Genomic DNA, 108,571 nt, shown 5'->3' on the forward strand with positions numbered 1-108,571 from the left:
AGGTCCGTTCGCTCATCCCCATGTCACGGGCCAGGCTGGCCGCGCGGGGAATCCCGGTGCTGAGCGCTGTGGACAGGCGGCGGCACAGGTCCGCGCGCAGTGGCGGTTCCGGTTCGGTCGGACCCAACTCCTTGTCCAGGTGGCTGGTCAGGAAATCCGACAGAGCCTTGTCGCCCAGTCGATTGGGCAGGTCCAGCGAATGCGCCGAGAGGGCGATGGAATCGCGGTCGGCGCCAAAGAGGACGGGGCAGCCGAAATGCGCCTCGTAGCGCGCGGGATCATCGGAACATCTGTGTCTGAAGGTGACGAACTCCAGCCGCAGCCCGTCGCGGACGAAGTCCCGCGCGTTGCGGGCAAACCCGGCCAGCGCGCATTCGTTGCGCAGGGTGAGCGCCGGATGATCCGGCGTCCGACCTTCGAGCACCAGCCGCGCAGGCGTTGCGCTGCTGTCCAGCCGGTAGACAGCCGTATCCGTCAGCAGGCGAAAATAGCGTTCCAACCGCACCAGAGAGGCGCGCAGGGTCGGCGCCGTCTTGAGCGCGAGGCCCAGAACGCCGAGGTCATCCATTCGGATCGCCTCGGCATAGGCGGCCATCAGGCTGACGCGGTCGGGATGGCGCCGCGCGATCCAGCAGATGAGATCGAAAAAGCTCTGGTCGTCCAATTGCCCGTCCTTGAGGGGGGCAACCTGATAAACCACGACCCCGCCGGAGAGGATTTCTCCGTCCGGGGTCAGGGCAAGGTTGGCGGCTGCGGTGAGGGCGTGGACAAAGGCTGCAGTGACGGTGGGCATGGCAGGCTCCAATTCTTTGCAGGTAAATGAAAACCGCCCCCGGAAAGCATCCGGGGGCGGTGTCGGGGCCGGGTCAGACCCCGGCGAAACGCTGTTGTTCCAGTTCGGCGATGCGCTTGCGCAACCGGCGGATTTCCTCGCCGTATTCGGCATCGGTGCGACGCACCGGGATGTGTTGCGGGCAGTTCCAGTCAAAGGCGGCCACGCGGATCACGATGGCGCGTTCTGCAACCGGCGCATCCGGACCGTTCAGATGGGAAATCACCGACGGATCCTCGGTGATCTGGGCATTCCCCAGCAGCTTGAGCCGCTTGCGCCGTGCGAAATCTACCGCAAGGATCGAGATGCGATCATTCCGGCGCAGGTTGCCGGTGCTGATGTACTGCTTGTTCCCGCTGTAATCCGCATAGGCGATGGTCTGCGGGTCGATCACCTTGAGAAATCCGGGCGTGCCGCCACGAAACTGGACATAGGGCCATCCGGTCTCGGACACTGTCGCCTGGAACACGCCGTCGCGGGCCTGGATGAAGGCGGCTTCGCGTTCGGTCAGTTCGGCGCCATCGGTCCGCTCGGGCGAGAGGACGCGCGCGTAGATCTCTGCCGATCCGTGCTGGTGCTGTTCGGCGCGCACGGTGGGCGTAAAGGCGATCCGGGCATAGGCATTGGCCATGATTTCTCTCCTTATAGTCCGAGGTCGGTCAGGCCGGGGTGATCCTGCGGGCGCGGGCCCTGCGGCCAGTGCATCAGGCGTTCGTCCTCGCGGATGGGCAGATCATTGATCGAGGCAATGCGGCGCTGCATCCGGCCGTCGGGTGCGAACTCCCAGTTCTCGTTGCCGTAGGCGCGGAACCACGCGCCGCTGTCGTCGCGGTATTCATAGGCAAAGCGCACGGCGATCCGATTGCCCTCATGGGCCCAGAGCTCCTTGATCAGGCGATAGTCATGCTCGCGCGTCCATTTGCGCGTGAGGAAGTCGACGATGTTGTCGCGGCCAGCGAAACGTTCGGCCCGGTTGCGCCATTGGCTGTCAGGCGTATAGGCCAGCGCGACCTTTTCGGGCTGTCGCCTGTTCCAGGCGTCCTCGGCCATGCGGACCTTCTGCGCGGCGGTTTCACTGTCGAAAGGGGGGATCGGCGGTCGGGTCATCTTGGGTTCCTCGGGCAAAGGCGGGCGCCCCGGCGGGGGAGAAGGGACAGGGAGTGTGCCGGGACGCCCTGGGGGGACCTGGGGGATCAGGCGGCGTCAGAGCTTACGACCGGAAAGTCGATCGGGGTTCCGAAGGCCTCGTTGAGGTAGTTGGTCAGCGTGTTCAGCGCGACATGGGCCACGATCTCGACGATCTGGGCGTCGCTGTAGCCGGCCAGTTTGACGGCAGAGACTTCGGCCTCGGTCACGTTGCCGCGTGCCTTGACCAGCGACACGGCAAAGCGGACGGCGGCATCTGCCTTGGGGTCGGTCGAACCGCCGCGCCGGTTGGCCGCGATCTCGGCGTCGTCCAGCTTGGCCATGTTTTTGCCGATGAAGGCATGAGCCGACAGGCAATAGTCGCAGCCGTTCACCTGCGCGACGGCCAGGGCGATGCCTTCGCGCGTTGCGGCGGGCAGGTCGCCCTTCGACAAGGCGCCGCTAAGTTCGAGGTAGCCGCCCAGGGCGGCGGGGCTGTTGGCTGTCAAGCGAAAGAGGTTGGGCACCGAGCCGAGCGAGGTCTTGACCGCCTCGAGCAGCGGACGCGAGGCGATGGGGGCGTCGTCAATGGTGGCCGGAAGGGGAATGCGGGTCATGGGATCTCTCTTGGTGTGGTTCATGTGAACGCGCTTTGTGCGCCCCTTATAAAACAGACAGGTCTGTATATTTGTCAAACCCCTATCACCAGGCTGTGAAAACCTGCGATCACGCTTTCGCATTGAAAGGTCGCTGAAAAAACGGGATAAGTATACAGAACTGTCTGATAACAGGAGGGAAGGTCTTGAAGTCGCGTCGTGACGACCTTGTCGAAACTGCACTGAAACTTTTCTACATCCACGGCTTCAACGCGACCGGTATCGACCGGATCCTGGCCGAATCGGGCGTGGCCAAGATGACCCTCTACAAGCACTTCCGTTCAAAGGACGAACTGATCCTAGCCGCCTTGCAATTGCGCGACGAAAGGTTTCGCAACTGGCTTATGGCCGAGATGGAGAAGTCTTCGACTGATCCCGAAGAACGGCTGCTATCCATGTTCCCGGCGCTGGAAACATGGTTCCTGGGGAAGGCGTTCAAGGGGTTGGGATTTTCGGGGTGCGCCTTCATCAATGCGGCGGGCGAGTTTGGGGACCAGGCCCATCCCGCGCACCGTCTGGCGGCTGAGCACAAGCGGCGGATCGTCGACTACCTGTCAGAGCTGTGCCGCGACGCCGGGCTGCCCGATCCGGAAGATCTGGCCGAACAGCTAGCCCTTCTCAAGGAAGGGGCCATTGCCACGGCGCATGTCCGCAACATGCCCGAGGCGGCCCGCACCGCCGAAAAGATGGCGCGCATCCTGATCGAAGCGGCCAAGGCAAGGGGTGGCCAGCCGAAGGCTTGAGCCGTGCCTCTGGACATTTCCATCGGAATTCTGGATCGAAAGCGTGGTCTGCAATAGGAAAGCGGGATCATGCTCGACAAGTTGGAAATGTTCATCGCCCTTGCCCGTGAGGGCCATTTCGGGCGGGCCGCAGAGCGCATGAACATTGCGCAACCCACATTGTCGGCCGGGATCAAGCAGCTTGAAGAGCAGCTTGGCGTTCAGCTGGTCTATCGCGGTTCCCGATTCGGGGGGCTGACCCCGGAAGGCCAGACCGCGCTGACATGGGCCAAGCGGATCACCGGCGATGCCCGCCAGCTGCGTGACGAGATGCGGATGAGCCGGACGGGACTCGCAGGTGAGGTGCGGCTTGCCGTGATCCCCACGGCCCAGTCCTGGGCAGGGCACCTCTGCACGGTTTTCGCGGCCCGCCATCCCAATGTCCGTTTCCGAATCCTGTCCCGCAACTCGCGCGAGATCCTGCAACTGATGGATGATTTCGAGGCGGACGCCGGGATCTCCTATCTCGACAACGAGCCGCTGGGGCGAGTCGATACAGCCGAACTGTACGAAGAAAGCTACATGCTCGTCTGCGCAAAGTCGTCTGAATTCGCCGGGCGGGACAGCGTCGACTGGTCGGCTCTCAGCGGGGTGCAACTGGCGCTTCTGACTCCCGACATGCAGAACAGGAGGATCATCAATCGCCTGTTCATCAAGAACGGCGTCAGGCCCAGTACCTGCATCGAATCGAACTCGGTCATCGCGCTGGTGGCCAGCGTGATCCAGGCGCAATGCGTCACGGTTCTTCCCGGAGATCTCGCGCGCTTCCTTGCCGCGGGCAAAGAGATTGCATTGGTCCCGCTGCAGGGGGCAGGGCGTTATCACAAGGTCGGTTTGATCCTGCCTCACCGGGATCCGCGCACGCCGGTTCTGGAGGCGCTATTGAAAGAGGCGCGCAAGCTGCCCCCGATTTGATCGAAAATTCCTATCGACTGACGGAACAGCGTTATTGAAGGGACCCCCTCCGAATGTGCCAGTTGGCGCCAATTCAGGAGGACCACGACATGCCTGCCAGCGCCGATTTCGACGCAGCCGAGCTGAAACTCATCATCGACGCACACCGGTCTCTGGAAGGGCCGTTGCTGCCTATGTTGCACGCCATCCAGGACAGCTTTGGTCATATTCCGGCCGAGTCGCACGCGCCGATCTGCGACGCGCTGAACATCACCCGGGCCGAACTGCACGGGGTCATCAGCTTTTACCATGACTTCCGCGAAGCTCCGGCAGGCCGCCATGTGCTGAAGATCTGCCGTGCCGAGGCCTGCCAATCCGTAGGTGGGAGCGAGCTGGCCGAGAGCCTGCTGTCGAAACTGGGACTGAACTGGCATGGGACGACGCCGAACGGCGCTGTCACGATCGAGCCGGTCTACTGCCTGGGCCTGTGTGCCTGTGCGCCGGCGGCAATGGTGGATGACCGTGTGGTCGGCCGCATCGACGCGGCCAGGCTGGACACACTGCTGGCGGAGGCGGGCGCATGAAGATCTATGTTCCGATGGACAGCGCCGCCAAGGCGCTTGGGGCCGAGGATGTGGTTGCGGCCTTGCGCGCGGAAGCACCTGATGCGGACATCATCCGCACTGGCACGCGCGGGATGATCTGGCTGGAACCCCTGGTCGAGGTGGAAATCGACGGGGTACGCCACGGGTTTGGCCCGGCAGAACCGTCCGATGCGGCCGCGATCCTCGACGGCACCAGTGCCAAGGCGCTTGGCCCTGTCGAGGATCTGGAGTGGATGAAGCGCCAGACCCGACTGACCTTTGCCCGCGTCGGCGTGATCGACCCTCTGTCGCTTGACGACTACGAGGCGCACGGCGGGCTGAAGGGGCTGCGCGTCGCGCTTGACCTCTCGGCCCAGCAGATCGTCGACGAGGTCAAGACCTCCGGCCTGCGCGGTCGCGGTGGGGCGGGTTTCCCGACCGGCATCAAGTGGCAGACCGTGCATGACGCCGAAGCGCCGCAGAAATACATCGTCTGCAACGCCGACGAGGGCGACAGCGGCACCTTCGCCGACCGCATGGTGATGGAGGGCGACCCCTTTACTCTGATCGAGGGCATGGCCATCGCGGGGCTGGGTGTCGGTGCGACCAGGGGCTACGTCTACCTGCGGTCCGAGTATCCGGATGCCATCGCCGTCATGACGCGCGCGGTGGAACTGGCCCGCGCCGCTGGCGTATTGGGCAGTGACATCCTGGGGTCCGGCCGTGCCTTCGACATGGAGATCCGCAAGGGCGCGGGCGCCTATGTTTGCGGTGAGGAAACCTCCCTGCTCAACTCGCTCGAAGGCAAGCGCGGCGTGGTGCGGGCCAAGCCGCCCTTGCCGGCGCTGGAGGGCTTCCTGGGGCGTCCGACGGTGGTGAACAACGTCATCAGCCTGGCGACCGTTCCGGTGATTTTCGAGAAGGGCGCACAGCATTACGCGGACTTCGGTCTTGGCCGGTCGCGCGGGACCGTGACCCTGCAGATCGCGGGCAACGTGGCCCGTGGCGGGTTGTTCGAAACCGCCTTTGGCATCTCGCTGGGCGAGGTGGTCAATGACCTTGGCGGCGGCACGGCCTCTGGCCGTCCGGTCAAGGCGGTGCAGGTGGGCGGGCCCCTGGGGGCCTACATGCCGGTGTCGAAATTCGACACGCCGCTGGGCTACGAGGAATTCGACCAGGCGGGCGGGTTGATCGGCCACGCGGGCCTGACCGTCTTCGACGACCGGACCGACATGCTGGGCATGGCGCGCTTCGCGATGGAGTTCTGCGCCGTGGAAAGCTGTGGCAAGTGCACGCCCTGCCGGATCGGCGCCGTCCGCGGTGTCGAAACGCTGGACCGGATCGCAGAGGGCGACGCCGCCGCGCTGCCCCTGTTGACCGACCTCTGCGAGACGATGACGGACGGGTCGCTTTGCGCGCTGGGGGGCTTCACGCCGTTCCCGGTCATGTCCGCCGTCACCCATTTCCCCGATGATTTCGCCCGCCAGAAGGAGGCCGCCGAATGAAGGATTTCATCCTGCCGACCGACGACCGTGACATGGGCACCCCCGCCCGCCAGGGCGCGCCCGTCACCCTGACCATCGACGGCTTCGAAGTCACCGTCCCCGAAGGCACCAGCGTCATGCGCGCCGCCGCCGAGATCGGCATCTCGGTGCCCAAGCTCTGCGCGTCGGACAACCTGGAGGCGTTCGGTTCCTGCCGTCTTTGCGCGGTCGAGATCGAGGGGCGTCGCGGCACCCCCGCTTCCTGCACGACGCCGGTGGCGCCGGGCATGGTCGTGGACACGCAGTCGCAGAAGGTGCGCAAGATCCGCAAGGGCGTGATGGAGCTCTATATTTCGGATCACCCGCTGGACTGCCTGACCTGTGCGGCCAACGGCGATTGCGAGTTGCAGGACATGGCCGGGGCCGTCGGCCTGCGCGACGTGCGTTACAAGGCGCCGGAACAGGGCGGGCTGGCCAACCATTTCGAGGCCCGCAATACGTCCGGCGAGGCCAACCCCGAATGGCTGCCCAAGGACGACAGCAACCCCTATTTCACCTACGACCCTTCAAAGTGCATCGTCTGCAACCGCTGCGTCCGCGCCTGCGAAGAGGTGCAGGGCACCTTTGCGCTGACGATCTCGGGGCGCGGGTTCGACAGCCGCGTGTCGGCGGGCGGCGTCGGGGACGATTTCCTGGCCTCGGACTGCGTGTCCTGCGGCGCCTGCGTGCAGGCCTGCCCCACCGCGACCCTGCAGGAAAAATCCGTGATCGAGATGGGCACGCCGGACCGGTCCGTCGTGACCACCTGCGCCTATTGCGGCGTCGGCTGTTCCTTCAAGGCGGAAATGCAGGGCGATGAACTGGTTCGCATGGTGCCCTACAAGCACGGCAAGGCAAACCGCGGCCACAGCTGCGTCAAGGGACGCTTTGCCTATGGCTATGCCAACCACAAGGACCGCATCCTGAACCCGATGATCCGCGACTCGATCGACGAGCCCTGGCGCGAGGTCAGCTGGGACGAGGCGCTGGTCTTTGCCGCGGGCCGCATGCGCGGCCTGCAGGAAAAGCACGGCAAGAAGAGCATCGGTGTCATCACTTCCAGCCGCTGCACCAACGAGGAAACCTACCTCGTGCAGAAACTGACCCGCGCGGTATTCGGAAACAACAATACCGACACCTGCGCCCGCGTCTGCCATTCGCCCACTGGATATGGCCTTGGCCAGACCTTCGGCACCAGCGCCGGCACGCAGGATTTCGACAGTGTCGAACAGACCGACGTGGTCATCGTCATCGGTGCCAACCCGACCGATGGCCACCCGGTTTTTGCCAGCCGCCTGAAAAAGCGTCTGCGGGCAGGGGCCAAGCTGATCGTCATCGACCCGCGTCGCATCGACCTGGTGAAATCCGCCCATATAGAGGCCGCGCATCATCTGGCGCTGAAGCCCGGCACCAATGTCGCCGTGGTCACGGCGCTGGCACATGTGATCGTGACCGAGGGACTGATGGACGAGGCGTTCATCCGTACCCGCTGCGACTGGGACGAATTCCAGGTCTATGCAGAATTCGTCAGCGATCCGCGCCACTCGCCCGAGGCGACCGCCCTGCTGACCGGCGTCGACGCGCAGGAGCTGCGGGCCGCCGCACGGACCTTTGCCCGGGGCGGCAACGGCGCGATCTACTATGGCCTTGGCGTGACCGAGCACAGCCAGGGGTCGACCACCGTCATGGGGATCGCCAATCTTGCCATGCTGACCGGGAACGTCGGGCGGCCCGGCGTCGGCGTGAACCCGCTGCGCGGCCAGAACAACGTGCAGGGGTCTTGCGACATGGGGTCCTTCCCGCATGAACTGCCGGGCTACCGCCACGTGAAACTGCCTGAGGTGCGGGAAATTTTCGAAACGACCTGGGGTGTCGAGATCGACCCGGAACCGGGTTTGCGCATTCCCAACATGCTGGACGCGGCGGTCGAGGGCACCTTCAAGGGGCTCTACTGTCAGGGCGAGGACATCCTGCAATCGGATCCGGACACGAAACATGTCGCGGCGGGCCTTGCGGCGATGGAATGCGTCATTGTGCATGACCTCTTCCTGAACGAGACCGCGAATTATGCCCATGTCTTCCTGCCCGGGTCGACCTTCCTGGAAAAGGACGGCACATTCACCAATGCCGAACGCCGCATCAACCGCGTGCGCCGCGTCATGGCGCCCAAGAACGGCTATGCCGACTGGGAGGTGACGCAGCTGCTGGCCAATGCGATGGGGGCGGGCTGGTCCTATACCCATCCCAGCCAGATCATGGAGGAAATCGCCGCCACGACACCCTCTTTCGCCGGGGTGGACTATGCCCTGTTGGAGGAAAAGGGATCTGTGCAATGGCCCTGCAACGAGGCGCATCCCGCAGGCACGCCGCTGATGCATGTCGATGAGTTCGTGCGCGGCAAGGGGCGGTTCATCGTCACCGAATACGTCGCCACCGACGAAAAGACCGGCCCGCGTTTCCCGCTCTTGCTGACCACCGGGCGCATCCTGTCCCAATACAACGTGGGCGCGCAGACCCGGCGCACGGAAAACGTGGTCTGGCACCAGGCCGACGTTCTGGAAATCCATCCGCATGACGCCGAGAATCGCGGCCTAAACGATGGCGACTGGGTGCGGCTGGCCTCGCGGTCGGGTGAAACGACGCTGAGGGCGCAGGTGACGGATCGGGTCAGCCCCGGCGTGGTCTACACCACCTTCCACCACCCGGACACCCAGGCCAACGTCATCACCACGGATTACTCCGACTGGGCCACGAACTGCCCGGAATACAAGGTGACGGCGGTGCAGGTCGCGCCCTCGAACGGGCCGACCGACTGGCAGGAGGACTACGCCGCACAGGCCGAACGGTCGCGCCGTATCCTTCCGGCAGCGGAATGAACGCGCGCGCCGCAACCGTCAGCGCCTCGGGCCGGTCGCACCAGTCCGAGGGCACGCTGGCGATCCATCGTACCCTGCCCGAAGAGGTGCCGGTGGCGCTGGTCTTCAATGGCACCACGCAGGCGGTCATGATGGCCAGTCCCGCTGACCTGGCGGATTTCGCCCTCGGCTTTGCCCTGACAGAGGGCATCGTCACCGACCCATCGCAGGTCGACGACTTCGAGATCGTCGAACATGCGCAGGGCATCGAGGCGCGTTTTCTGCTGGAGGACGGTCGTGCCAAGGCCCTGTCCGCGCGTCGGCGCTTCATGGCTGGGCCGGTGGGCTGCGGGCTGTGCGGGATCGACAGCCTGGACCAGGCCTTGCGCCGCGTGCCGCGCGTGACCTCTGACCTGCGGCTGAAGGTGGCCGAGGTCGCCCGCGCCACCGACGCGCTGCGCCGGCACCAGCGCCTGCACGACATGACACGCGCCACCCATGCGGCGGGTTTCATGACCTCGGGGCGCAGCGTTTTCATGGCGCGCGAGGACGTGGGCCGGCACAACGCGCTGGACAAGCTCATCGGCGCGCTGGCGCATGAGGGTCTCGACGCGTCGCAGGGCGCGGCTGTCATGACCTCTCGGCTGTCGATCGAGCTGGTCCAGAAATGTGCCCTGGCCGGTATCCCGGTCCTCGTTGCCGTGTCCGCCCCCACCGGCGCCGCCGTGCGTCTGGCGCAAGAGGCTGGCATCACCCTGGCCGCCTTTGCCCGGAGCGGCGGTTTCGACATCTATTCCCATCCTCACCGCATCACCGACGAGGCACCGCATGTCGCCTGACAAGATGATCCGCATGGCGAACCAGATCGCCACTTTCTTCAAGACCCAGCCAAACGAGGATGCCCCCGCGCGGGTCGCGGCGCATATCTCGGACTTCTGGGAGCCGCGTATGCGCGACCAGTTGCGCAGCCATGTTGCCCAGGGCGGTGACGGGCTGGACGAGGTGGTTGTCCGGGCCGTTGCGCAGATATGACCGCGGTCCGGCCCGGCACGGGCGGGTTTGATCTCTGCACCGCCCTGTCGGACAGTCGCGCCGACGGAAAGGGCGCGGCATGACGGACACCACCCTTCGCGCAGGAGAGCGCGCGCTTGATCTCGGCCCGGCGGGGGATGCCGCGTTGCGCTTCATCGGCACGATCCACACGCCTTGGCCCGATCGCGATGCCTGCCCGCGACAGGGGCAGCTGGACGGGCCGGAGTGTCGCATCCGCCTGGACCCGGAATGGCAGCCCGCGCTTGCCGGGCTCGACGCCTATGCCAGTATCGAGGTTCTCTACTGGTTGGGTTTGGCGCGGCGTGATCTGCTGACCCAGAGCCCGAAGAAGGATGGGCAGGTCTTTGGCACTTTCGCCCTGCGCTCTCCGGTGCGGCCCAATCCCATCGGTACGTCGATGGTGAAACTGTTGCGGATCGAAGGGGCGGACCTCATCGTGCGCGGGCTGGATTGCGTCGATGGCACGCCACTGATCGACCTCAAGCCGGACCGCTGCCTGTTCACGCCCAAGGCGCCGCCAAAGCCGGGCGACATTTGACGATCACGCTCTACCAAGGAGGGCATTTTGCGATTTCTGTTCCTGTTCCTCGCGCTGCTGGCCACCCCGCTTGCCGCGCGCACCATCACCGACAGCGCGGGCCGCGTGGTCGAGGTGCCCGATGATGTGATCACCGTCTTTGCCGCCGGGCCGCCCGCCTCTGTCCTGGTCTACGTGCTGAAACCCGAGGCCCTGGCCGGCTGGCCGCGAGCGCTGCGGGCAGAAGAGCGGGACTATATCGCCGAACCTTACCGCGACCTGCCTGAAACAGGGCGGCTGACCGGGCGCGGCGGCGAAGCCAACCTGGAACGCGTGCTGGAAATCAAGCCGGACCTGATCGTCGATTTCGGCTCTGTCCGCGATACTTACATCGACCTGGCGGACCGGGTGCAGGCGCAGACGGGCATTCCCTATATTCTGACCGACGGCAGGTTCGAGAACACGCCGGAGGCCCTGCGCATCCTGGGCGAGGCGCTGGGGGTGCCTGACCGGGGCAAGGCGCTGGCGGTAGATGCCGAGGCGCGCTTTGCCAGCATCGACGCGCTGCTGGATGAGGTGCCGGAGGAGGCGCGCCCCCGCGTCTACCTGGCGCGTGGGCCGGATGGGCTGGAGACCGGCATGAAAGGTTCGATCAACACCGAGATCATCGAACGCGCGGGCGGGCGCAACGTGGCCGATGACGGCGGTACGACGCGCGGGCTGGTCCGGGCCTCGATGGAGCAGGTCATCGTCGCCAACCCCGACCTGGTAGTGACCTGGGACCGCACCTTCTTTGACCGGGTCTGGGACGATCCCCTGTGGCAGGGGGTCGATGCAGTGCAACAGCGGCGTGTCTACCTGTCGCCCACGGCCCCCTTTGGCTGGATCGACCGCCCGCCTTCGCTGAACCGGATGATGGGGCTCAACTGGATGGCGGGGCTGATGTATCCCGACCGCTGGCAGGGAGACCTGCGCGAGGAGGCGCGGGAGTTCTACGCGCAATGGTATCACGTCGACCTCTCCGATGATGCGCTTGACCGCCTGCTGGAGTGGGCCAAAGAGCGTCCGCCAGAGTGATCCGGCCCGCGCTGCCCCTGCTGCTGGCGCTTGCGTTGGTGCTCATGGCTTTCGGGGCCGTGATGGTGGGGCCTTTCGGCCTGTCACCGGGCGATGTCCTGCGGACGCTTGTCGGGCAGGGCGATCCGCAAGCGACAATCGTGATCTGGAACATCCGCCTGCCGCGCGTCGCCGCCGCCCTGCTGGTGGGCGCGGCGCTGGCCGCCGCCGGGGCCAGCTACCAGGCGCTGTTTCGCAATCCGCTGGTCTCGCCGGACATCCTGGGCGTATCGGCGGGCGCGGGACTGGGGGCCGTGGCGGGGATTTTCCTGTCCCTGCCGGTGGCGGCAATCCAGGCCTCTGCCTTTGTCGGGGGCATGGCCGCAGTGGGTGTGGTGACGCTGGTCGCGGCAGCGGTGAGGGGCGCGGACCGGACGTTGACGCTGGTCCTTGTGGGGGTGGTGATCGGGGCGCTGGCCGGGGCGGCGACCTCGCTGCTCAAGGTGCTGGCCGATCCCTACGATCAGCTCCCGGCGATCACCTTCTGGCTGCTTGGGTCCTTGGCCTCTGTCACCTCTGCCGACATTCTGCCTGCCTTGCCCGCCGTACTTGTCGGGCTTGTACCCCTGGCCCTGTTGCGCTGGCGGATCAACGTGCTGTCGATGGGCGACGAAGAAGCCCGCGCCCTGGGGGTCGAGGCCGGGCGCACCCGGTTCCTGGTGATCGCCGCCGCGACGCTGGTCACCGCCAGCGTGACCGCGCTGGCCGGTGTCGTCGGCTGGGTCGGGCTGGTGATCCCGCATGTGGCGCGGATGCTGGTCGGGCCGGGCTTCGGACGTCTGTTGCCGGTTTCGGCCCTGATCGGGGCGGGCTACCTGTTGGCGGTGGACACGCTGGCGCGAACCATCGCCCCGGTCGAGGTGCCGCTGGGCATCCTGACGGCGGTGATCGGCGCGCCCTTCTTCGTGGTGCTTCTGTCCCGCGGACGCCGGGGATGGGCATGATGCTGGAGGCCCGCAACCTGTCCATCGGCCACGGAAAGACCCTTGTCGGTCGCGGTCTGACGCTCAGCGTGGCGCCGGGCGAGGTTCTGTGCCTGCTGGGCCCGAACGGGTGCGGCAAGACCACGCTGTTCCGGACCCTGATGGGCCTGTTGCCACCGCTTGCCGGGCAGGTTTTCCTAGGAGACCGACCGATCTCGACCCGGACCCGGGCCGAGATCGCCCGCCGTATCGCCTACGTGCCGCAGGCCCACGCACCCCCCTTTCCCTTCGAGGCGCTGGAGGTGGTCCTGATGGGCCGCACCGCGCGGCTGGGCGCCTTTGGCCAACCGGGCCGGACCGACAGGGCGACGGCGCTGGATGCGATGGATCACCTTGGGATTGCCGACCTGGCGGGGCGCAACTATGCGCAACTGTCCGGCGGGCAGCGCCAGTTGGTCCTGATCGCCCGCGCCCTGGCGCAGGAGGCGCCGCTGATCGTCATGGATGAACCCACCGCCAGCCTCGATTTCGGCAACCAGGCGCAGGTCCTGTCGCGGATCGCCGCGCTGGTGTCAGGCGCGGTAGAGGACGGGCGCAGTGTCGTCCTGTCGACTCATGACCCCGACCAGGCCTTTGCGCTGGATGCCCGGGTCGTGCTGATGCACCGGGGTGGTATCCTGGCTCAGGGCGCGGCCTCGGACATTCTGGACGGCCCGCGACTGAGTGCTGTCTACGACATGCCGATCACGGTCGAGACCACGACCAGCGGGCGAAGGGTCTGCCTGCCCGCCGTATCCTAGGGGCACTCAGCGGCGCTGGAACAGGATCACCACCAGCGCCAGCAGCGACGAGCCCAGCATCAGCAGCAGGGACACCGCGTTCAGCAACGGCGTCGATCCCTCTTTCAGGCGGTCGAACATGGCGATGGTCAGTGGCGCGTCAGAGCCGACCAGCATCAGTGTGGTGTTGAAATTCTCGAAGCTCATGAGGAAGGCCACGACCACCGCGCCGATCATTGCCGGCATCAGGAAGGGAATGGTGATCGTCCGCACCGCCACCAGCCGCGTGGCCCCCAGATTCAGCGCCGCCTCTTCCAGAGTGCGGTCGAATTTTTGCAAGCGCGCGGTGATGACCAGCGTGGCGATGGTGGTGATGAAGGAAAACTGCCCAAGGATCACCAGCAACAAGCCGGGCCGCAGCGCCTGGATATCCATCTGTGCCAGGTCCCAGATGCCATTCGCCAGGGTCGACGAAAAGACGAGGATGGAAATGCCCAGCACGATGCCGGGAATGACCAGCGGCAACAGCATCAGAACGTAAAGCAGCCCCTTGCCCCGGAACTCGTACCGATTGAACAGGAAGGCATTCGTGGTGCCGACACAGACCGACAGCAGCGCGACGCAGGCGGCAACAAAGGCCGAGGTGCCCACGGCCCGCAGGATACCGCGTTCGTGGAACACGCCGATCTGTGGGCGGTCCTCGCCAAAGAACCAGTTCCAGGTGAACCCCTCCCAGGGAAGCGAGGGGAACTGGCTGTCGTTGAAGGCGAAGACCGCGACAACGGTCAGCGGCAGCGCGAGGTAGAGGAAGAACAGCAGCACGTAGCCGCCGTAGATCAGGCGAAAGCCGCGGGATTGGGGGATCGTGGGGATCATCGGCTTATCCCATCGTTTCCTGCAGGGTGCGGCCGGTCAGGCGCAGCATCCCCCAGACGATCACCGAGGACAGCACCAGCAGCATAAAGCCGAAGGCGGCGCCCAGCTCCCAGTTCGAGCGGACGATGAACTGGTTGTAGATCATCTCGGTGAACCAGAGGCTGTCCTTGCCGCCCAGCATCGTCGGCGTCAGGTAGTTGCCCAGCGACAGCATGAAGACGACGATACAGCCCGAGACGATGCCTGGCATGGCGTGGGGGACGATGATTTCGCGCAGCACCGACAGCCCGCTGCCGCCAAGGTCATAACCGGCCTCGATCACGCTGTCGTCTAGGCTTTCCAATGTCGTGACCAGCGGCACCACCATGAACAGCATCGAGGTATAGACAAGTCCCACCATCATGGCGGCGTCGTTGTACAGCATCTCGACCGGCTGATCGGCCAGACCCGCCCATTGCAGCAGGTTTGACACCAGCCCGGTTTCGCGCAGCAGGATCATCCAGCCGAATGTCCGCACCAGCTCCGAAACGTAGAAGGGAATGAGGCACAGCATGAACAGCACCTGTTGCAGGCGCCCCTTGGCCATCTTGGCGATGTAGTAGGAGACCGGAAAGGCGATCACCAGCGTGATCGCCGTGGCCAGCACCGACATCACCGCCGTGCGCCAGAAGGTCCGCAGGTAGAGCGGTTCTGTCAGGGCCTTTTCGTATTGCGCAAGGCTGGTTTCGTAGACGCCAAAGCTGATGCGTTCGCGGATCGAGATGAGGAACATGTCGATATGCGGAATGATGATCAGCAGGCCCAGCCACAGCACCAGGGGTGTCAGCAGCAGGATGAAACCGATCCGGGTATGCGCGCGCATCAGGCCGCCCCCTTGAAACAGGTCGCTTGCGCCGCGCCCCAGCCGATATGCACCGCATCCCCCCGTTTCAGCGCGGCGAATTCGCCGGATTGGGGCAGGGTGACTTCCAGAGTTTCGCCCGCGTCGTCCTGCACCAGCACGCGCGAGGCCGCGCCGTTGAACAGGATGCTTGTCACCTTGCCCTGCAGCTGGTTGTCGAAACCGGAGAGCGCCTCGGCGCTGGCGGCCAGGCGAATGGATTCCGGGCGGACAAAGATTTCTGCGGTGTCACCGGCGGCCAAGGGACCCGCAGCCGTTGCCCGCATGGCCAGGCCGCTGTCGGTGCGCATCTGCAGGGCCTCGCCCTCGATGCGGTCGATGCGGCCCTTCCAGCGGTTCGATTCCCCGATGAACCCGGCGACAAAAGGCGTGTCGGGGCGGTAATACAGATCCTGCCCGGTGCCGACCTGCTCGAACCGCCCGGCATTCATGACGGCGATCTGGTCGGACATGACCAGCGCCTCGGACTGGTCGTGGGTGATGTAGACAAAGGTGGTGTCAAAGGCCGCCTGCAGCGCCTTCAGCTCGACCTTCATATGTTCGCGAAGTTTCAGGTCCAGCGCGCCCAGCGGCTCGTCCAGCAACAGAACGTCCGGCTCAAGCACCATGCAGCGGGCGATGGCGACGCGCTGTTTCTGACCGCCCGAAAGCTCATCGACCTTGCGCCCGCCGATCCCCGGCAGGCCGATGCGGTCCAACGCCTCGTCCACCTTGCGGGCGATCTGGTCCCTGGGCATCTTCTGGCGCCGCAGCCCGTAGCCGATGTTTTCGGCGATACTCATCATGGGGAACAGGGCCAGGTGCTGGAACACCATGTTCACCGGACGCTTGTTCGGCGGCGTGTCCAGAACCGATTTGCCCTTGATCCGGATATCCCCGGAGGTCGGGTCGAGAAACCCGGCGATCATCCGCATGATCGTCGTCTTGCCGCAGCCCGACGGCCCCAGGATCGAAAAGAAACTGCCCGGAGGCACCGAGAAGGAGACGTTGTCGACGGCGGTTGTCTCACCGAACCGTTTGACGAGATCGGCGCATTCGAGATCAGGGGTCATGCGGGAAGTCCGTTCATATGGCGGCACCCGGAGAACCGGGTGCCGCCCGTGTCAGATCAGTTGGCGGCCTGGACCCGGTCCAGAACTTCGCCCTCGATGGTTTCCAGGCCGGCGGGAACCGGCGGATACCACTTGATGTTGTCGATGGCTTCCTGCGGGAAGCTGTTCTGGTACTTGGCCTTCAACCCGTCCTCGACGTATTCGTCGGCCCCGGCGGAGGCGGTGAAGTTGCCGGCTGCCGCGGTGATCATGGCCGCGATTTCCGGCTGCATGACAAAGTTGATCCACTCATAGGCGACGTCGTCGGCCTGGCCCTTGGCAGGCAGGACAAAGGTGTCGATCCAGCCCAGTGCGCCCGATGCCGGGGCGACAAAGGTGATGTCGGCGTTGTCGTCGTTCAGCTTCCAGCCGCCGGTGTCCCAGGCCATCGAGGCGGTGACTTCGCCCGAACGGACCAGGTTCATCAACTCGTCGCCGCCACCCCAGTAGGTTTTGACGTTGGCCTTGCACTCGGTCAGCTTGGCTTCGACCTTGCCCATGATCTCCTTGTACTTTTCCTCGTCGCCGTAGGCGGCAAAGGGATCTTCGCCCATTGCGAAGGCAAAGCCGATCAGCGTCGGGCGCTTCAGGCGGTAGGTCACCTTGCCTGCGACGGCCGGGTCGCAGAGGTCGGTGTAATCCTTGACGGTGTCCCCCGCCTCGGCGGTGTTCAGCACCAGGCCCGAGGTGCCCCAGACGTGCGGCACGCCGTAGACTTCGTCGTTCACGGTGGTGTTGGCCATCGTCGCCATCAGCATCGAGGGGATGAAGAGCGACTCGTCGATTTTCGACATGTCGATCGGCTTGTAGATGCCGAATTCCATCTGCGGGCCCATGACGCGGTCCTGGCTGGGCTGGACCAGGTCAAAGCCGCCGCCGCCGGTGGCGCGCAGCTTGGCGATCATTTCCTCGTTGTTGGACTTGGTCACTTCGACGGTGTGGCCGGTCTTCTGCTCGAACAGTTCGATGACCTCATCGGGCGCGTAGCCGCCCCAGGTCAGCAGGCGCAGGGTGTCGGCGGAGGCCGTGGTGGCCATCCCCGCGATCAATGTGGTGGTCAAAAGGATGGTTCTGGACATGGGTCTCTCCTCTGTCGGGTCGTGGTTCTGTCCCGGGCTCTGCCGAAAAAAGGGCAGGGTGTGCCCGGGACGATTTGAGCCTTATGGGCCTCTTGTTTGACGTTTACATGAAATCAGCGTGATTCCAGAAGGTTGCCCCGGCGGAAATCCCGCCGGGACAGGGGGCAGAGCGCAGCCTTGAACAGCGCTGTCAGGTTCTGCTCGGTCAGTTCGATCGGGTTGCCGCCGCAAGACGGGTCGATGATCGCGCCCTTGACCAGCGTCGGGATCGCCTCTGCGGTCACGCCCAGATCGGACAGGGCGCGCGGGATATTCAGGCTGTCGTTGAGATCCTGCACGAAGGCGCGGAACCCGTCAAAGCCGCCGTCGATCCCCAGGTAGGCCGCCGCCGTGTCGAAACGGTCGCGGATGGCGTCCGCGTTGAAGGCCAGCACCGTCGGCATGCAGACCGCGTTGGTCGTGCCGTGGTGGGTGTTGAAATGCGCGCCGATGGGATGGCTCATGGCATGGATCGCGCCAAGGCCCTTCTGAAAGGCGGTTGCCCCCATCATGGCGGCGCTCATCATCTGGGCGCGGGCCTCGATGTCCTGGCCGTTGGCAAAGGCGCGGGGCAGGTACTCCTTGACCAGCCGCATGCCTTCCAGCGCGATGCCTTGGCTCATCGGGTGGTAATGCGGGCTGCTATAGGCCTCGACACAATGGGCAAAGGCATCAAGGCCGGTGCCCGCGGTGATAAAGCCCGGCATCCCCACAGTCAGTTCCGGGTCGCATATCACGACCTGCGGCAAAACCTTGGGGTGAAAGATGATCTTCTTTTCATGTGTGTCGGAATTGGTGATGACGCTGGCGCGCCCCACCTCCGAGCCCGTCCCGGCGGTGGTCGGCACGGCGACGATGGGGGCGATCACATCCGCATCCGCACGGGTCCACCAGTCGCCGATGTCCTCGAAATCCCAGACCGGGCGCGTCTGACCGGCCATGAAGGCGACCATCTTGCCCAGGTCCAGGCCGGAACCGCCGCCAAAGGCGATCACGCCGTCGTGGCCGCCGTCGTTATAGGCCTTCACCCCGGCGGCGAGGTTCTTTTCGTTGGGGTTCGGGTCCACATCGGCGAACAGCGCGCGGCCAAGGCCCGCCTGTTCCAGCACGTCCAATGTCTGCGACGTGATCGGCAGGTCGGCCAGTCCGCGATCCGTGACCAGCAGCGGGCGAGAGATGCCCGCCTGCGCGCAGGCACCCGGAAGTTCAGAGATGCGGCCCGCGCCGAACTTGATGGCGGTGGGGTAGGACCAGTTTCCGGTCAGGCTCATTTCGTCACCTTCTTCAAGTGATAGGATTTGGGGCGTGTGAGGTTGTGATAGCCGATGATCGACAGGCCGCCGCCGCGCCCGGTCTGCTTGCAGCCGGTCCAGCACAGGCCAGGGTCGAGGTAGTCGGCCCGGTTCATGAAAACGGTGCCCGTCTCGATCCGGTCACCGACCCGTTCCGCGCGCGCCAGGTCATTGGTCCAGAGCGAGGCGGTCAGGCCGAAATCGCTGTCGTTCATCAGGGCGATGGCCTCTTCATCGTCCTTGACCTTCATGATGCCCACCACGGGGCCAAAGCTCTCGTCGCGCATCACGCGCATGTCGTGGGTCACATCGGTCAGGATCTGCGGCGTCAGATAGGTGCCGCCGTCATCCTCGGGGAAAGTGTCGATATGGGCGGTGGCGCCGGCCTCGACGGCCTCGCTGATCTGGGCGCGGACCTCGGCGGCGAAACGGGCGTTGGCCATCGGACCGATGGTCGTCTCCGCCTCCAGCGGGTTGCCCAGCTTGTAGCCCCGGACCACGGTCAGCGCCTTTTCAAGGAAGCTGTCGTAGAGCGATTCATGCACGTAGATCCGTTCGATCCCGCAGCAGCACTGGCCGGAATTGAACATCGCGCCGTCGATCAGCGTGTCGACGGCCGCATCCACGTCGGCGTCCTCCATGACATAGCCCGGGTCCTTGCCGCCCAGTTCCAGCCCGATGCCGGTGAAGGTGCCCGCCGCCGCGCGCTCCATCGCCTTGCCGCCACCGACAGAGCCGGTGAAGTTCACGAAGTCAAATGCCTTGGCGGCGATCAGGTCAGAGGTCGTGTCGTGGCTCAGAAAGACGTTCTGGAACACGTCCTCGGGCACGCCCGCCTCGTGGAAGGCCCGGGCCATGCGTTCGCCCACCAGCAGGGTCTGCGTGGCATGTTTCAGCATCACCGTGTTGCCCGCGATCAGCGCCGGGGCCACCGTGTTGATGGCGGTCATGTAGGGATAGTTCCAGGGCGCCACGACCAGCACCAGACCCAGCGGCACGCGCTTGATGTAGCGCTTGAACGTCGCGTCCTCGCCGACCTGGATCGGGGCCAGAGCGGTTTCCGCGATCCCTGCCATGTAGGATGCGCGTTCGTTGAAGCCGCCGAATTCGCCGCCAAAGCGCACCGGGCGGCCCATCATATGCGCCAGTTCCGGCACGATCTCGTCGTTCATTGCGCCCACGGCGGCGACACCGGCCATGACCAGGTCCACCCGTTCCTGCAAGGGGCGGGCGGCCCAGGCCGCCTGCGCGGCACGGCCCCTGGCGGCGGCGGTCTTCGCCTCGTCCAGCGACAGCGTGGGGCGTTCGGCAAAGACCGAGCCGTCGATGGGGGAGATGCATTTCAAAGTATTGCTCATTCTGTCCTCTATGGATCGGGCCGGTCGGCCCCTAGGCAAGCTCGAACCCGCGCGCGATCTCGTAGTCGGTCACGACGCGGTTGAAGTCCTCGATTTCCACCTCTGCCGCGCGGGCGTAGTGGGCCACGACCTCTTCGCCAAAGGCCTCGCGCAGCAGGTCGGATTGCATCAGCGCCTCCCGCGCGGCGGGCAGGGTGGTCGGCAGTTCCTGCGCGTCGCCCGCGTAGGCGTCGCCGGAAAAGGCCGGGGCCAGTTCCAGCCCCTCTTCGATGCCCTTGAGGCCCGCCGCCAGCATGGCCGCCATCGCCAGATAGGGGTTCATGTCCGACCCGCCGACCCGGCATTCGATGCGCACCGCCTTGGACCCGTCGCCGCAGAGGCGGAACCCGGCGGTGCGGTTGTCGATGGACCAGATGATGCGCGTGGGGGCAAAGGTGCCGACTTGGAAGCGTTTGTAGCTGTTGATGTAGGGGGCGAGGAAAACCATGTAGTCCGGCGCGTATTTCAGCAATCCCGCGACATAGGTCTTCATCAGTGCCGACATGCCCAGGGCGTCCTCCTCGTCAAAGAAGACGGGCTTGCCATCTTTCCACAGCGACTGGTGCACATGGCTGGACGAGCCGACCTTGTCCTGGTGCCATTTCGGCAGGAAGCTGGCGGCGTGGCCCTGCTGGTGGGCGATCTCCTTGACCGCGTGCTTGGCAATCGTGTGGTACTCGGCGGTGTCGAGGGCGGGGGCGTACTTGATGTTCAGCTCTTCCTGCCCGGTCTCCGCCTCGCCCTTGGAATTCTCGATCGGCAGGCCGGCGGCGTAGAGATGGTTGCGCACCGGGCGCATCACATGCTCTTCGCGGCTGGTCAGCTGGATGTTGTAATCCTCGTTGTAGCCCGACAGCGTCGCCAGCTCGCGGAACCCGGATTTGCGGATCTCGTCAAAGCTCTTCTCGAAGAGAAAGAACTCCAGTTCCGTCGCCATCATCGGGGTGAATCCCATCGCTTCGGCGCGGGCGACCATCTTTTTCAGCATGGCACGGGGCGAATGCGGCACGTCCTCATGTGTGTGGTGGTCCAGCACGTCGCAAAGCACCATGACCGTGCCTTCGAGCCAGGGCATCGGGCGCAGGGTGCCCAGGTCCGGCTTCATCACGTAGTCGCCATAGCCCTTTTCCCAGGAGGTGGCGGCATAGCCCTCGGGGGTTGCCATCATCAGGTCTGTCGCCAGCAGGTAGTTGCAGCAGTGGGTTTCTTCCCAGGCGCTGTTGACGAAATGGGCGGCGTGAAACCGTTTGCCCATCAGGCGGCCCTGCATGTCCACGATGCAGGCCAGGACGGTGTCCACCTCGCCGGAGGAGACCTGCGCCTTGAGGTCATCGAATGTCATGGGGCCGGGCATCGGGCAGTCCTTTTGTTGTCTCTCAAAGGGGTGACCCCGGCGCAGGTTGGCGCCGGGGCTTTGGCAATGTCCCCGGCTCGGCCCGGGGAGGACGGCGATCAGCCGTAACGGTAGGGGCGGCCGGCCTTGGCCATGTCCGCGTTGTACTGCTTGAAGATCTCGACGACCTTGGCCTTGGTCTCGGACTCTGCCGCGATCTCGTCCCAGAAGGTGCGCGCGGCCTCTTCGACCGTGTCCCATTCGGCATCGGGGATCGAGGTCAGCTGCATTTTCTCGCCGTTGACGCGCAGTCGCGCCTCGCCGCCCCAGTACCACCACTGGCGGTAGTAGTGCGACTGCTCCATGCAGGTGGCCAGCAGCAGTTTCAGATCCTCGGGCAACTCTTCCCAGCGGCCCATGTTGGCAAAGAAATGCCCGATCCAGGCGCCGGAAATGTTGTTGGTCAGGAAGTAGTTGGTCACGTCAGCCCAACCCACCGTGTAGTCCTCGGTGATGCCCGACCATGCGATGCCGTCCAGCTCGCCGGTCTGCACGGCGACCTCGATGTCCTCCCAGGGCAGGGTGACGGGCACGACGCCGAACTGGCTGAGGAAGCGGCCCGCGGTGGGGAAGGTAAAGACGCGCTTGCCCTGCAGGTCGGCCAGGCTGTTGATCGGGTCCTTGGTGGCGAAGTGGCAAGGGTCCCAGCTGCCCGCGCTGATGTGCTTGACCCCGACCTTGGCGTATTCCTCGGCCCAGATCTCGTTCAGGCCGTACTGGTTGAACAGCACCGGCACGTCGAGCGAATAGCGCGAGGCGAAGGGGAAATAACCACCGAAGACCGTTACCTCTGTCGGCGAGGCCATCGAGTCGTCATCCGATTGCACTGCGTCGATGGTGCCCCGCTGCATGGCGCGGAACAGCTCACCCGTGGGCACCAGTTGGTCGGCGTAGAACAGCTCGATCTGCATCCGGTCGCCGGCGATGGCGTTGAAACGGTCGATGGCCGGTTTCACGACGTGTTCCGCAAGCGCGGCGCCCGCGTAGGTCTGCATCCGCCAGGTGATGGTGGACTGCGCCAGGGCCGGAGCGGCCAAGGGTGCGGCGGCAACGCCCACACCGGCGGTTTTCAGAAACTTTCTTCTCGAAGTCGTCATATCCGTTCTCCTTGTTGAAAATCTGTCCTCTTTTCGAGGCTTCTGAGGGGTTATTTTCCGTAAACGAGGTCCGGCAGCCAAAGCGCGATCTGCGGGAAGATCATGACCAGCGACAGGGCCAGAACCATCACCAGCGCAAAGGGGATGATCGAGCGGTAGATGTCCCTGAGGCCGATTTCCGGAGGCGCCATCGCGCGCATCAGGAAGAGGTTATAGCCGAAGGGCGGGGTCATGTAGGCGATCTGCGTGGTGATCGTGTACAGCACACCATACCAGATCAGGTCGAACCCCAGCGCGCCCACCAGCGGCACGTACAGCGGTGCGACGATGACAAGCATGGCGGTGTCATCCAGGAAGGTGCCCATGATGATGAAGGACAGCTGCATCAGGATCAGGATCATCCAGGGGCTGAGCCCCAGCTGCTCGGTGAACAGCGACTCGATGGCCCGCACGGCTCCCAGCCCGTCGAAGATCGCGCCAAAGCCCAGGGCGGCCAGGATGATCCACATGAACATGCAGGAAATGGCCAGCGTCTGGCGCACCGAGGTCTCGAAGACCTCGCGGGTCATGCGGCCCTTCAGGATCGCCGCGACGAAAGCCGCCATCGCGCCGATGGCAGAGCTTTCGACCAGGCTGGTCCAGCCCTTGACGAAAGGCACCATCATCACGGCAAAGATCACAAGCGGCAGGATGCCCGCGCGCAGCAGGCGCAGTTTCTCGGCCCGGCTGACATTGCGTTCCTCCGCGGGCAGGGGCGGGCCAAGCTCGGGCTGCACCCGGCAGCGGATGTAGATGTAGATGATGAACATCGTGGCCATCATCAGGCCGGGGATCACACCTGCCAGCCACAACTGTCCCACGGGCTGCCGCGCGATCATGGCGTACAGGACCAGCACCACGGAGGGCGGCACGAGGATGCCCAGCGACGAGCCCGCCTGGATCACACCCGTGACCATGATCTTGTCATAGCCCCGGCGCAGCAGTTCCGGCAGGGCGATGGTCGCCCCGATGGCCATGCCAGCCACGCTCAGCCCGTTCATGGCGGAAATCAGCACCATCAACCCGATGGTTCCGATGGCCAGGCCGCCGCGCACGGGCCCCATCCAGACATGGAACATCCGGTAGAGATCGTCTGCGATCTTCGATTCCGACAGGACGTAGCCCATGAAGATGAACATCGGCAGCGTCAGCAGCGGATACCATTTCATCAGCTTCATGGCTGCGGCAAAGGGGACGTCGACGCCCCCTGTCCCCCAAAGCAGCAGCCCGGCCAGCGCGCCGACAAAGCCGATGGCGCCGAACACGCGCTGCCCGGTCAGCAGCATCAACATCATGCCCGAGAACATGAGGATGGCGATCATTTCATAGGACATCAGATCTCCACCCCGCGGATGCGGCCGATGTCACGGAACAACTCGGCGAGGGTTTGCAGCAGCATCAGGAAAATGCCGAAGGCCAGCACCAGCTTGACCGGCCAGAGGAAGGGCCGCCATGCGGTCGAGGACCGTTCGAGATAGCCAAGTTTCTCGCCCGCCGCCTCGAAGCCGCCGGTGAAAAGCGCGCCGAAGAACTCGGCGAAATATTCCAGCGGCTGCATCCCGAAATAGCCCATCGCATAGGCGAGCGAGCCAAGCGCGCCGTAGAGCAGGACGACGAGGTAGAACATCAGGAAGAAGACGGTGAAGGCGTCGACCCAGGCCTTGGTCTTGACCGACCAGCCGCCATAGAACAGGTCCATCCGCACGTTCGAGCCCAGCTGGATCGAGTAGGGGCCACCGAGGATGTAATAGGCCACCATGACGAATTGCGCGGTCTCCAGCGTCCAGAGCGAGGGCAGGAAGGCCACCTTTGACACCGAGGACCACAGCAGCACGCCCACCAGCACAAAGATCAGGTACATGGCGATGCGCCCGATGAAGCGGTTCATCGCGTCGACGCCATGCACGAACCCGGTGATGATCCTAGGCATCCGTCACCTCCGCGGGAATGGCGGCCAGCGCAGGACGCAGCATTGCCAGCAGTTCGATGGCGATGGCCTGCACGTCCTCCAGCGTGGTCAGCAGGTCGTTGCGGACCTCGATCATCACGTTGGGCAATCCGCGCGAGATGCCGTGGAGTTTCAACGAATGCGTGACGCCGTCCCCGGGGCCGTAGGGCTTGTTGCGGTCGACCTGCCGGCCGTCTTCGGCGGGCTGGGCCAACATCACGTCGGCCAGCCGGCTGTCGCTGTCGTGCAGGATGCCGATTTCGGTGCTGCGGGTCTCGCCGTGGTAGACCGGGGTAAAGCTGTGCACGGTGACGATGGCCCTGGGCCTGTCGGCAAGCAGCCTGTCGACGGCCTCGCAGAAGGGGCGATAGACGGTCTCGACCCGTTCTGCCCTTTGCGCCGGCGTCAGGTTTGCGTTGCCGGGGATCTCCACCACTTCCGAACGTACGGGCATTGCGGCCTCGGCCTCTGGCGGGCGGTTGATGTCATAGACCAGCCGCGACACGCGTCCGGCCACCAGGGGCGAATCAAGCTCCGTCGACAACATGCGTGCCAGCGCCAGCGCCCCCGGGTCCCAGGCGGCATGGCTTTGCCGCCACTCGGGGCGCAGCCCGAGATCGCCGTAGCGCCCGGGTATATAGGCCGACGCGTGCTCACACAGCAGCAGGGCGGCGCCCGTGCCTTCGGCATTGATCACGCTGACGGCGGTTTCGCTGCCGCCGTGGTCGCTTTCCGACATTCACGTCTCCCCGTTCTGAAAAAAATTTTCCACATCGACGCAGGTTGTGTCAATATTTCTTCACAAGGCGGCGGGCAGATTCATGCGGTTGACACGCATCGAGACGGGTTTCGCCCAAAAAGCAGCGTTGACGATGCAAGGAAGTGAGCCGTGACACAGCCCAGTTCGACCGTCCGGGAATTGATCCGGCAGCACTATTCGGACCTGACGCAGTCAGAGCGCAAGTTTGCCAATGCCCTTCTGGAAAACTACCCGGCGGCGGGGCTTGCCTCGATCACCATCGTTGCGGGGCAGACCGGGGTGTCGACGCCCACGATCGCGCGGATGGTACAGAAACTGGGGTTCAAGGGATTTCCGCAGTTCCACAAGGCGCTGCTGAAGGAATTGCAGGCCAAGGTCTCCGGCCCGACAGAGCGGCGCGCGAACTGGGCGACAGAGGCACCCGAGTCGCACCTGTTGAACCGCTTTGCCAAGGCGGTCACGCAGAACATCCAGACCACCTTCAGCAACGTGCCAAGCGAGGCCTTCGATGCTGCGGCGCACCTGCTGGCGGACACGGATCATACGCTGTTCATCGTCGGCGGGCGGATCACCCATGCGCTGGCGGATTACGCCTTTACCCACCTGCAGGCGGTGCGGCCCCGGGTCATCCACCTGACGTCGTCCTCGGCAACCTGGCCGCATTACCTGCTGGACATGGAAAAGGGCGATACGCTGCTGATGTTCGACATCCGGCGATACGAGTCCAACCTGTTGCGCTTGGCGGAACTGGCGCGGGACCGCGGCGTCGCGGTGGTGCTGATCACCGATCAATGGTCCAGCCCGGTGGCCGAGATCGCGACGCATAGTTTCAACTGCTGGGTGGAAATCCCCTCGGCCTGGGACTCCAATGTCTCGACGCTGATGCTGCTGGAGGCGCTGATTTCCGCAACCCAGGAAGAGGCTTGGCCGAACACCAAGGACAGGTACGAACGTCTGGACAGGTTGTTCGAGCAGACACGGCTGTTCCGCAAGCCGGGCGGGGCCTAGGGCGCGGGCTACGACGCGGGCGCCGCCTTGTCGGACAAGGCGTTGCGATAGCCGTCGTTGATGACCCGGCGCATGGCCTCCTGTGCCTCGATTGGTGCGCCGGAGGCAATGGCCGCCGCGACGGTGCGGTGCCGGTCGACGACAGTCTTGCGCCGCTCGGGAAAGGTGGCGACGCTTTCGGACATGAACAGGGAATAAAGCGCGGTCTGCACGAGGTCGCCCAGAGACTGCAAGAACCGGTTTCCCGAGAGGCGTAGCACCTGCTTGTGGAACTCGTAGTCCGCCAGGGCGAAATCCGCCCGGCTTTCGGCCTTTTCCAGCGCGTCGCAGAGCGAAAAGAGACCGTCGCAGTCGATCTGGTTGACCCGCCCGGCGGCCTGCGCGGCGGCGGCGGGTTCAAAGATCATCCGGATCTCGAACAGTTCCTCGTAATAGCGCGTCGGGTTCTTGACCGAGGCATGCCAGCGCATCACGTCCTGGTCGAACATGTTCCAGCCATCCGCCGGGCGCACCTGGGTGCCGACCTTGGCCTTGGACTGGATCAGCCCCTTGGCGATCAGGGTTTTCTTGGCCTCGCGGACCACGGTCCGGGACACGCCGAACATCTCGCACAGGTCCGGGTCCAGCGGGATCATCGTATCGGGCGGGTATTCCCCGGCAACGATGGCAAGCCCCAGCTGGTCGACCACGAAGCTCGTGTGATTGCTCGCGCGGTCGGCCCCGCCGTGGACAAGCGTCATGAGTGAGCGGCGGAGCCAGTCGTTGTTCGTCGTCTTGCCTGCGTCGCCCAAGTCAGCCCTTTCTGCAGCACGATGAAGGCAAAGAGCAGCCCCCCGATGACGATCTTGGTCCACCAGCTGGACAAAGTCCCGTCAAAGACGATGTAGGTCTGTATCAGTCCCATGATCAATATGCCGAAAAAGGTGCCCGCGACATAGCCGTAGCCGCCCGTCAGCAAGGTGCCCCCGATGACCACGGCCGCGATGGCGTCCAGTTCGACACCCACGGTGGCCAGCGAATAGCCCGCCGAAGTGTAGAGCGAAAAGACGATGCCCGAGAGCCCGGCCAGCCCGCCGGAAATTGCATAGATCCCGATGGTGGTCGAGGCCAGCGGCAGGCCCATCAGCTTGGCGGTCTGACCGCCGCCGCCAAGGGCGTAGACATTCTGTCCGAACCGCGTGCGGTGCGCCACCAGGATGCCGACGAGGAAGGTCAGCACCATGATCCCGCCGATCAGCCGGAACCGCCCGCCCGAGGGATCCTTCCAGTAGAGCCCCTGCAGGACATCGTAGAATTCATGCGTGATCGGCACGCTCTCGGTCGACAGGACATAGGCCGCGCCGCGCGCCAGGAACATGCCCGCAAGGGTGACGATGAAGGGCGGCATTTCAAGGTAGTGGATCAGCGCGCCCATCGCGGCGCCAAAGGCGGTGGTGATCATCAGCGCCAGCGCGAAGGCCAGCAGCGGATGCATCGAGGTATCGCGCAGCACGACGGCCAGGAAAACCCCGGTGAAGGCGATGACCGACCCGATCGACAGGTCGATGCCGCCCGAGAGGATGACGAATGTCATGCCGACCGCGGCAATCCCCAGAAAGGCGTTGTCGGTCAGCAGGTTCGCCACGACCCGCGTCGACAGCATCGACGGGTAGGCAGAGGCGCAAAGCGCATAGGCCAGCACGAAGGTCGCCAGCGTGACCAGCAGCGGCAGGTGGGTGGAGCGGATCATTGCGCCTCTTCCTTCTGCGTCTTGGGCAAGGGGGCCGTGTCGGGTTGCGGCTGCGGCCCCGAGGCGCGCAACATGTAGACCAGGGTGCTGATGCGTGGACTCTGGATCACGAGGATCGCCAGGATCAGCAGGGCCTTGATGACCAGGTTGAACTCGGGCGGCATGCCGGACAGCAGGATCACAGAGTTGACCGACTGGATGATCAGCGCGCCGATCAGCGAGGCGAGGATGGAAAAGCGCCCGCCAAGCAGCGAGTTGCCCCCGATCACGACCGCAAGGATCGCGTCCAGTTCCAGCCAGAGCCCGGCGTTGTTCGCATCGGCGCCCTTGATGTCGGCGGCCACGATCACCCCTGCCAGCGCGGCACAAAGGCCCGAGACGAGGTAGACGCTGATCAACAGCACCCGGCTGTTGATCCCCGCCAGCCGAGACGAGCGTTCGTTGATGCCGATGGCCTCGATCAGCATCCCCAGCGCGGTCCGGCGGACGACGAAGATCACCAGCGCGCCCAAGGCCATCCAGACCAGGATCGGCGTTGGCACACCGGCGACAACGCCAGCGCCAAGGTGGATCAGCCCCTCGTTCGAGAAGGTCAGGATCTTGCCCTCGGTGATCAGCTGCGCAACCCCGCGCCCGGCCACCATCAGCACCAGCGTGGCAACAATAGGCTGGATCTTGAGCACGGCGACAAGGATACCGTTCCAGAGCCCGCAGAGCGCCCCGGCGCCAAGGCCGGCCAGAAGCGCCGTGACCCAGCCGTGCCCCTCGACCACCACCGCCGCCGAGGTGGCCCCAGCGATGGCCATGACCGCGCCCACAGACAGGTCGATGCCGCGAGTGGCAATGACCAGCGTCATGCCGACACAAAGGATCGCCACTGGGGCCGCGCGGTTCAGCACGTCGATCAGGTTGCCAAAGAGCCGCCCGTTGCGAAAGTCGATGTCGAAGAAATCGGGAAAGACGACGAGGTTGATCGCCAGCGCCGCGGCGAGGATCAACAGTTGCGGCAGGATGCGTTTGAAGGTGGAATGCTTGGGGCCGATCATTGGGCGACCTCCTCGGTCGGGGCGTCGTGCTCGGCAATGGCGTGGACGATGTTTTCCGGCGTGATCTCGGCGCCTGCCAGTTCGCGCACCTGCTTGCGGTCGCGCAGGACGATGACGCGCGTGGAATAGGCCACCAGTTCCTCCAGTTCGGAAGAGGCGACCAGCAGCGCCATGCCGTCCGCGCGCAGCTGTTCGATCAGGGCGATGATCTCGGCATGGGCGCCCACGTCGATGCCGCGCGTGGGTTCATCGAGGATCAGGAAATCCGGGTTCGTCGCCAGCCAGCGCGCCAGCAGCGCCTTTTGCTGGTTGCCACCGGACAACAGCCGGATCGGCATGTCGAGGCTGGCCAGCCGGATGTCCAGCGCCTTGACGTACCGCTCGGCGATCGCGTTGACCTCGGCGCGGGGGATCGGGCGCATCCAGCCCTGGCTGGCCTGCCGGGCGAGGATGATGTTGTCGCGCACCGAAAGGTCGCCGACGATGCCTTCTGTCTTGCGGTCCTCGGGGCAGAGGGCAAAGCGGTGCTTCACCGCCTCGCGCGGGGTCGAGACAGAGATTTCCTTGCCACGCAGCAACATCTGGCCCTGATCGGCAGGGACGGCGCCGAACATCAGGTTGGCGGTTTCCGTGCGGCCAGATCCCAGAAGCCCGGCAAGGCCCACGACCTCGCCTTCGCGCAGGGCCAGAGACAGCGGCTCCAGCATCCCGCGTTTGCCAAGACCGTCGACCTCGATCAGCGTGTCACCCGCCTTGGCCGGCTTGCGCTCATGCACCTGGGCCTCCAACTGGCGGCCCAGCATCAGCGTGACAACGTCCTTTTGCGACACGTCCGCCAGCACCCGCGTGCCGACCACGCGACCGTTGCGCAGGATCGTGGCGCGGTCGGAAATCTCAAAGACCTGGTCGAGGAAATGGGTGATGAAGACCACGGCCAGACCGCGTTCCCGCAACTGCCGGATCACCGAAAACAGCAGTTGCACCTCATCCCGGTCAAGGCTGGCGGTCGGTTCGTCGAGGATCAGGACCTTGCCCGACATCTCGACCGCGCGGGCGATGGCGACAACCTGCTGGATCGCCACTGAATAGGCGGTCAGCGGTTCCGCCGGGTCGATGTCCAGCCCGTAGCCCGCCAGTGTCTCGCGCGCCATCGCGTTCATCCGGCGCCGCGCCATCAGGCCCCAGCGCATCGGCTGTCGGCCCAGGTAAAGGTTTTCGGCCACCGTCAGGTTCGGCAACAGGTTCACCTCCTGGTAGACCGTGCCGATGCCCAGCCGCTGGCTGTCGGCGGTGGACTGAGGCGAAACCTCTTGCCCGTCCAGGTGGATGCTGCCGCCGTCGCGCTGGTAGGCGCCGGTCAGGCACTTGATGAGGGTGGATTTTCCGGCGCCGTTCTCGCCCAGCAGGGCGTGCACCTCGCCGGGTTCCAGCCGCAGGTCCACCTCGTCCAGGGCGATGGTGCCGGGGAAAAACTTGGAAATGCCCTTGGCGTGCAGCACAGGGCCCGTGTCATGTGTCATGGCTGACTCTTGTCGGCGAAGAGCGGCATTGCAAGCCCGCGTCCCGGCCTGGTCGAAAATCAGGGGCCGGACGTCAGGAACGCCCGGCCCTGTGTGACCGATGGCTCAGTAGCCCAGGTCTTTCTTCTGCTCGTAGATCGCCTGGTTGTCGTCGGCGGCAGTGAACAGCTTGGACTCTGTCTGGATCCACTTCGGCGGCGTGGTGCCGTCAGCCAGGTAGGCCTCGAGCGCGTCCAGTGCGGGGCCGGCCATGTTCGGCGTCAGCTCGATCGTGGCGTTCATGTCGCCGTTGGCAATGGCCAGGTGCGCGTCCGGAACCGCGTCGATGGCGACGATCAGGATGTCGTCACCCGGGTTCAGGCCCGCGTCCTTGATCGCCTGGATCGCGCCGACGGCCATGTCGTCGTTGTGGGCATACAGCGCGCAGATGTTCTCGCCGCCCTCGGCCTTGAGAAAGCTTTCCATCACGACCTTGCCCTTGGACCGGGTGAAATCGCCGGTCTGCGAGCGCACGATTTCCAGGTTGTCGTGTCCGGCGATGGCCTCTTCAAAGCCGGTCTTGCGGTCGATGGCGGGCGACGACCCGGTGGTGCCCTGCAGCTCGACGATGCGGCAGTCGGCGCCGTCCATCTCGTCGACCAGCCATTGACCGGCAACGCGGCCTTCGTGCACCAGGTCAGAGGTCACGGCGGTCAGGTAAAGGTCGTCGGGGGCGTCAACCGTGCGGTCCAGCAGGACGACGGGAATATCCGCGTCCTTGGCCTCTTCCAGCACTTCGTCCCAGCCGGTGGCGACCACGGGGGCCAGCAGGATCGCGTCGACGCCCTGGGCGACAAAGCTGCGGATCGCCTTGATCTGGTTTTCCTGCTTCTGCTGGGCGTCCGCGAATTTCAGGTTGATGCCGCGGTCCGCGGCCTCCTGCTTGGTCACGGTTGTTTCCGCGGCGCGCCAGCCGGATTCCGAGCCGATCTGCGAAAAGCCAATGGTAAGATCAGCGGCGAATGCGGTGACCGGCGCAAAGGCGATCGCCCCCGCAAGAAGGGTCTGTCTGAGTTTCATGATGTCCTCCCATTCTGTGCGGTCCATGACCGCCACGAGATTATTAAGTATTATTTTATCATTTTTGTAAACCGGCTTTGGTTTGGCTCCTGTCGCGGCCCTGAACAGGCTGGTTTCTGGCCCTGTGGCAGGCATTTGGCGACGCTGGCCGTCAGTGATCCGGACTGTCCAGAAGGCTCAGGAAAGAATTGAGCACAGGCTGATCATGGCCGTCTTTCCAGATCATGCAGACCTCGATTCGGGGCGGGGTCCCCTCCAGATTCAGGTAATGCGCGCCCTTGCGGGACATCTCGGTCATCGAGCGCGGGACGAGGGAAACCCCCAATCCGGCGGCAACAAGACCGATGATGGTCTGCATCTGGATCGCTTTCTGGTGAATCCGCAGCGCTCTCCCGTGTGCGGCGTAGTGATCTGCCACCGCGTCGTGATAGGCGGGTGCCACATGGCGGGGAAAGAAGATCAGCGGTGCATCGGCGATCCGGTCGAAGCTGATGGAACCGGCGGCAATCGCGTCCGGTGGGGCCCAGCGGTCCGGGACCACGGCAATCAGAGGTTCGCTGGGCAGGGGGTGATGGGACAGCGAGGGCCGGAAGGCCTCGCCGGGCCGGATGATGATGCCCGCGTCGATGTCGCCGTGTGCCAGCGCCTCGAACTGCATGTCGCTGGTGGCCTCGCGCAGGTCGACCCGAACGTCGGGAAAGGCATCGCGAAAGCGGCGCACCAGGTTCGGCAGCAGGCCGTAGCTGGCGATGCTGACAAAGGCGAGCCGCAGCTCTCCCAATTCTCCCCGTGCGGCACGCCGGGCAATGGCCGGCAGCCGCTCTGCCTCTGCCAGGACCTGGCGCGCATGGCCCAGCCAGATCGTCCCGGCAGGGGTCAGGGCCACGCTCTTGCGCGTGCGGTTGAACAGCTGAACGCCCAGGGACTCCTCAAGCGCGCGTATCGACATGCTGAGTGGCGGTTGTGTCATGTTGAGCCGTTGCGCGGCCCGTCCAAAGTGCAATTCCTCGGCGACCGCGATGAATTGCCTGATTTGCCGAAGGTCCATTCCACCACCCTTCTGATATGCTGCGCGAATTAGTAGGTCATTTTCTATATATTTTACAGAAATCTTGATCTTGCCTAGCCTGCCGGGGCCAGCGTGACGGAGACGTGACGTGACTGGTGAATGTGGAAAGTGAGGAGGTTTTCATGCAGGGCGTCGTCACGAGAACAGAGGGCAACCCCACGGCCGGGATCGTGCTGATGTGCGTGGGCGTCGCAAGTCTCAGCGCCAATGACGCGCTCGCCAAGTTCCTTGTTTCGGACTATTCGCCCCTGCAAATCCTGTTCCTGCGCAACGTGATCGCCTTGCCCTTTGCCATTCTGCTGACCCTGAAGATGGGGGGCGCAGGGGCCTTGCGTTCGGGGCGGCCGGCGGCGCACCTGGTGCGGGGCGTGCTCTGGATTGGCGCGACACTCCTGTTCTTCACCAGTTTCATCTATCTCGACCTGGCAGAGGCCACGGCGCTGATCTTTGTCGCGCCGCTGTTCATCACCGCCATCTCGGCGGCCTTCCTGAAAGAGCGGGTCGGGCCCAGGCGCTGGTTGGCGGTCTGCGTCGGGTTTGTCGGGGTGCTGATCGTTATCCGCCCCGGGGCCTCGGCGTTTCAGCCTGCGTCCATGTTGCCGGTGCTGACTGCCTTTCTCTACGCCTTGCTGATGCTCAGCGCGCGTTGGGTCGATGCAAGGGAAAGCGTCTGGACAATGCTGCTGTACCTGACCGGGGCCAGCGCCTTTCTGAGCGCTTTCATCGTGCCCTTTGTCTGGGTGCCGGTTCAGCCGGGCGACCTGTGGTACTTTGCGGCGATTGCCCTGTTCGGCACGGCGGGCATGACGATGATGACACAGGCCTTTCGCCTGGCCCCGGCCGCGATTGTCGCCCCGATGGACTACACCGCGATTGTCTGGGCCACCGCCTTTGGCTGGCTGATCTGGGCCGAGGTGCCTGACCGCGCAGCGTTCTACGGTGCGGGCGTGATCATCGCCAGCGGCCTCTATGTGATCTGGCGCGAACGCAGGGTCGACCTATCGCAGGGGTGACGCGGCGCCTCAGTCCTCTGGCCCGATTCCGAAATACAGCAGGTACTTGTCGATGGATTGCGCGATCACGGTTTCCGGATCGTCGGGGCCGGGCATGCCGTAGATATGCGTGCGGATGCCGATGTAGACGATCCCGCCGTGCAGGTTCCAGATATCTTCCATCGTAGGCCGGGTGTCACCTTGTGCCAGGGCCTCTGTTTCGGCCAGCACGGGGCGGAGAATCACATCGCCGAGGTGCATCAGGTAGCGGCGGTTCAGAACCGCGCCCGCCAGGCCCGAGGACATGAAGATCCGCATCCAGTCCCGCTCGAAGATCAGCCCGCTGTACTCGGTGTAGAAGGCCAGCAGCCGGGCACGCAGGGGGACGGTGCGGTCTGTCAGGCGGTCGGGCCAATCCGGGGACAGACGATCCAGGTAGACCTTTTCATAGACCGCTTCCAGCAGCTCGTCCTTGGTCGCGAAGTAGTTGAAAAGAAGGGATTGCGTGACGCCCAGCCGCTTGGCCAACTGGCGCGTGTTCCCCTCCAGCCCGACCTCCGCAAAGAAGCGCACAGCCTCGTTCACGATCTGCGCGCGGCGCTCTTTCGGGGGCAGGCGCCGGCGCGCCGTTCCTGTCTCGGATTCTGCGTTTTCGCTGTCCAACCGACCGTCCATCGTTTTGCCTCTGTGACCCCGTTTAGCAGTTTTTACTTGAACTGTTCATCTTTTTATAGATCATGCGATCAACAAAAGTGAGCAACTGCTCAATTGCGTCAGGGAGAGACGCAAGGACCAGATGGGAGGAGATCGCCATGAAGGCATCGGCGGGCGGATATGCCCGGGCCAGGGACGTGCGGCACGCGCTTGACCTGCTGGCCGCGTCGGACGGCATGGGCCGGATCCTGGCGGGTGGACAAAGCCTGGTGGCCGCGATGAACATGCGCCTGTCCGAGGGGGACATGCTGGTCGATATCTCGCGCATAGACGGGCTGGCCGGCGTCACCGACGAAGGCGCTGTGCTGCGCATCGGTGCCCTGACGCGCCATGCGGATGTCGGGGCCGATCCGCTGGTCCGGGCGCATGCTCCCCTGTTGTCCGCCGCTGTCGATCACATCGCCCATGCGGCCATCCGCAACCGGGGCACCATCGGCGGGGCCTTGGCCCACGCCGATCCCGCGGCCGAGTTCCCCGCCTGCATCCTTGCGCTGGGCGCCACGCTGCACGCCGAAGGCCCGGAGGGAACGCGCGAGATCGCGGCAGAGGACTTTTTCCAGGACGTGTTCACGACGGCCCTGGCAGAGGATGAGATCCTGACCGCCGTCACCATCCCCAAGGCGGAAACGGGCGAGGTGCAGGTTCTCGAAGAGGTCGCGCGCCGGTCCGGCGATTATGCGCTGGCGGGAATGTGCCTAGTCAAACGGTCAGCGGGACACCGGTTGGCAGTGTTTTCCGTCGGGCCGACTCCCCTGCTGGCAACGGATGCGATGGCGGCTTTGGACGCAGGTGACATGGATGGGGCCGTAGCGGCCCTCAAGGATGCACTCGACCCGCCATCGGACACGCAGGCCAGCGCGGCTTATCGCAAACATCTTGCCGGGGTTCTGCTGCGCAGGGCCGTGGCCCGGATCGGAGAGCAACAGGCATGACAAAAGTCTTTTCGGACAAGGTGGACATTGCACTGACCGTGAACGGAGAGCCGGTCGAGGGGCGCGTTCCGGCAGGCCAGCACCTGGTGGACTTCCTGCGGCAGACCCTGGGCCTGACCGGGGCGCATGCCTCTTGCGAACATGGCGTTTGCGGTGCCTGCACCCTGCGTGTCGACGGTCAGGCCGTGCGCGGCTGCCTGATGCTGGCCGCCCAGGCCGACGGGGCAGAGGTCTGGACGGTCGAGGGGCTGACCGAACAGGGCAGCAGCCGCGACCTGCAACAGGCCTTCGTGGCGCGCAACGCCCTTCAATGCGGGTTCTGCACCCCTGGCATGATCGTTGCCGTCGAGGATCTTCTGGCGCGGGGTGGCGTCCCGTCGCGTGCGGAGATCCGCGAGCATCTGTCGGGCAATTACTGCCGCTGCACCGGCTACGAGGCCATCGTGGACGCGGTCGAGGGTGTGGCGCAGGCGCGCGCCGGAAAGGGGGCGGCATGAGTATCGCATTCGGAAATCCTGACCGGCCCAATTCCTACATCGGCAAGACGGTGCCGCGTCCCAACGCGGAGAAACTGGTGCAGGGGCGTGGGCGCTATGTCGACGACATCACCCTGCCGCGCATGGTGCATGTGGCCTTTGTCCGCGCGCCGCTGGCCCACGCCCGGATCATCGGCATCGACGCCGAGGCGGCCAGGGCGGTCAAGGGCGTGCTGCGGGTCTTTACCGGCGCCGACCTGGCCGAGGTTTGCACCCCCTGGGTGGGCGTGCTGGCGCATCTCAAGGGGCTGAAATCCCCACCGCAGCACGCGTTGGCCGTCGACCGCGCCTGCTGGGTCGGAGAGCCGGTGGTGGCCGTCGTTGCCACGACACGCGCCGCGGCCGAAGAGGCCGCAACGCTGGTCGAGGTCGACTATGATCCGCTGCCGGCGGTGACCGACACGATGACGGCGCTGGATGCGGATACGCCGGTGATCCACCCCGACCTGGGCGACAACCTCGCCTTTCGCCGCCTGCACGAAGAGGGCGACGTCGACGCCGCGCTGGCCAATGCGCACAAGGTCGTCTCTGCCCGGTTTCGCACCGCGCGTCATACCGGTGTCACGCTGGAGCCACGGTCGATCCTTGTCGACTGGAACCCGGCCGAAGGGCAGATGACCGCGTACCACGCCACGCAGGCGCCGCACATGATGCAGACGGTGCTGGCAACGCACCTGGGTATCCCCGAAAGCCGCGTGCGCGTGATCTGCGGTGACGTAGGTGGGTCCTACGGGATCAAGGTGCACGTCTACCCCGACGAGGTGGCAACCGCCGCGATTTCACGGGTCATGGCGCGCCCGGTCAAGTTCGTCGCCGACCGGCTGGAGAGTTTCACTTCTGACATCCATGCCCGCGACCACGAGATCGAGGCCAGGATCGCCGTGGCCGAGGATGGCAAGATCCTGGCCATCGACGTGGACGACTGGACCGGCATCGGCCCCTATTCGGTCTATCCGCGGACCTCGGCCATCGAGGGCAACCAGGTGGTGAACCTCTGCGGCGGACCCTACGATTTCGCGAACTACCGCGCGCAGACCACGGTCGTCTTTCAGAACAAGGCGCCGACCTGCCAGTATCGGGCCGTGGGTCACCCCATCGCCGTGGCGATCACCGAGGGGCTGGTGGACATGGCTGCGGCCGCCATCGGCATGGACCCGGTCGAGATCCGGCGCCGCAACATGTATGCCGACGACGCCTACCCGGTCACGTCGCCCGCCAAAATGCGGTTCGAGGGGCTGTCGCACCACGCTTCGATGAACAAGCTCATGGAGATGATCGACTATGACGCGCTGCGTGCCGACCAGGAAGAGGCGCGCAAGCAGGGCAAGCATCGCGGCATCGGGATCGCCAGTTTCATCGAACTGACCAACCCGTCGCCCTTCATGTACGGCATCGGCGGGGCGCGGATCTCGGCCCAGGATGGTTGCACCGTTCGGATGGACCCGGACGGCTCGGTCGTGGCACTGTCCGGCGTGACGGAACAGGGCCAGGGCACCGAGGCGATGCTGAGCCAGGTCGTGGCCGAAGGTGTTGGCGTGACCCCGGACAAGGTGCGCATCATCACCGGCGACACGCAGGTGACACCCTACGGTGGGGGCACCTGGGCCTCGCGCGGGGCGGGAATTGGCGGCGAGGCGGCGCTGCAGGCGGCGCGCGCATTGCGCGGCTCGATCCTCGAGGTGGCGGCGTCCATGCTGCAGGCCGATGCGGCCAAGCTGGACATTCGTGCGGGCCAGGTGGTCGATGCCGACAGCGGCGAAGAGCGCATGCCGCTCGAGGAACTGGGCCGCATCGTCTATTTCCGGGGCGACACCCTGCCCAAGGATCTACCCCGCGAACTGGTGCAGACCCGGCACTTCATCACGATGGACTATCCCTTTGCCTTCACCAACGGTGTGCAGGCCAGCTATCTTGAGGTGGACACAGACACCGGCGTCGTGACCCTGTTGAAACACTGGTGTGTCGAGGATTGCGGGCGCGTCATCAACCCGCAGCTTGTGGATGAACAGATCCGGGGCGGCATCGTCCAGGGGCTGGGCGGCGCGCTCTACGAGGAGATCCACTATGACGAGGACGGCCAGCTGCTGAACGGGTCGATGGCGGATTACCTCGTGCCGATGGCGGGCGAGATGCCGGACATGCAGATCGGCCATGTCGAGACCCCCACCGGCGAAAGCGAACTGGGCGCGAAAGGGGCCGGAGAGGCCGGCACCGCCGGCGCCCCCGCGGCCGTCATGAATGCCATCAACGATGCCCTGCGTCCGCTTGGCGCGCAGGTGACGGAAATGCCCTTCACGCCGGAACGCATCCTGCGTGCCCTGGGCAAGATCGACGACTGAACCAGCAGGCGCGGGAGGCGCCTCGACCAAGGGAGGAAACACATGAAGATCACCGCAATGGCAGCCGCCACCGCGATCCTGATGGGCGGCACGGCCTATGCCCAGCAGACGATCACCGTCAACATCGGCTCGTCGCATCCGGAGGCCAACATCTGGGTCTACGCGATGAAGAACACCTTTCAGCCGGAAGTGAATCGCATCCTGGCCGAGGGCGGCAACGAATACACCGTGAACTGGGTCGAGAGCTACGCGGGCACGCTCTACAAATTCACCGACACGCGCGAGGCCGTCATGGACGGCATCGTCGACGTGGGCATGGTGGGCACGGTCTGGGAAGGGGCCAACATGCCCCTGCAGAACGTGACCTATTTCACCCCCTTCGCCACCGAAGATCACCGCATGATCATCGAGATCTTCGATGACCTGTCCGAGAACCTGCCCGAACTGAAAGACAGCTGGGCGCAGAACGGCATGGTGCACCTGTCGTCGCTGATCACCGACAGCTACGACATCTATGCCACCTTCCCGGTCTCCTCGATGGATGACCTGCAAAACCGCAAGCTGAACGCGCCGGGCACCTCGGCCAACTGGCTGCGCGAAACCGGGGCAACGCCGGTCGATGGCGCGTTGACCACCTATTACACCAACATCCAGACCGGCGTGACCGAGGGCACCCTGTCCTTTGCCTCCGGCATTCTGCCGACCCGCGTCTACGAGGTGGCCCCGGAACTGACCCGCGTCGGCATCGGCTCGATGTATTTCGGCGGGATCGCGGCCAACAAGGACTTCTTCGAAGGGCTGCCCGCCCCGGTGCAAGAGGCCTTCCGCGAGGCGGCCCAGGCGACCTCGATCGCGCATGGCGACTATGTCGCCGACCTGGCCGCGCGCGCGCTTGACGAGATGCAGGAAGCCGGGCTGACCATCCACCAGTTGCCCGATGCAGAAAAGGCCAAGTGGGTCGAGGGCCTGCCGAACATCATCGAACCCTGGCTGGAACAGACCGGGGAGGCGGGCAAGACCGTGCTCAAAGCCTATTTCGCGGCCCTGCGCGAACGCGGGGCAACACCGTTGCGGGACTGGGACGAAGGTCTCTGATCGGAACGTGACAGCACGGCACCCGCCCGGCAATCTGATGCCGGGCGGGTGCACTTTTGAAGGCAGGATCGGGGCATGAGCGAAGACAACACGGCCGAGTTCGACGACGGGTTTGTCCCGTCCTTTTCCGAGGCGCCGCTGGGCGCAGCGCTGGGCGCGGTCGCGGCGGCCATGTCCGCAGTCGGCACGGCGGCCATTGGCGCGCTGATGCTGCTGATCGTGGCCGATGTCATCGGGCGCAACTTCATGAACATGCCGATCACCGGCGTGGCCGAGATCGCAGCGCGGTCCGTGGTGGCCATCGTCTTTCTGCAGGTGCCCGCCGCGATCCTGCAAAAGCGCCTGACACGGGCCGATTTCCTGGTGCGTCGGATCGAACGCGCCTCGCCGTCGGCAGTGTCCGTGCTCGAGGCAGTCTTTTGCATTGCCGGGGCGGTGGTCTTTGCGCTGGTGCTCTGGGCCTCCTGGCCAAAATTCATCCAGAGCTGGCACAGCGCCGAGTTCTTTGGCGTCCAGGGCGTCTGGACCATCCCGACATGGCCTTTCCGCGCGATCACCGTGCTGGGGGCCTTCACCGCCGTCCTGGCCGCGCTGTATCGGGCGGTTGTCGAATTGCGCAGCATGGGGGCCACGAAATGACCACGCTTGCTTTCGGTTTCGTCCTGATCGGCGTCCTTGTCCTGCTGGTTCTGCTGGGAATGCAGATCGCCTATGCGCTGTTCGGCGTCGCCTTTGTCGGGATCTGGCTGATCCGTGACAACATCGGCCTGGCCTTCCGGATGCTGGAGCTGACGGCCTATTCCGGCATCGCCGATTACCTCTTTGCCACGATCCCGCTTTTTGTCCTGATGGGCTTGCTGGTCAGCGTGTCCAACGTCGGGCGCGACACCTTCGAGGTGGCCGAGGAACTGCTGCGGCGCATGGTCTGCGGCCTGGGTGTCGCCACCGTGGCCGCCAACACGATCTTTGCTGCCGTGACCGGCGTGTCCATCGCCTCGGCAGCGGTCTTTACCCGGGTCGCGGTGCCCGAGATGACGCGCCACGGTTATCGCCCGGCCTTTTCTGCAGGCACCGTGGCGGGGTCCTCGGTCCTGGGCATGCTGATCCCGCCCAGCCTGCTGCTGATCATCTACGGCGTGCTGGCTGAGGTGTCCATCGGTGGCATGTTCATCGCGGGCATCATCCCGGGGCTGATGCTGGCGGGCGGGTTCGTGGCCATGCTGATTGGCATCACCATGCTGTTCCCGCGCTTTGTCCTGGAGGATCCCGACAGCGTCCGTGCGCGGCGACTGGACAGCGAGTTCAAGCCGATGCCGCTGGACCGGATGCTGCTCAAGCTGATCCCCATCGTCCTTCTGGTGATCCTTGTCCTGGGCGGGCTGTATACCGGATATTTCACCCCGACCGAGGCCGGCGGCGTCGGGGCCTTCGGGGCGCTGGTGGTGGCCCTGTCGCGGCGCAGCCTGGACCGGCACAAGCTGTGGCAGGTGATGAAGCAGACCGGGGTGATCTCGGTCTCGATCCTGCTGCTCCTGATTGCGGCCTCTTTCTATTCGCGGATGCTGGCCATTGCGGGCCTGCCCAACGCGATTGCCGGACTGGTCACCGAGTCCGGGTTCGGACCGATGGGGTTCCTGTTCTTCTATGCCCTGATCATCCTGCTGATGGGCATGATCCTCGACAGTACCTCCATCCTGCTGATCATGGTGCCGATCGCGGCGCCCATCGCGCAGGGCCTGGGGATCGACCTGATGCATTTCGGGATCGTGACGGTCATCGCGGTCGAGATCGGCCTGCTGACGCCCCCGTTCGGCATATCGGTCTTTACCGTGCACAACACGCTGAACAATCCGGCGGTCTCGGTCGAACAGATTTTCGGCGCCACGCTGCCATTCATCGCGGTGATGCTGCTGGTGCTGGTGATCGTGGCGTTCTTTCCGGCGACCGTGACCCTGTTCCTCTAGGCATCACGCGCCGGGTTCGCCCACCTTGGCGGCCCAGCGTTCCAGGATGTCGGCGGCGTCCTCTGCCGAATGCTGGGCGCTGACCATGCTGCGCGCCGGCGCGGGCAGGCCGCATTGCGCCAGCATGTGGTCCACGTCGATGGGAAAACGGGCGCTTTCCGGCAGCTGACCCAGCGCCTGCCCGGCCTGCGCCATGTCGGCGGCATAGTAAAGCTCGCTCACCCCGGCGATCAGCATGGCGGCCACGCACAGGGGGCAGGGCTCGCAACTGGTATAAAGCGCGGTTCCGCGCAGATCGACGGTGCCAAGATTACGGGCGGCATCGCGGATGGCCTCCGTCTCTCCGTGGCTCGTCGGATCGTGGTTCATCACCGACCGGTTGATGCCTTCGCCAACGATCTTGCCGTCCTTGACCACCACGGCGCCGAACGGTTCGGTTCCGGGGGTCGTCAGGGCCTCGGCGGAAATCTCCAGCGCGCGGCGCATGAATGCGGGATCATACATCGGTTTTTCCTTCTGCGGCTGCAAAGCAGGCGACCCGTCGGTCGTGAACGTCTGGGGTGCGTTTCGGAAGCTCGCGCTTGCATCGGTCAAAGGACAGCGGACAGCGCGGATGGAAGGTGCAGCCCGATGGCGGCGACACGGGCGAGGGAACCTCTCCGCCCATCGGCGCGCGGTCGCGTTTCGGGGCCTCCAGATCCGGGATCGTGTCCAGCAACATCCGCGTGTAGGGGTGCAGCGGGTTTGCGAAGAGGTCCGCGGTCGGCTGGATTTCGACGATCCGGCCCAGGTACATGACGGCGATCACATCGGCCATGTGCCGCACCACGCTGAGATCGTGGCTGATGAAGAGATAGGTCAGCCCCATCTCGCGCTGCAGCCGTTTCATCAGGTTCAGCACCTGCGCCTGGACGGACACGTCCAGCGCGGATGTCGGTTCGTCGCAGACCAGGAACTCGGGCTCTCCCGCCAGCGCCCTGGCGATCGAGATACGCTGCCTTTGGCCGCCCGAAAACTCATGCGGGTACTTGGCGGCATCGGCGGGCGACAGGCCGACGGTCTTCAGCAACTCTCCCACCCGGGCCTCCGCCTGCGCATCGGTGGTGTCGGGAAACAGGGTGCGCAGGGGTTCGGCCACGATCCGTCCCACGCGCCAGCGCGGATTGAGAGAGGCAAAGGGATCCTGAAAGATCATCTGCATCTTGGTCGGATCGCCGTTGAAGCGGATCTTGCCGTCCGAGGGGGCATGCAGCCCGGTGACCAGCTTGGCGATGGTGGACTTGCCACAGCCACTTTCGCCAACCAGCGCCAATGTCTGACCGGGCAGGATGTCGAAATCCACACCGTCGACTGCGCGCAGGGTGCGGCGCGGCTTGCGTTCCAGCAGCCGGTTCAGCCAGGGGGCAGAGACGTCGAAACGCCGTTCCAGCGCGTCGACTTCGAGAATGGGGCGGGTCATGCGGTTGCTCCTTCCAGGGCCAGCCAGCAGGCAGCGCCTTCTCCGTGGATGCGCGGGATGTCCCGGCTGCATTTCGGTCCCGCCTGTGCGCAGCGCGGGTTGAAGGCGCAGCCCGAGGGAATGCTGTTCAGGCGCGGCATGGCGCCAGGGATCATCTGAAGCTCGCTCTCGTCCCGGCGCAGCGAGGGGATCGAGCCCATCAGCCCGACGGTGTAGGGGTGTTGCGGTCGGCGGACCACGTCCTCGACCGTGCCCAGTTCGGCCAGGCGCCCGGCATACATCACCGCCACGCGGTCGGCGGTTTCGGCGATGACGCCCATGTCATGCGTCACCAGCATGACTGCCGTGCCGCGTTCACGGCAGAGCCGTTTCAAAAGGGCCGTGATCTGCGCCTGGATCGACACGTCAAGCGCGGTTGTCGGCTCGTCCGCGATGATCAGTTCCGGTTCCGCACACAGGGCCAGGGCGATGACGATGCGCTGGCGCATTCCGCCGGAAAACTGGTGCGGGTAGTTGTCGATGCGTTCCTCGACGGCGGGAATGCCGACCTCTTGCATCAGTTCGATGGCGCGCCTGCGGGCCTGCGCGCGGGTCATCGGCGTATGCAGGCGGATCGTCTCGACGAGCTGGTCGCCGACCTTGAACAAGGGGTTGAGCGATGTCAGCGGGTCCTGGAAGATTGCCCCGATCCGGCGCCCGCGCACGGCCTGAAGCTGTTGTTCGGTCAGGGTGTCGATCCGGTCGCCCGACAACAGGATCTTGCCGGCAGCGATCCGGCCCGGCGGTTCCAGCAGGCCCAGGATGGCCATGCCGGTCATCGACTTGCCCGCGCCGGATTCTCCGACGACGCCCAGGATTTCGCCCCTGCCGATGGTCAGCGAGATATCGTCGACCGCGGTCAGCGTGCCGTGCCGGGTCGGGAATTCGACGCGCAGGCCCTGCACGTCCAGAACGGGTTGGGTCATCGTGCCCTCCGGTAGCTGGGGGTGAAAATCTCGGTCACGGGCGGGTGGTCCACCGTGCGGTCGGGGTACTTGGCGATCAGGCCATCGAACTGTGCCTGCGCGCGCGCGGTTTCCGCAACCGCGTCGAACCCGGGGATCTCTCCGTCGGTCATGACCTGTCGTCCGTCGATCCAGACGTCCCGCACGTCCCTACCCGCGCTCGAGGTCATCAGGGTCTGGATCGGATCCGGCGTCTGCAAGGTGCCGCGCAGGTCGATCACCGTGATGTCGGCGCAGGCGCCGGGGGCCAGGCGCCCCAGATCGTCCCGGCCAAGCGCCTGCGCCCCGCCAAGGGTTGCCGCGTCGAATAGCGCCTCGGACCGGATCGCGTCCATGCCCTTGGCCAACCGGGCGGTCATCATGCCCAGTTGCATGTTGAGGATCATGTCCGGCGGCCAGGTGTCGGTGCCCAGCCCGATGTTGATGCCCCTGCCGCGACATTCCGGAAAGGACCGCAGCAGGCCGCCATGACGGGCGGCCACGAGCGGGCAATGCACCAGCGTCGCGCCATGTTCGGCCATCAGCGTAAAATCGCGTTCCGTCGCCTGAGTGCCGTGCGGCAGTAGCCAGTTCGGCCCGATGGCACCGATGCGATCCAGCCAGTCGATGGGCGAGGTGCCATGTTGTTCCTGCACCAACCTGATCTCGGTCGGGGACTGGCAGGAATGCAGGCGCACGGGGGCGCCCATTTCCGCGGCAATCGCATGGGTGCGTTGCAGCAGGCTTGCTGTGCAGGTCTCGATCCGGTCGGGGGCGAACATGGCGCGGATGCGCCCGCCCGCGATGCCGTCGATCCTTTGCGCAAAGTCTGCCGCCTTGGCCAGATCCTTGAGGCCACGCGCCTCGTCATAGGTCGCGCGAATGGTGCCGGTCTCGTCGGTGACCTGCCCGCCGGTCCGGTAGGCCGGGCCAAGGTAGGCGCGCAGGCCCAGATCCTCGGCCGCGGCCGCGGCGGCATCGAATTCCGCAACCGTTTCCCCCCACGCGCGGTAGAACAGAGAGGCGATGGGCAGGGCTGTGGTGATCCCGTTGCGGATCAGCTGTGCAAAGGCAAAGCGTTTCTGGAAGGCCAGTTCCTCTGGCGAGTACATCTCGTAGGGGCCGGCATCGACATAGCTTTGCGGCCAGACCCGCCCCTTTTTCCAGGCCGGGCCGTTGTCGTAGCCCAGGATCGTCGTGTCGAGATCGGACAGCGCGTCGAGGTCGATGAAACCGGGCGACAGGATCGCCTCGCCATAGTCGATGTGCGCATCCGCATCGCCGTCGAAGCTGGCGCCGACATGCAGGATGCGTGTGCCCTCGATCACGACACAGCCGTTCTCGAAGACAACATGGGCGCCGTCCCGATGCCCGACGACCCAGCGCGCGGAAAGGCGGGTCCGGCTCACGGTGCCGCCACCACGCAGGCACCGTCCCGCGCCGTGACGGCCCCGGCCTTCAGCACCATTTTGCGGGGGGCACGCAGGGCGACGGCCTCGGCCAGCGTCTCACCCTCGACCAGGACTGCATCGGCGCGGTCGCCAATGCCCAGGCCATAGCCTTCGGTTTCCATGATCGCGGCGCCGCCAAAGGTGCAGATGTCCAGCGCAAGCTCGACCTCGTCATCCCGGCGCAGGTTGTTGCGCTGACCGATGAACATGGCGCGTTCCAGCATGTCCGCATTGCCGTAGGGGCCCCAGGTGTCGCGGATGCCGTCCGAGCCAGACCCGGTCAGGATGCCCGCCGCCTTCAGCTCCTTGACCGCCGGGACCGGGGCAGAGGCGGGGGCGGTGGTGATGATGTGGATGCGGTTTTCGGCCAGTTGCGCCTGCAGGTCGGCCACATAGGCGCGGTCCATCATGCCCAGGCAGAAGGCATGGCTGATCGTGACCTTGCCCTGCATCCCGTGTGCCCTGGTCCGGGCGATGATCTCTTCCATCGAGAAACCGCCCAGGGCGTCTCGTTCGTGCAGGTGGATGTCGACCGGTTTGCCGTGCTTTTCCGCCAGCATGAACACGGCGTCGAGATGCCCCTTGGGGTCACGCTCGATCCCGCAGGGGTCGATCCCGCCGACGATATCGGCCCCCAGGGCCAACGCCTGGTCCATCATCTCGACAGTGCCGGGACGCGGCATCATCGAGGATTGCGGAAAGGCGACGATCTCGATGTCGACGATGTCCTTCAGCTTGTCGCGGGTTTCCATGACGCCTTCGATGCCGGCCAGCCCGTGATGGGTGTCGACGTCGACATGGCTGCGGATCTGTGTCGTGCCGTGGCTGACCGACAGGATCGCCTGCCGTTCCGATTGCACCTGCGGGTCAAGCCCCAGCGAGACCTTCACCTCGCGCTCGTTGGTGATCTTGTCGATCAGGCGCGGGCCGACCTCGTTGCGATACCAGGGCATGCCCAGCAGGGACTTGTCCAAGTGGGTATGGGCCTCGACCAGGCCGGGGATCAGGATGCGTCCGCCGCAATCGATGGTTTCGGCACCATCCGGGGCGGTTTCGACGAAAACGCCGTCGGCGATGTGCAGGTCCGTTGCGGGGCCACCCATCGGGCGGCAGTTCTTGAGGGTCTTCATGGGGTCATCTCAGTTTGGGGTTGAGGGCATCGCGCAGCCAGTCGCCGATCATGTTGACGGATAGCACGATCAGGCACAGCTGCACGGCGGGGAACACGACGATCCACCACAGGCCGGAAAACAGGTACTGGTTGCCGATCCGGATGAGCGTGCCGAGGCTGGGTTGATCCGGCGGCATTCCCACGCCGAGAAAGGACAGCGTTGCCTCCGACAGGATCGCCAGGCCAAAGTTCAGCGTGGCCGCGACCAGGATCGGGGTCAGGCAGTTGGGCAGGATGTGGTGCAGCATGATCCGCCAGGGTTTCACCCGGATCAGCCGTGCGGCCTGCACGTATTCCTTCTTGCGCTCGACCATCGCGCTGGCGCGGACGGTCCGCGCGTACTGGACCCAGCTGGGCACGGCGATGGCAAGGATCAGGATCGGTGCGGCCAGGATGTCCTTCAGCCCCGTCGGCAAAGAGGCGGTGGCAACGGCGGTGATCAGGATGGCGATCAGGATGAAGGGCATCGACAACAGGACATCGCCCAGGCGCATGATCACGTTGTCGATCCAGCCGCCGAAATAGCCCGCGATCAACCCCAGGCTCAGCCCGACGGAGAGCGCCGCGATGACAGAGGCAAAGCCGATGATCAGCGAAATGCGCGAGCCGTAGAGGATCGCCGAGAGGATATCGCGCCCCTGGGTGTCGGTGCCCAGGATGTAGGGCCATTGTCCCGCCTCGTTCCAGATCGGCGGGATCTCGGAGTTCCAGAGTTCCAGCGCGGCCAGGTCATAGGGGTCCTGCGGCGTGATCCAGGGGGCAAAGAGCGCCGTCAGGGTCACCAGCGCCAGCAGGCAGGCAGCGAAGACCGCGCTGGGGTGGGTGCGGAAGGAATACCACAGGTCGCTGTCGCGGATCGCCGCCAGGCGTGCCCGGCGGGCGGGCAGGGGGGGCGTGTCGGTCTTTGTGTCGGTCTCGGTGGTCATGGACAGGTCAGCCATTGGCCCCTCCGGCTTTGGCGGCGTCGTCGCGCAGGCGCGGGTCGACCCAGGCATAGGTCACGTCCACAACCGTGTTGAGGACGACGAAGATGAAGGAGACAAGCATCAGGTAGGCGGCCATCACCGGGATATCGACGAAGGTCACGGCCTGGATGAAGAGCAGGCCCATGCCCGGCCATTGAAAGACCGTCTCGGTGACAAGCGCGAAGGCGATCAGGTTGCCGATCTGCATGCCCGTCAGAGTGATGACCGGCATCAGGCAGTTGCGCAGCGCATGCACCCAGTTGACCCGCCCGACGGGCACGCCGCGCGCGCGGGCAAACTTGACGTAGTCCGTGCGCAGGGTTTCCAGCATCTCCGCCCGGACCAGGCGCATGACAAGGGTGATCTGGAAGGTCGACAATGAAATCGCCGGCAGCACCAGTGCGGCCCGGCCCGAAGGGGTCAACAACCCCGTCGACCACCATCCGATGTCCACCGTCTCTCCGCGTCCGAAGGCAGGCAGCCAGCCAAGAGAGACGGAAAAGGCCAGGATCAACATGATGCCCACCACGAAGGAGGGCAGGGAGACGCCCACGATGGACCCCAGCTGCAAGGCATTGGCCAGTGGCGAGTTTCGGTGCACGGCGGTGATGACACCCAGAGGGATGCCCACGACGAGGGAAATGACGGTGGCCACCAGCACCAGCTCGAAGGTTGCGGGAAACCGCTCTCCGATCAGAACCATCACGTCCTGCTGGTTGCGGTAGGAAATGCCGAAATCCCCCTGCACCGCATTGGTCACGAAGCGGGTGTATTGCGTGATGAACCCGTCGTTCAGGCCCAGGCGTTCACGCAGTTCCGCGCGGTCGGCCTGTGTCGCCTGTTCGTTGACCATCATCTCGACCGGGTCGCCGAAGAACCGGAAGATGGTGAAGGCCAGCAGGGCCACCGCCAGCATGACGAAGGCCGCGTTGGCGGTGCGCTTGATAAGGAAGGCGAGCATGGGAACTCCGGTCTGATGGGGGCTGCGGGGAGACCCCCGCAGCCGGTCCTGTCGGATCAGTCGTCGGTGGCGACGCGGGCGAACCAGAGCCGCGGCTTGTTGTCCGGGAACAGCGGCATCTCGGCCACTTCCCCGGTCACGGCCCAGGCCATCGGCTGCTGGTGCAGCGGGATCATGATCATCTCGTCCTTGACGATCCCCAGGGCCTCGGTTTCCAGCGACAGGCGCTTGTCGAGGTCCAGTTCCATGCCGGCCTGCTGGATCAGCGCGTCAAGTTCGGGGTAGGACCAACCGCCCCAGTTGAACACGCCGGAGTTGCCTTCCTTGGAGTGGAAGATCTGCAGCAGCGGCGAATAGGCGTCCAGCATCGGCAGGGTGGCCCAGCCCAGGGTGTAGATGTCGGTCTTGCCCTGGGTGCGCTTGGGCGTCTGCACCGCGCGCGGCGCCACGTCCAGTTTGGGCGCCAGCCCGATACGCGACCACATCGAGGCGATGGCCTGGCAGAATTGTTCCTCGTTCACCAGCCCGTCGGACAGGCAGTTGAACTCAAAGGTCAGCCCCTCGGGCACACCGGCCTCGGCCAGCAGTTTCTTCGAGGCGTCGGGATCGTATCCGGGAACCGTATCCAGTTCTTCGGCGTAGCCGGGGATCGGCGGCGCGACGGTTGCGCCTGCAATCCGGGATTTGCCGCGCATCACCCGCTGGTGGATCAGGTCGAGGTCGATGGCTTTGTAGAGCGCCTCGCGCACGGCTTTGTCCTTGAACGGGTTGGGTTCGCCCGTCGTCAGTGTGTCGCGGAAGGGGAAACCGATCATCACGGTGCGCAGGTCGACGCCTTCCAGCACGTTCACGTTCGGGGCCGCTTCGAGGCGCGGAAGATCCTGCACCGGCGCGTCATTGGTAAAGTTGATTTCGCCCGAAAGCAGGGCGGCGACGCGGGTCGCGGCCGAGGTCACCGGAGTCAGCTCGATCCGGTCGAGGTTGTGCTGGGGGTCGTCCCACCAGGCGGGATTGACGACGAACACCGTCTTGGCGTCCGGCTGGCGGCTTTCGACGATGAAAGGCCCGGTGCCGTTCGCGTTGTAGGTGGCAAAGCCCTCCTTGCCCGAGCCGATGTCCGTCGGCAGCAGAGAGTCGTTCGCCTCCATCCATTCCTTGTCGAAAATATGGATGTTCGTCAGGTCGTTGAGCAGCAGAGGATAGGTGCCGTTCAGGGTGATGTCGACGGTGTGCGCATCCACCACGGCCGAGGACACATAGGCCGGCAGGTTGCCCTTGAGCGGCGAGGTCTCGTGGCTCACCCGCTCCAGCGAGGCGACGACGTCATCGGCGGTGAAGGGCGCGCCGTCGTGAAAGGTCACGCCTTCGCGCAGCTTGAAGCGCCAAGTCACCTGGTCTTCGAGGATCTCCCAGCTTTCCGCCAGCGCAGGCTCGATCTTGAGGTCGGCATCATAGCGCACGAGGCCCTCGTAGACGTGGTTCAGCACGTTGATCGTAAAGCTGTCACCGTAGGAGTAGGGGTCAAGCGAGCCGATGTCGCGATTGGCACCCCATTTCAGGACATTCTCGGCCTGCACACCGCCCGCGAGAGAGGCAAGTGCTGCAGAAGCAAGCAGGAGTTTTCTGATCGTCATATCGTCTGGTCCCTGTTGTTGGATTGTACTTGGGAATCGGTAGGATTGGATACGATGTGATCTTGATGCGGGATTGAATCTCACTTGGCAAGAAAATTGTATCCAATTGACGTCGATGTTTGGATACGCTATCAGGATTGCACAAAGAACAGACAAGAAGACGAGTCATGAGTGACCAGACCACCCTGACGGATGCCGTTCACACGCTTCTCAAGCGGGCGATCATCGAGCAGGCCCTGAAGCCCGGCATGCGCCTGCCCGAGGACACGGTGGGCGAACAGTTCGGCGTGTCGCGCACGATCGTGCGTCATGCGTTGGTGCGGTTGCAGAACGAAGGGCTGGTTGTCACGCGGCGCAATCGCGGGGCTTTTGTCGCTGAACCTTCGCTGGAAGAGGCCAAGCAGATCTTCGAGGTGCGGCGCGCGCTGGAGCGCGAGGTGATTCGCATCCTGGTTGAGCGTCTGCCGGACAGCGGCTTCGACCAGCTAGAAGCGCATGTCCGCAGCGAGCAGAGCGTCAAGGGCAAGGACGGGCCGGTGTCGATTCGCCTTGCGGGTGAATTCCACACTTTGTTGGCGGAGCTGACCGGCAATGCGGTTCTGTCCCGCTACGTGTCAGAGGTCGTGCTGCGCTGTTCCCTGATCATGGCGATGTATGCCCGGACCCATTCGTCGGACTGTGCCGTCGATGAGCATTCCCAGATCATCGAGGCGATCCGGACGGGGGATGCGGACAGGGCGATGACGCTGATGGATCACCACCTTGGCGCGGTTGCCGGTCGGGCCGAGCTGGAAAAGAAACCGGACAGCGTCTCTTCGATCCTGTCTCACTATGGCAAGGAACTCGCCCAGTGACGGACAGACGGATACACCACGCGCTGAACTTTGCAGAGCTCACCCCGCGCGAGGCCTACAAGGTCATGATCGGGACCATCGTGCCGCGCCCCATCGCCTGGGTAACGACAATCTCCCCCGATGGGTTGGTGAATGCGGCGCCCTATTCCTTCTTCAACTGCCTGTCGGCCGATCCGCCGATCCTCGCGCTGGGCGTCGAGAACAAGCCCGACCGCAGTTTCAAGGACACCGCCTTCAACATCCGCATGACCGAGTGTTTCACCGTCAACATCGTCGACCGCGCCAATGTCGAGGCGATGTCCGTGACGGCGGCGGGCTTTGCGCCCGAGGTGGATGAGCTGGAAATGGCGGGCCTGACGGCGGCACCCGGCGAGATGGTCGCCTGTCCGCGGATCAAGGAAGCGCCCGTCGCATTCGAATGCCGCCGCTACCTGGGGATCGAGATAAGTTCGGCGCGCGAGATCATTCTTGGCCAGATCGTCATGGCCCACGTCCGCGAGGACATCATCGACCTCGACACCTATTATTCGACCCACACCGCGCTGGATGCGCTGGGCCGCATGGGGGGCGACGGATATGCCGGGACGATGGATTATTTCGACCTTCCGACCCCCTCTGCCACCGAGGTCCTGTCCGCACGCAAGGCGCGCCGGGCCTGATCAGGCTGGTGCCGGACCTGTCGAGGCGCGCTCGACCAGCGTGGCTTCGATCCGTTCGGGCGGGGTGCCCGTGGCGTCAGTCTCGGCCTTCGGCGTACCCTGCATCATCGCCACGACCTGCTTGACGGCCGCGCGCCCCATTTCAAGGCGCGGCTGGTGGATGGTCGTCAGAGAGGGCACGAAACGGTCCGCGAAATCGATATCGTCAAAACCCACGACGGACACATCACCGGGCACGTCGCAGCCAAGGCGAATGCACTCGGACACAAAGCCGAGCGCGCATTCGTCCGAGGCGCAGAACACCCCGGTCGGGCGGTTGTCCAGCCCTGCCCACCGCCGGGCGGCCTCTGCCCCGGACTCGAGTGTGAAATCGCCGGGGAACACGGTTGCCTCGGCGCCGTTTCGTGATGCGGCGTCCAGGAAACCCTGCCTGCGGGTGATCGCCAGCACGTTTTCCTCTGGCCCGTTGACGTGCAGGATGCTGCGATGCCCCAGCCCGACCAGGTGATCGACGGCCAGCCCTGCGGCGGCGTGGTTGTCGATGCCCAGGCGCGGGGCGTCATAGGCGTCGTTCCATTCGCTGAGCTGGATCAGGGGCAGGCGCCATCCATTCACCACCTCGGGATCAAGGCCGCCGTCCAGCAGAACGATCCCGTCGGCGCGCCCGTCATACCCCAGTGACAACAGACGGTCGCGCCCGATGCGGCTGTCCGAGATCTGGACGGTCAGGCCGACCGAACTCGCCTCTTCCTGGACCGCTGCGAAGATGCGGCTGAAAAACGTGTTGGACAGGTTCGGGGCAAGGATCAGCAGGGACCGCGCGCGGCGCTGGCGCAGGTCGCGGGCGGCAGAGTTGATCCGGTAGCCGGTGGCCTTGACCGCCTCCATGACCTTCTTGCGCGTGGCCGGCCCGACGGAGTCCGGCGCGGACAGGGCCCGGCTGACGGTGGCCGTGGACACCCCTGCAAGCGTGGCCACGTCCTTGATCTTCACTCTTGCCCGGGCCGTCATCTTGTCTCCTGGATATTGCAGCTTGTTAATCGATTACATTTTTTATTGCAAACGCGGCGTGAATCACGTGTAATCGATTTCACAAGGTGCCGGGGAGGACGGCGCCGTGGGAGGACTCATGAAGACGATCAAGGGCCCGGCCCTTTTCCTGGCGCAATTCGCGTCGGACGATGCCCCGTTCAACGACTGGGGCAATATCACCCGCTGGGCCGCCGATTGCGGGTATGAAGGTGTCCAGGTTCCCAGTTGGGACAAGCGGCTGTTCGACCTCGAAACTGCTGCGGGATCGCGTGACTATTGCGACGACTTCAAGGGCCGGGCGGCTGAAAACGGCATCGCCGTGACGGAGCTTTCGGCCCATCTGCAAGGACAGCTTGTCGCCGTTCACCCGGCCTATGACATCGCCTTTGACGGGTTTGCCGATGCCTCCGTGCGGGGCAATCCGAAGGCCCGGCAGGACTGGGCGGTCCGCCAGGTCCGCATGGCGCTGGAAGCATCGCGCAACCTTGGCCTGAATGCCCTGGGCGCCTTTTCCGGGGCGCTTGCCTGGCCCTATGTCTACCCTTGGCCACAACGCCCCGAGGGGCTGGTCGAGGCGGCATTCGACGAACTGGCGGCCCGCTGGCGTCCGATCCTCGATCACGCCGAGAACATGGGTGTCGACATCTGTTTCGAGATACATCCAGGCGAAGACCTGCATGACGGGGCAACCTTCGAGATGTTCCTTGACCGGGTCGACCAACATGCGCGCGCAAGGATGCTCTACGATCCGTCGCACTACGTGTTGCAATGCCTCGACTACATCGCAAACCTCGACGACTACGCCGAGCGGATCGGCATGTTCCACGTCAAGGATGCCGAATTCAATCCGACCGGCAGGCAGGGCGTCTATGGCGGTTACCAGTCCTGGGCCGACCGCGCGGGCCGCTTCCGCAGCCTTGGCGACGGGCAGGTGGATTTCGGCGCGGTGTTTTCCAAGCTGACGACGATGGGTTTTGACGGCTGGGCGGTTGTCGAATGGGAATGCGCGCTGAAACACCCCGAGGATGGCGCGCGCGAGGGCGCGCAATTCGTGCGTGACCACATCATCCGCGTGACCGAACGCGCCTTTGACGATTTCGCGGATGGCGGCGCGGATGACGCGGCCAACCGGCGGATGCTTGGACTGGAGGGCCGAGATGGCTGAGGCACCGATCAGGCTTGGCATGGTCGGCGGTGGCGGAGACGCCTTTATAGGCGGTGTCCACCGCATCGCGGCGCGGTTGGACGGGCATTATGACCTTGTCGCTGGCGCGTTGAGCGCGACCCCCGAAAAGGCACGGGCCAGCGCGGAGGTGCTGGGCCTGCCGCGCAGCTACGACAGCTATGTCGAGATGGCGCGGGCCGAGGCCGACCGGGACGATGGCATCGAGGCGGTCGCCATCGTGACCCCCAACCATGTACATGCCGATGCCGCCATCGCCTTTCTGCAACGGGGCATCCACGTCATCTGCGACAAGCCGCTGACCTCGACGATGGTGGATGCCGAGCGGCTGACCCAGGTGGCGCGGTCCTCGGACGCGCTGTTCATGCTGACGCATAATTACACCGGCTACCCGATGATCCGGCAGGCGCGCGAGATGATCGCGGCCGGGGATCTCGGCAACTTGCGGCTGGTCAACGTGGAATACGTGCAGGACTGGATGACCGGCCCTGCCGAGGGCAAGCAGGCCGAATGGCGGGTCGATCCCGCGCGCTCTGGCGCGGGCGGATCGATCGGGGACATCGGCACTCATGCATATAATCTGGCGTGCTTCGTCTCGGGGCTGCGGCTGGACCGTCTGGCCGCCGACCTGGATGCCTTTGGCGCCGGGCGCACGCTGGACGACAATGCCCATGTCATGCTGCGCTGGCAGGGCGGCGCCAAGGGGATGCTCTGGTGCAGCCAGGTGGCCCCGGGAAATGAAAACGCCCTGCGCCTGCGGGTCTACGGCGACAGGGGTGGGCTGGACTGGGCACAGGAAGCGCCGAACAAGCTGTGGTTCACGCCTTTCGGCGAACCCAAGCGCCTGCTGACCCGCAACGGGGCGGGGGCGACGACGGGCAACACGGCCATGAGCCGGGTGCCCGGCGGCCATCCCGAAGGTTATCTCGAGGCTTTTGCCAACCTCTACACCGAGGCCGCCCATGCCATCCATTCACACAGGCGCGGTGAGACGGTGCCGGGTGGCCTGCTGTTCCCGACTCTGCAGGACGGCATGGAGGGCATGCGGTTCATCGAGGCCTGTGTGCGTTCTTCGTCGAAGGACAGCGCCTGGGTGTCGCCATGAAACTGGGGATCAACCTGCTGTGCCTCGCGGGGCACATCGACGAAAGTCACCTGCCGTACTTGCAGCGCCTTGCCGAGATCGGTTTTGACCATGTCGAAGTGCCGGTGATGCGGGGCAGCCCGGATCACTATGCCTGGCTGGGGGAACAGCTGTCCGCGCTGGGCCTTGGCCGCGCGCAGACCTCCATCGTGCCGGATGTCGATGCCGACCCGCTGTCGGGGGATGCATCGGTGCGGCAACGCGGGCTGGATCACCTGTCCTGGATACAGGATTGCGCCGAGGCGCTGGGATCGGAAACCGTGGGCGGGCCGTTCCATGCGCCGATTGGCCATTTCACCGGGCAGGGGCCGACAGAGGCCGAAATAGAACGCGGCGTGAGCGCGCATCGAAACATGGCGGAACGTGCCGCGCGAGGCGGCTACAAGCTGGCGTTGGAGCATCTCAACCGGTTCGAAACCTACTTCCTGAACACGATGGACCAGGCACGTGCCTATGCCGACCGGGTCGATCATCCCGCCTTTGGCATCATGTACGACACGTTCCATGCCAATATCGAGGAACGTGATCAGCCCGCGGCCATCGCCCACCTGGGTGACCGGATGCATGTGCTGCATGTTTCGGAAAACGACCGGGGCGTGCCGGGGCGGGGGCAGATCGATTTTGCCGCCGTGTTCCGGGCCGCCAAGGCCGCTGGGTTCGACGGGCATGTGGTGATCGAGGCATTCGGGGCGGGCCTGCCCGAACTGGCCGCCGCAACCCGCGTCTGGCGACCGCTCTTTCCGGACTTCGAAACCCTGTTCACGGAGTCCCATGATTTCATCCGCGGGACGTGGGAGGCCGCATGACCGACCCCGTCATCGAGATGCAGGGCATCACCAAGAGTTTTCCCGGTGTCCGCGCCCTGTCCGGCGTCAGTTTCGGTGTGCGCCCCGGCGAGGTGCAGGCGCTTGTGGGCGAGAACGGCGCAGGGAAATCCACGCTGATCAAGATCCTCTCCGGTGTCTACCAGGCCGACGCCGGCGAGGTGCGCATGAACGGCGAGGCGGTGCATTTCGTCCATCCGGTCGAGTCGCTGCGCGCCGGGATCGCGGTGATCTACCAGGAATTTTCCCTGTTGCCGGAACGCACGGTCGCGCAAAACCTGTTCCTTGGGCGGGAACCCCGGACGCGCTTTGGCCTGATCGACAGCGCGAAGATGCGGGCCGACACGCGCGAGGTTCTGGCGCTCTTCGCTGCGGCGGGCCGGATCGACCCGGACCGGACGGTTGGAGAGCTGGACGTGGCCACGCAGCAGGTGGTCGAGATCGCCAAGGCGGTGTCCACTGGTGCCCGCGTGGTGGTGATGGACGAACCGACCGCGGCGCTGAACGAGGCGGAATGCGAGGAACTTTTTGCAACCGTGGACACGCTGCGCGCGCGCGGCGTCGCCATTATCTACATCACCCACCGGATGCGAGAGATCACGCGGCTGGCGGATCGCGTGACGGTACTGAAAGACGGCGAGGTGGCCGCCCGGTTTGACGAGGTCCCCGCGCCGGATGCCATCGTCCGCGCGATGGTGGGCCGCGACATCGCCGATTTCTACGCGCCGCCCGCAACGCCGGAGGAAATTGGCGATCCGGTCCTGACCGTGCGCGGCGCGGGCAACGCCATGTTGCACCAGATCGACCTTGACGTCCGCGCGGGGGAAATCGTCGGTCTGGCGGGTATCCAGGGCGCCGGGCGCGTTGCGCTGGCGATGGCGCTGTTCGGCGAAACCCCGTTCGAGCATGGCCAGGTGACCCTCAACGGAGAGCGCGTTTCGTTCCAGACCCCGCGCAGCGCCATCCTTGGCGGTATCGGGCTGCTCCCCGGCGACCGGAAAAGCGAGGGGCTGGTGCTGATGCAGTCGGTACGCGACAACGGCATGCTGACTTCGCGCGCCTTTGCGCCGCTCTGGTCCAGTGACCGCCGGAACGCCTTTACCGACAGGGCGCGCATGGACGCCCTGCTGGACCACATGGAAATCCGCGCGGCCTCCTATGATCAGGACATTCGCGCGTTGTCGGGAGGCAACCAGCAAAAGGCCATCGTGGCCCGCTGGCTGTCCATGCGGCCCAAGCTGTTGATCTTCATCGAACCCACGCGCGGCATCGACGTCAATTCCAAGGCCGGCATCTATCACCTGATGCGCGACCTTGCCCGCGAGGGGGCCGGTATCCTGATGATCTCGTCCGACCTGCCAGAGGTGATCGGTGCGGCGGACCGCGTGCTGGTCATGCAGGAAGGCAGGATCGCCGCAGAGTTCCCCCACGGCGCCACGGAACAGGACATCATGCACGCCGCCACCGGCGAGACAGGAGTGGCCGCATGAGCATCGCCGAGGATACGCCCCGCCGAAAGGCCGGTTTCCGTTTCGAACGCTGGGCCCCGCTGATCCTGCTGGGCGGCGCCCTGGCGATTTACGTCGTCGTCGCCCTTGTCACCGGACAGGCGCAGTACCTGACATTCGACAACCTGATCGCCATCCTTGGCCGGTCCATTGCCTTGGGCATCACCGCCATCGGGCAGACCTTTGTCATCCTCGTGGCCTCGATCGACCTTAGCGTTGCCAGCCTGATCTCGGCCACGGCGGTACTGGCCTCTGTGGTGATGGACGGGTCTCCGGCGATGATCCTGCCCGCGATCCTGGCCGCGATTGCGCTGGGTGGGCTTGTCGGGCTGACCAACGGGCTGGTGGTCAGCGGGCTGAAGGTCAATCCCCTGATCGCCACGCTGGGCATGAGCCTGATCATCCAGGGCTGCCTGTCGGCCTTCGTGTCGAATTTTGCGGGCGAGGTGCCGGCCGCCTTCCAGATGTTCGCTTATGGAGAGCTGGGCCCTTTCCCGGTGGCGCTGCTGTTCCTGGGTCTTCTGGCCGTTATGGCCTGGGCGGTGCTGCGGTTCACAAAGTTCGGATCGGACATCTACGCGGTCGGCGGCAATGAAGAGGCGGCGCGCTTTGCCGGGATCAAGACGGGCCGGGTGGTGATCCTGAGCCATGTGATCTGTTCGATCTGCGCGTCCATCGCGGGGCTCTACCTTGCCTCGCGGCTGCGCTCCGGCGCGCCCTGGATCGGGTCCGACGGGGTCTATGACCTTGAAAGCATCGCCGTCGTGGTGATCGGCGGCACGGTGCTGGCGGGCGGGCGCGGCGGTGTCTGGGGGACGATGGCGGGGATGCTGATCTTTTCGCTGATCGACTCCGTCTTCAACATCGCGGGGGTCGACAGTTTCGCCAAGCAGGTTCTGCGCGGCATCATCATCGTGGCCGCCGTCGCCTTCTACGCCATCCGTTCAAAGAGGATCGTGGCATGAGTGACAGCGCCACCGCCCCCAAGCGCCGCCTGCCGCAGATCAACCCGGTCTGGGTGCTGCTGACTGTGCTGGTCGTGGCGATCATCTTCATGAACCCGCGATTCATCGAGCCGACGGGCTACATGAACTTCCTCAAGCGCGCCGCGCCGCTGGCGATCCTGGCCGCGGGGCAGGTTTATGTCATCACCTCGGGTGGGTTCGACCTGTCGGTTGGTTCGCTGATCACGCTGGTCGTCGTCGGTTCCTCGATGCTGACCAACAACGATCCCACGGCGACCTACTGGGTGATCCCCCTGATGTTGGCGATGGGGCTGGGCGTGGGGGCGGTCAACGGGCTGGTCGTGTGCTTCCTGCGCGTGCCCTCGCTGATCGCCACGCTGGGCATGATGATCACGCTGAACGGGCTGGCCTTCCTGTGGTCGGGCGGCGCCCCGCGTGGCTACCTGCCCGACACCTTCCGCTTTTTCGGGAGAGAGTTGATCCGCGATGTGCCCCTGGTCAGGTTCATCCCCGTCTCGGTCATCGTGCTGGTCGTCGTCGTCGGCCTGCTGGCCTGGCTGATGCATCGCACCAACCTTGGCCGACAGGTGCATGCCATCGGTGACAACCCGGTCGCGGCCCGTCTGGCCGGAGTGGCCGTCAACCGCGTGCGCATCACCGCCTTCATGCTGTCGGGCCTGTCCGCGGCCATCGCGGGCATCCTGCTGGGCGGCTTTGCCGGTGTCTCGACCGATGTCGGCTCGGGATATGAACTGCAGGCGATCACTGCCGCCGTTCTGGGCGGCGCGCAACTTCTCGGCGGTCGGGGATCGGTCCCGGCGGCCCTTGGCGGCGCGCTGGCGCTGACCGCCATCTTCACGCTCTTGAACTTCCTCGGCCTGCCGCAACCCGTCCGGCAGGTGGTGCAGGGCCTAATCCTGATCGCGGCCGTCGCGTTCGCCATGCACCGAAGGAGACAGACGGGAACCTGAAAGGGCGCGGGGAACGCACCCTTTCAACCGATAGGGAGAGAGACATGAAACATATCCTGATGGCGGCAGGGGCGCTGGCGTTCAGCCTGACGCCGCTCTACGCCCAGAACTTCGACGATCCCCAGGAATTCGCAAAGCAGCGGGACCAGCTGCAGGCAGAGCCGATGGGCCCCGAAGGCCAGCCCTGGCTGCAGTACATCGGTGGCGACATGGTCGACACCGCCGCGCTGGGATTGGAGGCCCCGGCGACGGTTTGTTTTTCGAACGCCGGTGTGAACAACCCCTGGCGGGTCGTGGGCTATACCAACATGGTCGAAGAGCTGAAGAACCACGCCTCTATCGCCGACTTCATCCATGTCGACGCCGAAGGCTCCGACGACAAGCAGATTGCAGATATCGACGACCTGCTGGCGGGCGGTGACTGCGACGTGATGATCGTCTCGCCCAACACCACGGCGGCGCTGACGCCTGCGGTCGAACGGGCCTGCGAGGCGATGCCTGTCATCGTCTTCGACCGTGGCGTGAACACCGATTGCCCGGTCTCCTTCATCCACCCCGTCGGCGGCTATGGCTTTGGCATCCAGGGCGCAGAGTTCATCACCAGCAAGCTGGACGAAGGCGCCAACGTGCTGATGCTGCGCATCCTGCCGGGGGTCGACGTGTTGGAAACCCGCTATTCCGCCGGGCGCCGCATTCTCGAAGAGGCGGGCATGAACATCGTCGGGGCCGAGTTCACGGACGGCGACAATGCCAAGACAAAATCCATCGTCGAGGATTACCTGATGCGCGGCAGCATCGACGCGGTCTGGATGGACGCGGGCGCCACTGCCGTCGCCGCGATCGAGGCCTTCGAGGATTCCGGCTATGACATCCCCGTCTTCGTGGGCGAGGACCAGCAGGACTTCCTGCGCAAGTGGCAGGACGAGGGGCTGACGGCCATCGCGCCGACCTATCCCACCTACCAGTGGCGTACGGCGGTCATTGCGGCCGCGCGGGTGATCGAGGGAGAGCCGCTGCCGGGGCCGGAATGGGTTCTGCCGCAGCCTGCCATCGTGCAGGAAAACCTGGACGACTACGTCAACCCGGCGATGCCGCCGCTGCACTACGCCATGTGCGGCTGCGAGGAAATGGCCGACTATCCCCAGGCCTGGGGCGGCAACTGATCCTTCGGAAAGGGGCGGCGCGGGCCGCCCCTTTCTCGTTTGCACAACGGCAACCGGACCAGGGAGGACCAAGATGACCGGACCCACGGAAGAACTGTTTTCCAAACCCAACGGACGCGTGCCCAACAGCCGTTTTCCCCTGCTGATCCATCGCGGCGGTATCCCCGGGGGCGGCATGGACGCGGTGCGGGCCCAGTTTCAAAAGACCGGCTGGCTCAACAACTGGAACTACCCGGGGATCTACCTGTACCACCATTTCCACTCCACCACGCATGAATGCCTCGGCGTCGCGACGGGCTGGATGGAGCTGGAGCTGTTCGGCAAGGGCGGCACGCAGGTCCGGGTCGAGGCGGGCGACGTGGTTGTCATGCCGGCAGGCGTGTCACATGCCATGATCGGCAATTCCGACGACGTGATGGTGATCGGCGGCTATCCCGAGGGACGCGACTGGGACAACATCCAGGAGGCGTTCGTCAGCGAGGCCGATTTCCGGGCCGCCGCGAAACTGATCATGTCCCTGCCGATCCCGGCGACGGACCCGGTGACGGGCGGGCCGCTGACCCAATGGCTGGACACGCCTTCATCGGTGGATGCGGGCTGGAACGATTTTCGCGACGGCCTGGACGCGACCAGCTGACAGGGATCACCGCGCGGATGGTCCGCGCGGTGGTTTGCTGCGTCAAGCCGCGATGGCAACGGAGGTCAAGGGCGAGGCGCCGGCAATCCAGGCCCCGCGGTCGTAGCGCCGGCAGAGTCCTGTCTCTCCGTCGATGCTGACAAGGGTCAGCCACCCGTTGTCGAACAGCGCGCGGACATCCGGTTGCCGCTGCAGGACCTGGCCGATCATGGCCTCGGGGGCTTCGACGGCAACGACCAGCCGGCTCGGCACATGGCGCAGCCTGGTGCCGTCGTGCACCGATTGCCAGGGCAGTCCGACACGCAAGGCGCCGCCGTTGCCTTCCAGCACGCCGATCCCGCCGACCACGTTGTGCAACAGCTTGTTGCCGGCGCCGAATGTCTCGGGCGCGACCGCCGAGCCGCTGTATTGCAGCGCGATCCAGCTTGCGACCACCACGGGCGCGCTCAGGATCAGTTCCAGCGTCGTGGCCTCGGGATCCTGGTGCCAGTCGTAGTCATGCAGGAAGGTGGACCCGTCCAGGTCGCGCCCGGCGGTGCGTGCGCGCGGGGCCGCCACGAAAGCCCTGCATCCGGCCAACCCCCATTCGGGGCGCAGTTCCGACCAGTCATGGCCCCGCGTCGCAAGGGTTTCGGCCTTGCCTCGCGGCAACGAGGCCGCGCGCTCTGCCCGCGCCAGGGCAGCGGCGCGTGACAAGGCGACATTCAGCCGGTCCAGGTCTTCTCTGGTGGCGGCGGGGAGTCCGTCTTCGAACAGCCGGACCTCGTCGGATACCGTGTCGTGCAGCCCGGCGACGAACCGGGTGTCCTCCGGGATTTTGATCCCCCGGTCCTGCAGGCCCGCGCGGACGGCGGCATCGTTGAGCAGCGAGGCCACCAGCCGGGCGTTCACGTCACCCGCATGGCCGCCACAGGCACCACATTGCAGGGCGCTGGCGTGGGGCGCATTGGTGATCGTGGCGCCATGCCCGCAGATCAACACCAGCCGCGCAAATCCCGACGTCAGCGACATGGCCTTGAGGGTCTTTTCGGCCATGTCGATACGCTCGGGCAAGGGCAGGTCAAGGTGCGGGGCCGGATCGACCCGGGGCAGGGTTCCGCGACCCAGGCTGTCCCGCAGCAACTTGCCGACATACAGCGGGCCCGCCGCTTCGACGAAGGCAAAGGCAGATACCGCCGCACGCTTGAACCGGCCCCAGGCCCTGACCGCCCGCAAGCGGACGCGGGTGCCGATGTCGTCGCCGCTGGTCGCGCTGGTGACGCCGGGTGACAGCAGGACCGGAGACCGGGCCTCGGCAATGTCGGAGGCATGGGCGTGATGCCTGACGGCAAGGCCAAAGAAGCCCGCAAAGCCGATTGTTCGCAGCCCGGGGTCCGACGCCTCCAGCGCCCTGCGCAGGCGTTCGGACCGCACGTCGATGCAAAAGGCCGCCTGGATCGCGGGCCGTGCTTCGGGCTCTGCCCGGGCTTGCCCCGAAAGCATGTTGCCAAGACGGCGTTCCGCTGCCCGGTCCACGGCCTCTTGCAGGGCAGCGTCCAGCGCCGTGTCATCGTCGATGACAAGAGGCCGGGCATAGTCCTGCAATGCTTGGTCCCAGGCGGTCGCCCGTGTTGCGGAGGCCTGCTCGAGCAAGGCAACCTCCCAGGTGAGGCGGATTGTCAGGAGATCGAAGAGCGTCTCTTCCCGTCCGCCGTCGCGCTCGGCGGTCCAGCCAAGATGACGTGCATATTGCGCCCATCCCCCAAGCGTCACCAGCAGCCTGTGGAAATAGACCGGGGCCGCCTCTTGCGTCAGGTTCAACCCCAGGCAGGTGTCGGCAAAGGCCGCACGTGCATCGGTGGGCATCGCCGCGATACGCGCGGCAAAGCCCGGCAGCCCGGCCAGTTCGGGGGTCAGGTCCCGGCTGGCGAAAGTCCGCCACGATGTCCATGCTCTGCCCTCTGGCGCAGGCCAGAAGGCTTGACCGCGATCGAAATGCGCCGCTGCCCAAAGACCGATCCGATCCTCGACGAAGGCAGGCCAGTCGACCCCGCTGTGGTCCTGCGCCAGGTCCGCCAGAGCAGGAAGAGCGGCGACCTTCGCCGTCGCCTGCCGGGTTGCCCGTTGCAAAGTGCCGGCAGCCATCCCGTGAGCGGCCTCTGCGGCCCGCAGGTCCTCTGCCGTGACCTCACCCGCGTCGATCATCGTGGCCACGGTCTCTCTGGGCAGGAACATCCGGCCGCCGCCGACACGGGCCAGCCTTGCGGCTGCTGTCCTGCGGTCCTCTTTGGCCTGTCCCAGCCAGGGGTTGACGGCCACTGTCGCCTCCAGGGGGAAGGCCGGGGGGATTTGCCGGATTGCCTCTTCTGCGGCGGCAAAGAGTGCGAGGGTCTGGCCGGGCCAGGTGACATGGGCGTTCATTGGGTCGCTCCGGGCTTGGGCGTCCAGCGGCCGGACAGCCGGTCGGACACCGCGTTGAGGTAAAGGCCGTTCATCAGGTGCACGCGCAGTCCCGCCGTGGCCGGATGCCCGGCCCAGAGCGGAAAGGTCGTCTGTGCCACGGCGGCCAGTGCAAAGCTTGCCAGGGCCAGGACGATCGTCGCCCATACCAGGCCGTCGGGGGCGGGTGGGGCGGGCAGGGTGCCGACCGAAAGCCAGGTGGCGCCATGTTGCAGCGCAAAATAGGCGACAGTCGCAGTGACGGACATGGCGGCGGTGCGCCAAGTCAGGGCGCGGGGGGCCAGATCGGCCAGGCCCTGGGCCATCAGGTAGACCACGCCAAAGATCAGGATCGCGCCAAGGGCCACCGTCTGCGGCGGTTTCGACATGATCCCGAAGGCCAGCCCGACCAGGAGGTAGAGCACAAGCGCAAGGCCGAACGCGCGTGTCACGGCGCCAAGACCGGGCACGGCGACCGGGCCGGGGCGGCGGATCGAGGCCACCTCGCGCACGGCACCGCCCGAGGCCAGGAAGGCGTGGGCCTTGTAGAGCGAATGCGCCACGATGTGCAGCAATGCCAGCGGGAAGAGCGCAAGCCCGCATTGCAGCACCATGAATCCCATCTGGGCGCAGGTGGACCAGGCCAGCGCGTTCTTGACGGCGGGTTGGGTCAGGGCGACGGCGGCCCCGATCAGCGCGCTGAAACCACCGACAAGGGCCAGGAAGGCCAGCACCCCGGGCACCGCCAGCAGCACATCTGCAAAACGGATCAAGAGGAACCCGCCCGCATTCACGACACCCGCATGCAGCAGGGCGGACACGGGCGTCGGCGCCTCCATAACCTCTGTCAGCCAGCCGTGTGTCGGCAGCAACGCGGATTTCAGGATGGCCGCGGTGGCCAGGAAAAGGGCCGCCAACCAGAGAGGCCCGGTGCCTTCACCAGCGCGGGCGGCGGCGTTGATCGCCGCAATGTCCGAAGTGCCGAAGCTGATCACGATCAAGGCAGCGGCCGCGATCAGCGCGGCGCTGGAAACCAGGCCGCTGGTCGCCTTCTTGCGGGCGGCGCGCCGGGCGCGCGGGCGATCAGGATAGAACAGCAACAACCGGTGCAGCGTGATCCCGATCGCAACCCAGCCGACGACCAGTTGCACGACGTTGCCCGCGCCAACCAGCAGCAGCACGAAGGCCACGGTCGCGGCCATCCAGCCCATGAAGGCGGGTTGCCGCGCTTCGCCGTCCAGTGCCACGCGCGAGAAGCGCAGGACGATCCATCCGACGAAGGCAACGTTCAGGGTCATCGCCACGCTGACGATGTCGACGCGCGCCGACAGGCCAACACCGCCAAGACCGAGGAGCGGGGTCGTGCCGGGGCCCGACAGCGCAAGGCCAATGGCCGCCAGAACAGCAAGCCCCAGGCTTACCAGGGCGGCAATCTCGGGCAGGCGCAGGTGCCAATGCGCGCGGGCAGGCGGAAAAAGGGCCATCGCAAGCGCGGCGGCCGCCGGCGAAAGTGGCGAGAGTAATAGCAGGTAGCTCATCGTGGACCTCCGAAACTGTGTCGGCGGTCGATCTAGACGGCTGGCGCCGTAATAAAAATTATATTGTTTGGATCAAATCGTTCGATTAATCAGAACGCCATGCGCCTGAACTATCGTCATCTGCACTACTTTCAGGCCGTCGCGCGGGAAGGAAACCTGACCCATGCGGCGGCCCGGTTGAACCTGTCGCAATCCGCCCTGTCCACCCAGATCCGACAGTTGGAGGATCGGTTCGGGCACGCCCTTTTTGAACGCACCAGCCGCGCAATGATCCTGACAGAGGCGGGACGCATCGCACTGGACCATGCCGAGCGCATCTTCGATGTCGGGGAAGACCTCGTCGCGACGATGACCGGGACCGGCCGGGTAAAGGCGCCTTTGCGCGTCGGGGCCTTGTCGACCCTGTCCCGCAATTTCCAGCTGCAGTTCCTGCGCCCGATCCTGTCCGAGACGGGCGCCGACCTGGTCCTGTCGTCCGGCAACAGCCAGGGGCTGTTGCGAGCGCTGGAGGATCTGGCGCTTGATGTCGTCTTGTTGACGGACCCGCCGCCGCGCGACACCTTTCCGGGCCTCGTGGCACATCGCATCGACGAACAGCCCGTGGCGATTCACGGCACCGCGCGGCGGCTTGGTCACGGGACGCTGGCCGGGCTTCTGGCTGCGGAACCGGTGATCTTGCCGACCGAAAGTTCGATCCGGACGGGATTTGACAGCCTGGTTGCTCGGCTTGGGGTCACCCCCCGGATCGCGGCAGTCGTCGATGACATGGCGATGGTCCGGCTGCTGGCCCGCGACGACGTGGGACTGGCCATCACACCCGCCGTTGTCCTGGCTGACGAACTGGCGCAGGGCCTTCTGGTCAGCGCCCCGTTTGAACTCGACATCGTCGAGAGTTTTTACGCGGTCACGGCGCCGCGCACCTTTCCACATCCGCTTGTCGCACGGCTGATCGCGCCGGCCGATGGGGCCGAGAATGGCTCAGCGGTTTGAAGTCCCGTGTTTCAGGGGAGGGGGCGAACGCTTGGCCCCTTTGCCGGCGTAGGGTGCTTGCAACGTAGGGCCATGAAACGTCAGCCGTGCAGGGTTAGCAGGGAAATTCCCCCGACCAGCACAAGGCTGAGGGCCCAGACCTTGTCCAGATTGAACCAGCTTCGCGAAAGCGCCTTCAGGCCAAGCCAGCGATAGACCGCGAAAGCAAAGGCGCCGCCCGCAAGGGACATGGCAACCGTGTGCGACAGGGCAACCAGCACCGCCACGCCAGTATTGCCCGTCATCAGGTCCGCCGCCGCAGCGTGGCCGGTATCGGTTTCGACGCTGCGGCAGATCCCAAGGTAGATTGGCACCAGCATCAGCCCGGCGCCATGCGCCAACGCCGCAAGAAATGACCACAACACCAGCCGCGACGGGGGCACGCGGGCCAGGAAACGCGGATGGCGCGGGCTGATCAGCAGGTAGACCCCCAGCCCAATCACCAGGAGGGCGGCGCCGATCTGGATGTCCCGCTGCCATTCGGCCAGGAAAAGCAGCGCGCCGAAGGGCAACAGGATCGCCACGATGGCCAACAAATGCCCCAGTGCCAAGGCGCCCAATGCCCGCCACAGGCTGCGCCGGCTGCGATCCATCAACGCGGCGGAAACAGCCAGAGGCCACCCCATCCCCGGATTGACCCCGTGGTATAGTCCAGACGCGACAACGGCCCCCCAGAGGGCCGTTGTGGTGGTCGGTCCGTCCATTCTCAGGCGGAGGGATAGCAGAAGCTGTCGGTCGAACAGTCCCCGCCTTCGAGGCGGATCTGGTGACTGCGATAGCCGTCAGGGAAATCCACGTAGAAATCCTCGGCCAGGGTCAGGCCGCCGTTTTCGCCCACATGCGCCATGACCATCTGTCCGCCCTTCGCACCCGGATAGAACTGGTCGTCCCAGGTGGAATAGAGCGAGTTGGTCCAGTAGACGCGCTTGCCGTCGCGGCTGATCTCGACCATCTGCGGCCCGTAGGCAAAGGGTTTGCCGTTGGGATGCGCCGTGCCGCGCGCGATGCCCCCGATCTCGACCTTGCCGGCCAGCGTCGGGTTCATCGGGTCCGAGACATCGTACTGGTGCATCTCGCCTAGGCCCCAGCAGGCGACATAGAGGTACTTGTCGTCCAGGCTCAGGTCGATATCCGTCACCAGGGGCGGCACTGCCTCGAAGCCTTGCAGCAGCGGGGGCAGATTTTCCGCCTTTTCCGGGCGCGGGTCGATGGTGAGGGTCTTTTTCGCCTCGAAGGTGCCATCGTCCTTTTGCCACCAGGTGAAGATCGACCCTTGCAGGTTCGTCGTGTCCACCACCACGCCGCAGAACCCGTAGTCCTTGGCCGGGTCATGGGCGGGCCGGATCTCCAGCGCCATCTGGTGATTTTCGCCCAGGTCGATGGTCTGCACGTTCTTGCGCTGCCGCAGGTTCCAGAAATGGATCTGGTGGCCATACTTGTTCGACAGAAGGTCCTCTGCCACCAGCCCGTTTTCGAACTGCGGCGGCAGGCCCCATTCGCTGCTGACCATGTAGTCGCGTGGCAGGTTCCACCAGAAATCGTAGTGCTTTTCCTGCTTGCCCCGGTCCATTTCGTAGCGGCCCAGGATCTCGAAGGTTTCACAATCCATGATGAAGATGCCCGGAGGGCCGTCGGTGCCGTCCGCGCCACCGCCTCCGAGGGTGCTGACATAGATGCCTTCGGGGCCGCAGTGGATGGTATGGGGCCGCGAATAGCCGGTCTTGGCCAGAACCTCTTCGGGTTCGATGATCTTGTGAATCTTGGCCTTCAACGGCTCTTTCACGTCGATGACGTAGATGCGTGACGACCGGATGCCCGGGATGATCAGGTAGCGTCGTTCAAGGAACGCGTGGCCCGAGAGCGGCGACAGGGACGAGGAACAGGCGTTCCAGCCGAAATGGTGAAATTCGTCGCCCTTGTTCGGCATGATCAGCTTGTGGACGATCTCGCCATAGGTCTTGGACTTCGGGTCTACGTCCACCACCGCCAGGCCATCGGGCTGGCTGCCGTCGGGCGACAGCATCAGGGTGAAGGCCAGCGTCTCGGCCGGCGCCTCCATCGCCAGCCTGGGGGTCGCGTGGAATGTCGGGTCCGGTCTCAGGTTCATGGTCTCTCCTCCCATTGAATTTCTGATCGTTATGCGCGTCCTCTGAATGCAGGCTTCCACTCTGCCATAAATTGCAGAGTCGCCGAAGGAATTTGCCGGGGGCGGTTGTCCGGCCCCGGCGGGAACTTGCCTTGTGCAGGGCGCCATCCGGCGCCCAGCCACCTCATGCCGCTGCCAGCGCCTTTTTCGGGTCGAAGAAGGGGCGTTCCACCACGGTTGCAACACAGGGGCCGGAGGGCAGGACGACTTCGACCTGCATCCCGAGGTGAGCATGTTCGGTGGCGACCATCGCCAGCGCGATATTCCGCTCCAGCCGAGGTGAGTAGACTGCCGAAGTGACCTTACCGATGTCCGCTCCGGCCTTGTTGATCTGCCAGAAGGTGGTGTTCGGTCCCCGCAGCGGGTCGGCGTCGATGACCAGCCCGACCTGCAGTCGCTTGACGCCCTCGTCGCGGATGCGTTTCAGCGCGGCCTTGCCGATGAAATCCGCCTCCATCTCGAGGTCGACAAGCCGGTCGAGGCCCAGCTCGAAGGGGTTGGTGTGGATGTCGGCATCGGCGTGATAGGACAGCATCCCGCCTTCGATCCGGCGGATCGAGGAGGTATGTCCGGGCTTCAGCCCGAATTCGAGGCCGGCCGCCATGATCCGCTCCCACAGGGCATCGCCCTTGCTGCCGTCGCGCAGGTACAGCTCGTAGCCCAGTTCGCTGGACCAGCCGGTGCGCGAGACGATCAGCGGGATGCCGTCCAGGTCCATTTCGCTCAGCCAGTAGTATTTCAGGTCCATGATGCCGTCGCCGAAGAGGGCCCGCATGATCTCGCCCGACTTGGGGCCCTGCAATTGCAGGGGCGAGACATCGGGTTCGCAGATCTGCACATCCAGCCCCGAATGCACCGCGACACCCTGCGCCCACAGCAGGATGTCGCTGTCCGCCAGCGAGATCCAGAAGTGGTTCTCGGCCAGGCGCAGCAGGATCGGATCGTTCAGGATGCCGCCTTGTGCGTTGGTGATCAGGACGTATTTGCACTGGCCCACGGCCATCTTCGACAGGTCGCGCGGGGTCAGCATCTGGACGAATTTCGCGGCATCCGGGCCGGTGATTTCCACCTGCCGTTCCACGGCCACGTCACACAGGATCGCGTCATTCACGAGGTTCCAGAAGTTCTGTTCCGGATCGCCGAAGTCGCGCGGGATATACATGTGGTTGTAGACGGAGAAACCCTTTGCCCCCCAGCGCACCGTAGCGTCGAAATAGGGGGATTTGCGGATCTGCGTGCCAAAGCCGAACTCGTCTGCGTGCATTGCGTGCGCCCTTGTCTGCCTCCGGGCTGGCGGCCCGGAGCATGGTTGATGATGGCGCTTATCTAGGGGCGAAAGCCACCGGCCTGCAGACCAAAAGACGGGGCACCTCCGGTCTGTTCGGGCTTTATTTCCGGCCCGTGTCAGACCGTTCGGTCGCGTGGCTGCGGACGGGTCAGTGCGGCGACATTCGGGCGGCCGGCCTTGACCACGCGGGTCGCGATGTAGGTCATGTAGCGGTCGACGCCCAGTTCGGCGTCCTGCATGTCCTGCATCAGGTCCTGGAAGGCGGCTAGCGTCGTGCAGACGGTCTTCATCACGTAGTCCATGCCGCCGCCGGTCGCGATGCACTCGGTGACTTCGTCGTGGCGGGCGACCCAGGCCTCGAACCGTTCGAAATCGGTCTTGCGATGATGGGTGAGAGAGACTGTCACGATCACCTGCGTGACATCGCACAGCCGGTCGAGCGCGATGTCCGCATGGTAGCCACGGATGTATCCCGCGGCCTTGAGCCGGTCGAGCCGTGCCCAGCAGGGCGTGGGAGAGATGTTCACGATCTCCGACAGACGTGTCTTGCTCAGCTGCCCATGCTGCTGGACGGCGCTCAGGATGCGGATATCCGTGGCATCTAGGCTCAGCTTTTTCACCGATGAGGCACTCTCGCTTTTTCGCAACGGACCATGCGGTTGCGTCCGCATCGACCCTCACAACAGGATATAGCTTGTCCGACCGGCCAGGCCGCAACATTGCGACGCAAACTGTCCCGGTCGCGGCGCAGGCGCCCTGTGAGGTCGGACCAGGGTTGGGAGTGTCGCGTGTGAGGACTGGAGGCTGTCAGCCAAGGTTCTGCAGGCCTGTGCAGCCCCGAAAACTGCGTGCGATTCCGTCCAATTTCAGGGTTTAGGTTCAGGATTCACAACCAGGAGATGACGCCTGCCGCGAGGGCGATGGCCATAAGGAAGAGCCTCGGGCACCGGTCATGGCGGGTTGCCACAGGCCTCCAGTCCGTGAGTTTGCCGAACATGATTTCGATGCGATTGCGCCGCTTGTATCGGCGCGTGTCGCTTCACCGGTGTTTTGCGTTTCTTTCGGCCCGGGATACAGGCGCGTATCCCTTTGTCCTGCAACGCTTCTCTGAACCAGGCAGCGTCATAGCCACGATCATCACGGTCTTCTCTTTGCCGTGTTCATCGCCAACCCGGCCAGCATCCGCGCGAAGATCGCTTTTTCGCTCACCGTCTGTAGAGCGTCTTATGCGGACCATAGGCGGCGTTTGTGCCGGCCTTGAACCGATGGCGGCCCGGCGCTCACCATCTGTCCAGCGCAAGCCTTTGCGATTGTTGAAGATAACTCCGCTCAATCCTCGCCCGTCATCGGCCCGGGTCTTGCCATGAGGCCTGCGAAAGAAAGCGGCCTTATGCGCGCTGACCTTTTCGAAGAACCTTCAGGCGGGGTGCGCCGACTTCGTCATGGAGCGGGGTATCGATGTCGATGCGTTCTTCACGCATGAGTTCCGAACCGACCAGGCCGAAGAGGCTTACCGCCTGTTCGATCAGCAGAAGATCGGCAAAGGCATCCTCCTGGTCGATTGATCCGCAAAATCCTGACAGGTCCCGGAGGAAAACTCGGAATGATGGCCCCACTTCATAGCCTGAGCGCGCCGGTGCAGGCGTTTCTGTCGCGCCAGCCGACGCCGGGGCGATTGGGGTGGTCAATCCTTCAACCGGCACGACGCTGGGTGACCTTGCCTCGGGTGGCGCCGCGGATGTAGACGCTGTCGTAAATGCTGCACGCCGCGCTTTCGAAGGCGAATGGCGAGGATGGTCACCCTACCAGCGGCAAGCTCTGCTCATCCGGGCCTACGATCTTCTGGAGCGGCGCTTCGACGAACTGGCCGAGATCGAGTCGGTCGACATGGGTGCCCCGATCTCCAAGACCCGCGCTACCAAGCAGGGCGCCTTGCGAATGATCCAGTTCTTCGCGGCCTTGGCCCTGAGTATTCGGGGTGAGACGTCGGAGAACGGTCTGCCCGGAGACGTGACCACGATGACGTTGAAGGCACCCGCCGGGGTGAACGGCGGCATTATCCCTTGGAACGGCTCGCTCACCTCGGTCTGGTGGATCGTCGGCGCTGCCACTGCCACGGGGTGCACAACGGTGCTCAAGCCTGCAACCGAAGCCTCTCTCACCGTGCTTTACCTTGCAGAGAAACTGCTCGAGATCGGGCTGCCGCTGGGCGTGCACAGGACCATATCGATATCGTCGGGGCCCAAGCCGTGCGACGCAAGAGCAGCCAGAAAGCTATCGTGGTCCTGGTCATTCCATTCAGGCCGTTGGGGCAGGTGCTTGTGGGCGCCGACGCATGTATCGACGAGGATGTTTTGGGTCGGCGTTTCCACAAGGAAACCCTGAATGGGCATCCGAAGTGTCCAGGCGTCCGGGTCGATTCCGCCGCCCAGCCACTCAAGATGCGGCTCCCACGCCTCTGGCCGTGTATCCCGAAAGAAGTAGTCCACATCGATCTGCAAGACCGACTCCAGCACGCGCCGAAGTCGATGGTTGCCGATCTGGCGGAAGGGGTCGTCGGGAGCTGGACGCTTTGACATCGGCGCGCACATGAGCGGCGATCAGTCGAATTTCAGGGCGTTCGCAATCGGGGCCTTCGTCATGAAGGTCACGTCCGCCCCGGCGGTTGCATGGCGCGCACCCATTGCGATCATCTCCTTGGCCAGCTCCGGGTGATGACCCATGCCGCCGACACCGAAATAGATATTGTTGACCTTGCAGGCGTCAGTCACTCTTTGGAAGCCTGCCTGGACGTCCGGCTGATCGAGCTGGCCGGGCAGACCCAGAGTGTTCGACAGGTCATTGGCACCGACGTGCAGCATGTCGAGGCCATCCACTGCCGCGATCTCCTCCACCGCATCGAGGGCCCTTGGGCCTTCGATCATGGAGATGACCATCGCCGCGGCGTTGACGGCCTTCATTGCGTCGACGGGCGGGGCAGGGCGAAACATGAGCTGGGGCAGGCAGGGCATGATCGAGCGCCGGCCGAGCGGTGGGTACTTTGCCGCTGCAACTGCGCTGCGGGCATCTTCCGCCGTCTCGGTGTCCGGAACGATCCCCCCTTGGGCACCGCAATCCATTGCCTGAGTAATGGCAAAGCTGTCGAGAGTTCCGACCCTCACCAAGGGCGTGATGCCGCCAAGGTTTCAGGCGATGCAGAGCCGGGTGACGGTCTTGGCGATTGCCACGATCTCGACACCGCGCACCAGCCGCGAGATCATGCCGACAGCCAGTTTGCCCGAGACCGGACGGGCGGCATCGGAGGGGCGGATTGACGGTCGTGTTTCGTGTCACCGACCGCCCCGACGCGACGGGTTTCCGCGCACCTGGCGTTCGACATCGTCAAGGACCGATCTCAGATCGACATCGGACCGATCTTTCCCGGCCCCGAAAAGGGTGGCATCGACCGGGCGCAGAACCCTCTCCAAGGCAGTAGGCTCCGTCTCCAGCAGGCGTTGCGCGCGTGTCCGGAAGAGAGCAGTTTCCCCCTTTGCCGCATGGCGCCTCAGCTTGTGCAGATCCGATCGCAGTCGCCACCGGCTGCGCCAGCGCCCAAACAAACCCGAAGCCCCGGCGCGCGCCCGCAACGTCGGGACCAGGACCACAAGAAAAGCTATCACAGCGATCGCAAGATGTGGTTGACCGATGCCCAGGTCCTTGCGCCATCCAGAGGCGGCGTTGGCGGAAAAACTTGCATAGCCGATGGGGGTGGCGGGGAGTGTGACCGTACGTGCTTGCCTGAGCGCCGTATCGAAATAGGGGATCGTGACCTCTGGCAGAACACCGGGTTCGCCGGTGATGGGCCGCAGGCTCCAGGTCCAGACCAGTGTGGTGACCGGGCCTGCCTCTGTCACCTGAAAGTCGCGTTCCGCCGGGGGCGAGAAGGTGATCAGCCAGGGTTCGCGCAGTGGCGGCTGGTGCGGCATCATTTCCGGCGTGGCGCCCAGGGCGCGCAGCACCACGCGGCGTTTCACGCTTTGACCGTCTTCGAGCCGGGCCGCATCCGCGTCCCAGCTGTCCGACAGTTCCAGCGCCCGAACGGGCAGCCAGTCATCGCCCGCCCCGGCGGGTTTCTCGGCCACGTCGATCCGAACCGGCGCTGTCCGGACAAGCACGGTGTCGCGATGCCCCTGCTTGTCGATAAGCTGCAACTCATGCGCGATGGGCAACACTTCGAGCGCGCCCGCCCGCCGGGGGTAGAGCGCGATGCGACGCTCGAACACCTTGGCCACGAGGCCGTCAATGCGCTGATCCGTCCAGCTGTCCTGGCCCAGACGGGTCCAGTCGAAATCGGTCATCGGCCGCAGCTTCAACTCTTCGTTGGTGATGTTCCTGCGATAGACGCCGCGGATCGTGGCCAGGATCATCTCGCCTTGGACGGGGGCCGTCTCACGCGGATCGAGCACCAGTTCCAGACGCAGCGCGTCCTCCTGCGCGGACAGGGGGCAGGCAAGGATCAGCAGCAGGGCCAGCCATCTCACCATCGGTCGGCCTCCTCGCGGTGGGCCTCACCTGCAGCGCGGCGACGATCCATTTCGGCCGCAAGACGTCCCTTCAGGTATTCACCCGGCGCATCGGCCAGCGTGTCGAGCCAGCTGTCGTCGGCTGCCGCCGTCCGGTCGCCGGTCACCGGGCGCTTGAGGCTGGCGCGCGCGGGATCGCGCTCTGCGGCCTGGATGGGCTGCGAGGGATCGTCGGGGTCAAAGGCCGCGGTTTCTATCCCCGCCTCCGAAAGGATGGTTTCGATCCGACCGTGGCCCCTGGCCTCGCCGATGACGGGGTCGACGAGGTCCAGGACGACGCGACGGTTATGCTGTGCGTCGGCGTCGTAGCGGTCGGCAAACAGGACTGCATCGAAATAGGCGACGGACAGGGCGAAATCGCCTGTCGCGGCCAGCGTGAGACCGCGATTGTAGGTGGCACTGCGGCCAATGGCGGCAAAGGCACTGTCGGCGTCCGCGTAGCGGCCCGCATCATAGAGCGCGGCGGCGCGCGCGGCGGGATCCTGGATGAGTGGCACGGCAAGCTGGGGAAACCCGGCCCGCCAGATCAGCTTGGCCCAGGCCTCCGGTCCGGCGGCAGCCGCGCAGGCCAGGGCGACCCCAAGGATGAACAGCGTGAAACGGCTCATGTCCTGCGTCTCCTCCTAAAGAGGGGTGCCAACGGAAATAGCGCCAGCAGGACGAACCAGCGACCCTGATCCGCATAGTGCAGGTTTCGCAACGCGCGATCCGTGGCTGCCGTGCCTTGACGACGGGCCAGCAGGGCTTCCAGCCGCCGGGTGTCCGTCGCGTCAACGGTGATGCCAGCTCCGGCCACGGTCAAGGCCTCCAGCCCGTCCCTTCGTGCCGGGGGCATGCCATAGGGGGACGCCACGGGCGCGACAAAGACCGCCGAAACACGCATCCCGTCCGCCGCCATCTGCCGCGCGAGATCACGGGCTTCCGGGCCGGTGCCGCCGCCATCCGAGACCAGGACAACGTCCGGATGGGCCGCCCCGGCATCTGTCAGAACTTGCCGCGCCATTGCCAGTGCACGGTCGGGCCGGCTGCCTGCCACGGGCATGGTTTGGGCATCGGCAACGGCAACAACCGTTTTCAGCGCGGCGGCGTCCTCGGTCGGCACGCTGACAAGAAAACTCTCGCCCGAATAGACGCCCAACGCGATCGGGCGCGTGCCCTGGGTGTCGATCAGGCGGGACACGGCTGCCTGCGCATCGTCGAACCCACCTCCGCGGGTTACCGATTGCGACAGGTCGAGAAGGATGGTCACCGCGTCCAGGTTGCGCAGGCGCGGCACGTCGGGATCCGGCGTGGCCGGGCCGGCCAGCCCTGCCGCGACAAGAGCCGCCGACAGCGCGAGGCACCAGGGCGCCGGGTCACGCCGTGTTTCGGTCACATGGCCCAACCTGCGCATCGCGGACAGGAGCGCGGGGTCGGTCACGGTTTGCCATCGCCCGAGGCCATGAGACCGCCAGGCGATCACCGCACCGGCAATCAGGGCAGCCGGAACCGCGAACAGCCAGAGCGGACGCAGCCATAGGATGTCCAGCGCACTGCTCATGCCGTCTCGCGCGCCTGAAGGACAAGCGACACACCGAGAAGAGCGAAGCCAGCGGCGGCGCACCAGGGCCAGAATTCGTGCCAGCTACGGATCGGTGGCGCATCCGCAAGGCTGGGTTCCAGGCGGTCGATGGCCTCGGTCACAGCCAGCAGGTCTGCGGTGGTGCGCACGCGGAAGGCCTGCCCTTTTGCGGCTTCGGCGATCCTGCGCAGCGTTTCGCTGTCCACCGCGTCGCGCGCGCGGGGGGCAGTTTCGAGATCCGCCGGGCCAAGGGCGATTGTATAGATACCGATGCCGAGCCGGGACGCGGTTGCCGCCGCGGCAACTGGATCGACGACTCCGGTGGTGTCCTGGCCATCGGACAGCAGGACGATGACCCGGCTTTCCGCATCACGCGACCGTAGCCGCCGGATCGCAAGGCCCAGCCCGTCGGCAATGGCCGTGGCCTTGCCCGAGACACCGATCTGCGCGGTCTCTACCTGATGTGCGACGGCAGACACATCATGTGTGAGCGCGGCGGCCACATAGGCCCGGTCGCCAAAGACGACGAGACCCACGCGATCACCGGCCCGGCCCCGGATGAAGCGGGCACCGACCTCCTGAACCGCCGCGAGGCGTGACACCCTTTGGCCGTCCAGGTCGAAATCCTCCTTTTGCATGGACCCCGACAGGTCCAGCACCAGGACGATGTCGCGGCCCGACGCCGGTATCACGCCCAGGGTGCGCTCTGCCCTTGGCCCGGACAGGGCCAGAACCAGGGCAATCCAGGCCAGGAACAGGATGGTGCCCCGTGCATGGCGCCGTGCCGGGGCGGCATCCACGGGGTGAAAGGCTGCCGCGATGGCCGGCGGCAGGGCCAGCGCGCCATGCTGCCGCGCCTGTCCTGGCAACAGGCGCAACAGGAGCAAGGGCAGGGGTAGCAGGACAAGGACCCAGGGCGCGGCAAGGCTCATCGTCGCTGCCTCCGCCTTGCGGCCGCGATGACCACGGCCTCGAGCGCGGCGGGGTCGACAGGGGCGCGCGGATTGTAAAGCGCTTCCTGCATTTCCTTGGGGAGCGTCCCGCCATTGGCCCGCAAAAGCGCGGCCAGGCCGGCGATGCGGACCTCGGTTTCACAGGATGCCAGTCGGGCGATCGCGGCGCGGGCAGTGTCCCGGGGGCTGAGGCGCCGCGCGGTCAGGCCGCGCAGCAGCGCCGACAATAGCAACCCGGCAAGCAATCCCAAGGCCACGGCCGCCAGCGCATCCTGCCAGCCAAAGCGGGCAAAGCTTTCCGGGATACGGATCCCGGCCAGGCGCGGAACAAGCTCTTCGGGTGTCATGCCATCCCGGCCTCGACCGGATCGGCGGCCCGCAGGATGCGGGCCGGAATGCCGTGACGTGCAAGCAGGGCGGGCGAGGCCGAACGGCCAAACCGTCCACGGGATATGCGTGCGCCGATCCGCGCCGCAAAGCGGCCCCGGGGAGGCGCGATCTCGACCGCGTCCTGCACCAGCAGGACGTCAAGCGGGCATTTCCGCGTCAGGGCCGCCGTTGCCGGCCCGAAATCGGCGCCGGGATCGTCCAGCCCGGTGGCGAGCAGAACGACCGTACCTGGCGCGACCCGGGCGGCGACGCCGTCGAGCATGACCGCAAGGCTGTCATGGGCCTTGCCGGGGGTCTCCAGCGCGGCGGCATGCGCCCGGGCAAAAGCCCCGCTGATGCGCAACATCGCGGCCTCGCGCGGGCGCGGTGGCAGCATTTCGAAGGTGCGGTCGCGCAGGATCGCGGCGCCGACCCGTGCCCCGGACAGGCAGGCACGCCAGCCGTCAAGCGCCAGGGCTTCGGCAGCCGCAACTGAACGGAACCGCCCCCGCGTGCCCCAGAGCATCGGTGCCCGGAAATCGACTACCAATAGCAGGCTGCGTTCCACCTCTTCATGCCGGCTGCGCACCTGTGGCCTCCCGCTGCGGGCGCTGGCCGCCGGGTCGATGCGGCGCAGGTCGTCGCCGTCCTGAAAGGGCCGGAGATCGAAGAGATCCCCGCCATCGCCGCGGCGCGGACCGGACAGGCCGCCGCTCAGCCCCTGCGACAGACCACCTGCGGTGCCGTTCTCGGCGAGAGACGCGAGCGCGATCAGTCGATCAAGAGAAACCTCCGCGCCGGATGCATCGGGCAGCATCACAGCGGCGCCACCGCGGCAAGGATCTCGGCAAAGATCGTCCGCGACGTCTCGCCCGCGGCCTGTGCGCGCCATGTCGGTGCCATCCGATGACAGAGCACATCCGGGGCCAGGGCCATCACATCCTCTGGCACGGCATAGTCACGCCCGTGCAGCCAGGCCCGCGCCCGTGCCGCCGAGGCCAGTGCAAGCGTGCCGCGCGGGCTGACCGCGTGGCGGATGCGGTCGGTCACGTCGATGGCCTCGGTTTGTCGCCGCGTCGCCATGACCAGCGCCACCATGTAGTTGCGCAGCGCCGGCGACAGATGCACCTGAAGGACCTCCTCCTTCATCGTGGCAAGTGCGTCGTGATCGAGCGTGGCGGCCTGCGGCCCGACATGGGCGCGCCGTTCTGCCTCGACGAGATCGAGGATCGCCAGCTCGTCCGCCTCGCCCGGCAAGTCGAGCATCACATGCATCAGAAAACGGTCAAGCTGGGCCTCGGGGAGGGGGAAGGTGCCTTCCTGTTCCAGCGGGTTCTGGGTGGCGACCACCATGAAGGGGTCCGGCAGGCTGCGGGTTTCGCCACCGGCGGTGACCTGCGTCTCGCCCATCGCCTCAAGCAGCGCAGACTGCACCTTGGGCGGTGCCCGGTTTATCTCGTCCACAAGGACGAGGTTGTGAAAGACCGGGCCGGGCAGAAAGGCCATTTGGCCGCTGTCTTGCCGGTAAACCTGTGTCCCGGTTACATCCGATGGCATCAGGTCGGGTGTACACTGGATACGGGCGAAACTGCCTTCGACGCCATCGGCCAGCCGACGGACAGAGCGGGTCTTGGCCAGACCGGGGGCGCCTTCGATCAGAACATGTCCCCCGGTCAGCAGGGCAATCATCAACCGTTCGACCAGTGCTGCATGCCCGACCAGCCCGGCCTCCATCTGCGCCGCCAGCGCCTTGGCCGGCGCGGCTGCAACCGCTGCGATATCCTCCATTCGGACCTCCCTATCCGCCGGGGCCATAGGATCACGGACCGCCCCGTCCTTGAACCCCTCCGTAGGTGTGGCTTTTGCCGGGCCGGGGGCTAAGGGGAGGGCCGGGTCGGCCTCCACGATCCGACGGGCCTCTCGGGCCTCAACGAAAAACGGGCGGCGCAGAGCACCGCCCGCCCTTGGGCCGTCGCAGGGATCAGGGCAGGAACGTCAGTCCCAGGCCAAGCACCACGCCGGTGACCACGAGGACGATCAGGCAGTATCCCATGATGTCCTTGGCGGAGAGGCCCGCGATGGCCAGCGCCGGCAGTGCCCAGAACGGCTGGACCAGGTTGGTCCAGGTATCGCCCCAGGCCACGGCCATTGCCGTGCGGGCCGGCGAGACCCCAAGCGCCGCGCTTGCCTCCAGCATGATCGGGGCCTGTACCGCCCATTGGCCCCCGCCCGAGGGCACGAACATGTTGACGATGCCAGCTGACAAGAAGGTGAAGAAGGGGAGGGTCTCGGCGCTCGAGATCGAGACAAAGGCTTCGGACAGGGTGACCGCCAGCCCGGAGCCGACCATCATCCCCATGATGCCCGCATAGAACGGGAACTGGACGATGATACCGCTGGCGCCGTTCACCGCCTTCTTGACCGAGGTCAGGAACTGCGACGGACGGCCATGCAGCAGGATCCCGGCGAAGATGAGGGTAAAGTTGACGATGTTCAGGTTGAGCCCGCCGTCGGTGCCGAAGATGTAGTAGCCGACATAGAGTATTCCCAGCAGGCCCGAGATCAGCGACAGGATCATGCTGTTTTCAAGCCTTGTCGATGGCGTGTCAGCCACCTCTTCACTGTTCGGTTCTTCATCGATGAGTTTGGCAGGATCGACGGTCACCGCATCCCCGGCCGCCGGCGTGATCAGCCAGTTGACCAGCGGGATCACGATCAGCAGCGCCAGAAGAATGCCCAGGTTCATGACCGAGAAGATGGTCTCGCTGGTGGGGATGATGCCGATCATCTCGGCGGTGAAATGGCCTTCGGTCGCGATGACCAGCGGGATCGAGCCCGAAAGCCCCCCGTGCCAGACCATGAAACCGCTATAGGCGCTGGCGATCGCAAGGCGATAGTCGAGGTTGGGCAGGCAGCGTGCCAGTTCGCGGGCAAAGAGCGCCCCGATCACAAGCCCGAACCCCCAGTTGACCCAGGCCGCGATCAGCGAGACCACCGTGACCAGCACGATCCCCTGGCCCGGGCTGCGGGCCAGTTTGGCCAGTGCCTGGAGGAGGCGTTTAAAGACCGGCGTGCTGGCAACGACGAAGCCGGACACCAGGATGAGCACCATCTGCATGGAAAAGCTCAAGAGGTTCCAGAACCCGTCGCCCCAGAATTCGGCCATCGCAACCGGGCCGTGGCCCTCGACGAGCATACCGGCCCCGAAGACGACCAGCGTCAGGACAAGGACGAGCACGAAAGCATCCGGGAGGTAACGTTCGACCATGTTGACGGATGCGCGTGTGATGCCTTTGATCATTTTGGATCTCCTTTCCGGCGGTCACTTGCGGGGACGGATCGGCATCCGATCCGCGAAACCCAGTTCGGATTCCAGAAGCTGCGCGGCAGACAGAAGGTCGAAGTCGCCCTTCGGCTTGCCGATCAGCTGGAGGCCCACCGGCAGCCCCTCGCGCGTTGTCCCGCAAGGCACCGAGATGGCCGGGCAGCCGGTCAGGGTGATGACGAAGGTCAGGAACATCCAGTCGATGTAGGTCGTCAGCTCCTGGTCCCCGATGTGGGTCGGGAAGCGCTGTTCGACCGGGTAGGGCGGCACGGCGACTGTCGGGCAGGCCAGGATGTCATGGGTTTCGAAGAAGTTCGCAACATTGTGGAAGATGGCGGCGCGGGCGCGCTCGGCCCGCAGCACCTCATCGGCGGTGACGTTCTGGCCCTTCTCAATGTTCCAGATGATCTCCGGCGCGACGCGGTCGCGGTCGGTCTCGAGCAGGTCACCCCGGACGCTGGCCACGAGGATCGCGCGCAGGGTCTGGAATGCCTCCAGTCCGCCCGAGAAATCAGGGCATTCTTCCGTGACCGTGGCGCCGTGGCCCGCAAAGGCCTGGGCGCCCTTGCGGCAGATCTCGGCCACGTCCGGATCGACCAGCGACAGGTTCAGATCGGGTGTGTAGGCGACCCGCTTGGGGGCCTTGGGCGCCTTGACCGCCTCGACAAAGGGCACCGTGGGCGCCGGGACGGACAGGGGATCGTGGCCGTGGCCATGCGCCAGCGAATCCAGCATCAGGGCCACGTCGGCGACGTTCCGCGCCATCGGACCTTCGACCCAGAGCGGATCGAAGGCCGGCAGGCCGGCACCGCGCGGCACCCGGCCTACGCTGGGGCGCAGGCCGACGATTCCGCAATAGCTGGCCGGGATGCGCAGGCTGCCGCCCAGGTCATTGCCGGTGGCCAGCCATGCCTCTCCGGCCGCCAGCGCGGCTGCGGACCCGCCGGACGAGCCGCCGACCGTCATCCGCAGGTCCCAGGGGTTGCGGGTGGCGCCGAAGACGGGGTTGAAGGTATTGGCCCCGGCGATTTCGGGCACGTTCGATTTCGCCATCGGAATGCCGCCGCTCTCTTCGAGCGTCTGCACCGTGTAATCCGACCGCTCCACGCGGTTCTCGGCAAAGATCGGCGATCCATAGGTGGTCACCTGTCCGGCGACATCGTTGTAGTCCTTGACGACCACCGGAAGTCCGGCCAGCCATCCGGGCCTGTCGGCCCTTTCGTGATGCTGCGACGGAAACGCCTTGGCCGCGGCGCGGGCCTCTTCGAAAAAGCGGATCGGCAGTGCGTTCACATCCGGTTCGATCTCTTCGATCCGCGCAATGGCCGCGTCGAGAAAGTCGAGCGGCGTGGCCTCTCCCGATTTCAGCAGTCCGACGGCCTCTGTCGCCGTCATGGCGATGAATTCATCCGTGGATTCCGGTTTCGATGTCATTCCTGGTCCTCCCATGGGTTTTGTTTCTGTCAATGTGGCCAATTCGGCGCCCTCCTCATGAGTCCGTGGCGGTTTCCGAGGGCGCATAGAGATCGGCGAAGCGCTTGCGCAGGTCGTTCTTTTGCACCTTGCCCATGACATTGCGGGGCAGTTCGTCGACCACCATCACCTGTTTGGGTTGCTTGTAGCGGGCCAGCGTGTCCGACAGCGCGGCCAACAACTGCTCTCTGTCGATCGAAGCCCCGGGCTGCGGCACGACAACCGCGGTGACCCCCTCCCCGAAATCCGGGTGCGGCACGCCGATGACGGCGGAATCCGCCACCTCCGGCAGCGCGTCGATCAGTGTTTCGATTTCCTTGGGGTAGACGTTGTAGCCGCCGGTGATCACCAGGTCTTTGTCCCGGCCGACGATGTGCAGATAGCCGTCGGAGTCGATCCGACCCAGGTCTCCAGTGACAAAATAGCCATCGTCACGGAACTCTGCCGCGGTCTTTTCCGGCATCCGCCAATAGCCCTGAAAGACGTTGGGGCCTGCGACCTCGATCGCGCCGGTCTGGCCCCGGGGCAGCGTGTTGCCGCTTTCCCGGTCGGTGATCCGAACCTGAACCTGCGGCAGGGGAAAGCCAACCGCACCTACGCGCCGTTCGCCCTCATAGGGGTTAGAGGCGATCATGCAGGTTTCCGTCATGCCGTACCGCTCGAGGATGGTGTGGCCCGTGCGTTCGGCAAAGCGGGCGTGGACCTCTTCCGGCAGCGGCGCCGATCCGGACACGAACAAACGCATCGAGGCGGTTGTCAGCGGGTCCAGGCGCGGCGATTTCAACAGCCGCGTGTAGAATGTCGGCACACCCATCAGGACCGTGGCATCCGCCATCTCGTCGATGATCTCCTCGGCGTCGAAACGGGTCAGGAAGAGCATCGTTGCCCCAGACGTCAGGGCCATGTTGCAGGCCACGAACAGCCCGTGGGTGTGAAAGATCGGCAAGGCATGGATCAGCTTGTCGTCCTGCGTGAAATGCCAGATGTCGTTCAGGGCTTTCGCGTTGGAGGCCAGGTTGCCATGCGTCAGCACCGCGCCTTTCGAACGCCCGGTCGTCCCGGATGTATAGAGGATCGCCGCCGGGTCATCCTCCTTGCTCGGCACGGCGCTGTCATGCTGGTCGGCACCGGCGGCGCGGTCGATCAGCGTGCCGTCGCCCGCCGCGCCAAGGCTCTCGACCGCCAAGGTCTCCGAGGCGCGCGCTGCGTGGGTTTGCAACGTCGCCGGGGTGCAGACGAAAAGCTGCGGTTCGGCATCGCCAAGGAAATAGTCGATCTCGGCCCCGGTATAAGCGGTGTTGAGCGGAAGAAAGACGGCCCCCACCCGAAGACAGGCCAGGTAGAGCAGCACCGCCTCGGCGGATTTGTCCACCTGGACCGCCACCCGGTCACCCGGGCGCACGCCAGACCCTTCGAGCACAGAGGCGACCCTCAGGACGCGATCCCATGCTTCGGAGAACGTCATGGACGACAGGCCGGGGCGTTCGAACAGGATCTTGCTCCCGTTGTCGCGGCATTGGGTTTCAAACATGTCGTGGATCGTGCACGTCATCTGAGCTGTCTCGCTTTGTCTTCGGTTTCAGGGGGAGATCAGGCGCTTGGAGCGGTGCCCGCCTTCACGGCGCGGCGCATATCCGGTCCGCAGGCTATGGTCCCGTCGTTGGCAAAGGCCTCGTGCCGCGCCTCGATCTGGTCGAGTTCATAGAGGTAATTGATCATCACGCCGTGCGCGCGCTTCAGCGCCCCCTCGGCGAGATCGGCCGGCCAGTTGATGCGATGGGCCGAGGCGCCATTGCCCAGGTGAAACCGCGCGACGGGATCGGCGGGTGCGCCAGAGGGCGTCTTTACCTGGGTAAAATACCGGGCCGCCCATGCCTCGACACGTGGTGCCAGGCGTTCGCATTCCTCGCTGTCGGTCTGCCACAGTCCGGTGGCCAGATCGGCGGCAAGCGCCTGCGCCTCGGCCTCGTCCACGCTGGACAGCCAGCGAGCGAACCCCGGCGCCGGTGACAGTGTCGCGAAATTGCGGATAGGCGGCAATTCCGTGGACAGATCGCTGACGACCTGCTTGATCAGGAAGTTCCCGAAAGAGACGCCCTTCAAACCGGGCTGGCAGTTGCTGATCGAGTAGAAGACGGCGGTGTCCGGCGCCTCATCGCCCGGCTGCGTCCGTTCCGATAGCAGCGGTGCGATCCGGTCCGGGATACCCTGGCACAGTGCCACTTCGACAAAGATCAGCGGTTCGTCCCCGGTGGCCGGATGGAAAAAGGCGTAGCAGCGCCTGTCGGCCGGGTCGAGACGGCGCCGCAGGTCATCCCAGTCCCGGATCTCGTGCACCGCCTCGTAGCTGACGATCTTTTCCAGGATCGCGGCGGGCGAGTTCCAGTCGATCCGGCGCATCACGAGGAACCCGCGATTGAACCAGGACGCGAACAGATGGCTGAAATCGGTGTCCAATGGCGCAAGTCCCGGGTCTTCGCGCAGCAACCGCAACAGGTCTTGGCGCATCCGCACCAGTTGCAGCGTCGCGCCGGGCGCCTGGTTGAGCGCGCGCAGCAAGGCCTGTCGCCGCGGTTCGACCGCCTTGAACAGGTGTTCCAGGTCTTCTTCGGACTGCGTTGACTCCCATGCCGCATAAGCGGCCCTGATGGCAGCCGGGTCAGCACTGTAATCGTTGAGAAGAGATTGAAAGAACCGCAACTTGGCCGGGTCGTCGAGCTCTGCGAAGGCGGCAAGGGCTTGTTCGGCGACGACGACCTGCGAGGCCTCGCCGCCGAGGCGCATCAAGGCGCTGCATCCCTCGGCAAGCCTGTCTTCGGCGGATAGGGCCGAAGATTTCGACACGGCCCCTGGGCGCATGCGCGACCCGATGCTTTGCAGCAGGTCGTTCAGAAAGGCGATGTTCGCGTTGGGCATCAACTCTCCTCCGGGTTGGCTGCCCTGGTTATACATTTCTGCTGGTTTGTTGTATACAACAGAATGAGGATTGGATGTTTCGAAAGCAAGCTTATATGTTTTGGAACAATTCTTGGGGGAGGCTTCACCAATGGCGCGCGTGTCAAACACGGTACGGATCCGCGAGGCGCTGGAAAACGCGATCGTCAATGGCCGATTCGCCCCCGGCGCACGGCTTGACCCGGCGAAACTGGCCGAGGAGTTCGAATGCTCGCGAACCCCGATCCGTGATGCCCTGCAACAGCTTGAAGCCTCGGGGCTTGTCCGCGTCCATTCCAAGCAGGGCACTTTCGTATCGGAATGGAACGTCGAGGAGCTGGCCGAACGGTTCGAGGCTATGGCCGAAATCGAAGCCATCTGCGCCCGTCTGGCCGCCCGCCGGATCACCCGCGAGGAGCTGGCCGAGCTCGAAGCGCGGCACGAGGCGTGCCGACAGCTGGCCGACGAGGAACGGATCGACGACTACTACGCAGAGAATTCGGCCTTTCACGCCTGCATTTACCACGCGACGCACAATGGCTTCATCGCCAAGGAGGCCATGCGTTTACACGCGATGCTGCAACCCTATCGCCGGATCCAATTGCAGGTGCGCAACCGGGTAAAGCGTTCGTTCGATGAGCATCAAGCCGTGGTCACGGCCATTCGCAACGGCGATGACGCGGCAGCGGCAAAGGCCATGCGGGATCACGTTCTGGTCCAGGGGGACCGATTCCACGACCTGCTTGCGGCGCTTCGGTCGGACGCGCCACACGGCCCCGTCTGATCGACAAAACGCGTCATTGCCCCCCCCCCCCCTGGGGTAAACTTGTTCTCTTGCTCGTGATGCATCATCCTGCTCAGGCGCTGCGGCGGTGAACATGGGGCGGTTCAGTGTGGCTTTGAGATTGCCTGTAGGTTCGCGCTTGCAGGAGGGGGCTTGCGCTCTGACCGGGAATACATTTGTATACTAATGAAAAGTGCTGATGATGTGTGTGGGCCGATTGTCTGGACCGGGAAGGGCATCTTCGATGTCGATCTGCGCTTTGTTCCGGAGTTTCTGCGTGCAGGTGGCGCCGAAACCGATTGAATGTTTGATGCTGGCATCGGTATTGCCGGGAAAGTGAGAAGAGCCCAATGGACGATATGAAACACGATCCGAGCAACGACAGCTCGGGGGATGCCATTGAGGCCTACGTTCTGGATGAGCAGATCGGCTATGCCTTGCGAAAGGCAAACCAGCGGCACATGACCATTTTTGGCGAAAAGATGCTGGATGGGCTGACGCCTACGCAGTTCTCAGCCCTGTTTCGCTTGGTCGAGAGCCCTGGCCCACAGTCCCAGAATGCGCTTGGGCGGAGTGTCGCGATGGATGCGGCGACGATCAAGGGGGTCGTCAACCGGTTGGAGGCCCGCGGTCTCGTCATGAGCCGAAAAGACGAGGTCGACCGCCGCCGATACGTGATCGAGGCGACGGCGAAGGGCAGGGAGTTGATCAAGGCAGCGATGCCCGTGATGGCGGAGATCACTGAGGCAACGATGGCGCCGCTAACCATTGCCGAGCGGCGCACGATCCTGCGATTGCTGGCAAAGCTGAGTTGATTGGCGCGTTGTGCGTGCAGCCCGGGGTGCCAGGTTGCGGAAAGGTCAGGGGCGATGAGCGACCACACCACAAAGCCTGCCGGTGATGTTTCCGCGATGATCGAAGCCTACGATCCGCGTAACCATCCGGCGCAGTTGGTGCGCCGTGTCCACCAGCGCGGGGCGCAGCTTTTTACCCAGAACGTGCGACACCCGAACCTTTCGGTGACGCAGTTCGTGGCGCTGGTCACGCTGTTGAAGGCGGGTTCGGTCACTCAAAGCATGCTTGGGCGCCTGACCTCGATGGATCCGTCCACCACGACAGTGGTGGTCCGCAAGCTTGAGCGCGAAAGGCTGATCGAGAAGAGGCGCAGTCTCGAGGATCAGCGTTCGTCGGTTATCGAGTTGACCGAGGCCGGACGCCAATGCGCGATCAATCATATCCCGGTCAGCGTGGAAGCGGGTGAGAAACTGCTCGAACCGCTCACCGTGATCGAGCAGCAACTTTTCATGGAGCTGCTGCGGAAAGTGCTCGCGGCCGAAGACTGAAGTCTCGCTGCCTGCTTCGCTGAATTTGTGCGTACTCGTTGTAAAATTCAGACTGTGGGCGCCCAGATTCATCTGGTCCTTGGAAATTATTCGAGCGGAATCAGGGGAGTACCTGAGATTCTCGGCTGATACAAAAGAATCTGTTGCGCAATTGATCTGAGTCATTTTACTTTGAGTACGTAGCAAATTGGCCCCTGCGGGAGAGCCTGTTTATGAACGCAAGCTCGGGAGTGATAGGATGACGACTCTGGTTCGGAATGCATGGTACGTGGCCGCATGGTCGCGCGAGGTCGACGATGAACTGCGGCGCTTCACCATTCTTGGCGATCACATCCTTCTCTATCGCCGCAAGGACGGCACCGTTGCCGCGCTGGAGGATCGGTGCCCGCACAGGCTGTTGCCGCTGTCGAAGGGCAAGCGCATCGGTGATGCGGTGCAATGTGGCTACCACGGGTTGACCTTCGGTTCTGACGGCAAGTGCACCCGGGTTCCGGGCCAGGACAAGATCCCGCCCTCGGCCTATGTCGAAAGCTACCCGATCGAAGAGCGACACGGGATCGTCTGGATCTGGATGGGGGAGCGGCACCGCGCAGATCCGGATGCGATTTTCGATCTGCCGCAATTCACCGACCCAGGCTGGCATGCCCATCACGGTGACGCGCTGCACTTGGAATCCAACTATCTCAACGTGGCCGAAAACCTGGTGGACCCGGCGCATGTGAGCTTTGTGCACCCGACGACGCTGGGCAATTCGGCATCCGAGAACGTGCCGGTGCATGTCTCGACCGAAGGCGAGACCATCACCGCCTGGCGGTGGATCCGCGATGCGGAGCCGATTGGTTTCTTCAAGGCATTCGGTGGCTTTGAGGGGAACGTCGACCGCTGGCACTACTACCACCTGCATCTGCCGTCGATCGCGGTGATCGACTTCGGCTCGGCGGACGCGGCCGACCAGATTGCCGAGGACGACCGGGATAGCGGGAACCGCGTTCTTGCGCTGCACTTCATGACACCGGTCGACGAGGGATATACAATCGACCGCTGGATGCACCTCCGGAACACCGCGGTCGATACCGAGGAAGCATCGGACAAGATTGATGCAATGTTCCGCATCGCCTTTGCCGAGGACAAGGCGATCCTGGAGGCGGTGCATGCCGAAGAGCAGCGCCCGATGAAACGTCGACCGATCCGTATCGCCATCGACCGGGGGCCGATGGTCTACCGCAAGCGCATCAACGATCTGCTGGAAACCGAGCGGACGCTCGACGCCTCGGCCGAGACCAACGCGTCCTTCGTCTATCATGACTGATGCTGTGCTGACGGGGGGATCTGGCATGCTTGATACGGGACAGACCGCGCCGCTGACGCTAGAGGTGACAGAGCGTGTGCGGGAAAGCCGAAACGTCGTTTCTTTCCGGTTCAAGGTTGTGGGGGGCGAAGCGGCGCCCTTCACCGCAGGCCAGTATCTTCCGATCCGCCTTGGCCTGCCGGAGCGGCCCATATCGACCTATACGATATCCTCCGACCCGCGCGATCGCAGCGGCTACAGGATCAGCGTCAAGCTGGAGCCGGAGGGGAAGGGGGGCTCACGCTACCTGCACGAGGTGGGTGAGGTCGGTGCGCAATTCCGGGCCGAACAGCCGCGGGGCAAGTTCGTTCTGGCGGAGGATGAGCGTCCGGTCCTGTTGCTGACCGGTGGGATAGGGGTGACGCCGGCGCTGGCGATGCTGGCCGAGCTGGCCCGTCAACCGGATCGGCCGACATGGTTTGTGCATGCCTGCCAGAATGCAGAAGAACACTCCTTCGCGGCCGAGGTGAGGGCGCTGGCAGAGGCCGCGCCGAACGTGACGACGCATGTCGCCTATGCCGAAGGGAGCGATGGGGATATTGCCGAAGGGCGTTGCCAGTCTATCGGACTTCTCGACCGCGAGACGCTGCGCATGCTGCTGCCGCAGGACGCCTACCGCGTCTATCTCTGTGGGCCGGACGGATTCATGACGGCGATGCGGGCGGTGCTGGTCAGCCTGGGCGTGCCGGACTGCGAAATTCACCAGGAGTCTTTTGGCGGAGCCGTTGCCGAAGCGTCGCGCCAGCAGCCCCCTGAGAGACCCGTGGCGACGTCTGACGGGGCTGGTCCTGTGGTCAGATTTGCACGGTCGGACCTCGAATTCACCTGGGATGGATCCAGCGAAACCCTCCTTGAATTCGCTGAGGCACAGGGGCTGGAGCCGAACTTTGAATGTCGTGACGGCATCTGCGGCACCTGTGCTTGCCGGAAGCTTGCCGGCGATATTTCTTATGCCGAAGAGCCGCTCGATTCGCCCGAAGAGGGGCATGTCCTCCTGTGTTGCTCGGTCCCGAAAGGGAACGTGACCCTCGACATGTGACATTTTCCGCACATTGTTTCCGCAAAATATGCCTAAAAAATGTGCAATAATGGAGGTCGGACATAGTGTGCACGGAAAAACATACGGCTGGGAAATTTGTTTCTATACAAATGAATTTTTCCACGCTTTTATGTGACGGGACGATGACGCGCGCCGCCTGCCGGCCGCAAGAAAATAAGGAAATTCTGCCCTGGCATGAGGGGCAATCGAGAATGTTGCGGGCTGCAAGGCGCGGGCCGTGAACAGGTGGGCTGTGCCTGCCGAAATCAACAGGGAAAAGACGAAAGGAACGCCATGAAACGCCGTCAACTCTTCGCCACGGTCACGGGTCTGATGACGCTTGCCAGCCTCCCGATGACGTCCGCGCTTGCGCAGGATGCCTACCCCAGCGAACCGATCCACATCACGGTCGTCTGGCCCGCTGGTGGCGGGCATGACCTGGTTGGCCGCTTGATCGGCCATGAGCTGTCCGAGATCATGGATACCGCGGTTGTGGTCGACAACGTGACCGGCGCCGGCGGATCGACCGGCATCCGCCACATCGTCGAGGCCGACCCAGACGGCTACACCATAGGCGTGATGGGGCTGCACGCAGTGTCGCAATCCTTCATGAACCCCGCAGCGCCCAAGCTCGACGGTCTGGACCCGATTGCCTACATCAGCGACGAACCTGGCGCGATTGAGGTGAGCGTCGACATGGGGATCGACACGCTTGACGACTACGTCGCCGCGATGAGGTCCGACCCGATGTCGCTGATGAATGGCAACGACCCGCAGGGCGGCAACTCCTTCATCTTCGCAAGCGTCATCCCGGACGCGCTGGGCGTGAACATGATGAAGCTCCCCTATCCCGGACATGCCCCCACCGTGACCGCATTGCTGACCGGCGAGGTCCAAACCGCGACGTTGCCGATCCCGCCGATCCTCGAGCACGCCAAGGCCGGAAAGGTGAAGGTGCTCGGGGTCGCTTCGGACCAGCGTCATCCGCAACTGCCGGACGTTCCCACGTTCAAGGAGCAGGGCTATGATGTCGTGGTGAATGATTTCGTCATGTTGGTGGCGCCGGTCGGTATTCCGCAGGATGTCCGGGCCAAGCTGGAAGAGGGATTGCTCCAGGCCATCAACAGTGCCGGCTTTACCTCTGCCGCAGCGGACAACGGCATGGTTCTGCGCCCGGGCGGAGCCGACCTGGCGGCGGAAGAGCTCGCGAAACAGGTCGAGCTTGTCTACCCGATCCTGGAGGACGCCGGCCTTGTCGCTGAGGAACTGAAGCGGAAGTGACGCCCGCGAACGGGGCGCAGTCGTCGCCCCGTTTCCAAAATCACGAAACAGGAGCCAGCCATGACCCCGCCCATCGAAGAATCCGCCCGCAAGACCTTTGCAGCCGGTCTTTTCTTTCTCCTCTTGGCGGGTGCGGGTTGGCTTCTGCTCCGTCACAGCATCACGCTGTTTTCGGGAAACCAGATGCCGGGTGACCCCGGCCCCTTTTTCCTGTCCCAGTTGTGCCTGACAATTCTCGCAGGCGCCGGCCTTCTTCTGCTGGTGATCGGTTCCTGGAGTTGGGCGCGTGAGGCGCGTCAACACAGGCACACGGGGGCCATAGTCAACACGGTGCGAGAGTGGTCGCTCTCGGCTGGCTTCGTGCTGACTTTGCTGGTGATGCCTGCAGCGATGCGCCTGCTGGGAACGCCTGCCGCGGTGGCGCTCTTTTCCATCGGCTGGATCTACATACTGCTCGTCTCGATCAGCGGCCACTCATGGCGAAACCTGATCGAAGCGGCAGCCTTCGGCATGGCCACCGCCGCATTCATCCATCTTTTCTTCGTGCGTCTGCTGACGCTTCCGCTGCCCGTCTGAGAGAGGACCGAACCGATGTTGCTTGAGTCGTTCTTCACTGTTCTCGCCGATTTCGCCACGAGCCCTGCCATGTTGGGCCTCGTCGGGCTTGGTGCAATCCTCGGGCTGGTTCTGGGGGCAATACCGGGGATTTCATCGACGATGGCCCTGGCGATCCTCATGCCCGTGACCTTCACGATGGAACCCGGTGTGGCGATCCTCTTCCTGATCTCGGTCTTTATGTCGAGCGTTTATGGCGGTTCCATATCGGCCATCTTGATGAAACTGCCTGGCACACCGGCGTCGATCTTTACCCAGATCGACGGCTATCCGATGGCCCAGAGCGGCCGGGCCGGGCACGCCCTGAACTATGCGTTGGTGGCGTCTACCGTGGGTGGCATGGTCGGGCTGGCCTTGCTTGTCGTGCTGGCGCCCGTGCTGGCGGATTTCGCGACGAATTTCCGCAGCCCCGAGTTTGCCGCAGTGGCGCTGTTCGGCATCGTCATGTTGTCCTTTGCGTCAAACGGCTCGACACTGGTGGCCAGCGTGGTCGGCTTTGTCGGCGTCCTGCTGGGGATGGTGGGTTTCGATGCGCTCACGGATGCGCAGCGGATGACGATGAACCAGCCCATGCTGCAATCGGGTCTGAATCTGATCCCTGTCATCATCGGCCTGTTCGGGTTGGGGGAGATCCTGCAGAACCTTGTGCGTTTCGGTGACTCTCCGACGGCGCGACCGGCCATTGGCAAGGTGATGCTGCCGCTTTCCGAATTGACCCGTCGCTGGAAGGTCATGCTGCGAGGCTCGGTGATCGGCACGTTCATCGGGGCGATCCCCGCGGCGGGATCCGCTGTGGCGGTTTCCATCGCCTATGCCCAGGAGCGGCGGTTGTCGAAAGAGCCCGAGAAATTCGGCAGCGGCCATCCTGACGGCCTTGTTGCGCCCGAGGCTGCCAACTCGGCCTCCGTCGGTGGCTCGCTCATTCCGTTGATCGCGCTGGGGGTTCCGGGGGACACGATCACCGCCGTGCTGATGGGCGCGTTGATGGTGCATGGCCTGACGCCCGGGCCCTTGCTCTTTGCCAACGACCCGACATTCGTGTCCTGGATCTATGTCTCGGTGCTACTGGCACTGGTGGCGACGCTGGTGCTGGGCCTTGGCATGATCCGTGCTGCCGTGCTGGTGACGCGCATTCCTCCGCAACTGATGTATGTCTTCATCGCGGTGTTCTGCGTTATCGGTGCCTTTGCAATCCGCAACGATATGAACGACGTCTACGTGATGATTGCTTTCGGTGTGGTCGGCTTCGTTTTCTCGCGCATCGGCTTGCCGGTGACGCCGCTGGCCTTCGGGCTGATCCTTGGCCCGATACTGGAGGAGAACCTGCGGCGCAGCCTGATGATTAGCCAGGGGTCATGGAAAATCTTCATCGACCGGCCGATCTCGGCAACTTTGCTGGCAATCTGCGTCCTACTGGTGGCCCTGCCGTTGATCACCGCGTTGCTGCATCGCCTGTACGGACCGCTTGCCTGTAAGAGAGGTGGGAAGGTTCCCAGTAATTATCCTGGTGAATAATTTTACTTGAGGATTTGGCACTGCGCCGGTTAGTAGGGGGGGACTCTGAAAACCGGATGGCGCCATGACCTCTTCAAACACACGTCGCAAGCCGGGGCGCCCGAAAGAGGGGCCGGAACTCCGTGAGGTGATCCTGGACAAGGCCGAGTTGCTTTTTGCCGATCATGGGTTCAACGGGGCCAAGGTGCGGGACATCGCGACAGAAGCCGGGGTCAACCAGGCCCTCGTTCGCTACTACTTCGGCTCCAAGCAGGATCTGTTCGACGCGGTGGTCCGCCGGCGTGGCAGTGTGATTTCAGGCGCACGTCATGTGCTGCTGGACGAGCTGTTGTCGCGCGGCGTGGCACCTACTGTTGCGGAATTGGTGCGGTGCTATTTAAGGCCCCAATGGGAAATGAAAAATTCGGGCTCTAACGGCGCGGCATTCGTCCGTCTTCAGGCTCGGTTGCATGCCGAACAGGAAGAACATGCCTTTCGTCTGCGACGCGAAGTCTATGATGCCTCTGTCAAACGCTACATCCAGGCGCTTTCGGAGGTACTGCCAGAGATCCCGAAAGAGGTCATCTCGACCCGTATGGCCTTTGCTGTGGGCACCTACATGTTCATGCTGAACGATCTCGGTCGCATCAACGATCTGACCGACGGGCAGGTCGGCGACCTCGGCGGTGCCGCGCTCCTGGATCAACTTGAAACCTTCATTTCTGCAGGGCTTGCGGCACCGCTGAACAGCTAGGGGCCCAAGCTATCAAATACGTTTGTATACAAATGATTTTGGTTGAAATTATGCAAATGATTAATTATGCGGAGAGGGACGTTGATTTCAGAGGTGAGAATCATGACCCCGATCCGAGTTGGCCAGATCGTGCCGAGTTCGAATGTGACGATGGAGACCGAGATCCCCGCGCTCTTGCGTGCCCGCGAGGCGGTCTTTCCGGAGCGTTTCACGTTTCATTCCTCGCGGATGCGGATGAAACACGTGACCAAGGAAGAACTCGCGGCGATGGATGCGGACAGCGACCGTTGTGCGCTCGAACTCTCGGACGCGAAGGTGGACGTGATGGGCTACGCCTGCCTCGTTGCCATCATGTCGATGGGGCATGGCTATCACTGCACATCGCAGGAACGGCTGCGCGGCGTGACACGGGACAATGACGCGGAAACCCCGGTCGTCACCTCTGCCGGTGCCCTGGTCGAGGGGATCAAGGCGATCGGTGCGCAGAAGGTCGCCGTGGTCGCGCCCTACATGAAGCCGCTGACCGAGATGGTGGTGGAGTACATCCGCAACGAAGGGATCGAGGTGGTGACCTGGCGCGCGCTGGAGATCCAGGACAACCTCGCCGTTGCGGCACATGACCCGATGAACCTGCCCGGGATCGTCGCGGATATGGACACTTCCGGCGTCGATGCGGTGGTGCTCTCGGCCTGTGTCCAGATGCCCTCGTTGCCCGCGGTTTCAACCGTCGAGGCGCAGGTCGGCAAACCGGTGCTGACAGCAGCCATCGCCACAACCTGGCAGATGCTCAAGGCACTCGACCTCGAAACCCGCGTTCCGGGCGGCGGCACGCTGCTCTCTGGCGCCTACTGAGGAGGCTGACATGAGCTTTGGATACAACATCCATGCCAACGGCATCCGCCAGCACCTGATCCGCTGGGACGGGCCGGAAGGCGCACCGCAACTGTTGTTGATCCCGGGCATCACCTCGCCCGCGATCACCTGGGGTTTCGTGGCCGAACGCCTGGCGCAACGCTTCGAGGTGCATGTGCTGGACGTGCGGGGGCGCGGCCTGTCGGAAACCGGCGACCTGGACTACACGCTGGACGCCCTGGCCGATGACGCCATCGCGGTGGCACGGACCCTTCGGCAGCCGACCACGCTTGGTCATTCGATGGGCGCCCGCATTGCCATCCGCGCCAATGCCCGCGATCCCGAACCCTTTGCCGGGCATATCCTGGTCGATCCGCCGATGTCCGGGCCGGGCCGCCGAGCCTATCCTTCGAAATGGCCTTGGTACAGTGACAGCATCCAGATGGCGGCCAGAGGGTGCTCTGTCGAAGAGATGCGCGCCTTCTGTCCCACATGGAGCGACGAGCAAGTCGCCCTGCGCGCGGAATGGCTGCACACCTGCCACTGGGGAGCGATCCGCATTGCCTTCGACGGGTTCCACACCGACGACATCCATCAGGACCTGCCAAAAATCGACAAGCCCGCGCGGCTGGTCATCGCGGGTGGCGCCACCGTGGTCGACGAAGCCGACCAAGCAGAGGTCGCGCAGCTGAACCCGAAGATCGAACAGCGCATCGTACCGGACGCCGGCCACATGATCCCTTGGGACAACCTCGAGGGGTTCCTGGAGGCAGTCATGGATTTCGACGTTCAATAAACCGAGTATAGGGAGGATCCGTCATGGATCATGCAAGCTTTACCGACATCTGCCTGCACCAGTTGAAGATGTCCGGGGTGAAAAAGGATGAGCGTCTGATCGTTCTGACCCAGGGCAATGAACGCCTGGACTATGCCGATGCCTTCATGGCCGCGGGCCGGATCCTGGGCGCCAACATGTATCACATGCGCCTGCCGGCGCCGCCCGTTGTCGGGGCCTGGGCTGTGGGGCAGACCGGCCTCGCGGCGATGCCCGAGGCGGTCGAGGCGCTGAAGAACTGCGATATGCTGATCGACTGCGTGTTCCTGCTGTTCAGCCCGGAACAGTTCGCCATCCAGGACGCCGGCACCCGGATCCTGACCGCGGTGGAACCACCCGAGCTGCTGGCCCGGATGCTGCCCAGCCAGGAGCTGCGCGAGAAGGTCGAGATCGGTGCCGAATATCTGGCAAAGGCCAAGGTGATGCGCATCACCTCGCCGCATGGCACCGATGTCACCTACAAGCTGAACACCTATCCAACCGTGGCCGAATACGCCTGCACCGATGAGCCCGGTCGCTGGGACCATTGGCCCTCAGGCTTTGTCTTTACCGGCGGCGACGACGATGGCGTGGACGGTCAGATCGTGGTGGCGCCGGGGGATGTGCTGCTGCCGCAGAACATGTACGTGCGGGACCCGATCACCTACACGATCGAGAAGGGCTGGATCACCGATATCCGCGGCGGGCTGGATGCGGACCTGGTCAAATCCTACATGGATGGCTTCAACGATCCGCGCGGCATGGGGATGAGCCATGTCGGATGGGGCATGAACCGCGACGCGCACTGGCATGGCATGACCCCGGGCGCCTTCCCGGGTGGCATGGGCATGGAGCCTCGCAGCTTCTACGGCAATGTGATGTTCTCGACCGGCCCCAACAACGAGCTGGGTGGCCCCAACGACACGGCCTGTCATCTCGACATCCCGATGCGCGGGTGCTCGCTGTTCCTCGATGACGAACCGATCGTGATCGACGGCGATCTCGTCGTGAAGGAAATGCAGATCGCGCGCCGCTGAGCGCCCCCCCCCTTACAGCCAGCGCCGTCTCCGTCCGGGCCCGTGGCCCTTCGGGGCAGGCGCGTTCCTCCGGAGTTACACGAGATGTCCCAGCAACAGGTCTATGCCGACGCCGGTTTCGGCCAGAAGGTGCCGCGCGGCACCCGCCCGGCTATCGTAGTGGTGGATTTTTCTTACGGGTTCACTGACACGCAATATCCGACGGCCGCCGATATGAGCGCCGAGATCGCGGCGACCCGCCGACTGACCGAGACTGCGCGGGCCGCCGGTTTCCCGGTGATCTATACCACAATCGCGTACCAGCCCTGGGAAGTCGCGACCCTGCCTTGGCTGCGCAAGGCCACAGGCATGGCCGCGTTGACTGTTGGCTCGCGCCTGGTCGAGATCGACGCCACCACGGGCATCCGCGCGGAAGACCCGGTGATCGTCAAGCATGGCGCCTCGGCCTTTCACGGAACCAACCTGGCCGGGTTGCTGGTCGGCGCCCGTGTCGACACGGTGATCGTGACCGGGGCCACGACCTCTGGCTGCGTCAGGGCGACGGTGGTCGACGCCGTGCAGTCCGGCTTCAACGTGCTGGTTCCCCGGGATTGCTGCGCTGACCGGGCAACTGCCCCACACGAAGCAAACCTTTACGACATGGAGCAAAAATACGCGGACGTCACGGACGCGGACGACATCTTTTCCTGGATGACATCCCTCGCTACCTGAAAGAAACGGTCACCACGAAAATAAGGGGCGCGGTCTGCGCCCCTTTTTTCTTTGTCCGGTATCGGGTCGCCCCGGCGCACAAAGAAGGGCGGCCCCGGTGTCGGGGCCGCCCTGTGGATTTGAAAGGATTACCCGAGAGTGGCTGTCATCGGGTCATAGGCATAGACCCAAGCCGGATCTTCCGGCTCTTTCAGCCAGGTGTTCGCATTCGAGATCGTCTGGACCTTGGTCGCCCTGTCGCGCCGCGTGTTCTCGTAGATGTCGAAGGCGTTGGCGTAGTCGCCGATGCCGGTTTCCGTCAGGCAGCGCGTCAGCACGGCGGCATCTTCGATCGCCATGCAGGCGCCCTGGGCCATGTGCGGGCGCATCGGATGGCAGGCGTCACCCAGCAGGCACATCCGGCCGCGGCTCCAGAGGTTGAGCGGATCGCGGTTCCAGAACGGCCATTTCGTGACGGTTTCGGTGGCGTCGATCAGCGCCTGCACCATCGGATGACCACCGCCAAAGATCGCCTCCATTTCTTCGCGGGAACTGTCGACGAAGCCTTCCTCGTGAGGCCAATTGTCGACCGGAACGCCGGTGACGTAATAGTACTCCGACCCGTCGCGTTTCGTGGCGTAGGCCATGACATGGCGCGACTGTTCCCACCACCATTTGACGCAGGTCTCGAACTCCAGGCCGCTGGCCCGCAGCTTGTCCATGTTGACCAGCGCCCGGTGACCGATCCAGCCGCTGTACCGCGGCCGCTCCTTGCCGAGCAGCTTTTCGCGCAGAAGCGAGTTGATGCCATCCGCGCCAATGACGATACGCGCCGCGATCTGCCGACCATTTGCAAAGGTCATCAGCACATCGTTGTCGCGTTCTTCGATCTCTGTCAGTCGATGATTGAAATGGACCCGGTTCTTTGGCAGGGCATCGATCTGTTCTGCATGCAAGTCACCGCGGTGAATGGTGATATAGGGCGCGCCGTATTCCTTCTTGGCGTGGTCGCCCAGGGGGATGCGCGATAGGTACTCGCCTGTCGTGCCGTCGCGGGAAAACCAGAAATCAGGATGGGCGCCGATGTCCGCGAGGCGGTCTTCGAGCCCGATCTTCCGGAAGATCTTCATCACGTTCGGGCCGATGTGGATCCCGGCGCCGAGGCGGGTGAACTCCGGTGCCTGCTCGAAGCAATGCACGTCGAAACCCGCATCGATCAGGAGAGCGGCTGCGGCAGCGCCACCAAGGCCAGCTCCGATTACGGCAATGTCTACAGTGTCGATGGTGGTCATGGTTTCCTCTGTCCTTTATTCATTTGCATACAAACAAATATCATGCATTGAACGATGCGTGAAGAGACTTCTTGAAAGACGATATAAATGTTCAAAAACAGATGCTTAACTTTTTCTGGTTGATCGTTTAAGGTTTTGGTCGCTTGCGAGTCATTCGAGGAAGGGTGCGCGAATCTGTGCGTGTGGCTATGCCTCGCCGTCATCCTCCAAGGCACCGGCAATGACTGCCTGAGCGGCGGCGGCGACAACGACACGCTGAATGGCAAAGCCGGCGACGACACTCTCTTTGGCGGCGAAGATGTCTTGGAAGACGACGAGGGTAATAACATCTTGCGCGGCCGCGCGGGCTCGGACGAGTTGGCGGGCGGCCCGGGCCGGGATTTCCTGACCGACGGGCAAAATGCCGAAATCCTCGTCTTTCGTGCCTGGGCCGAAGCCGTCGTCGGCGCCGACCATGACCAGATCCTGGACTTCGAACAGGGGCCGGACAGCATTGTGGTCGCGGGCCTCTTGCCCGGAGTCTGCGGATTCAGGGGTACCGCCGCCTTTTCTCCCTCCGGTAACCCGGAACTGCGCCTGAACGAGACGGCAACCCGGAATGACCCCGCGCCAGCTACTTTTCGTATATTTGTACGGACAGGGAAGGGGCTGCAGGGCCCGCGCAATTGCCATTCTGAAAACGTCTGATGCGTAGGGAGTGGCATTGCCGCAGGTGCGGCGACGCTCTGCCCGACCATGTGCGCGCAGATGTCCGCCATTGCCGCACAGCCTGCCGCAAGGCTGCCAGGCGGCAAGGACGTGCTGCGAGGGCCCTTGCGTCACCAGGGCGGAACTGGGGCGGAACTGGCGGCAATCCAGGCGCGGGCAGGGTGGTCGCAAACCGAATTGGTCCGGCAGGTGGGATGTGGGTGCCACCCCGCCGGTCGAGCATGTTCGTCAATCCGGGTCGATGGCCGACCTCTTCAGCACCCTTTTTGAAGGGGCGGTTGCGCGACACTTGAATTGCCGCCAGTACAACGCCCCAGATCTGGAAGAGTACCGCCCGTCCCTGTGTTGTCGGGCAGTACCTTATGTCTTATCCCTTGGGTCGGAAGGGGCGTGCCAGCGAGATAGGGAAATCCAGGGCCATCGCCTGACGGTTGCGGGAGATCAGCACCAATACCGCGATTGTGGCCAGGTATGGCAGCGCGGACAGGAGCTCGGAAGGGACGTTCAATCCGATTGCCTGGCCCTGCAACTGCAGAATGGTCATCCCGCCGAACAGCCAGGCGCCAAGGACAACGCGGATGGGGCGCCAGGCGGCGAAAACCACCAGAGCAAGGGCAATCCAGCCACGGCCCGCGGTCATGTTTTCCACCCAGAGGGGGGTATAGACCAGCGACAGGTAAGCGCCGCCCAGACCCGCCATAGCTCCCCCGAACATCACGGCCATGTAGCGGATCCGGATCACCTCATAGCCAATGGCATGCGCCGAATCCGGGCTTTCCCCGATGGCACGCAGGGCCAGTCCGGCCTTTGTGCGGTAGAGAAACCAGCTGACGATGCCGAACAGCACGAAGGAGAGGTAGACCAGCGGATCGTACTGGAAGAACATTTCCCCGATCACCGGAATGTCGGAGAGGCCGGGCAGGTGTACGGGCTGAATGGCGTCCACCGGCGTGCTGCCGAAGCCGCGACCGATGAAGGCGGACACCCCGGTGCCGAAGATCGCAAGCGCCAGGCCCGCCGCGTATTGGTTGGTCATGAACGTGAGCGCCAGCACGCCGAACAGCAACGAGGAGGCGGCCCCGGCCAGCACCGCGGCGGCAAGCGCCACGGTCATCGGCAGGCCGGCAAAATGTGCCCAGACCCCGAACGCGGCGCCGACCAGCATCATGCCTTCGATGCCGAGGTTCAGCACGCCGGATTTCTCGACCACCAACTCGCCAAGCGCAGCAAAGATGAGAGGGGTTGCCGCGACGATCGTCGCGGCGAACATTGAGACGAACAAATCCATCAGGCGGTCCTCATAGCGAGCTTGCGGATGCGGAAGTTGATCAGGAAGTTGCTGGCGAGCAGGAAGAACAGCAGCATTCCCTGGAAAATCAGCGCGATCGAGGAGGGCAGGCCCAACGACATCTGCACCGTTTCACCACCCAGGTAGAGAAGCGACAGAAGCAGCCCGCCCAGCACGATTCCCAAGGCGTTGAGGCGTCCGACAAAGGCCACGATGATGGCGGCAAAGCCGTAGCCGGGCGAGATTTGTGGCGACAATTGACCCAGGGGGCCGGCGGCTTCCATCATCCCGGCCAGGCCAGCTGCGGCACCGGAGGCCAGCAGCCCGATCCAGATCGAGGCGGAGGCGTTGAAGCCGGCAAACCTGGCCGCGGCCGGAGCGACACCGCCGACCGACATCTTGTACCCCAGGAAACTGCGCTCGGTGAACAGCCAGGTGATGGCGACAACGACCACGGTGAAGAAAATCGAAGTGTTGAGCCGGTAGGAATAGTCGAAGACCTCGAACATGCCGTTGTACGGCAAGAGCGCGGTCTGCGGGAAATTGTATCCATCCGGATCGCGCCACGGGCCGTGGACCAGGTACGACAGGATCAACGTGGCGACATAGGTGAGCATCAAAGTCACCAGGATCTCGTTTGTGTTCATGCGATCCTTGAGAAAGGCGGGGACAGCCGCCCAGGCCATGCCGGCCAACATGCCCGCGATGACCATGGAGGGCAGCAGCAACGGGCTGTCCTGCCAGGGCGCAAAGAGGCCGACGCCGGTGGCGGCAATCGCGCCCATGATCAGCTGCCCTTCGGCGCCGATGTTCCAGACATTCGCGCGAAAGCCGATTGCGAGGCCGCAGGCAATCAGGATCAACGGTGACGCCTTCAGCAACCATTCGGAAATACCGTTCATCGTCGTGAGCGGTTCGATGAAGAAGGTGTAGAGCGTTACCAAGGGGTTGTAGCCGAGCGACAGGAAGAACAGGGAGCTGACGACGATGGTCAGCCCGGTCGCGATCAGCGGGGCGGCGATGGACATTTGGCGCGACGGTTCGGCGCGAGGCTCGATTTTAAACAGCATGTCTGATGCTCTCCATTTGCTCTTCAGACGCGGCGCATGTCGGGCCCGTGCCGGTCATGAGAAGGCCGACTTCCTCGATATTGGTCTCGGCGCGGTAAAGGGGCGGAGAGAGCTCGCCATTGCAGATGACGTAAAGCCGGTCGCAGATTTCGAACAGCTCTTCCAGCTCTTCGGAGATCACGATCACCGCCTTGCCGGAGCGGCTGAGGTCGATAAGGGTCTGCCGCACGAAGGCGGCGGCGCCGACATCCACGCCCCATGTCGGTTGCGATACCAGAAGCACCTTGGGCGCGAGTTCGATCTCCCGGCCCATGATGAATTTCTGCAGGTTGCCGCCGGACAAACCATGCGCTTTTGCGTTGGGCCCGCTGGCCTTGACCTTGTATTTCTCGATCACGGCGGAGGCGAAGTCGCGCGCCTTTCTGCGGTTGGCCATGCCGTGCTTGACCATGCCCAGCCTGTGGGCGGTCAGCAGCGCATTCTCCGACAGCTCATAAGGTGGGACCGCACCACGGCCAAGCCGCTCTTCCGGTACGAATCCCAGACCCAGATCGCGGCGGCGCCCGGCGTTGAGGTGGCCGACCGCGCGTCCCTCCAGAATGATGTCCTCGGCCGCGCTGGTGATCTTTTCGCCACTGATCGCGGCGGCCAGTTCCCCCTGGCCATTGCCCGAAACACCGGCGATGCCAACGATTTCGCCGCCGTATGCCTCGAGGTTCACGGATTTGAGCGAGGTGCCCGTGGCGGTTTCCGACGCCATGCTCAGGTTGTTGACCGCCAGGAGCGGCAGGTGGCTGAGTTCCGAGGGGTCTACCGTCATTTCCGGCAGGTCGCTGCCCACCATCATGCGGGCGAGTTCGGCAGAGGTCGCCTGTCGTGGGTCGGTTTCGCCGGTTACCTTGCCACCGCGCAGAACGGTGGCGCTGTGGCACAGCTCGCGTACTTCGTCCAGCTTGTGACTGATGTATAGGATGCTGCAGCCTTCGGCGGCGAGCTGGCGCAGGGTCTTGAACAGCGTCCGTACCGCCTGCGGTGTCAGCACAGAGGTCGGTTCGTCCAGGATCAACAGCTTGGGCTGACGCAGCAGGCAGCGGACAATCTCCACTCTCTGCCGTTCCCCGACAGAGAGGGAAAGCACCAGGCGGTCGGGATCAATCGGCAGACCGTAGCGTTCTGAAACGTCGCGGATGCGGACCGCCAACCTCTTGAGATCCATCTTGCCGGGCATCGAGAGCGCGATGTTTTCCACGACCGTGATGGATTCGAACAGGGCGAAATGCTGGTAGACCATTTCGATCCCCAGTTCCCGCGAAATCGCGGGGCCATGTTCGGGCAAGATCTTGCCGTCACAGACGATCTGTCCCCTGTCCGCCGGGGTTGCCCCGTAGATGATCTTCATGAGCGTGCTTTTCCCTGCGCCGTTTTCACCCAGCACGGCGTGAATCTCGCCGGGGAGAACGGAGAGCGAGATGTCATCATTGGCAATCACACCGGGGTATGACTTGCTGATGCCACGGAGTTCCAATCGTGGAGTCATTGCGTGTTTCACCTTTGTTCGGGTGGATTGCCCGCCAAGCGGAGCGAGGCAGGCAATCCTTCCTTTTGGGAGTCCCGGGAAGCGGTCAGCCCAGCTTGCCGATCATGCCCTCGACGAACCAGTCGATGCTCCGGATGCCGCCGTCAGACAGGCTCTGTCCGGTTTCGACGCGCAAGGCGCCTGACTGGTCTTTCAGTTCGCCGCCAAAGGGGTGCAGCGTGCCCGCGATGATTTCCGCGCGCGCCTTTTCGGCGGCGGCGGTGGCCTCGGGCGGCAGATCGTCGTTGTAGGGGGACATCTGGATCACGTCATCCGCGAGGCCGAGCCATCTTTCGTTTGATGTCCAGGTGCCATTGGCCGTATCGCGGGCCGCCTGCAAGTAGACCGGCACCCAGTTGAGCGTGAACGCCGTGAGATGCTTGCCATTGCCGAACGGGGCCATGTCGCTGGCGTAGCCGATGGACCAGGCGTCGTTTTCCCCGGCCACCTGGACGCCCGTGGCCGTATCGGTCATCGAGCAGATCACGTCGCAGCCCTGTGCGATCAGCGTCTTGGCCGCTTCCTTTTCCTTGCCCGGGTCGAACCAGGAGTTCAGGAAGATGACGTTGCAGGTGATGTCGGGGTTGACGCTTTGGGCGCCGCGCAACAGCGCGTTGGCCGGGCCGACGATGTCGGGTATCGGGAAACCGCCGATAAAGCCGATCTTGGCGGACTTGGAGACATGGCCCGCCGCCACGCCCGCCACGTAGGTGCCTTCGAAGTACTTGGCTTCAAAGGTGCCCAGGTTCTTGAGGTGCTTGATGCCCGAGCAATGCTCGAACGCGGTCTTGGGAAAGCGCGGTGCCACTTTCTGCATCGGCGTGCCGTGCGAGAAACTGGTCCCGAAGATCAGGTCATTTCCGGCCCCTGCCAATTGACGGAACACGCGCTCGGCGTCCTGGGGGCGGAAAATGCTGTCGATCACCGTTATCTCTGCATCATCGCCGAACTCCGCCCGGATCGCTTCGATGCCGAGGCTGTGCTGTTTCGTCCAACCGATTTCAGAGACGGGCGAGACGTAGACGGCTCCGACCTTGAGCTTGCCCTCTGCCCTGGCCGCACCTGGCAGGTTTGCAAGCCCCGCCGCCAACCCGGTGGCGGCACCGTATTTCAGGATGTCTCTTCTAGTTGCGCGTTTCATTGTTTCCTCCCTGTTTAATTGGACGATTATCTTGGGCGTTCGGTTCTTCCTTGGCCGTTGGCGTTTCTTGGTTTTTTGTGGGGGAACGGCCCTAGTCGGTGTTCTCTTGCGCCACGTAAGGCGCGAGTGCTTCTCGCGCGTCCGTTTTCGGCAGCGTGTCGTCTTCCAACAGGTATCCTCTCACGACGGTGTTATGGTGGACCGCGATCAGTTCCTGTGCCTCTGCGATCTTGCCTTCTTCAAGCAGGTCGATCAGTTGGCTGTGATCGTGCAGCAGTCCGCAGTAATCGAAGCGCGAACTGACCAGCGAACGCAGCAACGCGGTTCTGCGGATCAACTGCGCGTGCATTTGCTGCACGACCGAGTTCCGCGACATCCGCACCAGGGTTTCGTGAAAGCCCGAGCCCAGCTGATCTGCGAGTGCGTCGTTTTTCTCGTCGATGGCCTTGTTCTGAAGCTCGACATGGCGGCGCAGTTCGGCCCAGCCGCGGGTATCCAGCCGGCCCGACAACTGTGCTGCGACACCCTGTTCCAGGATGGTGAGCGCGTCGTAGATCTCGACCGCCTCGCGGTAGGTGGGTTTCGAGACAAAGGCTCCGCGGTTGCGCTCCATTGTCACGAGGCCGTCTTCGCTGAGGTGGATCAGGGCCTGCCGTACCACCGCGCGGCTGACCTTGAAGATGTCAGCCAGCGTTTGTTCACTGAGTTTGCAGCCAGGCAGCAGGCGCTTTTGGATGATCGCCCGGGTGATGATCTTGGAGATCTCGTCTGAACGGCTTCCCATGACGGCTGCGCAACCTTTCTGATCACGTGTCTGGAGGCCAGCGCCTCGTTGTGGATTGGCCCGTTACACAGTGCACCGGGCCTGCGACAAGTAGTACCTCTTTAGGAATTGAAAGACTATCAGTCAAAAATTGAAAGTCTCTATGTTTATAATTGATATGCAATCTTGTCGTGTTTGGATAGCGTTTGCTGGCAGGCGCCTACATGGGTGACGCATCTTTGCCCAACCTGGCGGCCGCTGGACGATGGGCGGCCGGGGTGCCACTTGCAGAAGATTTTTGGGAGGACAGATCGTGCCGGAACTGAAATGCAAAGACCCCGTCGCCGTGAATCTCTGGTATGCGATTGCGCCTCTTGAGGACGTCAAGGACGCCCGGGTGCAGCGGAGTGTCCTGCTGGAGCAGCCGATTGCCTACACCAGGAACGATGCCGGCGATGTCGTCGTCTGGGCATACGAGGGGAGGCCGGGAGACGCGCCGGGTGATCGGGCGCTGCCGGTGAAGGAGCGGTTCGGGTATTTCTGGACAACGCTCGGGATGCCGGAGCGGGACATCTTTCCGATCCCGGAGTACGAAGAAGAGGACCGTCGCAATATTCACGCCGCAAGCTTCGGGGTGAACGCCTCGGCTCCGCGCCTGGTCGAGAACTTTCTCGACATGGGGCATTTTCCGTTTGTCCACACCGATATTCTGGGCGCCGAGCCGCATACCGAGGTGAAGGAGTATTTCGTCGAAGTGTCGGAAGAGCGGGACGAGATCCTGGCCTCCAACTGCAAGTTCTGGCAACCAATGGCGGCGGCCTCTTCCAGCGGCGGTGCCGATGTCGATTACATCTACCGGGTGCCGCACCCGTTCTGCTCGGTGCTCTACAAGTCCAGTCCGCTGGACGATGGCCGCAACGATGTGATTGCCATCTTCATCCAGCCCTTCAATCAAGAGCAGGTCCGGGTTCACATGCTGCTGTCACTGCTGGATGACAACAGTGATGACACTCAGATCCGGTTGTTTCAGCAGACGATCTTTGGCCAGGACAAACCCATCCTGGAAAACCAGTATCCCAAGCGTCTGCCGCTGGATCCACGGGCCGAGACGCCTATTCGCGCAGATAAATCTGCAATCGCCTACCGCAGGTGGCTGTCCGGCAAGGGGGTTGCCTATGGCGTGATCCCCCCGTCTGCATGACTACAACAACAGGGAAACCAGAGTGATGTCCGACCTGCACAGAAAATGGTATCCGATCGCCTCGAGCTCGGATCTGCCGAAACGCCATGTCTATCAGGCACAGCTTTTGGGCCGCGAGTTCGCCGTCTGGCGTGCCGACGACGGATACGTGAACGTCTGGGAAAATCGCTGTCTGCATCGCGGCGTGCGGCTTTCCATCGGGATCAACAACGGGTCCGACCTGAAATGCCAGTACCACGGTTGGCGCTATGCCAACCGCACCGCCGGCTGCACCTATATCCCCGCGCACCCGGCCGATGCGCCAGCACGGACCATCTGCAACAACACCTACCCGGCGCAGGAAGCGCACGGGCTGGTCTGGGCCGGCGAACAGGCCAGCGGCGATCTGCCCCCGCTTGACGGGTTTGAGGCGGCAACAGTGCTGCGCCCGGTTCCGGTCCTGGCTCCGATGGAAATGGTCGTCGAGGCGCTGCTCGCCTATGGCTGGGACGATAGCTGTTCGGGCCGTGCCAACGCCGACGGATCGGTCACCGTGACCGCGGCGGACGGGGCGGAGGTCCGCCTGTTCGTGCAGCCGATGGACAGCAATCGGTCCGCGATCCGCGGGGTCAGCAATCAGCCTGTGAAAGGCGCTGATCGTATCAGGCTGCTCAAGCGCCACAGCTGGCTGATGCAGGAGTTGCGCAGCCAGATCGAGGCCTGTGCGTCATCGCAGGAGGCACCGCCGCCCTATCAGCCGGTGATCGCAAGGGTCTCCGAGGATCTGGTCGATATTCCGGCGATTGGCACCGAAATGCGCAAGGCTGAATTGCGCGTGCAGGTCGCGGGGAAGGAAATGACCGCCGAAGGCATCGTCAGCCTGCGACTGGAGCCGGTCAAGGGCAGCCTGCCGACCTTCCAGCCCGGCGCGCATATCGACGTGCACCTGCCCAACGGTCTAGTGCGGCAGTATTCGATCACGAACGGGCCGGGTGAGACCGACCACTACAGGATCGGCGTCAAGCGCGAGCCGAACAGCAAGGGCGGATCGGCCGCCATCCACGATGCGGTGAAAGCGGGTGACGTGCTGGCGATCTCGGCGCCGCGCAACAACTTCCCGCTGCGCCGCAATGCCGAGCACACGATCTTTGTCGCCGGAGGGATCGGTGTCACACCGCTGATTTCCATGGCGCGGGCCCTGAACGCCCAGGGCCTGAGCTTCGAGTTCCACTACTTCGTGCAGTCCGACGATCACGTGGCCTTCAAACCGCAGATCGGCGAATACGAGCAGGCTCTCATCTTGCACAAGGCGCTGACGCCAGAGGCAACCGGCGCCAGGTTGACAGAAATCCTCGCCGAGCCCGGTTTCGCCCGCCACGTCTACATCTGCGGTCCGGGTCCGATGCTGGAGGCGGCTCGCGCAATCGCCGCCGAGCAGGGATGGTCGGACGAGACGGTGCATTTCGAGTATTTTGCCAATACCGCCGAAGTGGACGACAGCACGGCCTTCGAGGTCGATCTGGCCCGGTCGGCGATGACTCTGAAAGTGCCTGCCGGAAAGACCATCCTGGAAGTGCTGCGCGAAAACGGCATCGACATGCCCAGCTCCTGCGAGCAGGGCGCCTGCGGCACCTGCCGGTGCGGCGTGATCGAAGGGGCGGTCAAACACCAGGACGTCTACCTGAGCGATGCTGAAAAGGCCGAAGGCAAGTCCATCATGACCTGCGTCAGCCGCGCGGTGTCCGATCGTCTCATCCTGGATATTTGAGGTGTCAGCATGTTGAAACTGTACGACTATGAACTCTCCGGAAACTGCTACAAACTGCGTCTTCTGCTATCCTTCCTTGGGGTCCAGTACAGGTCCGAGTTGATCGACTTCTACCCGGGCAACCAGCACAAGTCCCCGGACTTTCGCCAGATCAATCCGCTGGGTCAGTTGCCGGTGATCGACGACAACGGTCTTGTTCTCCGGGATGCCCAGGCGATCCTGGTGTACCTGGCCTCGAAATATGACCCCTCGAATCGGTGGTATCCACGGGAGAGTCCCGAACTGCTGGGGCAGATCTCGCAATGGCTGGCCTTTGCCGATGCAATCACGGCAACCGCCTCGGCGGCCCGCCTGCATGACGGGCTGTTCTACTCGGAGATAGATGTCGAGGCGGCCCGGGCCGGTGCGCATCGTTTGTTCCGGGTTCTGGATGAACATCTCTTCTTTGCCGAGGAGGAGGGGCAGGACTGGATCTGTCCGGGAGAGCATCCCACGATCGCGGACATCGCCTGTTTCCCCTACACCGTGCTCTCCGAGGAAGGAGGCATTTCGCGCATCGATTACCCGGCCATCCGCCGTTGGAGCGACCGTTTCAAGCGCATCCCGGGTTTTGTCGTGATGTCTGGCGTCTTCCCTGCGGGACCGGCCGCAACAGACCGCCGACAGGCAGTCGCCTGAGGGCTGGCTCTCTTCCTTAGCCGGTCGTTCCTCCGGCCGGCTATCCTGGGCGCCCGATGAATGCTGGCTTCCTCCCATCGGGCGCCCGCCAATTCAACTGGTTCAAGGATCGATCACATGATCATAGCGTGCGCCGCTGCGGCAGTAGAGGCAGATCACCGTGAAGGTGACCCTAGGGTCAGGACCCATTGATTTGGTTGGGCGAGCATGATTCACCGTTCGAAAATGAGCGGTGAACATGTCTGATCTTTTCTGGTTGAGCGATGCGCAGATGGCGCGTCTGGAGCCTTACTTCCCTAAGTCGCACGGCAAGCCCAGGGTTGATGACCGGCGTGTCCTGAG

Annotated in this window: 104 protein-coding genes and 3 pseudogenes (1 of these 107 running past the window's edge); 50 read left to right on the forward strand and 57 right to left on the reverse strand. The window is 64.4% G+C overall.

Features of this window, described 5'->3' with window-relative positions:
* The 4 genes from BLQ71_RS14085 to BLQ71_RS14100 form a co-directional block, all read right to left on the reverse strand.
* Positions 1-793, reverse strand: partial view of an AraC family transcriptional regulator gene (locus tag BLQ71_RS14085; protein ID WP_069210969.1) — the 5' portion only. 302 nt of this gene lie to the left of the window's left edge; the window shows 793 of its 1,095 coding nt (coding positions 1-793); the start codon lies at positions 791-793; its stop codon lies beyond the left edge, outside the window.
* 73 nt (positions 794-866) lie between these two features.
* Positions 867-1,463 carry a pyridoxamine 5'-phosphate oxidase family protein gene (locus BLQ71_RS14090; RefSeq protein WP_069210970.1) on the reverse strand — a complete coding sequence of 199 codons (597 nt, stop codon included), beginning with the start codon at positions 1,461-1,463 and terminating at the stop codon, positions 867-869.
* A gap of 11 nt (positions 1,464-1,474) precedes the next feature.
* Positions 1,475-1,939 carry a nuclear transport factor 2 family protein gene (locus BLQ71_RS14095; protein WP_069210971.1) on the reverse strand — a complete coding sequence of 155 codons (465 nt, stop codon included), beginning with the start codon at positions 1,937-1,939 and terminating at the stop codon, positions 1,475-1,477.
* An 86-nt stretch (positions 1,940-2,025) separates the two neighbouring features.
* Complete coding sequence (locus BLQ71_RS14100) at positions 2,026-2,574, reverse strand: carboxymuconolactone decarboxylase family protein (protein WP_074622169.1); 549 nt, start codon at positions 2,572-2,574, stop codon at positions 2,026-2,028.
* Between the two features lie 185 nt (positions 2,575-2,759).
* Between BLQ71_RS14100 and BLQ71_RS14105 the strand changes: the two genes are divergently transcribed.
* From BLQ71_RS14105 to BLQ71_RS14155, 11 genes are all read left to right on the forward strand, one after another.
* On the forward strand, positions 2,760-3,356 hold the full coding sequence (locus tag BLQ71_RS14105; protein WP_069210973.1) for a TetR/AcrR family transcriptional regulator: 597 nt from the start codon (positions 2,760-2,762) through the stop codon (positions 3,354-3,356).
* Between the two features lie 69 nt (positions 3,357-3,425).
* A complete protein-coding gene (locus tag BLQ71_RS14110) occupies positions 3,426-4,310 on the forward strand; it encodes a LysR family transcriptional regulator (RefSeq protein ID WP_043137034.1) in 885 nt (294 codons plus the stop codon).
* 89 nt (positions 4,311-4,399) lie between these two features.
* Positions 4,400-4,873, forward strand: a complete 474-nt coding sequence (locus BLQ71_RS14115; protein ID WP_043137033.1) for a formate dehydrogenase subunit gamma — start codon at positions 4,400-4,402, stop codon at positions 4,871-4,873.
* Positions 4,870-6,378, forward strand: coding sequence for a formate dehydrogenase beta subunit (locus BLQ71_RS14120; RefSeq protein ID WP_074622170.1), 1,509 nt, complete (start codon positions 4,870-4,872; stop codon positions 6,376-6,378). The genes BLQ71_RS14115 and BLQ71_RS14120 overlap by 4 nt, the downstream gene beginning before the upstream one ends.
* On the forward strand, positions 6,375-9,272 hold the full coding sequence (gene fdhF, locus BLQ71_RS14125; RefSeq protein WP_074622171.1) for a formate dehydrogenase subunit alpha: 2,898 nt from the start codon (positions 6,375-6,377) through the stop codon (positions 9,270-9,272). Before BLQ71_RS14120 ends, fdhF begins: the two co-directional genes overlap by 4 nt.
* Positions 9,269-10,090: a formate dehydrogenase accessory sulfurtransferase FdhD gene (gene fdhD / locus BLQ71_RS14130; RefSeq protein ID WP_043137028.1), complete on the forward strand. Its 822-nt coding sequence runs from the start codon at positions 9,269-9,271 to the stop codon at positions 10,088-10,090. The genes fdhF and fdhD overlap by 4 nt, the downstream gene beginning before the upstream one ends.
* A complete protein-coding gene (locus tag BLQ71_RS14135) occupies positions 10,080-10,283 on the forward strand; it encodes a formate dehydrogenase subunit delta (protein WP_043137026.1) in 204 nt (67 codons plus the stop codon). Before fdhD ends, BLQ71_RS14135 begins: the two co-directional genes overlap by 11 nt.
* A gap of 79 nt (positions 10,284-10,362) precedes the next feature.
* Positions 10,363-10,842: a tRNA (N6-threonylcarbamoyladenosine(37)-N6)-methyltransferase TrmO gene (gene tsaA, locus BLQ71_RS14140; protein WP_074622172.1), complete on the forward strand. Its 480-nt coding sequence runs from the start codon at positions 10,363-10,365 to the stop codon at positions 10,840-10,842.
* Between the two features lie 27 nt (positions 10,843-10,869).
* Positions 10,870-11,898 carry an iron ABC transporter substrate-binding protein gene (locus BLQ71_RS14145; protein WP_083342256.1) on the forward strand — a complete coding sequence of 343 codons (1,029 nt, stop codon included), beginning with the start codon at positions 10,870-10,872 and terminating at the stop codon, positions 11,896-11,898.
* A gap of 44 nt (positions 11,899-11,942) precedes the next feature.
* Entirely contained in the window at positions 11,943-12,881 is a 939-nt protein-coding gene (locus BLQ71_RS14150; protein WP_088702319.1) for a FecCD family ABC transporter permease, read from the forward strand.
* Positions 12,878-13,660, forward strand: a complete 783-nt coding sequence (locus BLQ71_RS14155) for an ABC transporter ATP-binding protein (protein WP_043137611.1) — start codon at positions 12,878-12,880, stop codon at positions 13,658-13,660. Before BLQ71_RS14150 ends, BLQ71_RS14155 begins: the two co-directional genes overlap by 4 nt.
* Positions 13,661-13,666: 6 nt before the next feature.
* Here BLQ71_RS14155 and BLQ71_RS14160 read toward each other — a convergent pair whose 3' ends face one another.
* The 11 genes from BLQ71_RS14160 to BLQ71_RS14210 form a co-directional block, all read right to left on the reverse strand.
* On the reverse strand, positions 13,667-14,515 hold the full coding sequence (locus tag BLQ71_RS14160) for an ABC transporter permease (protein WP_074622175.1): 849 nt from the start codon (positions 14,513-14,515) through the stop codon (positions 13,667-13,669).
* A gap of 4 nt (positions 14,516-14,519) precedes the next feature.
* Entirely contained in the window at positions 14,520-15,377 is an 858-nt protein-coding gene (locus BLQ71_RS14165) for an ABC transporter permease (protein ID WP_074622176.1), read from the reverse strand.
* Entirely contained in the window at positions 15,377-16,468 is a 1,092-nt protein-coding gene (locus tag BLQ71_RS14170; RefSeq protein ID WP_074622177.1) for an ABC transporter ATP-binding protein, read from the reverse strand. The genes BLQ71_RS14165 and BLQ71_RS14170 overlap by 1 nt, the downstream gene beginning before the upstream one ends.
* A gap of 56 nt (positions 16,469-16,524) precedes the next feature.
* Positions 16,525-17,586: an extracellular solute-binding protein gene (locus BLQ71_RS14175; protein ID WP_043137015.1), complete on the reverse strand. Its 1,062-nt coding sequence runs from the start codon at positions 17,584-17,586 to the stop codon at positions 16,525-16,527.
* Positions 17,587-17,699: 113 nt separating this feature from the next.
* Complete coding sequence (locus tag BLQ71_RS14180) at positions 17,700-18,896, reverse strand: iron-containing alcohol dehydrogenase (RefSeq protein WP_074622178.1); 1,197 nt, start codon at positions 18,894-18,896, stop codon at positions 17,700-17,702.
* On the reverse strand, positions 18,893-20,275 hold the full coding sequence (locus BLQ71_RS14185) for an aldehyde dehydrogenase family protein (RefSeq protein WP_074622179.1): 1,383 nt from the start codon (positions 20,273-20,275) through the stop codon (positions 18,893-18,895). The genes BLQ71_RS14180 and BLQ71_RS14185 overlap by 4 nt, the downstream gene beginning before the upstream one ends.
* A gap of 31 nt (positions 20,276-20,306) precedes the next feature.
* Positions 20,307-21,668 (reverse strand): glutamine synthetase family protein, encoded by a 1,362-nt coding sequence (locus tag BLQ71_RS14190; RefSeq protein WP_074622180.1) that lies wholly within the window; start codon positions 21,666-21,668, stop codon positions 20,307-20,309.
* Positions 21,669-21,766: 98 nt separating this feature from the next.
* On the reverse strand, positions 21,767-22,804 hold the full coding sequence (locus BLQ71_RS14195) for a TRAP transporter substrate-binding protein (protein WP_043137003.1): 1,038 nt from the start codon (positions 22,802-22,804) through the stop codon (positions 21,767-21,769).
* 50 nt (positions 22,805-22,854) lie between these two features.
* Positions 22,855-24,177: a TRAP transporter large permease gene (locus BLQ71_RS14200; RefSeq protein WP_074622181.1), complete on the reverse strand. Its 1,323-nt coding sequence runs from the start codon at positions 24,175-24,177 to the stop codon at positions 22,855-22,857.
* Positions 24,177-24,773: a TRAP transporter small permease subunit gene (locus tag BLQ71_RS14205; protein ID WP_074622182.1), complete on the reverse strand. Its 597-nt coding sequence runs from the start codon at positions 24,771-24,773 to the stop codon at positions 24,177-24,179. The genes BLQ71_RS14200 and BLQ71_RS14205 overlap by 1 nt, the downstream gene beginning before the upstream one ends.
* On the reverse strand, positions 24,766-25,530 hold the full coding sequence (locus tag BLQ71_RS14210; protein WP_074622183.1) for an N-formylglutamate amidohydrolase: 765 nt from the start codon (positions 25,528-25,530) through the stop codon (positions 24,766-24,768). The genes BLQ71_RS14205 and BLQ71_RS14210 overlap by 8 nt, the downstream gene beginning before the upstream one ends.
* 150 nt (positions 25,531-25,680) lie before the next feature.
* On the opposite strand from BLQ71_RS14210, the gene BLQ71_RS14215 reads away from it, so the two are divergent.
* Positions 25,681-26,559: a MurR/RpiR family transcriptional regulator gene (locus tag BLQ71_RS14215; protein WP_074622184.1), complete on the forward strand. Its 879-nt coding sequence runs from the start codon at positions 25,681-25,683 to the stop codon at positions 26,557-26,559.
* 8 nt (positions 26,560-26,567) lie between these two features.
* Here the strand turns inward: BLQ71_RS14215 and BLQ71_RS14220 are convergent, their stop codons facing one another.
* The 6 genes from BLQ71_RS14220 to BLQ71_RS14245 all read right to left on the reverse strand — a co-directional run bounded on the left by BLQ71_RS14220 (position 26,568) and on the right by BLQ71_RS14245 (position 32,961).
* Positions 26,568-27,299 (reverse strand): FadR/GntR family transcriptional regulator, encoded by a 732-nt coding sequence (locus tag BLQ71_RS14220; protein ID WP_074622185.1) that lies wholly within the window; start codon positions 27,297-27,299, stop codon positions 26,568-26,570.
* Positions 27,296-28,288 (reverse strand): galactofuranose ABC transporter, permease protein YjfF, encoded by a 993-nt coding sequence (yjfF, locus tag BLQ71_RS14225; RefSeq protein ID WP_198544008.1) that lies wholly within the window; start codon positions 28,286-28,288, stop codon positions 27,296-27,298. The genes BLQ71_RS14220 and yjfF overlap by 4 nt, the downstream gene beginning before the upstream one ends.
* Positions 28,285-29,334, reverse strand: coding sequence for an ABC transporter permease (locus BLQ71_RS14230; RefSeq protein WP_074622186.1), 1,050 nt, complete (start codon positions 29,332-29,334; stop codon positions 28,285-28,287). The genes yjfF and BLQ71_RS14230 overlap by 4 nt, the downstream gene beginning before the upstream one ends.
* The gene (locus tag BLQ71_RS14235) at positions 29,331-30,854 is read right to left on the reverse strand and encodes a sugar ABC transporter ATP-binding protein (protein WP_074622187.1); all 1,524 of its coding nucleotides are present in this window, start codon (positions 30,852-30,854) and stop codon (positions 29,331-29,333) included. Before BLQ71_RS14235 ends, BLQ71_RS14230 begins: the two co-directional genes overlap by 4 nt.
* 105 nt (positions 30,855-30,959) lie before the next feature.
* Positions 30,960-31,913, reverse strand: a complete 954-nt coding sequence (gene ytfQ / locus BLQ71_RS14240; protein WP_043137606.1) for a galactofuranose ABC transporter, galactofuranose-binding protein YtfQ — start codon at positions 31,911-31,913, stop codon at positions 30,960-30,962.
* Positions 31,914-32,064: 151 nt separating this feature from the next.
* Positions 32,065-32,961, reverse strand: coding sequence for a LysR family transcriptional regulator (locus BLQ71_RS14245; protein WP_074622188.1), 897 nt, complete (start codon positions 32,959-32,961; stop codon positions 32,065-32,067).
* Positions 32,962-33,104: 143 nt separating this feature from the next.
* Here BLQ71_RS14245 and BLQ71_RS14250 point away from each other — a divergent pair, with 143 nt between their 5' ends.
* Complete coding sequence (locus BLQ71_RS14250) at positions 33,105-33,995, forward strand: DMT family transporter (protein WP_074622189.1); 891 nt, start codon at positions 33,105-33,107, stop codon at positions 33,993-33,995.
* A 9-nt stretch (positions 33,996-34,004) separates the two neighbouring features.
* Here the strand turns inward: BLQ71_RS14250 and BLQ71_RS14255 are convergent, their stop codons facing one another.
* Positions 34,005-34,649 carry a TetR/AcrR family transcriptional regulator gene (locus BLQ71_RS14255; RefSeq protein ID WP_069210992.1) on the reverse strand — a complete coding sequence of 215 codons (645 nt, stop codon included), beginning with the start codon at positions 34,647-34,649 and terminating at the stop codon, positions 34,005-34,007.
* Positions 34,650-34,786: 137 nt separating this feature from the next.
* Here BLQ71_RS14255 and BLQ71_RS14260 point away from each other — a divergent pair, with 137 nt between their 5' ends.
* The 6 genes from BLQ71_RS14260 (at position 34,787) to BLQ71_RS14285 (ending at position 41,554) form a co-directional block, all read left to right on the forward strand.
* Positions 34,787-35,620, forward strand: coding sequence for an FAD binding domain-containing protein (locus BLQ71_RS14260; RefSeq protein WP_074622190.1), 834 nt, complete (start codon positions 34,787-34,789; stop codon positions 35,618-35,620).
* Entirely contained in the window at positions 35,617-36,117 is a 501-nt protein-coding gene (locus BLQ71_RS14265) for a (2Fe-2S)-binding protein (protein WP_074622191.1), read from the forward strand. Before BLQ71_RS14260 ends, BLQ71_RS14265 begins: the two co-directional genes overlap by 4 nt.
* Positions 36,114-38,495: a xanthine dehydrogenase family protein molybdopterin-binding subunit gene (locus BLQ71_RS14270; RefSeq protein WP_074622192.1), complete on the forward strand. Its 2,382-nt coding sequence runs from the start codon at positions 36,114-36,116 to the stop codon at positions 38,493-38,495. Before BLQ71_RS14265 ends, BLQ71_RS14270 begins: the two co-directional genes overlap by 4 nt.
* 42 nt (positions 38,496-38,537) lie before the next feature.
* Entirely contained in the window at positions 38,538-39,590 is a 1,053-nt protein-coding gene (locus BLQ71_RS14275) for a C4-dicarboxylate TRAP transporter substrate-binding protein (protein ID WP_043136966.1), read from the forward strand.
* A gap of 75 nt (positions 39,591-39,665) precedes the next feature.
* Positions 39,666-40,229, forward strand: coding sequence for a TRAP transporter small permease subunit (locus tag BLQ71_RS14280; RefSeq protein WP_074622193.1), 564 nt, complete (start codon positions 39,666-39,668; stop codon positions 40,227-40,229).
* Positions 40,226-41,554: a TRAP transporter large permease gene (locus BLQ71_RS14285; protein ID WP_043136963.1), complete on the forward strand. Its 1,329-nt coding sequence runs from the start codon at positions 40,226-40,228 to the stop codon at positions 41,552-41,554. The genes BLQ71_RS14280 and BLQ71_RS14285 overlap by 4 nt, the downstream gene beginning before the upstream one ends.
* A 3-nt stretch (positions 41,555-41,557) precedes the next feature.
* Here the strand turns inward: BLQ71_RS14285 and BLQ71_RS14290 are convergent, their stop codons facing one another.
* The 8 genes from BLQ71_RS14290 to BLQ71_RS14325 are packed head-to-tail and all read right to left on the reverse strand — an operon-like array spanning position 41,558 to position 50,178.
* Entirely contained in the window at positions 41,558-42,058 is a 501-nt protein-coding gene (locus BLQ71_RS14290) for a nucleoside deaminase (RefSeq protein ID WP_074622194.1), read from the reverse strand.
* On the reverse strand, positions 42,051-43,013 hold the full coding sequence (locus BLQ71_RS14295; protein WP_074622195.1) for an ABC transporter ATP-binding protein: 963 nt from the start codon (positions 43,011-43,013) through the stop codon (positions 42,051-42,053). The genes BLQ71_RS14290 and BLQ71_RS14295 overlap by 8 nt, the downstream gene beginning before the upstream one ends.
* The gene (locus BLQ71_RS14300) at positions 43,010-43,978 is read right to left on the reverse strand and encodes an ABC transporter ATP-binding protein (RefSeq protein WP_069210997.1); all 969 of its coding nucleotides are present in this window, start codon (positions 43,976-43,978) and stop codon (positions 43,010-43,012) included. Before BLQ71_RS14300 ends, BLQ71_RS14295 begins: the two co-directional genes overlap by 4 nt.
* Positions 43,975-45,405, reverse strand: coding sequence for a chlorohydrolase family protein (locus tag BLQ71_RS14305; protein WP_074622196.1), 1,431 nt, complete (start codon positions 45,403-45,405; stop codon positions 43,975-43,977). The genes BLQ71_RS14300 and BLQ71_RS14305 overlap by 4 nt, the downstream gene beginning before the upstream one ends.
* The gene (locus BLQ71_RS14310; protein WP_074622197.1) at positions 45,402-46,577 is read right to left on the reverse strand and encodes an amidohydrolase family protein; all 1,176 of its coding nucleotides are present in this window, start codon (positions 46,575-46,577) and stop codon (positions 45,402-45,404) included. Before BLQ71_RS14310 ends, BLQ71_RS14305 begins: the two co-directional genes overlap by 4 nt.
* A 4-nt stretch (positions 46,578-46,581) precedes the next feature.
* Positions 46,582-47,559 (reverse strand): ABC transporter permease, encoded by a 978-nt coding sequence (locus BLQ71_RS14315; RefSeq protein ID WP_074622198.1) that lies wholly within the window; start codon positions 47,557-47,559, stop codon positions 46,582-46,584.
* Entirely contained in the window at positions 47,552-48,544 is a 993-nt protein-coding gene (locus BLQ71_RS14320) for an ABC transporter permease (RefSeq protein WP_069210685.1), read from the reverse strand. Before BLQ71_RS14320 ends, BLQ71_RS14315 begins: the two co-directional genes overlap by 8 nt.
* A gap of 56 nt (positions 48,545-48,600) precedes the next feature.
* Positions 48,601-50,178 (reverse strand): ABC transporter substrate-binding protein, encoded by a 1,578-nt coding sequence (locus tag BLQ71_RS14325; RefSeq protein ID WP_074622199.1) that lies wholly within the window; start codon positions 50,176-50,178, stop codon positions 48,601-48,603.
* 167 nt (positions 50,179-50,345) lie between these two features.
* Between BLQ71_RS14325 and BLQ71_RS14330 the strand changes: the two genes are divergently transcribed.
* Entirely contained in the window at positions 50,346-51,032 is a 687-nt protein-coding gene (locus BLQ71_RS14330; protein ID WP_043136946.1) for a GntR family transcriptional regulator, read from the forward strand.
* Positions 51,029-51,691: a flavin reductase family protein gene (locus BLQ71_RS14335; RefSeq protein ID WP_229754865.1), complete on the forward strand. Its 663-nt coding sequence runs from the start codon at positions 51,029-51,031 to the stop codon at positions 51,689-51,691. Before BLQ71_RS14330 ends, BLQ71_RS14335 begins: the two co-directional genes overlap by 4 nt.
* Here BLQ71_RS14335 and BLQ71_RS14340 read toward each other — a convergent pair whose 3' ends face one another.
* Positions 51,692-52,702 carry a LacI family DNA-binding transcriptional regulator gene (locus BLQ71_RS14340; protein ID WP_074622200.1) on the reverse strand — a complete coding sequence of 337 codons (1,011 nt, stop codon included), beginning with the start codon at positions 52,700-52,702 and terminating at the stop codon, positions 51,692-51,694. It lies immediately after the preceding gene.
* Between the two features lie 118 nt (positions 52,703-52,820).
* On the opposite strand from BLQ71_RS14340, the gene BLQ71_RS14345 reads away from it, so the two are divergent.
* From BLQ71_RS14345 to BLQ71_RS14380, 8 genes are all read left to right on the forward strand, one after another.
* Positions 52,821-53,888 (forward strand): sugar phosphate isomerase/epimerase family protein, encoded by a 1,068-nt coding sequence (locus BLQ71_RS14345; RefSeq protein WP_074622201.1) that lies wholly within the window; start codon positions 52,821-52,823, stop codon positions 53,886-53,888.
* The gene (locus tag BLQ71_RS14350; protein WP_198548529.1) at positions 53,881-55,011 is read left to right on the forward strand and encodes a Gfo/Idh/MocA family protein; all 1,131 of its coding nucleotides are present in this window, start codon (positions 53,881-53,883) and stop codon (positions 55,009-55,011) included. Before BLQ71_RS14345 ends, BLQ71_RS14350 begins: the two co-directional genes overlap by 8 nt.
* Entirely contained in the window at positions 55,008-55,856 is an 849-nt protein-coding gene (locus tag BLQ71_RS14355; protein WP_074622202.1) for a sugar phosphate isomerase/epimerase family protein, read from the forward strand. The genes BLQ71_RS14350 and BLQ71_RS14355 overlap by 4 nt, the downstream gene beginning before the upstream one ends.
* The gene (locus BLQ71_RS14360) at positions 55,853-57,364 is read left to right on the forward strand and encodes a sugar ABC transporter ATP-binding protein (protein WP_074622203.1); all 1,512 of its coding nucleotides are present in this window, start codon (positions 55,853-55,855) and stop codon (positions 57,362-57,364) included. The genes BLQ71_RS14355 and BLQ71_RS14360 overlap by 4 nt, the downstream gene beginning before the upstream one ends.
* Positions 57,361-58,347: an ABC transporter permease gene (locus BLQ71_RS14365; RefSeq protein ID WP_074622204.1), complete on the forward strand. Its 987-nt coding sequence runs from the start codon at positions 57,361-57,363 to the stop codon at positions 58,345-58,347. Before BLQ71_RS14360 ends, BLQ71_RS14365 begins: the two co-directional genes overlap by 4 nt.
* Positions 58,344-59,318, forward strand: coding sequence for an ABC transporter permease (locus tag BLQ71_RS14370; protein ID WP_043136937.1), 975 nt, complete (start codon positions 58,344-58,346; stop codon positions 59,316-59,318). Before BLQ71_RS14365 ends, BLQ71_RS14370 begins: the two co-directional genes overlap by 4 nt.
* Positions 59,319-59,362: 44 nt before the next feature.
* Positions 59,363-60,481, forward strand: a complete 1,119-nt coding sequence (locus BLQ71_RS14375) for a substrate-binding domain-containing protein (RefSeq protein ID WP_043136934.1) — start codon at positions 59,363-59,365, stop codon at positions 60,479-60,481.
* Between the two features lie 73 nt (positions 60,482-60,554).
* Complete coding sequence (locus tag BLQ71_RS14380; protein WP_074622205.1) at positions 60,555-61,118, forward strand: cupin domain-containing protein; 564 nt, start codon at positions 60,555-60,557, stop codon at positions 61,116-61,118.
* Positions 61,119-61,160: 42 nt separating this feature from the next.
* Here the strand turns inward: BLQ71_RS14380 and BLQ71_RS14385 are convergent, their stop codons facing one another.
* Both BLQ71_RS14385 and BLQ71_RS14390 read right to left on the reverse strand, forming a co-directional pair.
* Positions 61,161-63,518: a YbcC family protein gene (locus BLQ71_RS14385; RefSeq protein ID WP_074622206.1), complete on the reverse strand. Its 2,358-nt coding sequence runs from the start codon at positions 63,516-63,518 to the stop codon at positions 61,161-61,163.
* Positions 63,515-65,074 (reverse strand): proton-conducting transporter transmembrane domain-containing protein, encoded by a 1,560-nt coding sequence (locus BLQ71_RS14390; RefSeq protein WP_074622207.1) that lies wholly within the window; start codon positions 65,072-65,074, stop codon positions 63,515-63,517. Before BLQ71_RS14390 ends, BLQ71_RS14385 begins: the two co-directional genes overlap by 4 nt.
* 99 nt (positions 65,075-65,173) lie before the next feature.
* Between BLQ71_RS14390 and BLQ71_RS14395 the strand changes: the two genes are divergently transcribed.
* Positions 65,174-66,064, forward strand: coding sequence for a LysR family transcriptional regulator (locus BLQ71_RS14395; RefSeq protein WP_074622208.1), 891 nt, complete (start codon positions 65,174-65,176; stop codon positions 66,062-66,064).
* A gap of 80 nt (positions 66,065-66,144) precedes the next feature.
* Here BLQ71_RS14395 and BLQ71_RS14400 read toward each other — a convergent pair whose 3' ends face one another.
* The 6 genes and pseudogenes from BLQ71_RS14400 to BLQ71_RS27155 all read right to left on the reverse strand — a co-directional run.
* Positions 66,145-66,807 (reverse strand): hypothetical protein, encoded by a 663-nt coding sequence (locus BLQ71_RS14400; RefSeq protein ID WP_074622209.1) that lies wholly within the window; start codon positions 66,805-66,807, stop codon positions 66,145-66,147.
* A gap of 2 nt (positions 66,808-66,809) precedes the next feature.
* Positions 66,810-68,210, reverse strand: a complete 1,401-nt coding sequence (locus BLQ71_RS14405) for a selenium-binding protein SBP56-related protein (RefSeq protein WP_074622210.1) — start codon at positions 68,208-68,210, stop codon at positions 66,810-66,812.
* A 163-nt stretch (positions 68,211-68,373) separates the two neighbouring features.
* Positions 68,374-69,513: a glycine cleavage T C-terminal barrel domain-containing protein gene (locus BLQ71_RS14410; protein WP_074622211.1), complete on the reverse strand. Its 1,140-nt coding sequence runs from the start codon at positions 69,511-69,513 to the stop codon at positions 68,374-68,376.
* A 140-nt stretch (positions 69,514-69,653) separates the two neighbouring features.
* Entirely contained in the window at positions 69,654-70,157 is a 504-nt protein-coding gene (locus BLQ71_RS14415) for an Lrp/AsnC family transcriptional regulator (protein ID WP_069210700.1), read from the reverse strand.
* A 266-nt stretch (positions 70,158-70,423) separates the two neighbouring features.
* A pseudogene (locus BLQ71_RS27150) lies at positions 70,424-70,717 on the reverse strand (transposase); the annotation flags it as partial.
* Between the two features lie 105 nt (positions 70,718-70,822).
* A pseudogene (locus tag BLQ71_RS27155) lies at positions 70,823-70,918 on the reverse strand (IS5/IS1182 family transposase); the annotation flags it as partial.
* Between the two features lie 61 nt (positions 70,919-70,979).
* Here BLQ71_RS27155 and BLQ71_RS26975 point away from each other — a divergent pair.
* Both BLQ71_RS26975 and BLQ71_RS14425 read left to right on the forward strand, forming a co-directional pair.
* Positions 70,980-71,102, forward strand: a complete 123-nt coding sequence (locus tag BLQ71_RS26975; protein WP_268236866.1) for a hypothetical protein — start codon at positions 70,980-70,982, stop codon at positions 71,100-71,102.
* 115 nt (positions 71,103-71,217) lie between these two features.
* The gene (locus BLQ71_RS14425) at positions 71,218-71,922 is read left to right on the forward strand and encodes an aldehyde dehydrogenase family protein (protein ID WP_074622212.1); all 705 of its coding nucleotides are present in this window, start codon (positions 71,218-71,220) and stop codon (positions 71,920-71,922) included.
* A 215-nt stretch (positions 71,923-72,137) separates the two neighbouring features.
* Here the strand turns inward: BLQ71_RS14425 and BLQ71_RS14430 are convergent, their stop codons facing one another.
* The 12 genes from BLQ71_RS14430 to BLQ71_RS14485 all read right to left on the reverse strand — a co-directional run bounded on the left by BLQ71_RS14430 (position 72,138) and on the right by BLQ71_RS14485 (position 84,696).
* Complete coding sequence (locus BLQ71_RS14430) at positions 72,138-72,698, reverse strand: HpcH/HpaI aldolase family protein (RefSeq protein ID WP_254780716.1); 561 nt, start codon at positions 72,696-72,698, stop codon at positions 72,138-72,140.
* A gap of 168 nt (positions 72,699-72,866) precedes the next feature.
* On the reverse strand, positions 72,867-74,060 hold the full coding sequence (locus BLQ71_RS14435; RefSeq protein ID WP_074622213.1) for a BatD family protein: 1,194 nt from the start codon (positions 74,058-74,060) through the stop codon (positions 72,867-72,869).
* Positions 74,054-74,707 (reverse strand): hypothetical protein, encoded by a 654-nt coding sequence (locus BLQ71_RS14440; protein WP_074622214.1) that lies wholly within the window; start codon positions 74,705-74,707, stop codon positions 74,054-74,056. The genes BLQ71_RS14435 and BLQ71_RS14440 overlap by 7 nt, the downstream gene beginning before the upstream one ends.
* On the reverse strand, positions 74,704-75,639 hold the full coding sequence (locus tag BLQ71_RS14445; protein ID WP_074622215.1) for a vWA domain-containing protein: 936 nt from the start codon (positions 75,637-75,639) through the stop codon (positions 74,704-74,706). The genes BLQ71_RS14440 and BLQ71_RS14445 overlap by 4 nt, the downstream gene beginning before the upstream one ends.
* Positions 75,636-76,592 (reverse strand): VWA domain-containing protein, encoded by a 957-nt coding sequence (locus tag BLQ71_RS14450; protein WP_074622216.1) that lies wholly within the window; start codon positions 76,590-76,592, stop codon positions 75,636-75,638. Before BLQ71_RS14450 ends, BLQ71_RS14445 begins: the two co-directional genes overlap by 4 nt.
* The gene (locus tag BLQ71_RS14455) at positions 76,589-76,960 is read right to left on the reverse strand and encodes a hypothetical protein (RefSeq protein WP_074622217.1); all 372 of its coding nucleotides are present in this window, start codon (positions 76,958-76,960) and stop codon (positions 76,589-76,591) included. The genes BLQ71_RS14450 and BLQ71_RS14455 overlap by 4 nt, the downstream gene beginning before the upstream one ends.
* On the reverse strand, positions 76,957-77,799 hold the full coding sequence (locus BLQ71_RS14460; protein WP_074622218.1) for a DUF58 domain-containing protein: 843 nt from the start codon (positions 77,797-77,799) through the stop codon (positions 76,957-76,959). The genes BLQ71_RS14455 and BLQ71_RS14460 overlap by 4 nt, the downstream gene beginning before the upstream one ends.
* The gene (locus BLQ71_RS14465) at positions 77,799-78,770 is read right to left on the reverse strand and encodes an AAA family ATPase (RefSeq protein WP_074622219.1); all 972 of its coding nucleotides are present in this window, start codon (positions 78,768-78,770) and stop codon (positions 77,799-77,801) included. The genes BLQ71_RS14460 and BLQ71_RS14465 overlap by 1 nt, the downstream gene beginning before the upstream one ends.
* Positions 78,771-78,963: 193 nt before the next feature.
* The gene (locus BLQ71_RS14470; RefSeq protein WP_107992219.1) at positions 78,964-80,283 is read right to left on the reverse strand and encodes a short-chain fatty acid transporter; all 1,320 of its coding nucleotides are present in this window, start codon (positions 80,281-80,283) and stop codon (positions 78,964-78,966) included.
* Positions 80,284-80,304: 21 nt separating this feature from the next.
* Complete coding sequence (locus BLQ71_RS14475) at positions 80,305-81,741, reverse strand: amidase (RefSeq protein WP_229754867.1); 1,437 nt, start codon at positions 81,739-81,741, stop codon at positions 80,305-80,307.
* Between the two features lie 55 nt (positions 81,742-81,796).
* Positions 81,797-83,311 carry a malonate--CoA ligase gene (locus BLQ71_RS14480; protein ID WP_198548530.1) on the reverse strand — a complete coding sequence of 505 codons (1,515 nt, stop codon included), beginning with the start codon at positions 83,309-83,311 and terminating at the stop codon, positions 81,797-81,799.
* 59 nt (positions 83,312-83,370) lie between these two features.
* Positions 83,371-84,696, reverse strand: coding sequence for a malonyl-CoA decarboxylase (locus BLQ71_RS14485; RefSeq protein ID WP_074622221.1), 1,326 nt, complete (start codon positions 84,694-84,696; stop codon positions 83,371-83,373).
* A gap of 130 nt (positions 84,697-84,826) precedes the next feature.
* Between BLQ71_RS14485 and BLQ71_RS14490 the strand changes: the two genes are divergently transcribed.
* From BLQ71_RS14490 to BLQ71_RS14550, 13 genes are all read left to right on the forward strand, one after another.
* A complete protein-coding gene (locus BLQ71_RS14490) occupies positions 84,827-85,498 on the forward strand; it encodes a GntR family transcriptional regulator (protein ID WP_074622222.1) in 672 nt (223 codons plus the stop codon).
* Positions 85,499-85,848: 350 nt separating this feature from the next.
* A complete protein-coding gene (locus BLQ71_RS14495; protein WP_074622223.1) occupies positions 85,849-86,313 on the forward strand; it encodes a MarR family winged helix-turn-helix transcriptional regulator in 465 nt (154 codons plus the stop codon).
* Positions 86,314-86,367: 54 nt separating this feature from the next.
* Positions 86,368-86,841 (forward strand): MarR family winged helix-turn-helix transcriptional regulator, encoded by a 474-nt coding sequence (locus tag BLQ71_RS14500; protein WP_069210713.1) that lies wholly within the window; start codon positions 86,368-86,370, stop codon positions 86,839-86,841.
* A gap of 238 nt (positions 86,842-87,079) precedes the next feature.
* Entirely contained in the window at positions 87,080-88,150 is a 1,071-nt protein-coding gene (locus BLQ71_RS14505; protein ID WP_069210714.1) for an aromatic ring-hydroxylating dioxygenase subunit alpha, read from the forward strand.
* A gap of 25 nt (positions 88,151-88,175) precedes the next feature.
* Positions 88,176-89,228 (forward strand): 2Fe-2S iron-sulfur cluster-binding protein, encoded by a 1,053-nt coding sequence (locus BLQ71_RS14510; RefSeq protein ID WP_074622224.1) that lies wholly within the window; start codon positions 88,176-88,178, stop codon positions 89,226-89,228.
* Positions 89,229-89,522: 294 nt separating this feature from the next.
* A complete protein-coding gene (locus tag BLQ71_RS14515) occupies positions 89,523-90,509 on the forward strand; it encodes a Bug family tripartite tricarboxylate transporter substrate binding protein (RefSeq protein ID WP_074622225.1) in 987 nt (328 codons plus the stop codon).
* A 60-nt stretch (positions 90,510-90,569) separates the two neighbouring features.
* Positions 90,570-91,085, forward strand: coding sequence for a tripartite tricarboxylate transporter TctB family protein (locus BLQ71_RS14520; RefSeq protein ID WP_074622226.1), 516 nt, complete (start codon positions 90,570-90,572; stop codon positions 91,083-91,085).
* A 69-nt stretch (positions 91,086-91,154) separates the two neighbouring features.
* Entirely contained in the window at positions 91,155-92,639 is a 1,485-nt protein-coding gene (locus tag BLQ71_RS14525; RefSeq protein WP_229754872.1) for a tripartite tricarboxylate transporter permease, read from the forward strand.
* Between the two features lie 127 nt (positions 92,640-92,766).
* Positions 92,767-93,372 carry a TetR/AcrR family transcriptional regulator gene (locus tag BLQ71_RS14530; RefSeq protein ID WP_229754868.1) on the forward strand — a complete coding sequence of 202 codons (606 nt, stop codon included), beginning with the start codon at positions 92,767-92,769 and terminating at the stop codon, positions 93,370-93,372.
* Between the two features lie 102 nt (positions 93,373-93,474).
* Complete coding sequence (locus tag BLQ71_RS14535; protein WP_069210719.1) at positions 93,475-94,224, forward strand: maleate cis-trans isomerase family protein; 750 nt, start codon at positions 93,475-93,477, stop codon at positions 94,222-94,224.
* A gap of 10 nt (positions 94,225-94,234) precedes the next feature.
* Positions 94,235-95,020 (forward strand): alpha/beta fold hydrolase, encoded by a 786-nt coding sequence (locus tag BLQ71_RS14540; protein ID WP_074622229.1) that lies wholly within the window; start codon positions 94,235-94,237, stop codon positions 95,018-95,020.
* 23 nt (positions 95,021-95,043) lie between these two features.
* Positions 95,044-96,075 carry a 2,5-dihydroxypyridine 5,6-dioxygenase NicX family protein gene (locus BLQ71_RS14545; protein WP_043136880.1) on the forward strand — a complete coding sequence of 344 codons (1,032 nt, stop codon included), beginning with the start codon at positions 95,044-95,046 and terminating at the stop codon, positions 96,073-96,075.
* An 84-nt stretch (positions 96,076-96,159) separates the two neighbouring features.
* Positions 96,160-96,786: an isochorismatase family protein gene (locus BLQ71_RS14550; RefSeq protein WP_074622230.1), complete on the forward strand. Its 627-nt coding sequence runs from the start codon at positions 96,160-96,162 to the stop codon at positions 96,784-96,786.
* 128 nt (positions 96,787-96,914) lie between these two features.
* Here BLQ71_RS14550 and BLQ71_RS14555 read toward each other — a convergent pair whose 3' ends face one another.
* Positions 96,915-98,057 carry an FAD-dependent monooxygenase gene (locus tag BLQ71_RS14555; RefSeq protein ID WP_074622231.1) on the reverse strand — a complete coding sequence of 381 codons (1,143 nt, stop codon included), beginning with the start codon at positions 98,055-98,057 and terminating at the stop codon, positions 96,915-96,917.
* Positions 98,058-98,237: 180 nt separating this feature from the next.
* Between BLQ71_RS14555 and BLQ71_RS26030 the strand changes: the two genes are divergently transcribed.
* Positions 98,238-98,744: a hypothetical protein gene (locus BLQ71_RS26030; RefSeq protein WP_088702315.1), complete on the forward strand. Its 507-nt coding sequence runs from the start codon at positions 98,238-98,240 to the stop codon at positions 98,742-98,744.
* 388 nt (positions 98,745-99,132) lie between these two features.
* On the opposite strand, the gene BLQ71_RS14565 is transcribed toward BLQ71_RS26030, so the two are convergent.
* The 5 genes from BLQ71_RS14565 to BLQ71_RS14585 form a co-directional block, all read right to left on the reverse strand.
* Positions 99,133-100,053, reverse strand: coding sequence for an ABC transporter permease (locus BLQ71_RS14565; protein ID WP_074622233.1), 921 nt, complete (start codon positions 100,051-100,053; stop codon positions 99,133-99,135).
* Complete coding sequence (locus BLQ71_RS14570) at positions 100,053-101,123, reverse strand: ABC transporter permease (protein WP_074622234.1); 1,071 nt, start codon at positions 101,121-101,123, stop codon at positions 100,053-100,055. Before BLQ71_RS14570 ends, BLQ71_RS14565 begins: the two co-directional genes overlap by 1 nt.
* Positions 101,113-102,660, reverse strand: a complete 1,548-nt coding sequence (locus BLQ71_RS14575; RefSeq protein ID WP_074622235.1) for an ABC transporter ATP-binding protein — start codon at positions 102,658-102,660, stop codon at positions 101,113-101,115. The genes BLQ71_RS14570 and BLQ71_RS14575 overlap by 11 nt, the downstream gene beginning before the upstream one ends.
* An 85-nt stretch (positions 102,661-102,745) precedes the next feature.
* Complete coding sequence (locus tag BLQ71_RS14580) at positions 102,746-103,840, reverse strand: BMP family ABC transporter substrate-binding protein (protein WP_074622236.1); 1,095 nt, start codon at positions 103,838-103,840, stop codon at positions 102,746-102,748.
* A gap of 91 nt (positions 103,841-103,931) precedes the next feature.
* Positions 103,932-104,624 (reverse strand): GntR family transcriptional regulator, encoded by a 693-nt coding sequence (locus BLQ71_RS14585; RefSeq protein ID WP_043137573.1) that lies wholly within the window; start codon positions 104,622-104,624, stop codon positions 103,932-103,934.
* Positions 104,625-104,916: 292 nt separating this feature from the next.
* Between BLQ71_RS14585 and BLQ71_RS14590 the strand changes: the two genes are divergently transcribed.
* The 4 genes and pseudogenes from BLQ71_RS14590 to BLQ71_RS26035 form a co-directional block, all read left to right on the forward strand.
* Positions 104,917-105,804 (forward strand): aromatic ring-hydroxylating oxygenase subunit alpha, encoded by an 888-nt coding sequence (locus tag BLQ71_RS14590; protein ID WP_088669325.1) that lies wholly within the window; start codon positions 104,917-104,919, stop codon positions 105,802-105,804.
* Positions 105,805-105,829: 25 nt separating this feature from the next.
* A complete protein-coding gene (locus BLQ71_RS14595; RefSeq protein WP_074622237.1) occupies positions 105,830-107,551 on the forward strand; it encodes a Rieske 2Fe-2S domain-containing protein in 1,722 nt (573 codons plus the stop codon).
* A gap of 9 nt (positions 107,552-107,560) precedes the next feature.
* Positions 107,561-108,229: a glutathione S-transferase family protein gene (locus tag BLQ71_RS14600; protein ID WP_074622238.1), complete on the forward strand. Its 669-nt coding sequence runs from the start codon at positions 107,561-107,563 to the stop codon at positions 108,227-108,229.
* A 238-nt stretch (positions 108,230-108,467) separates the two neighbouring features.
* Positions 108,468-108,571, forward strand: a pseudogene (locus BLQ71_RS26035) (IS5/IS1182 family transposase); the annotation flags it as partial.

The organism is Antarctobacter albus, assembly GCF_900101505.1.
Taxonomy (GTDB): domain Bacteria; phylum Pseudomonadota; class Alphaproteobacteria; order Rhodobacterales; family Rhodobacteraceae; genus Antarctobacter; species Antarctobacter albus.

Coding starts and splice junctions, on each gene's coding strand:
- BLQ71_RS14090 (WP_069210970.1), bottom strand. CDS start 1,463: ATGGCCAATGCCTATGCCCGGATCGCCTTTACGCCCACCGTGCGCGCC.
- BLQ71_RS14095 (WP_069210971.1), bottom strand. CDS start 1,939: ATGACCCGACCGCCGATCCCCCCTTTCGACAGTGAAACCGCCGCGCAG.
- BLQ71_RS14100 (WP_074622169.1), bottom strand. CDS start 2,574: ATGACCCGCATTCCCCTTCCGGCCACCATTGACGACGCCCCCATCGCC.
- BLQ71_RS14110 (WP_043137034.1), top strand. CDS start 3,426: ATGCTCGACAAGTTGGAAATGTTCATCGCCCTTGCCCGTGAGGGCCAT.
- BLQ71_RS14115 (WP_043137033.1), top strand. CDS start 4,400: ATGCCTGCCAGCGCCGATTTCGACGCAGCCGAGCTGAAACTCATCATC.
- BLQ71_RS14120 (WP_074622170.1), top strand. CDS start 4,870: ATGAAGATCTATGTTCCGATGGACAGCGCCGCCAAGGCGCTTGGGGCC.
- fdhF (WP_074622171.1), top strand. CDS start 6,375: ATGAAGGATTTCATCCTGCCGACCGACGACCGTGACATGGGCACCCCC.
- fdhD (WP_043137028.1), top strand. CDS start 9,269: ATGAACGCGCGCGCCGCAACCGTCAGCGCCTCGGGCCGGTCGCACCAG.
- BLQ71_RS14135 (WP_043137026.1), top strand. CDS start 10,080: ATGTCGCCTGACAAGATGATCCGCATGGCGAACCAGATCGCCACTTTC.
- tsaA (WP_074622172.1), top strand. CDS start 10,363: ATGACGGACACCACCCTTCGCGCAGGAGAGCGCGCGCTTGATCTCGGC.
- BLQ71_RS14150 (WP_088702319.1), top strand. CDS start 11,943: ATGGCTTTCGGGGCCGTGATGGTGGGGCCTTTCGGCCTGTCACCGGGC.
- BLQ71_RS14155 (WP_043137611.1), top strand. CDS start 12,878: ATGATGCTGGAGGCCCGCAACCTGTCCATCGGCCACGGAAAGACCCTT.
- BLQ71_RS14160 (WP_074622175.1), bottom strand. CDS start 14,515: ATGATCCCCACGATCCCCCAATCCCGCGGCTTTCGCCTGATCTACGGC.
- BLQ71_RS14165 (WP_074622176.1), bottom strand. CDS start 15,377: ATGCGCGCGCATACCCGGATCGGTTTCATCCTGCTGCTGACACCCCTG.
- BLQ71_RS14170 (WP_074622177.1), bottom strand. CDS start 16,468: ATGACCCCTGATCTCGAATGCGCCGATCTCGTCAAACGGTTCGGTGAG.
- BLQ71_RS14175 (WP_043137015.1), bottom strand. CDS start 17,586: ATGTCCAGAACCATCCTTTTGACCACCACATTGATCGCGGGGATGGCC.
- BLQ71_RS14180 (WP_074622178.1), bottom strand. CDS start 18,896: ATGAGCCTGACCGGAAACTGGTCCTACCCCACCGCCATCAAGTTCGGC.
- BLQ71_RS14185 (WP_074622179.1), bottom strand. CDS start 20,275: ATGAGCAATACTTTGAAATGCATCTCCCCCATCGACGGCTCGGTCTTT.
- BLQ71_RS14190 (WP_074622180.1), bottom strand. CDS start 21,668: ATGCCCGGCCCCATGACATTCGATGACCTCAAGGCGCAGGTCTCCTCC.
- BLQ71_RS14195 (WP_043137003.1), bottom strand. CDS start 22,804: ATGACGACTTCGAGAAGAAAGTTTCTGAAAACCGCCGGTGTGGGCGTT.
- BLQ71_RS14200 (WP_074622181.1), bottom strand. CDS start 24,177: ATGTCCTATGAAATGATCGCCATCCTCATGTTCTCGGGCATGATGTTG.
- BLQ71_RS14205 (WP_074622182.1), bottom strand. CDS start 24,773: ATGCCTAGGATCATCACCGGGTTCGTGCATGGCGTCGACGCGATGAAC.
- BLQ71_RS14210 (WP_074622183.1), bottom strand. CDS start 25,530: ATGTCGGAAAGCGACCACGGCGGCAGCGAAACCGCCGTCAGCGTGATC.
- BLQ71_RS14220 (WP_074622185.1), bottom strand. CDS start 27,299: ATGACGCTTGTCCACGGCGGGGCCGACCGCGCGAGCAATCACACGAGC.
- yjfF (WP_198544008.1), bottom strand. CDS start 28,288: ATGATCCGCTCCACCCACCTGCCGCTGCTGGTCACGCTGGCGACCTTC.
- BLQ71_RS14230 (WP_074622186.1), bottom strand. CDS start 29,334: ATGATCGGCCCCAAGCATTCCACCTTCAAACGCATCCTGCCGCAACTG.
- BLQ71_RS14235 (WP_074622187.1), bottom strand. CDS start 30,854: ATGACACATGACACGGGCCCTGTGCTGCACGCCAAGGGCATTTCCAAG.
- ytfQ (WP_043137606.1), bottom strand. CDS start 31,913: ATGAAACTCAGACAGACCCTTCTTGCGGGGGCGATCGCCTTTGCGCCG.
- BLQ71_RS14245 (WP_074622188.1), bottom strand. CDS start 32,961: ATGGACCTTCGGCAAATCAGGCAATTCATCGCGGTCGCCGAGGAATTG.
- BLQ71_RS14250 (WP_074622189.1), top strand. CDS start 33,105: ATGCAGGGCGTCGTCACGAGAACAGAGGGCAACCCCACGGCCGGGATC.
- BLQ71_RS14255 (WP_069210992.1), bottom strand. CDS start 34,649: ATGGACGGTCGGTTGGACAGCGAAAACGCAGAATCCGAGACAGGAACG.
- BLQ71_RS14260 (WP_074622190.1), top strand. CDS start 34,787: ATGAAGGCATCGGCGGGCGGATATGCCCGGGCCAGGGACGTGCGGCAC.
- BLQ71_RS14265 (WP_074622191.1), top strand. CDS start 35,617: ATGACAAAAGTCTTTTCGGACAAGGTGGACATTGCACTGACCGTGAAC.
- BLQ71_RS14270 (WP_074622192.1), top strand. CDS start 36,114: ATGAGTATCGCATTCGGAAATCCTGACCGGCCCAATTCCTACATCGGC.
- BLQ71_RS14275 (WP_043136966.1), top strand. CDS start 38,538: ATGAAGATCACCGCAATGGCAGCCGCCACCGCGATCCTGATGGGCGGC.
- BLQ71_RS14280 (WP_074622193.1), top strand. CDS start 39,666: ATGAGCGAAGACAACACGGCCGAGTTCGACGACGGGTTTGTCCCGTCC.
- BLQ71_RS14285 (WP_043136963.1), top strand. CDS start 40,226: ATGACCACGCTTGCTTTCGGTTTCGTCCTGATCGGCGTCCTTGTCCTG.
- BLQ71_RS14290 (WP_074622194.1), bottom strand. CDS start 42,058: ATGTATGATCCCGCATTCATGCGCCGCGCGCTGGAGATTTCCGCCGAG.
- BLQ71_RS14295 (WP_074622195.1), bottom strand. CDS start 43,013: ATGACCCGCCCCATTCTCGAAGTCGACGCGCTGGAACGGCGTTTCGAC.
- BLQ71_RS14300 (WP_069210997.1), bottom strand. CDS start 43,978: ATGACCCAACCCGTTCTGGACGTGCAGGGCCTGCGCGTCGAATTCCCG.
- BLQ71_RS14310 (WP_074622197.1), bottom strand. CDS start 46,577: ATGAAGACCCTCAAGAACTGCCGCCCGATGGGTGGCCCCGCAACGGAC.
- BLQ71_RS14315 (WP_074622198.1), bottom strand. CDS start 47,559: ATGGCTGACCTGTCCATGACCACCGAGACCGACACAAAGACCGACACG.
- BLQ71_RS14320 (WP_069210685.1), bottom strand. CDS start 48,544: ATGCTCGCCTTCCTTATCAAGCGCACCGCCAACGCGGCCTTCGTCATG.
- BLQ71_RS14325 (WP_074622199.1), bottom strand. CDS start 50,178: ATGACGATCAGAAAACTCCTGCTTGCTTCTGCAGCACTTGCCTCTCTC.
- BLQ71_RS14330 (WP_043136946.1), top strand. CDS start 50,346: ATGAGTGACCAGACCACCCTGACGGATGCCGTTCACACGCTTCTCAAG.
- BLQ71_RS14340 (WP_074622200.1), bottom strand. CDS start 52,702: ATGACGGCCCGGGCAAGAGTGAAGATCAAGGACGTGGCCACGCTTGCA.
- BLQ71_RS14345 (WP_074622201.1), top strand. CDS start 52,821: ATGAAGACGATCAAGGGCCCGGCCCTTTTCCTGGCGCAATTCGCGTCG.
- BLQ71_RS14350 (WP_198548529.1), top strand. CDS start 53,881: ATGGCTGAGGCACCGATCAGGCTTGGCATGGTCGGCGGTGGCGGAGAC.
- BLQ71_RS14355 (WP_074622202.1), top strand. CDS start 55,008: ATGAAACTGGGGATCAACCTGCTGTGCCTCGCGGGGCACATCGACGAA.
- BLQ71_RS14360 (WP_074622203.1), top strand. CDS start 55,853: ATGACCGACCCCGTCATCGAGATGCAGGGCATCACCAAGAGTTTTCCC.
- BLQ71_RS14365 (WP_074622204.1), top strand. CDS start 57,361: ATGAGCATCGCCGAGGATACGCCCCGCCGAAAGGCCGGTTTCCGTTTC.
- BLQ71_RS14370 (WP_043136937.1), top strand. CDS start 58,344: ATGAGTGACAGCGCCACCGCCCCCAAGCGCCGCCTGCCGCAGATCAAC.
- BLQ71_RS14375 (WP_043136934.1), top strand. CDS start 59,363: ATGAAACATATCCTGATGGCGGCAGGGGCGCTGGCGTTCAGCCTGACG.
- BLQ71_RS14380 (WP_074622205.1), top strand. CDS start 60,555: ATGACCGGACCCACGGAAGAACTGTTTTCCAAACCCAACGGACGCGTG.
- BLQ71_RS14385 (WP_074622206.1), bottom strand. CDS start 63,518: ATGAACGCCCATGTCACCTGGCCCGGCCAGACCCTCGCACTCTTTGCC.
- BLQ71_RS14390 (WP_074622207.1), bottom strand. CDS start 65,074: ATGAGCTACCTGCTATTACTCTCGCCACTTTCGCCGGCGGCCGCCGCG.
- BLQ71_RS14395 (WP_074622208.1), top strand. CDS start 65,174: ATGCGCCTGAACTATCGTCATCTGCACTACTTTCAGGCCGTCGCGCGG.
- BLQ71_RS14400 (WP_074622209.1), bottom strand. CDS start 66,807: ATGGACGGACCGACCACCACAACGGCCCTCTGGGGGGCCGTTGTCGCG.
- BLQ71_RS14405 (WP_074622210.1), bottom strand. CDS start 68,210: ATGAACCTGAGACCGGACCCGACATTCCACGCGACCCCCAGGCTGGCG.
- BLQ71_RS14410 (WP_074622211.1), bottom strand. CDS start 69,513: ATGCACGCAGACGAGTTCGGCTTTGGCACGCAGATCCGCAAATCCCCC.
- BLQ71_RS26975 (WP_268236866.1), top strand. CDS start 70,980: ATGGAGCGGGGTATCGATGTCGATGCGTTCTTCACGCATGAGTTCCGA.
- BLQ71_RS14435 (WP_074622213.1), bottom strand. CDS start 74,060: ATGGTGAGATGGCTGGCCCTGCTGCTGATCCTTGCCTGCCCCCTGTCC.
- BLQ71_RS14440 (WP_074622214.1), bottom strand. CDS start 74,707: ATGAGCCGTTTCACGCTGTTCATCCTTGGGGTCGCCCTGGCCTGCGCG.
- BLQ71_RS14445 (WP_074622215.1), bottom strand. CDS start 75,639: ATGAGCAGTGCGCTGGACATCCTATGGCTGCGTCCGCTCTGGCTGTTC.
- BLQ71_RS14450 (WP_074622216.1), bottom strand. CDS start 76,592: ATGAGCCTTGCCGCGCCCTGGGTCCTTGTCCTGCTACCCCTGCCCTTG.
- BLQ71_RS14455 (WP_074622217.1), bottom strand. CDS start 76,960: ATGACACCCGAAGAGCTTGTTCCGCGCCTGGCCGGGATCCGTATCCCG.
- BLQ71_RS14460 (WP_074622218.1), bottom strand. CDS start 77,799: ATGCTGCCCGATGCATCCGGCGCGGAGGTTTCTCTTGATCGACTGATC.
- BLQ71_RS14465 (WP_074622219.1), bottom strand. CDS start 78,770: ATGGAGGATATCGCAGCGGTTGCAGCCGCGCCGGCCAAGGCGCTGGCG.
- BLQ71_RS14470 (WP_107992219.1), bottom strand. CDS start 80,283: ATGATCAAAGGCATCACACGCGCATCCGTCAACATGGTCGAACGTTAC.
- BLQ71_RS14475 (WP_229754867.1), bottom strand. CDS start 81,741: ATGACATCGAAACCGGAATCCACGGATGAATTCATCGCCATGACGGCG.
- BLQ71_RS14480 (WP_198548530.1), bottom strand. CDS start 83,311: ATGTTTGAAACCCAATGCCGCGACAACGGGAGCAAGATCCTGTTCGAA.
- BLQ71_RS14485 (WP_074622221.1), bottom strand. CDS start 84,696: ATGCCCAACGCGAACATCGCCTTTCTGAACGACCTGCTGCAAAGCATC.
- BLQ71_RS14490 (WP_074622222.1), top strand. CDS start 84,827: ATGGCGCGCGTGTCAAACACGGTACGGATCCGCGAGGCGCTGGAAAAC.
- BLQ71_RS14495 (WP_074622223.1), top strand. CDS start 85,849: ATGGACGATATGAAACACGATCCGAGCAACGACAGCTCGGGGGATGCC.
- BLQ71_RS14500 (WP_069210713.1), top strand. CDS start 86,368: ATGAGCGACCACACCACAAAGCCTGCCGGTGATGTTTCCGCGATGATC.
- BLQ71_RS14505 (WP_069210714.1), top strand. CDS start 87,080: ATGACGACTCTGGTTCGGAATGCATGGTACGTGGCCGCATGGTCGCGC.
- BLQ71_RS14510 (WP_074622224.1), top strand. CDS start 88,176: ATGCTTGATACGGGACAGACCGCGCCGCTGACGCTAGAGGTGACAGAG.
- BLQ71_RS14515 (WP_074622225.1), top strand. CDS start 89,523: ATGAAACGCCGTCAACTCTTCGCCACGGTCACGGGTCTGATGACGCTT.
- BLQ71_RS14520 (WP_074622226.1), top strand. CDS start 90,570: ATGACCCCGCCCATCGAAGAATCCGCCCGCAAGACCTTTGCAGCCGGT.
- BLQ71_RS14525 (WP_229754872.1), top strand. CDS start 91,155: ATGTTGGGCCTCGTCGGGCTTGGTGCAATCCTCGGGCTGGTTCTGGGG.
- BLQ71_RS14535 (WP_069210719.1), top strand. CDS start 93,475: ATGACCCCGATCCGAGTTGGCCAGATCGTGCCGAGTTCGAATGTGACG.
- BLQ71_RS14540 (WP_074622229.1), top strand. CDS start 94,235: ATGAGCTTTGGATACAACATCCATGCCAACGGCATCCGCCAGCACCTG.
- BLQ71_RS14545 (WP_043136880.1), top strand. CDS start 95,044: ATGGATCATGCAAGCTTTACCGACATCTGCCTGCACCAGTTGAAGATG.
- BLQ71_RS14550 (WP_074622230.1), top strand. CDS start 96,160: ATGTCCCAGCAACAGGTCTATGCCGACGCCGGTTTCGGCCAGAAGGTG.
- BLQ71_RS14555 (WP_074622231.1), bottom strand. CDS start 98,057: ATGACCACCATCGACACTGTAGACATTGCCGTAATCGGAGCTGGCCTT.
- BLQ71_RS14565 (WP_074622233.1), bottom strand. CDS start 100,053: ATGGATTTGTTCGTCTCAATGTTCGCCGCGACGATCGTCGCGGCAACC.
- BLQ71_RS14570 (WP_074622234.1), bottom strand. CDS start 101,123: ATGCTGTTTAAAATCGAGCCTCGCGCCGAACCGTCGCGCCAAATGTCC.
- BLQ71_RS14575 (WP_074622235.1), bottom strand. CDS start 102,660: ATGACTCCACGATTGGAACTCCGTGGCATCAGCAAGTCATACCCCGGT.
- BLQ71_RS14580 (WP_074622236.1), bottom strand. CDS start 103,840: ATGAAACGCGCAACTAGAAGAGACATCCTGAAATACGGTGCCGCCACC.
- BLQ71_RS14585 (WP_043137573.1), bottom strand. CDS start 104,624: ATGGGAAGCCGTTCAGACGAGATCTCCAAGATCATCACCCGGGCGATC.
- BLQ71_RS14595 (WP_074622237.1), top strand. CDS start 105,830: ATGTCCGACCTGCACAGAAAATGGTATCCGATCGCCTCGAGCTCGGAT.
- BLQ71_RS14600 (WP_074622238.1), top strand. CDS start 107,561: ATGTTGAAACTGTACGACTATGAACTCTCCGGAAACTGCTACAAACTG.